Below are 86,133 nucleotides of genomic sequence, written 5' to 3' on the forward strand. Positions count from 1 at the left end.
ATGGTCGCCGCCAGTTCCTCGGGGCGAACCGGGTTACTGGTGGGATACTCGCCGTACTTGTTGGACTTGCCGTACACTCGGCCCCCGGCGATGCCCGCTCCGGCCAGGATGGCGGAGAAACACTGCGGCCAGTGCTGGCGGCCGGGAGGATCCTGCTTCAGAACGAGGGGCGTGCGGCCGAACTCGCCGGTCACGACGACCAGCGTCTGGTCCAGCATGCCGCGCTCTTTGAGGTCGGAAAGCAACGCGGCCAGCGCCTGATCCAGTCGAGGCAAACAGAATCCCATGCCGTAAGAACCGTCGCCGAAGGCGTTGCCCATGCCCATGTTTCCGCCGTGCATGTCCCAACTGCTGCTCGGCGGGCCGGCTTTGTCGTGCTCGGCCTGCCCGGTCCAGCCGTTGACGGTGACGAAGCGAACGCCCGACTCCACCATCCGCCGTGCCAGCAGCAGGTTCTGCCCGAGCGGGTGCATCCCATATCGCTGGCGGACTTTGTCTGGTTCGCGGCTCATTTCAAACGCCTGCCGGCCTTCGGCCCGCGTCATGGCGTCGTAGGTCTTCTCGCGCAGATCGGACCAGTCCTTGACGTGCCGGAGCTGATCGAACCTGTCGGACTCCAGCCCGCCGAGCAACCGTTTGCGCGTGTCGAACCGGTCCTTATCGTAGGGGTCGTAAATCTGCGGTGGTTTGAAGTCGCTCATGGCCGGATGGTTGTCGGCCGAGCCGATAAACACGGGCGCGTAAGCCGAGCCGAGGTAGCCGCCGATGCCCAGGTTGGGCGCGCAAAAGACGGGCGGTCCCACGCATTTGATGAGCCATGCGTTGGAGACGAAATTGCGTTTGCTGGGTTTGTGTTTGGCGACGAACGAGCCCAGGTAGGGCTGATCGTCCGGCAGGCCCTCCTGCACGCGCTTCTCCGATTGGCCGCTGAGCAGATTGTGCATCGCGTCGAAGTGATTGCTGATCGCGCCCGGATGCGACATGGAATTGATGAGCGTGAAGTGGTCCGTCACCTTGGCCAGCTCCGTGTGCATCTCGTTGATGAGCATGCCCGGCACCCTGGTGGAGATGGGTTGGTACGGCCCGCGATAATCCTGCGGCGCGTTCGGCTTCATATCCCAGGTGTCAACGTGACTGGGCCCTCCGCAGAGCAGGACAAAGATGCAAGATTTGTCCGCGGCGACGGCCTTGCCCGAAGCATCGACCTTGTCGCTGCCCATCACGGCTCCCGGCATGCCGAGACTCAGCACGCCTAAACCGCTCGCGATGAGGGCTTGCCGCCGGTTCAATTCAAAATCGTTCATGTCGAATCCGCCATGCAAAATCCCGCCGTGTTTTCCGGAGTGTTCCAGCGATACCGATTCTAGCCGATTCGCCCCTGCGACTCCATCTTCCGTCGCGGACGGGCTTTGGGGCATCCGTCGAGGCGGAGTCAAAACCCACGGCTCGCGGCAGCAGGGCAGTGAAAGCACTGTTCATTTTGAAATGGTTCAACGCCCCGCTTATGGATGCGGACGTTCTTCATCATGGAAGTTTTCCATCGTTGGGGTCGAAAATTGGCAACGGCCGCGGTGTCGGTCGCTCCGATTCTGCCGGTGTCGGCCGATGCGACCGCAAGAAAAATAGCTCATTCGGCCGGCTTGTGAGGGTTGTAATTCACCTGATCTGCATTTTCCGCGTGCGGCCGGAAAAATGAAGGTCGCCGTCCACTTCTCGCCATTGCACGCCGTGCAGCGAAAGAGCGTCGGCCATGCGGGCCACGCCGGAACCGCCGACGGGCGACGGCGCTTCAACTCCGCCAACCAGTCTCGGGGCTACGAAGACATGCACCTCGTCGATCTGACCTAGAGCGAACAAGTGGCCGAGCAACCGTTCGCCCCCTTCCACCAGCACGTTGGTCATGCGGCGGCGGCCAAGCTCCGTCAGCAACTCGTTGAGCCGTTCGGCGTGGCCGCTTCCGGAGAGCGACAGCACTTCGCACCCCGCGTCAGCCAACCGGTGGCGATTCTCCGCGGGGGCTGAAGCGGCCGCGGCAACGATCACCGGAAATTCGCCCGCCGTTTGCACCAATTGACTTTCCAGCGGCAACGTCGCTTGCGAGTCGACGACGACCCGCGTCGCTCGTCGCGGCCCCGGCGGCCTGGCGGTCAACAAGGGATCGTCGCCGAGCGCGGTTCCGCTGCCGACCACGATCGCGTCGACGCGGCCGCGCAGCTCGTGTACCCAGCGGCGCGAGGCGTCGCTCGAGATCCAGCGGCTGTCGCCGGCGCGGGTGGCGATTTTGCCGTCGAGCGTCATCGCCCACTTGACGATCACCCACGGCAGCTCGCTTTGGACAAGCTTCAGATAGGGCGCATTCAGCCACCGGGCATCTTGTTCGAGCACGCCCAACTCCACCTCGATGCCGGAAGCGGCCAGTTCGGCGGCGCCGCGGCCCGACACTTCCGGAAAGGGGTCGGGCATGGCCGCGACCACGCGGCGCACGCCGGCGGCAACCAAGGCCTTTGTGCAGGGCGGCGTCTTGCCGAAGTGACAGCAAGGTTCCAGCGTGACGTAGGCCGTGGCGCCCGCGGCGCGCCGGCCGGCCAGCGAGAGTGCGTCGATCTCCGCGTGCGGGCCGCCGTAGGCGCCGTGCCATCCTTCCGCGATGACTTCGGCCCCGCGGGCAATCACGCAGCCCACCAGAGGATTGGGTTCGGCGCGGCCTGTGCCCTGCGCGGCCAACTCCAATGCCCGACGCATATGCCACTGATCGAGCTCTTTTTGGTTCATAGATCGAAAAGTTCCATGCCCGGCCGCCAGAGCAAACGCGATACCGGCCTACTCGCTCGGCGCGTGCTGCGGCGGCGTCTCGCGCCGTAGCGATTGGGCCAACTTCCGGCCGCCTTGATGATCGGGCTGGCGGGCGAACAGCTTCGCAAGCTGCTCCAGCGCGGCCTCGCGATCACCTTTGCCGGCGTAGGCCAGCGCCAGGCCGTAGGCCACCGCCTGGGCGTCCGCGCCTTCGGCGCTTGCTCGCTCCAGGTCGATCAGCGCTTCCCCGTAGCGCTCTTCGCGGCACTCGAGCATGCCGCGCTCCAGCCACGCTGCCGCCAGGTACGAGTCGAGCGCCAGCGCCCGATCAAAATCGCTGCGCGCAAGCTGGTCTTGTCCCAGCTTCAATCTGGCCAGGCCGCGGTGGTAATAGCACCAACCCGCCTGATCGGCCAGCGCCACACAAACCGTGTAGGCCGTCAGCGCTTCGTCGAAGCGCTGCAAGGCGAAGGCCGCACGGCCGTGATAGAAGTTCGACCATAACGAGTGCGGGTCGGCTGCGATGGCCGCCGTGAAATAGCGGTTGGCCTGCTCCATGTCGCCGGCGGAATAGGCGATGCGTCCCAGAGCGTAATGCTCCCGGGATGATGCGGGCGAGAGCGAGCCGGCGTTTTTGAGCGCCTTCGACAGGCACGGCCCGTCGCCCACGATCTGCGCCAGCTTGGCCTGTTCGCGCGCCAGCACGAGCCGCGCGCCGGCCAAACGCTCGGCTTCGATAAGCACGTTCAAGGCTTCTCGCGCAGCACCGGCCCGGCCCTCGTCGCCGGCGCCGCGCAGATGCACGTCGGACCAGAAAACCGCCAGGTCGACCAGATCTTGCTTCACCGGCGACTCCGACCTGGGGCGCGCAGGCTCGTGTTCGAGCATCAACTGCCGTTGTTCCCACAAGCGGTGTGCTTCGGTTTCCAGCCGCTGCGCTTCGGGTCCGGGGAGACCCTCGGCACCGTAGACCCCCCGCAGCCGCTCGACGACCTGGTGCAGCTCCTCGGCCAGGTAGCCCCGCTGCGCGACCACCGCCGCCGACTGCAAATCGCCCACCAACGTGCCGCGCCAAGGAAGATCGGCGGCCAGAAACAGCCCTCGATCGATGGCCACTTTGGCCCACTGAAAGCGGCCCGCTTCCATTTCCAGTTCGGCCTCTTTCAGTGCCCGCTCGGCTTCGAGCCATCGTTGACGCATGGTGTTGGCGATCACGAGGCAGGAAGTCACCAGCGCCGCCACCAGGAAAATGCCGATCAGCGCGTGCGGCCGCCGTCGGCGCCACTTGGCCCAGCGTTCATGCAGGCTGCGATTGGCGACGTGCTCCAGCGGCTGATGGGCGAGGTGGCGACGAAGATCGGCGGCCAGCGCGGCGGCGTTCGGGTAACGCTGAGCCGGCTCGCGGGCCATGCACTTGGCCAGCAGGTCGGCCAGTGCGGCGCTCACCTGAGGGTTGGCGCGGCGCAGCCAGCGCGCCGGCGCTTCTCCGGCCGGCGGGTGCTTGCCGGCCAGGGCCTCGCACAACAGCAGGCCCAAGGCGAACACGTCGGCCTGGCCGTCGACCTTGCAGGGAACAGGCTGCCCGGCCTCCATGGCCGCCAGCGCCGCCTCTTGCTCGGGCGCCATGTAACCGGGTGTGCCGCCCAGCCAGGGAACCACGATCTGTCCCGGCTCCAACGCCGGCTGGGCTAGGTGAAAGTCGAGCAACAGCGGCTGGCCGTCGGCGGCAATCAACACGTTCGATGGCTTGATATCGTGGTGTACCACGTTGCGTTGATGGGCGTAATCGAGGGCCTCGGCGAGGCAGGCGCCGATGGTGCAGACGGCGTCCACGTAAGATGCCTTTTCGAGGGCGCGGCAGGCCGGGCCTTGCACCGGCGGGGCCAGCCGCTCGCCCTGGGTGGCCGCCACCAGCGCCTGAAACAAATCGCGGCCGCTCCGTCTGGCCGGCGGCACCTCGGCCAACCGGTCGAGCAAACGCGACAAGCTCGCGCCACCGAAAAAAGGCATGCACAACGCCCGCAGGCCAAGCGACGCGTCGTCTTGCGCCCAGTAGAGCGGCATGATGTAGGTGTGCTGCAGGCGGGCCAGCGACAGGTGCTCCTGACCGGCCAGCGAGGCCACCTTGAGCACCACCGGCCGATCGGCCAGCGACGTCTGCTGCGCTAAATAGACGCAGCCGTGAGCGCCGTGCCCAAGCTGGTCGAGCAGCAAAAACTCGCCGAACGTTTCGCCCGGCTTGGGAAACCAGACATCGATGCTATGGCCCTCCGGCGGCTTGTCGCAGGCCAGCAGCGTTTCGATTTGCGGCCGCCAGCGGGGAAAACGCCGCAGCCATTCCGATTCCTGCATCGGGCGGCCCGACTCGCGCTGCTGGCGCATCTCCTCATAGATCAACGCCAGAGCGGTATCGGCCCGGCCGGCCAATTGCGGGTATCGGGCGAAATACTCTTCGGCGTCGGGCCGTTCGCCATCGGCCCAGCGCCGGGCAAGGTCGTCGGCCAGCCGCTGCGCCAGGGCGACCGTCGAGCCCGGCTTGAAAAACGCCGACGATTTGCCGTGCCGTGATAAGAGGCTCATTGCATCCGTTGCCCGCACGGATTCGATCGACCAACAACCGCGATCGCAAAGTATCTTATCAGGTTAACTTGGCACCGAATTTGATGCAACGATTTGGGCCGTTCGGGCGTTCCGACTGCGTAAGATGCGTAGAATATGCTAGGCTATGGTAGCCTGCCTCTTGCCTGGCGAGTTGATGTCCTGCGCGCGTCTTTACCGCCCCCACCCCACGCTGTTGTCGCTAACTTGCGTTTTCCGCAGAAGTCAATGATTGGTCAATCGCTGCCATCGTCTCCCCTATTTCGTGCTCCGCCGGAGGCGCAAACCATCGCCGACGTGCTGCGCTGGCGCGGCGAGCACCAGCCTGATGAGATTGCCTTCACCTTTCTGGCCGACGGCGAGGACGACAAGCAGCCACTCTCTTATGCCGAACTCGACCGGCGGGCGCTGGCCATCGCCGCCGCGCTGATCGACGGCGGCGCGACCGGCAGCCGCGCGTTGCTGGTCTATGACTCGGGGCTGGATTACATCGCGGCCCTCTATGCTTGTCTTTATGCCGGCGTGATCGCCGTGCCGGTCTATCCGCCCGACCCTTTCCGCGTCGATCGCACGTTGCCTCGACTTCGCTCGATCGTCCACGATGCCGGTGCGAAGTGGCTCTTGGCGACGCAAGCCACGCTCGATTGGACGCGGCCCTTGTTTCAGCACGTCGCAGGTCTTGAATCGTCGCTGGCCACCGACCAGGTCGCCCAGGACAGCCCGCATGTTCTTCCCGCCGTCGCGCTGCCGGCCTTGGACCGCGGGCGACCGGCCTTGCTGCAATACACTTCCGGCTCGACGGGCGAACCGCGGGGCGTCACCATCACGCACGCCAACCTGATGGCCAATCTGGCGTCGATCCACGCCGCGGTCGATCGCGGAGACAACGTGGCGGTCCTTTGGCTGCCCGCCTACCACGACATGGGCCTGATCGGCGGCATCTTTCAGCCGGTCTACAGCGGACGGCGGAACGTGCTGATGTCGCCGATTTCGTTCATGCAGCGGCCGGTGCGCTGGCTGCAGGCCATTTCGCGACATCGGGGCACGATCACGGCGGCGCCGAATTTCGCTTACGACATCTGCCTGCGGAAAGTCACTGCCGAAGACCGCGCTCAGCTTGACTTGAGCAGCCTCCGCTTCGCTTTGAACGGGGCCGAAGTGGTGCGGCCGGAGACGCTCGACCGCTTTGCCGAGACGTTTGCCGCGTGCGGCTTTCGCCGGCGGGCCTTCTATCCCTGCTACGGGCTGGCGGAAGCGACGCTGATGGTGTCGGGCGGCTCCGACGTTGAGGATCCGATCGTGCGATCGTTTGCCGCCGCCGCGCTGGACCGCAAACGGGCCGTCGCCGCCGACGAAAACGACCGGCACGTGCGGCGCCTGGTCGGTTGCGGACGGCCCGTCGCCGGACAACGAGTCGTGATCGTCGATCCGGAAACCCGTCAGCCGCTTGACGACGGACACGTCGGCGAAATCTGGGTCGCCGGCGACAGCATCGCCCAAAGCTATTGGAACCGCCCTGACGAGACCGCCGCCAGCTTCGGCGCCTCGCCGGCCGGCGAGCGTGAGGGCCGTTTTCTTCGCACGGGCGACCTCGGTTTCATCGACCAGGGCGAGTTGTTCGTCGCGGGAAGATTGAAAGAGCTGATTATCATTCACGGACGCAATCACTACCCCGACGACATCGAAGAGACCGTCAGTCGGACGCATCCGCTGCTGAAGAGCGACGGCGGCGCTGCGTTCGCCATCGAGGTCGGCGGCCAAGAGCGGCTGGCGATCGCGCAAGAGGTCGTCCGTCCGCGCAAGGCCGACACGCAGGCGCTGATCGATCGCATCCGCGCGCAGGTCGCCGAGGCACACGGCGTGGCACCGGCCGCCGTCGTGCTCATCCCGGCCGGCACGCTGGGCAAGACCTCCAGCGGCAAGAAGCAGCGCCGCGGTTGCCGCGACCAGTTTATTTCGGGCAGTTTGCCGGTGATTGCCGAATGGCGTGACGAGCCGCTTCGTTGCGACGGCGCGAGGCCGACGGCATCGGCGGTTGCGCCGCGAAACGAAACAGAACGAAGCCTGGCCGCTTTGTGGACTGAGGTGCTGGGGACGGAAGTGCTCGACGTACACGCCAACTTTTTCGACCTCGGCGGTCAATCGCTGCTGGCCGGCCAGTTGGCCGCGCGCATCGAAGATGCATTCGCAGTGGACTTGCCGTTGCGAACGCTTTTCTCGCGCCCGACCGTCGCCAGCCTGGCTGCCTGGCTCGATCAGCCGGACGAACAGCGGTCCGGCGATGTGCTGCCGCCTGTGACCTGCGCCGACCGGTCGCAGCCGCTGCCGTTATCGAGATCGCAAGAGCAAATCTGGTTTCTGGAGCAGCTCGAAAGCGAGCCGCGATACAACCTGACGGCGTCAATCCGCCTGCGAGGTGCCCTGGACGTGCCGGCATTACGACGAAGCCTTGCGGCGGTGGTTGCCCGGCACGAGGCGCTGCGGACGCGCTTCCCTGTTTGCGACGGCCAGCCGCGGCAAATCGTTGCCCAGCGGCAGAACTCAGCGTTGGAAATCATCGACGGAACGACCGAACCCGAGGTTGCGGTGGCTGGGGCAGAGCCGCGCGATGGATCTGGATTGCGCCTGACGCTCTGCCGCGGCGATGCCCCGGTAGCGCCACCACCGGGGCATCGCTGGCCGAGGGCGTCTTTGCAATGGCCTAGCCAAACCCGGCCAGCTTCTGCCCCAGCCACCATCGATCGTGAGACGCCGGAATGGCGGCCGGCGAACGCGAAGTTCGATTTATCGGGCGGCCCTTTGTTGCGGACCTCGCTACGACAGATAAGCGACGTGGAACACCGCTTGGTGATCGTGGCCCATCATCTGATCTGCGATGGCTGGTCGCTGGCGATCTTCCTCAAGGAGCTGGCGGAGCTTTATGCCGCGGACCTTGCCGGGCGGCCCGCCGCGCTGGACGAAGTGCTCTGGCACTATCCCGATTTTGCCGCCTGGCAGCAATCGTGCCTGGCGACGCCGCAAGTTGCCAAACAGATCGAGCATTGGAAAGATCGGCTGGACGGAGTGCAGCCGCTCGATCTGGCGACCGACCGTGTTCGTTCGGCGGAAGGCAAGTTCCGCGGAGCGGCGGTGAGTTGGACGGTGAGCGGCCGTCAGTCCGATGCGCTGTACGAATTGGCGCGTGGCGAGGGTGCCACGCCTTACATGGTTTTGCTGGCGGCCTTTCAAGCCTGGCTCGCCCGCTACGCGCGGCAACACGATGTCTGCGTGGGCTCGCCCGTTTCCTACCGGCCCCGTCGCGAGTTTGACAAGACCATCGGCTATTTCGTCCAAATGCTCGCCTTGCGGAGCGATCTTTCGGGTGGACCGACGTTCCGCGAATTCCTGGCCCACGTTCGTGAGACGGTGCTCGACGCGCTGACCAACCAGGACGCTCCGTTGCGGGCAGTCGTCGATGCGGTGTCGCCGCCGCGCGAGGCCGGCCGCTCGCCGTTGTTCAACGTCGTGTTCGTGTTCGAGAACCTTCCCTGGCAGACCGTCGAAACCGCCGGGCTGTCGCTGGGCGAAATCGAAATCGATCACACGCGCATCGGCAGCTTCGACCTGGGACTCGTCGTCGAGGAGCAGTCGAGCGGGCTGAAGGCGTCGCTGATCTACAATACCGAGTTGTTCGATGCCGGGACCGTCGAGCATATCGCGGCCTCGTTCCAGCGGCTGCTGAGCGAGATTGTCAGCGGTCCGGACCGGCCCGTGAGGCGGCTGCCGCTGGTTGATGAGCCACCGCGACGGTCAGAAACGGATGGCGCTGTTACGTGCGAGGCGTCGGCCTTGCGCGTCGACCAGCTTGTAGCCCGGCAGGTCGAGCGCGGCCCGGCGGCCACGGCCATCGTCGACGGCCCAAGGCGGTTGGGCTACGCCGAGCTCGACCGGCGAGCAAATCAGTTGGCCCATTACCTCCAGGCACTGGGCGTGCGAGAAGAAGTGCCGGTCGCCCTCTTCCTCGATCGCTCCGTCGAGCTGGTGATCGCCATGCTTGCCGTGCTTAAGGCGGGCGGCGCCTACGTGCCCTTCGATCCGCACGAATCATCGGGACGTTTGGCGCACATGCTCGCCGACGCCCAGCCGCGTGCGGTCATAACGTCGAGCGGCCTGGCCGAGCGGTTGCCCCCGCATGAAGCCGAAGAAATCGTACTCGACCGTGAGTCGCAGCTCGATCGTTATCCAACCGCTCCGCCTGACAATCGCGCCACGGCCGACAGCCTGGCATACATCATTTACACCTCCGGCTCGACCGGTCAGCCCAAAGGGGTCGAAGTTGCGCACGGCGCGTTGGCCAACCTGGTGCTCGCCATGGCCGATCAATATGAGCTGACGGCCGGCGACCGCGTGCTGCAGCTTATCTCGCCCGGATTTGACGTGGCCGCCGAAGAAATCTTTCCCACGTTGATGCGCGGAGCGGCCCTGGTGCTGGGACCGCCGACGGCGGAACTGACGGGCCGCGGCATCCTGGATATCTGCCGGCTTCAGCGGGTGACGGTGGCCCATATTCCACCGCAACTTTGGCAGCAGTGCCTGCACGAATGGCAAACCGACGACGACGAAATCTTCGAGCATCTTCGCGTGCAGGTGATCGGTGGCGAGGCCCCGCAGGCAGAGACGCTCAACCGTTGGCTCCGGCGGTGCCGCGGCCGCACACGGCTGCTGCACGAATTCGGGCTTACGGAAACCACGGTCACGAACCTTGTTTACGAGTTGCCCGCTGCGCTCGACGCCTGGCCGACCGATCGCAAGCTACCCATCGGCCGGCCGGTCGCCGCGACGGAAGTCTACGTGCTCGATGATTGCCGGCAAGGCGTGCCCGTCGGCGCGCCGGGCGAACTTTATCTCGGCGGGCCGGGGCTGGCGCGGGGCTATCACGGGCGGCCCGATTTGACACAAGAGCGATTCGTCCAGCATCCGTTCAGCGACGCGCCGGGTGCGCGGCTCTATCGCACGGGCGACCTCGTCCGCTGGCGGCCCGACGGGAATCTCGAATTCCTTGGCCGAGGCGACCAGCAGATCAAGCTGCGTGGCCTGCGGATCGAGCCGGGCGAAATCGAGCGCGTGCTGACGCAACATCCGGAGGTCGGCGAGGCCGCCGTGATCGCCCGTGACGACGCCCCTGCCGGCAAACGCCTGGTGGCCTACCTTGTGCCGGCGAACGGATCTTTGCCGGCCCACGACGCGCTGCGGGCCTGGCTGCGGAGCCGCTTGCCCGACTCGATGGTGCCCGCGGCCTTCGTGCCGCTGGCGCGTTTGCCGTTGAATCGCAGCCACAAGCTCGACCGCGACGCCCTGCCGGCGCCCGTGTGGGAAAGCTCGGCACGGTCTTATACGCCGCCTCGCAACGAGACCGAGACGATCCTGGCCGGAATCTGGCAGGAAACGTTGCGGCTCGACCGCGTGGGCGTCCACGACAATTTCTTCGAGCTGGGCGGCGATTCGATTTTGACGATCCAGGTGGTTTCGCAGGCCCGCGAGGCCGGGCTGCGGTTTGCGCCTCGTCAGATTTTCGAGCACCAGACGATCGCCGAGCTGGCCGCGGTCGAGGGCGTCATCGCGGCCGCCGAGCAGGGTCCGGTCGAGGGCGGCGTGCCGCTGACTCCGATTCAACACTGGTTCTTGTCGGACGAGGTGGTCGATCCGCACCACTTCAACCAGGCGGTGTTGCTGGACGTCGCCCCGACATTCGATCACCGCTGGTTGCCGGAAGTCGTCGATCGGCTCGTCGAGCAGCACGATGCCTTGCGACTGCGGTTCGCGCGCGGGCCGGAAGGCTGGCGACAATGGCACGGCGCGCGGGAAGGCGCGTGGCCTGTGTCGCGGTCCGATCTCTCGCAGCGGTCCGCATCCGAGCAAGGGCCGGCGTTGACGGCGGCCGCCGCCGAGTTGCAGGCCAGTCTCGATCTCGAGTGCGGCCCGCTGGCCCGTGCCGCCTGGTTCGATTTGGGGCACGGCAAGGCCCGGCTGTTATTGATCGTGCATCATCTGGTGATCGACGCCGTGTCGTGGAGGTTTCTGCTCGAAGACCTGGCGACGGTCTGGACGCAATTGCAAGCGGGCAGCCCGCCCAGGTTGCCGGCCAAGACCAGCTCGTTCAAGCACTGGGCCGAGCGGTTGGCCGGCTATGCCGAATCGTTCGAGCTGCAACACGAAGTCGCCTATTGGCGCACGTTGGCCGATCGGCGTCCGGCGCGGTTGCCCCGTGATTTCGACGGCGACGGCACGTCCGCCGATGCGGATTCAATCGTCATTCAATTTGATGCGGCGCAGACCGCCGATCTGGTCGAGAGGGCCAACGCGGCCTATCGCACGCGGACCAACGAAGTGCTGTTGGCGGCACTCGGACAGACGCTGGGCGCGTGGGCCCAGGGCGACGTGCTGATTGACGTTGAGGCGCACGGCCGCGAAGGTTTGTTCGACGACGTCGAAGTCTCGCGCACGGTGGGCTGGTTTACGGCCTGGCATCCATTCGCGGCGGTTCCCTGGCATCTGCCGCCCGGCGCTCTGTTGCGGCAGACGAAGGAATCACTACGGCGGGTGGCCGATCACGGAGTCGGCTTTGGCGTGCTGCGCTACTTGTCGCCAAGCGCGGAGACCCGGCGGCTGATGTCGGGCCTGCCGCAAGCGGAGATCAACTTCAACTATCTCGGTCGGCTGGACGATTATCTTCCCTCCGCCGGCCTGGCGAAGGCCGAAGAACCCGTTGGGCCGCCGCGCAGTCCGAATGCTCCGCGCCGCCATCTACTGGAAGTAAACGCCTACCTGCTGTCTGGCTGTTTGCGGGTGGAATGGACATATTCCCGCGCGCTCTACCGCCCTGGGACGGTCGAGCGGTTGGCCGCGGATTTTGTCGTTCGGCTAAATGCGTTGGTGGCCCATTGTCTTTCGCCGGAGGCCGGCGGTTTCACACCTTCCGATTTCCCGTTGGCGAAACTGAACGAGAGCGAGCTGGAAAAGCTGGCCAAGTTGTTGGGCGGGACCGGCGCGGACGATAAAATGACGTGACGGTTGTCCGCTTCTCTTGACGAGGATGTCAGCATGCCCCCGGCCATTTCCGAAGAACTGCTTGTCGATGTGTCCGGCGGCGTGGCCAGGCTCACGCTCAATCGGCCGGCCAACCGCAACGCGCTCAGCGAGGCGCTGTTGGAGCAATTGGCCGCTTCGCTGGCCTTTATCGCCAACGATAGCCAAGTCCGCGTCGTGGTGCTCGCCGGCAACGGCCCGGTGTTCTGTTCCGGGCATGACCTGACGGAGATGATCGGCCGCTCGCAGTCGGAGTATCACGATCTGTTTGCGCTGTGCAGCGGCGTGATGCAGCAGTTGCGGCGGTTGCCGCAGCCGGTCATCGCGCGCGTGCAGGGCCCGGCGACCGCGGCGGGTTGCCAGTTGGTGGCGGCCTGCGACTTGGCCGTCGCCGCCGACATGGCCAGCTTCGCCACGCCGGGCGTGAAGATCGGTCTGTTCTGCACCACGCCCATGGTGCCGCTGGTGCGGGCCGTTCCGCCCAAGCCCGCGCTGGAAATGCTGTTTACCGGCCAGCCGATCCCGGCCGCCCGTGCCTATGAGCTGGGACTGATCAACCGCGTGGTGCCGGCCGGCGAACTGGATGCGGCCGTGGCCGAGTTGGTCGATGCGATCGTGGCCGCCAGCCCGTTGGTGATTCGCTTGGGAAAGGCGGCGTTCTACGATCAACTTTCGCTCGACGAACGGACCGCCTACGACCGCGCCACCGACATTATGGCCGACAACGCCATCCGCCACGACGCCCAGGAAGGCATCACCGCGTTCCTCGCCAAACGCAAAGCCGAGTGGACTGGCGAATAGGATCGTGCCGCTTCCGTCCGATGATCGCGAGCGTTAGGCTGTCAGCATGGAAGTGCCACGGCTGCAACTCGATCTGCAAGCGGTGTTTTGGGTCACCGCTGCGGTCGCTTACGTTCTGGCCGTCTGCTCGCAAATGGCGCGCGGCAACTTGGCGGGCGTCGCCGCGGCCCTGTTTGCGCATTCGATGGTCTGGTTCGCGATCTGGTTTTATCGGCTCCGGCATTCGCCGGAGGCGTGGGAAGCGCTGCCGTGACAATGCTTGTGGCATCTCGATTCATCGCGATGCGACCCTTTGTGCGCCGATTCTAGCTTGTGGCGTCGTGCGATATAATCGGCCGTATGCCGCCGCGCCGCCATTCACTCCGTCTTTTCTTCACTGCGATTGGATTGCCCGCCATCGTGGTCTTTGCCGACCAACTGGCCATTAACGCCGCGTACGCCGACGATTGGAGCACGGAAACCACCGTTCCGGTGTTCGTGGGTTTTGTCTTGCAAACATTCCTGCTTTCGCAAGGCATTGGTCACTGGCTGCCTGATTGGCGCTGGCGGCTGAGCGTGCTGGCCTGGGCATTCGCACTTACCAATCTCCAGTTGTATCGCGCGGCAATTGACGGTTTCATGATCGGGTCGAATCGCTGGGACCGTTCACATCCATCGCAGATCCTGATTTACGCTGTCTTAACAGCCCAACTGTCGGCCGTGGTAGTTTGGCTGATCCTTGCAACGGTGGAGTTGGGCAGAAAGCTGCTTTTAGCGGCCATCGCCTGGACGCCGCCCTTCATCACGCTGCTGGTGATGTTTGGCGGTTATGTCTCGCACCGACGGACCAGCTTCTCGATCGCCATCCTGTTTGTGCAGTTCTTGGCGACGACGGTCGTATCGACATGGCTCTGCCTACGGGGTTGGCGGATCGTGTATCGCGCCACTCCGCTTGGCGAGGAACCTGTCGGCTGGGCGCAATTCTCGATCCGCCACGTGCTGTTAGCAACAACGGTCGTGGCGATCGCGGCGGCCTTCGCCAAGGCCGTGATGACAAACCCCGCTCGCGGCGGCCGTTGGCTCGAATTGGTGCGAGTCGCGATCGACGGAGGGTTGCTCGGTGCGCTGTCGCTCGCCGCGGTTTGGGCATCGCTCGGTTCCGGACGCTTGCATTGGCGAATGCTGCTGCTGCTTGTGTTCGCCGTCGCATCAGCGGCCCTTTTATGGTGGATCGAAGCCGCGGGGCAAGCGGTTCAGCTTCTGGCGGTTCAAAGCGCGCCCCGTTTCACCTGGCGGAACCAGCCATTGTTCGCCGGGCGGTGGTGGATCGCTTGGACGGTCCTCTCCGCGACATTCCTGGCGAGTTGGCTTTCGGTGTTGCGGGTCACCGGCTATCGCCTGGTTCGCCCGCAGACGCGATGATGGCGGCCCGTCGCAGCTCGATCTATGAGACTGCCTCGGGGCGAACGTTGGCAGACTTCCAAGAAGTTGCGGACTTGCCTCGCGCCGATTTTATTTCTTCAGCACGAGCACCGGGCAGTGGGCCAGGCGGACGGTCTTTTCGGCCACGGAACCGATCAACAGCCGCGTCAGGCCGGTGCGGCCGTGCGAGGAGAGCACGATCAGTTCGGCGTGCTCACGCTGGGCGAAGTCGGCGATCTCGTGCCCCGGATCGCCGAAGGCAATCTGCGTTTTGATGCCCGAGTAACGCGCGGCGTCGAGCCGCTCGGCAAGCGCCAGCTCGGCATGATGGCGACGGCTTTCGTCATCGACCGTAGTCCAGATCACGCCCGGCTCGGCCGGATCGAGCACCGGCAAGACGTAGATCAGCGAGACGTGCGACGCGTCGGGCACAAGTTGCAGCGCCGTATCGAGCGCCGTGAACGATTCGTCGGAGAAATCGACAGGCACCACGACACGCTGCTTGGGTAACCAGTTTGTATTCATACGCTAGTCAGACGACAATCGAGGGGCTGGCTAAGTCAACAGAATAACGGATCTTGGGCCTTGGGTCTTGGGCCTTGGGGTCTCGAAACGAAAGCCGAACAACAATCGCCGTAACCCAAGACCTAAGACCCAAGACCTAAGACCTTCCCAATGCGCTCGGCCGCCTGCTCGCCGCTGTGGATGCAATTCGGCACCCCGACGCCATGATAGGCGTTGCCCGCTAAGGCCAGCGTGGGCCAGCGCTGGCAGTCGCGCTCGATTCGCTCGACGAGCTCGACGTGCCCAAGGTGATACTGCGGCATGCTCGCCGGCCAGCGGACGACCCGCGTCAACTCCGGCTCGCCTTGTGCGCCGATAAGCTCGCCCAACTCGGCCCTGGCCAAAGCGATCAGCTTGTCGTCGTCCAGATCGAGTTGTTCCTGTCGCTCGGCGCCGCCCAGAAACACTCGGATCAGCGCGCGGGCGTCCGGCGCGCGGCCGTCGAATTTGACGCTGCTGTAACTTGCCGCCAGAATGTGCCGCCGCTCCAACGACGGCACGACAAAGCCAAAACCATCCAGGCTCCGTTCAAACTGCTCTTGTCGATAGCCCAGGGCCACGATGACGCTGCCCGCATAAGGGATCTTTTTCAGCTCGCCGGCCAGTTCTTGATCGAAGCCTTCCAGAAGCTTCGCGGCGGCGGGCGCGGGCAGGGCCAGCACGATGGCCTCGAATTGCTCGACGCCCTCGGCCACCGACAGCAGCCATTTCCCGTCGTTCATCGCGAGTTTCGTGACGGCGGCACCCGTGCGAACGCAACCCTCCGGCAAACGGCTGGCGATGGCCCGCACGAGACTGCTCATGCCTTCGTGCGGAGCGACGAACAGCCCATAGCGGGCGCCGCTGGAGGCCGACGCATCGGCGCTGCGGCCGCGTTCCTGCCAGGCTGCCCGAATCAGGCTGCCATAGCGGCGTTCCATTTCGACAAACCTCGGCAACGCGGCCGCCATGCTCAGGCGTTCGGCGTCGGCCGTGTAAATGCCGGCGACCAGCGGCTGCACGAGACGTTCAAACGCCTGGCGTCCCAATCGCCGCCGGGCGAACGAGGCCAGGCTCTCATCGCCCTTGCTTTTCCGCCGCGAAACGAGCAATTCGCCAAGCACGCGCAGCTTGCCGGGCCAGCTCAAAAGCGGCGACCGCACCACGGGCCAAAGCTGTCCGGGAGCCAGCAGATGAAACCCGATCGGAACGGGCAACAGTCGCCCGTTGCGGACGACGAACGCCCGTCGCTGCGACTCGCGCGTCGGCAGCAACTCATCGGCCAGTCCCACGCGACGGCAAAGATCGACGCCCCAGGGAACATTGGTGATGAAGTTGTCGGCGCTCAGCTCCAGCAGGTAACCGTCGCGCCGCTGGGTTTCAAGCACGCCGCCCAAGCGATGGCCGGCCTCGAACAAAGTCACTTGCGACTGTGGGGCCAGCTCGGTCAGCCGATGCGCCGCGGCAAGTCCCGTGATGCCGCCGCCGACAAGAGCGATGCGTGGAGCGTCAGAATTCAAGGCGGCAAGCGGTGTGCTGTCAGTCATGCTATGAGGGACCAATGCGGTGGCTGGGGCAGAGCTTGGCCAGGTTGAGGTTGCTCCTTGATTCAGCTCGACGGCCAAGCGATGCCCCGGAACCGACGCACCGGGGCATCGCTTGGCCGTCACGCTGTGCAAAGGTGCTGACCGTTGCCCGGCCAAGCTCTGCCCCAGCCACCGCAACGGCGTTATTCTTCCGCGCATGCACTATGTACACCGCTGGCAATCATCCCCGCTGCGGCCCGAGCTCATGGACGGCATCGACCAAGGCAACCACATTATCCACCGGCGTCTGCGGCAAGATGCCGTGGCCAAGGTTGAAGATGTGGCCAGGCCGTCCGGCCGCCTGCCGCAAAACGTCGTGCGCCCGGCGGCGAATCTCGGCGCGGTCGGCCAAGAGCACCAGCGGGTCGAGATTGCCTTGAATCGCCCGTTCGCCGATCGCTCGCCAGGCGTCGTCGAGACGAATTCGCCAGTCGACGCCGATCACGCCGCCGCCCGCTTCAGCCATCTGCGGCACCAAGGCCGGATTGCCGGTCGCGAAGTTGATCAGCGGCACGCCAGGCACGATTCCCTCGATGACGGTCTTGGTGTGCGGCAACACGTATCGCCGGTAGTCGTCCGGCCCCAAGCATCCCACCCAGCTATCGAAAAGCTGCACGGCCTGCGCCCCGGCGGCAATCTGGGCGTTGAGATATCGTGTCACCGACCTCGCCAGTCGCCCCATGAGCGCATGCCAGGCCGGCTCGTCGCGATACATCAAGGTCTTGGTGTGCAGATAGCTGCGGCTGGCGCCCCCCTCGATCGCATAGCTGGCCAGCGTGAACGGCGCTCCGGCGAAGCCGATCACCGGGATCTTCTCGTCAATGCCCGCCCGCGTCAGGCGGACTGTCTCCATCACGAAGTCGAGCGCTTCGACGCTCTCCAGCTCCAGCAGTCGGTCGACGTCGTCGGCCTCGCGAACGGGGTTGTGGATCAACGGCCCTTCGCCATGGGCGAATTCCAGGTCCATCCCCATTGGTTCGAGAATCGGCAGTAGGTCGGAGAAGATGATCGCCGCATCGACGCCCAAACGACGCACCGCCGCGATCATCACCTCGGCACACAACGCGGGGTTTTTGCACAGATCGAGAAAGGTGGTCTTTGCCCGGACCTCGCGATATTCGGGCATGTAGCGTCCGGCCTGACGCATGAGCCAGATGGGCACAATCGGGCACGGCTCGCGGCGGCAGGCTTTCATGAACGGACTGTCGTACCAGGCCGGACGCGGCTCCGTGGCAGCCGGTTCGTGGCGAATGACCGGCCCGCTGCGAACGCGGACGCGTCGGCGCTTGGCCGCCGCCAGGTCGACGGCCCGCGCGGCGGCCACCTGCACGAGCTGACCCATCTTGGGATGTTCCGGTTCAAGGTCGACCGGCAGCTCGCACTCGCGCAGCATCTCGCTGGTGGTGGGACCGATCGACGCCACCACCACGCTCTGGAACGCCTCGCGCACCTCATCGGCCAGACCGAGCCGTTGTGCCAGGCCCAGCAGGTTGACCACCTGGTGCGCCGAGGTGAACATCGCCACGTCGATTTGGCCATCGACCAGCCAGCGGAGGTTGCGTTCCAGCGGGCCGGTGTCTTCGGGAAAGTCGTAGTTATAAAGCTTCACCCGCCGCACCGACGCGCCGCGGGCTTCCAGTCCCGCGATCAGGCTGGTGTTGGGCAGGCCGTACTCTTGCAAGGCCACCACCTGGTTCGAGACCGGCACGTGTTCGTCGACGGTCTGCAACAGCTCGCGCCAGGTGTTCGGTTCGGGCACGCGAAAGCTCGGCTCGACGCCCAGTTCTTTCAAGGCGGCCAAAGGCTTCGGCCCGCGCACGATGGTGGTCACGTCGGAGAGGCAGTTCAGAAAGCGGCCGCGGTCGAGGTGCCGCTCCAACTGGCTCATGAGCTGCCGCACGCCGACGCCGGTCAGAAAGAGCACGACGTCGATTTGCCCGCTGATCAGCTCATGGCCAAAGTCGATGGCCTCGCGCGAGTCGCCGACGGGCACTTCGCGCATGGAGGGGCTGACGGAGGACCGGCCGCCGAACTTTTCGATGAGGCGGGTCATTTCCAGCGCGCGTCGGCTCTCGAAGGCGGCCACGCACAGGCCCGCAAATCCGGCAGTAGAGGAAGCCGACGACAAAGAACAAAACTCCCGCAGTGTAGATCGACGACGTTTGACCGCTTTGATGCTAACCAAGCCATTCGCCGGTGAACAGGTTAGATCCATCGGAATTTCTTCCCGCTTCTCGCTGGCCCTGCGCGGCGATCAGGAGCTACAATGAGACAATGGTCACAGCGTCGCAAAAACCGAAATCGAAAAGGCGTGATTCGACGCGCTGGTATCGAGGCCCCCACGTCCCCACGTCGGTCATCCGCCGTTTTGCGCGGGACGTGGCGGAGCGCTTTCAGCCGGAGACGATCGTCTTGTTCGGCTCGCACGCCTACGGCCGGCCGCACGAGGACAGCGGCGTGGACATCCTGGTCGTCATGCGCGCCCGAAACCAACTCGACCAAGCGGCGCGAATCAGCCAGGCGATATCCCCGCCCTTTCCGCTGGACATCGTCGTGCGCACTCCAAAAAATCTGCGCTGGCGATTGGCGGAGGGAGATTCGTTTCTCAGCGAGATCATTGCGCGCGGCAAAGTTTTGCATGAAAAAACTGACGGCGGTAGTGCAGGTAGTCTTCGTTGATGAGCTGCGTGCTGTTCTCGGTTTGCCACCAGCTTTAGAGATCGTCCTGCTTGCGGAAAAGATGGGCAAGTTCGTTTGTACGGCCGGAGGCCGTCGTAGCCGCGAAGCGGCGTGATTCATCAGCCCAGGGTGCAACCCCGGGTGGACGTGCCCAATGCAACATCGTAAGCGGGTAAGGCAGAGGCCACTGCCCGATGGCTGTCATCTTTTCGTCGCAGCCGCATTGCTGGCGGTTTGCAGCACCGCGTGCGCTCAGCGCGCCGCGCCGGGTGAGGAGATCGAGCCTTCGCTCGCGCCGCGCCTCCGTCGGCCGGTGGCTCTTGCCTTGCTGGACAACGACCGGTGGCTTTTCGTGGCCAACCAGCGTAGCGGCAGCGTGTCAGTCGTCGATCCGGCCATGAACAAGGTTGCGGCCGAATTCGCCGTTGGCCGGCGGCTGTCGGACCTCGTTGCCTTGCACGACGGCCGGCACCTGGTGGCCGCCGATGAGGCCGCCGGGCAACTGATTCTGTTGCGGTGGCGAGATGGCACGCTCAGCGAAGAGGGCCGGCTTGACGTTCCCGCCGCGCCCGTCAGTCTCGAGCTGTCCGCCGACGGCAAGCTGCTTGTCGTGGCCTCGCGCTGGGCGCACCGCGTGGCGCTCGTCGAGGTATCGTTCGGCGAAGAAGGCACCGATGGCTGGCGGCTTGCCAAGGTTGTCGCGATAAAGTTCGCACCAGGCAAGATGTGCTTCCTCGAGCGGGATTCCAAACTGGCCGTGGCGGATGCCTTCGGCGGCCGGCTGGGACTGGTCGACGTTGAGCGCGGCAGGCTGCTCTCCGTGCGAGAGTTGCCGGGCCACAATCTTCGCGGACTGACGTTGACCGCCGATGGCCGCTGGCTGCTGGTGGCGCAGCAGGCAATCAGTCGGCTGGCGCGGGCCGATCGCGAAGACATTCACTGGGGTACGCTGCTGCGGAACAATCTGCGCTGGCTGTCGCCCGAGTACGTCGCCGGTGAGCATGCCGACTTGCTGGCCGCCAGCCGCCTGGAGTTTCTGGGCGGTACGGGCAACGGCGCCGCCGACCCCGGCGATGTGGTGGTCCTGTCTGGCGGCCGTATTGCCATCGCCGTTTCCGGCATCGACGCCGTCCTCCTGGGGCGAGCGGGCGCCCTCGGCTATCAGCGCGTTGCCGTTGGCCGGCGGCCCACCGCCCTCGCCGCCGGCTCGGACGGCAAGCGGATCTACGTCGCCAACACGCTGGCCGATTCGATTTCGGTGATCGATGTGAGCGAGGGACGAGCCGTCGCCGAAATTCCGCTCGGTCCGCAGCCGGAGTTGTCGTTGGTCGATCGCGGCGAGCTGCTCGATGAGCAGTGCTTGTCCCTCAAGGCCCGCTCGATGCTGCTGGATGGGTAGCTCCGCGCCGCTGCCAAGGGCCGCTTCACATGGGGCGGATGAAGAAGCTTCATGGTGTTGTTCCTGAGAGGACAGGGATAGCCGCCTCGGCGTGCGGCTGGGTAGAATGAATCGACTTTCGCCGATGGATAGTACCACGATGATTTTTAAGCCCGACATCATGTTCCGAGCCACCGTGCCAGCCTTGCTGACGATCTGCCATATCGCCATGCTGCTGCCGGCAAGCCGCGCCGCGGCAGACGATGCGGCCGCGCTCGAACTGTTCGAGACACGGATCCGCCCGGTGCTCGTCAAAGAATGCTATCAGTGCCACTCGGCGCAGGCGGCCCAGCAAAAGAAACTCAAGGGCGGCTTGCTGCTCGACACTCGCGAAGGCGCACGCAAGGGGGGCGAAAGCGGGCCGGCCGTCGTGCCGGGCAAGCCCGACGAAAGCCTGCTGGTCAGCGCCCTGAAGCACGAAGATTTCGAAATGCCGCCCAAGGGCAAGCTGCCCGACGCGGTCATCGCCGATTTTGTGAAGTGGGTCGAGCTGGGCGCCCCCGACCCGCGCGCGGGCACGGTCGCCGCGGCCGGGCGGCAGATCGACATTGCCGCCGGCCGCCAGTTCTGGTCGCTCAAGCGGTTCGAACCGGTCGCGCCCCCCGAGGTCGCAGACCGTGGTTGGGTCCGGACGCCCGTCGATCAATTCATCCGCGCCAAGCAGGAAGCACTCGGCCTGAAGCCGAACGGCCCGGCACCGGCGCGCGTGCTCATCCGTCGGGCCTACTTCGACCTGATCGGCCTGCCGCCCGCGCAGGACGAGATGGAGAAGTGGGTGGCGCGGTTGACGGGCGGCAACGGTGAAGCGGTGAGCGACCTGTCCGCTTACGCCGAGTTGATCGACCAGCTCTTGGCAAGCGAACATTACGGCGAGCGCTGGGCGCGGCACTGGATGGACGTGGCGCGCTTCGCCGAGTCGCATGGTTATGAACAAGACTACGACCGGCCGACCGCCTATCACTATCGCGACTTCTTGATCGAGGCGTTCAACGCCGACATGCCTTACGACCGGTTCGTCCGCTGGCAGTTGGCCGGCGATGAGCTGTCGCCCGGCGATCCGCTGGCCTGGATGGCGACCGGTTTTTTGGGGGCGGGCGCGTTCCCCACGCAGTTGACGGAAGCCGAGTTCGAGTCGGCCCGTTACGACGAGCTGGACGATATGGTGGCCACCACCGGCGTGGCCTTTCTGGGACTGTCGGTCGGCTGCGCGCGGTGCCATGACCACAAGTTCGATCCGGTCCGCAGTGACGACTACTATCGGCTGGCTTCGACCTTCACCACCACCATCCGCAGCGAGATCGAGCTCGACTTGCAGCCGCGGGAAAATGCGCGGCGCAAGGCAGAATACGAGGCGCGGCTGGCCGAGCTGACGGGCGAGGTTGCCAAGTACGAACGCGAGGTGCTGCCCGGCAAGCTGAGTGAATGGTTGGATCACCCCAACACCAAACATGCGATCGGCCGCTTTCGCCTCTCCGTGACGCGCCAGGCCGACGCTCCGCCGACGGTCGGCAATGCAGGCCCCGATGCCAAAGTGGTCGATGCGATTCTGCGGCTCAAGCAGTCGGGCGAGCGCGAGGGCGCCGATTGGCAGACCGCGCTCGGCTGGTACAAAACGACGCTCGACGACTGGCGACAGCTCGATCAGAGCCTGTCGGACTTGAAGAAGGCCGGGCCGGGGTTGCAACTCACCAAGGTGCTGGTTGCCAGCGAGGGATTGCCGCACCTGCCCCATCATGCCGACGACCGCGGCTATCCGCACTTTTACCCGGAAACGTACTTTCTGCGCCGCGGTGACGTGAATCAGAAGGGCGACGTGGCGGCGCCGGGTTTCTTGCCCGTACTGTTGCGCGAAGGCGAAGATGGTACTCGGTGGCAGCCGGCGACTTCGGTCGACGCTTCGACAAAAAGCAGCTCTCGCCGCAGCCGCCTGGCCGCTTGGATGACCGACGCCGAGCACGGTGCCGGGCACCTGGCGGCACGCGTCATGGTCAATCGTCTCTGGCAACACCACTTCGGCCGCGGGCTGGTGGCCACGCCCAACGATTTCGGCTCGTCCGGCGAGCGGCCTACGCACCCGGAGCTGCTCGATTGGCTGGCCCAGGATCTTGTCGCCAATGGTTGGCAGCTCAAGCGGCTGCACAAGCTGGTCATGACCAGCGGCGTCTATGTGCAGTCGGCCGATTTCGACGAAGCACGGGCGAAGATCGACCGCGAGAACGCCTACCATTGGCGGCGCACGCCGCGCCGCCTGGAGGCCGAGGCGGTCCGCGACTCGATGCTGGCCGTGAGCGGGCTGCTCGATCCGGCCATGTACGGCCCCGGCACGCTCGACCAGAATATGCGCCGCCGCAGCGTTTATTTTTTCATCAAGCGCAGCCAGCTTATTCCGATGATGATGCTCTTCGACTGGCCGGAGCACCTGGTGAGCATCGGCCAGCGGGCCAGCACGACGATTGCACCGCAGGCCCTGATGTTCATGAACAGCCCGCAAGGCCGCCAATATGCCGAGGCGTTTGCCGGCCGGCTGAGCGATGTGGCCGAGGAGCAATTCGTGCCGGCGGCCTACGGTTTGGCCTTCGGCCGCAGGCCCGGCACCAAGGAACTGGCGTTGGCCGCGCAGTTTTTGGCGAAGCAATCGGCCGCCCATGCGTCGGCGGGTCGCAAAGACGCGAGTTCGGTGGCCAGGGCCGATTTCTGCCAGGCGTTGATGAGTATGAATGAGTTTATATATATGGAGTAGCAAGGACCAATGGCAACCGTCGAGCAATTGTCGCTGGCCCCGGAAGACCGGGTCGTGTTGTCGGGCATTCCGTGGGAAACTTACGCGCGTCTGCGCGATGGCGAAGAGAACTACCGTGTCCGCATGACTTACGATGAAGGGACCCTGGAACTGATGTCGCCCTCGCCCGACCATGAAGCGATCAAACGGTTGATCGGCCAGATGATCGAAGCCCTCACTGAAGAATTGCGCATCCCGCGGAGAAGCTTGAGCGCGACAACCTGGAAGCGGCCTGAGCTGGCCAAGGGACTTGAGGCCGACGAATGCTACTATGTTCTTAACCACCACCGCGTACGCGCACGCCGCAAGGTCGACCTGGCCGTCGACCCGCCGCCCGACCTGGTTGTCGAAGTCGAAATCAGCCGTAGTGCCGTCGGACGCCAGGCCATCTACGCCGCCCTGGGCGTGCCCGAAGTCTGGCGTTGGCGCGGCGAAGCTTTGACCGCCTGGTCGCTTGGCCCCGACGGGCAATACGTCGAACGCGAATACAGCTTGAACCTGCCCATGCTGCGCGTCAAAGACCTGGAACCGTTTCTCGACTTCGAGCGGAGCGTCGATGAATCCGCTTGGATTGCCGACTTCCGTGGCTGGGTGCGGCAGCGGTTTGCGACACCGTGATGGAGTGCATCGCCGTCGGGCCTCGCCTCGTGGCAAGCGGGCCGACGGGGCGATAGAATAGTGCCATCAGTAATCGGAGAAGCTCTCGCATGGCAACCGTCGAGCAATTGTCGCTGGCCCCGGAAGACCGGGTCGTGTTGTCGCGCATTCCGTGGGAAACCTACGCGCGGCTGCGCGAAGGCGAAGAAAACTACCGCGTCCGGATGACCTACGATGAAGGGACCCTGGAACTGATGTCCCCCTCCCCCGATCACGAAGCGATCAAACGGCTGATCGGCCGAATGATCGAAGCTCTCACCGAGCAACTGCGCATCCCGCTGAGAAGCCTGAGCGCCACAACCTGGAAGCGGCCTGAACTGGCCAAGGGACTTGAGGCCGACGAGTGCTACTACATTCTTAATCACCACCGCGTACGCGCACGCCGCAAGGTCGACCTGGCCGTCGATCCGCCGCCCGACCTGGTTGTCGAAGTCGAAATCAGCCGTAGCGCCGTCGGCCGCCAGGCCATCTACGCCGCGCTGGGCGTGCCCGAAGTCTGGCGATGGCGCGACGAAGCTTTGACTGCCTGGTCGCTAGGCTCCGACGGGCAATACACCGAACGCGAATACAGCTTGAACCTGCCCATGCTGCGCGTCAAAGACCTGGAACCGTTTCTCGACTTCGAGCGGAGCGTCGATGAATCCGCTTGGATTGCCGACTTCCGTGCCTGGGTGCGGCAGCAGTTTGCGACGCCCTAAGCTACCTGCCTACAGATTCTCTTCCCGCCTCAAGGATCCCACCCATGACCCGTAGACCAATACTGGCGGCGTTGCTCCTCTTTGCCGCCTGCGCCGGACCGGCCAGCGCACAGAAATGGACCCGCTTTCGCGGCCCGAACGGAACCGGCGTCAGCGATGCCGACAGCGTTCCGGCCCAGTGGACCGACAAAGACCTGAACTGGCGCGTGGCACTGCCGGGCATCGGACACTCGTCGCCCGTCGTCTGGCACGACCGCGTCTTTCTGACCAGCGCCTTCGAAGACAGCGCCACGCGGCTGGTGCTCTGTCTGCGCACCGACGACGGGCAAATCCTATGGCAGCACAAATATCCGTCGTCGCTGCACGCCAAGCACAAGTTCAACAGCTTCGCCTCCAGCACTCCATGCGTCGATGCCGACCACGTCTATTGCTGCTGGTCGACGCCCGACGAATATACGCTCATGGCACTCACTCACGACGGCGAGCAGGTATGGCGAAAGAACCTGGGGCCGTACACCAGCCAGCATAGCTGCGGTGTGTCGCCGATCGTCTACAAGGATCTCGTCGTGCTGGGCAACGATCAGGGCGACGAAAACCATCAAGGCACCAGCTCGGTGCTGGCCGTCGACCGCCGCACGGGCGAGCTGCGCTGGAAGCTCGACCGCCGCACGGCCACCGTGGCTTACTCCACGCCCTGCGTCTATCAGCCGGCCGGCGGCGAGCCGGAGCTGATCTTCAACAGCGAGTCGCACGGCATCACCAGCGTCGATCCCGCCAATGGCCGTGTGAACTGGGAGATCAACGTGTTCAACAAGCGCAGCGTCAGCTCGCCGGTGATCGCCGCGGGGCTGATCTTCGGCTCGTGCGGTTCGGGCGGAGGAGGCAACTACGTGGTGGCCGTGCGCCCGCCGGACGACAAAGGATCGTCGCCGGAAATCGCCTATAAGGTTGAAGACATCGCGGCCCCCTACGTGCCGACGCCCGTGGCCCTGGGCGAGCTCGTCTTTTTGTGGAGCGACAAGGGCGTTGTCGCCTGCCTGCGGGCGGCCACCGGCGAGAAGCTGTGGCAGAAGCGCGTGGGCGGCAACTATCACGGTTCGCCCGTCTGCGTGGCCGGGCGGCTGTATTGCCTTCGCGAGGACGGCGAGGTGACGGTGGTGGCGGCGGCGGAAGAATATGAGTTGTTGGGCCGCAACCCGCTGGGCGAAGAGAGCCGCAGCACGCCCGCCGTCGCCGACGGGCGAATGTATTTGCGGACGTACTCGCACCTGGTTTCCGTGGGCGGAAAGTAAAGAGGCGTCGGGCGTGAGGCTTCCGGCGCGCGTAAGGTGGGACCAGCGAGCTTGCGAGCGCCGGCCCACCGATAAGGACGTCGCTTTCGGTGGCTGGGGCAGAAGCTGGCCGGGTCGCGGTAGTGCAGTCCCCAAGACGCCGTCGGCCAGCGATGCCCCGGTGGTGCTGCTGCCTGGGCATCGCTGGCCGCAGGGCGTGTTGGCAAATCCAGCCGAGCCCGGCCAGCTTCTGCCCCAGCCACCGATTTCTGCCCGCGTGAAGTAGGGTGCGATTTGCAACCGCTTGCGTTTCAGACGGGATGTCTTTATCATAGGACCGGATAAGCGTAGCGGGATGACTTGTTGGTATCTGAGGGAACTTTGTCCATGGCGCGTGCGCCTCGAGATGTGACCGACGCCGAACTGGCGGTGCTGGAGGTGCTCTGGGACCGCGGCTCGGCCACGGTTCGGGAAATCGCCGAAAAGCTCTATGCCGGTTCGAGCACCTCGCAGCACGCCACCGTGCAAAAGCTGCTGGAGCGGCTGGAAGCCAAGAAGTGCGTCCGCCGCGAGCGCGGCAATTGGCCGCACACGTTTGAACCGGCCCTCGATCGCGAGGAGCTGATCGGCCGCCGGCTGCAGCAAACCGCCGACCGGCTGTGCGAAGGTTCGGTGCAGCCGCTGTTGATGCACCTGGTCAGGGCCGCGCGGCTTTCGGCCGAAGAACGCCGCGGCTTGCGAGATTTGCTCGATCAATTGGAGCTCAAGGGTGGGAAGCCGGTAAAGAAGCGGTAAATATAGGGTTCAGGGTTCAGGGTTCAGGGTTCAGGAGCTAGCGCTTCGTTTGGCACTTACGGTTTGGCGTTAGCTCCGCTTGCGCGTCGCTGAACCCTGAACCCTCGATGGTGTACCATGACGTGGCTTGTTACGACGGGACTGACCAACGCCTTGCTGGCCTCGCGTCGGCACCGCGCGTGGCGGTGGTCGAAAGCGCCGTCTCGCCGATGCTGTGGGGCGCCGGCCGGAATGCTTGCCTGCTGTTCCCCGCGGAACTGACGCGCCGCATCGACGCGGCTGCGTGCGACGCGCTGCTGCTGCACGAGCTGGCCCACTACGCGCGCAGCGATTGGCTGGTCCGCCTGTTGGAACTGGCGGTGCAGGTGCTCTACTGGTGGCATCCGCTCGTGTGGTGGGCGCGGCGCGAGATCGAGGCCGCCGAAGAAGAGTGCTGCGACGCTTGGGTGATTCATCAGGTCCAATCGCGGCGACGATATGCCGAGGCCCTGCTGACGACGCTCGATTTTCTCTGCGAGCCGCTGCAGCCCTTGCCTCCGGCGGCCTGCGGACTGGGTGCGGTGCCGCTCTTGCGGCGGCGCTTGACGCAGATTATATGCGGCGAGGTGGCGATTCAACCCTCGCGATGGGCCCGCGCGCTCGTTCTGACTGGGGCGGCGGTCGTACTTCCGCTTGGCCCGGCATTCGTCGGGCCGCAGCACGAAGCCTTGGCAGGTACATCTGTAGGGAACGCCCTCCGTGGCGTTCCGCGCGGCGGGACCGGCGCAAATCCCAACGAGGCGGAACGCCACAGGGCCCAGAGGGCGCCCCGTTCCCTACAGAGCCCGGTCCGCGCAAAGGACATAGCTCCGACATCGTCCAGCGGACCACGGCCAGCCTCGTGGTTTGTCGCTCGCGACACGTCGCCGCGGGTCGGCGCGGTGGTCTACGCCACGGCGGTTTCGCCCGATGGCCGCTACAAGCTGCAGGCCCGCACCGGCCATCGTGCCGCATTGGTCGACGTGGAGTCGGAAAAGTCGGTCGACCTGAGCACGTATCGCATCGTCTCGGCGTCGTTCTCGCCCGACGGCCGGTTTCTGGCGACGGCGCAGGAAGACGAAAGCGTGGTGCGTCTTTGGGACTGCAAAACGGCCGTCGTCCGGTCGCTGCTCAAGGGGAGCGAGTCGGCGCTGGTATCGGTCGCCTTTGCCCCTGACGGCGCGCGGGTGGCGGCCGGCGCGGCCGATGGCAGCGTGCTGGTTTGGAACATGGCTGATGAGGAAGTCGTAGCTCGATTGCTCCTGCACGAGGCGCCGGTGAGTTGTTTGCGGTGGACGAAACAGAGCGATCGTTTGGCGATCGCCTTGGGCACATGGTTGGACCGCGAGCTCTCGTCGCTCATCGTCTGGCGGCCGGCCGACGGCCGCGTCAGTGAAAACGTGTCGCTCGACAATCCGGCGGGCGCCATCGACTGGCTCACCGACCACAAGCTGATCGTGGCCGATTGGGGCGGCGAGGCCCGCGTGTGCGATCTGCGTTCGGGCCTATCGGTCGAAAGGCTCTGGCTGGGCAAAGATTTGGTTTCGGCTGCCGCCTTCTCGGCCGACTGTCCTTTGCTGCCGCGTTGGCAGGCCGCAAGATTCGGTGAAGGAGGCGATTGATGAACAGCGGGGAGAGGGAGAACGCCGATCGGCGGGCCATCGCGGTAGGGTGGAAAAAGCGAGCTTGCGAGCGCCGGCCCACCATTGGCGACGTCGATCTCGGTGGGCCGGCGCTCGCAAGCCTTCGGCACGCCGTTGCCGCCTGATTCGTCGGATAATGAAAAGCCGGCCAGCGAAAATTACCAATAACGCGGAGAAGCAACGCATGATCCCGACCATACCTATCGGTTGATCCGTGATACGTTCATCGATGAAATACCCGAGCTGAAAAAATGAGCGCTCGAAGACTATTCCATGCTCTGTTGTATGCTGTGGTTTTTTCGGTGCCGGCGGCTACCGCCGCGGCGGAGGAGGCAGGCGAGACGGAGCCGCTGACAGCCGGCCCTTTGCGCCATGCGCTTATCGTCTGCGGCTTGCCCGGCGACGCCGAGCATCGCGAACTGTTCGCGGAGACGATCGAGAAGCTGTACGCCGGCCTGACGACGCGGCTGGGCTTCGCGCCGGACAACGTGCTGGTTCTGTTCAGCGACGAAACGACCGACCAGGACGGGCCGGCGCTGCGGGCCAGCCGCGGCCCGGCCACGCGCGAGAAGCTGACGGAGACGGCCGCTGAGATCCAAGCCGCGCTCAAACCCGACGACGCCTTGTGGGTCTTCGTGTTGGGACACTCGCACTTCGACGGCCGATACAGCTCGCTGAATCTGCCGGGTCCGGATGTGAACCAGGTCGAGTTCGGCAAGCTCTTCGCGCCGGTGGCCTGTCGCGAGCTGGTGTTCTTCATCACCACGCCCGCCAGCGGTTTTTTCGTCAAGCCGCTCTCGGCCGCCGGGCGGGTCGTGATTGCGGCCACCGAAGCCGATGCCGAAGTGAACGAGACCATCTTTCCGCAGAAGCTGGCGACCGCGCTCGCCGGGCCGCCGGCGATGCCGGAGTTCGACGTCGATGGCGACGGCCGGGCGACGCTCTTCGACGCCTATCTTTGGTCGGCGCGTGAGACGGCCCAGGACTATGCCGGCGGCGAGTTGCTGGCCACCGAGCACTCGCTGCTCGACGACAACGGCGACGGCCGCGGCAGCGAAGTCCAGATGGATTATCTCAGCGAGGAGTTGGGCGGCCGGCTCCGCGCGGGCCGCAAGCCCGCCCCGCGCGCCGGCGACGGCGCACGCGCACGGTCGATCGATTTGCCCGTGCCCGAGCCCTCCAATGAAACTCCGGCGGCGACCGAAGAAGAATGACGGCGACTCACGTAGTCGCTGCACTTTCACGCCACAGCTCCTCAGGGCCGTTGTCGCAACGACCGTCGCGTGCGGTATAATTGCCAAGCATCATTACCCGTTGGAAATACACGATGAAGACCAGCGAACCGCATCTTGAGCCGCAAACCCCAACCGACGCCAACGGCCAGGCCGTCGACGATCGCCAGCAGTCGTTCGCCGAAACGGCCCTGAAGCTCGGCGGCAAGAGCGACGAAGAGGCCCGCCGCACCGGGGCCATCGACAAGGCCGACGACCAGGTCGAAGCTCTCTTCGCGCCGCAGTACCAAACGGCCGCCAGCCCGGCCCATCGCGCCGTGTGGGACGGTCACGTGCCCGTCGAGTTGTTCTCGTTCGAGCCGCCGGCCACGCCGCCGCACGTCGCCAAGGTGATGGATGACTCGCTGGCCGTCGTCCGGCGGCACCGCGAGGCCGGCACGCTGCAAGACGAGAACCGCAAAATCGCCAAAACGGTGCTCGATGAGTTGGGCGTCGCCGGATATTGGGGCCTGCTCGTCGACCGCGAATACGGCGGGTCGGGTTCGCCCTTCATGAGCTTTGCGCCCTTCCTGACGCGCATCGCCACGGTCGATCCGACCGTGGCGGGCATGGCCTCCGTACACGGCTGCATCGGCGGCGTCGATCCGGTGCGCACGTTTGGCACGTCCGAACAAAAGCAGCGGTTCCTGCCGCGCTTGGCCAGCGGCGAGAGCCTCTCGGCCTTCGCGCTCACCGAGCCGAACGCCGGCAGCGATCTGACGGCCCTCCGCACTCGTGCGGTGCTCGACGGCGATGACTACGTGGTCAACGGCGAAAAGCTGTTCATCACCAACGTGATTCCGGGCCGCACGGTCGGCCTGGTCTGCCTGATCGAGAACCGGCCCGCCGTGATCATCGTCGATTTGCCGCCGCAAGAGAACGAGCATTTTCAGCTCCGCAAGTACGGCCTCTACGCGCTGAAGCACACCAACAATCAAGGCATCCTTTTCCACAACTTCCGCGTTCCGGCAGCCAATCTGTTGAAGCCGACCCGCGGCGATGGGCTGACGATCGCCTATCACGGCCTGAACCTCGGCCGCATCGCCCTCTGCGCCACGGCCGCCGGCAGCATGCGGTTGATGCTGGCCAGCATGCTCCCTTGGGCGCATTTTCGCAAAACCTACGGCGCGGCGATCGACACGCGCGAGCTGGTCCGCCGCCGCATCGGACGCCTGGCCGGATTGATCGTCGCCGCCGACGCGCTGGTCGAGTGGTGCTCGGGCCTCATCGACCAGGGCTATCGCGGAGAGATGGAGTGCATCGTCGCCAAGATTTTCGGCAGCGAGGCCCAGAAAGAGGCCGCCGTCGAGCTGTTGATGAAAACGCACGGCGGCCGCTCCTTCCTGCACGGGCATCTCTTCGGCGACAACGTACACGAGTTCCTCGCTCCCTGCATCTACGAGGGCGAGGGCGAGATGCTGGGCATGGCGTTTTTCAAGTCGCTGGTCAAGCAGCACGGCACGAAGTTTTTCGAGCCGATCGGCAAGGCGCTGGCCGCGGCCGGCATCAAAAAGCCCAACCTGCTCAACCCGGCTCACCTGGCCGTGCTGAAAGGGCCGTTATGGGAGTACTCGAAGTGGTACGTCGGCCAGCGATTCTCGGCGTCTCGGCCCACGCTGCCGCCGATGCCGCCGGCGCTGCGAGAACACGCCGAATTCGCCGCGGACTGGTTGCTGCGATCGCCGCTGGAGATCAGTGGTACGATGCGCAAGTATCAGCTTGCGTTGGCCGACCGGCAGTGCCGCATGGCCGAGGTTTCGCAACGCGTGCAGGACGCCATCGTCATTCTTTGCACGAGCCTCTACGCCGCGAGGAAAAACGACGAAGTCGTGCGCGCGGCGGCCGACGTCATCTGCCGAGACCTGCGCCGCAAGCTCACCGGCAGCCGACCTTCGGACCGCGACCTGCGGGCCGTCACCCGGCTGGGCGAGCAAGTTGTCGAAGGCCGCTTCAAGTCGATCGAGGGCCTGCCGACGGGCGAGATTCTGATGCCATATCCAAACGATTGAACTGATCCATGCGTTTCGAATACCGCACGTTCTGGCTGGCGAAAGACGCCGACGAGCCGACCCAATATCAAGATGCCTTCGATCTCGACTCCGAGTTGGGACGGGCGGCGATCGCCGACGGCGTCAGCTCGACGATCTTCTCAGGTCCGTGGGCCCGGCTGCTGGCGTTGGCCGCCGTGGCCGAACCACCTCCGCTCGAAGACAGTGCCGCTTTTCAGACCTGGATGGCCGAGAATCGGACCGCCTGGATCAACAACATCGATATCAGCAAGCTCACCTGGTATCAGCGGCCGAAAATGGCCGACGGGGCCATGACCACGCTGTTGTGGCTGGAGCTGCTGCCCGACGAGACGAACGACGAGGAACTGGCCACCCGCTATCAGCTCCAGGCGTATGCCATTGGCGACAGTTGCCTGTTTCACGTGCGCGATGAGGCGACGCTGTATTGGTTTCCGCTGGAAAGCTCGACCGAGTTCGGTCTCAATCCGGCCGTGGTGGCCAGCGTCGATCGGCAGCTCGACCACCTGCTGGAGTTCAAAGCGCGGTCGCAGGAGTGCTTGCCCGGTGATTTATTGGTGTTGACCACCGATGCGGTCGCACTGTGGGCGATCGAGCGGCACGAATCGGGCGAGGCGGTCGATTGGCCGCGGTACTGGGATCTGAGCGACGAAGAATGGCGCGCCGAGATTTTCGCCCTGCGCGACGCCAAGCAGATGCGCTTCGATGACAGCACGCTCGTGCTGCTGCGGGTGATCGAAGAGCGGCCGGCGCCGGTTGCCGGGCCAGTGGAGTTGGAACCGTTGGACGCGGAGAGCGTGTTGTCGGAGGAAACGGTTGTCGGCGAGGCGACGCCAGGCGAAGCAATGGCGCCTGATGAAACAACCGGGCCGGCGCTTGCATCGCTGACCGACGCCGTCGAGAATCATGAGACATTGCGGTTCGACGCGGCCGTGGCAGTAGGAATTGAGTCGCTCACGGAGGGCCCATTGGCAGAGGAAGGGAGTGAGCCGGAAAAACCGGCGGAGATGATTACCGACGAGGCCGCGGGCGACAGAGAGAGCAACGGTGACAATCCAATGGCATCTAAATTGCGGCCAAGCGACGAAACATCATCCCGGAATGAGCATCCATGAGAACTTGGCCAGGCCGGCCGTATCCGCTCGGCGCGACATGGGACGGCAACGGCGTCAATTTCGCCCTCTATTCCGAAAACGCCACCCAGGTCGAACTTTGCCTCTTCGATTCGGCAGACGATGAGAAGGAATCGCACCGCCTGGTGATGGAAGAGCAAACCGACATGGTCTGGCACGCCTTTCTGCCGGACGTCAGGCCCGGACAGCTTTACGGTTTCCGGGTCCACGGTCCCTACGAGCCGAGCCAGGGGCATCGCTTCAATCCCAACAAGGTGCTGCTCGATCCCTACGCCAAAGTCATCGGCCGCGAGGTGCGGTGGAGCGATGCGATGTGGGGCTACAAGCTGGGCGATGCCCAAGCCGATCTGTCGTTCGACAAGCGCGACAACGCGGCCTTCGCTCCGCTGGCGGCCGTCGTCGATCTGGCCTTCACCTGGGGCGACGACCGCCCGCCCAACGTGCCGTGGCACAAAACGCTGATCTACGAGCTGCACGTGAAGGGCTTCACCCGGCTCCATCCCGACGTCGACGACCGGCTGCGTGGAACCTATTCGGGCCTGTCGTCCGAGGCGGCGCTGAACTATCTGCGCAAGCTGGGCATCACGGCGGTGGAACTGCTGCCGGTACACTACTTCCTCGACGATCGGCACCTGGTCGACCGGGGCCTGTCGAACTACTGGGGCTACAACACGCTGGGCTTCTTCGCGCCGGCCGGACGCTACTCCGCGGCCGACACGCCGCTCGACACCGTGCGCGAGTTCAAGACGATGGTCCGCAATCTGCATTCGATCGGCGTGGAGGTGATCCTGGACGTGGTCTATAACCACACGGCCGAAGGGAACCAGATGGGGCCGACCTGCTCGTTTCGCGGCATCGACAACGCGGCGTACTACCGCCTCAGCCCGGACGACCCGCGGTACTACACGGATTTCACCGGCTGCGGCAACACCTTCAACATGCGCAACCCGCGCGTGCTGCAGCTCATCATGGACAGCCTCCGCTATTGGGTCACCGAAATGCACGTCGACGGGTTCCGCTTCGATCTGGCCAGCACGCTGGCCCGCGAGCTGCACGAGGTCGACAAGCTGGGCGCGTTTTTCGACATCATCCATCAAGACCCGATCATCTCTCAGGCGAAACTCATCGCCGAGCCGTGGGACCTGGGCGCCGGCGGCTATCAGGTGGGCAACTTTCCGATCTTGTGGTCGGAATGGAACGGGAAATACCGCGACTGCGTCCGGAAGTTCTGGAAGGGCGACGCGGGCATGGTCTCGGAATTCGCCACGCGCTTTACCGGCTCCAGCGACCTCTATGAATGGAGCAGCCGCCGGCCGCACGCCAGCGTCAATTTTATCACCTGCCACGACGGGTTCACGCTCGACGACCTCGTCTCTTACAACGAAAAGCACAACGAAGCCAACGGCGAAGAGAATCGCGACGGCGCCAACGACAACCAAAGTTGGAACTGCGGCGTCGAGGGGCCGACCGACGACCCCGAAATCCGCGCGCTGCGAAACAAGAAAAAGCGGAGCATGCTGGCCACGCTGCTCTTCTCGCAGGGTGTGCCGATGATTCTGGCCGGCGATGAACTCGGCCACACGCAGAACGGCAACAACAACGCCTACTGCCAGGACAACGAGATCACCTGGATCCATTGGGATCTCAGCGACGAGCAGAAAACACTGCACGAGTTTGTGCAGAAGTGCATCGATCTGAACCGCCACGAGCCGGTCTTCGGCCGGCGGCGGTTCTTTCATGGCCAGGGCATCCAAGGCGGCGAGGCGCCCGACATTGCCTGGTTCGACACGTCGGGCAACGAGATGTCGGAAGAAGACTGGAAGACCAGTTTCGTCCGTTCGTTTGGCGTGGAGCTCTATGGCCAGTCGATCGACGTCGACGAGCACGGCGAGGAGATCCACGGCGACACACTGTTGATCTTGTTCAACGCCGACCACGCCACGCAGATCGACTATGTGCTGCCCGCCCTCGAAGCGGGGCAAAGTTACGAGTTGGTGCTCGACAGCGCGCGGGCCGACGAAGGCGGGCCGCGCCCCGTCATCGAGCCGCACTATCAGCTTGCGCCGTGCTCGCTGGCCTTGTTCCGGCTGGTCGAGCCGCCTGCGGAAGCGAGTATCCTGTCGCGGAGCACGGCGTAGGGTGGGACCAGCGAGCTTGCGAGCGCCGGCCCACCATCGCCGCAATTTTGGATTTTGGATTTTGGATTTTGGATTCCGCCAATCCAAAATCCAAAATCGTGGTGGGCCGGCGCTCGCAAGCTTCGCTGGTCCCACCCTACTGTCGTAAATCTCTGCCCTGATTGCCTAAAGTCCGTCCCTGGCCAGGAGGCCGACGAAATTTGCGCATCTGGGCTGTGGCCGCCACTCAAACACTGCTACAATCGGTGGACCTAAAAATGAAACACCAGGGTGGCGAAACGTCCAACGCTGGGCTGAGAGAGCAACGTCTCGATGGCAACGGGTTCCAAACAATCCTCCAGGGCAAGGCCGAAGGCCATCGTATCACTCCCCGCAGCACCTCGCACGCGCAGCAAGCTCGTCCGTCGCGAGCCCGAGCCGCCGCGCCCCGCCGCGCGGAAGTTGCCGCTTCCCAGTTCGGTCAACCGCGGCCGCATTCTTTGGCCCTACGTCATCAGCATCGGCCTCTATCATTTGTTTGCGCTGTCGGCGCTGGTTCCCTGGTTGTTCAGTTGGACCGGCGTCGTTCTGGCCGTGGCCGGGCTGTACGTCTTCGGAACGCTGGGCATCAATCTCTGCTACCACCGCCTGTTGACGCACCGCGGCTTCAATTGTCCCCCTTGGCTGGAGCATGCCTTGGCGCTGCTCGGCGTCTGCTGTTTGCAAGACACGCCGGCCCGTTGGGTCGCCGTACATCGCCTGCACCACCAGCATTCTGATGAGGAACCCGATCCGCATAGTCCCCTGGTCGCCTTCCTGTGGGGCCATATCGGTTGGCTGATGGTGGAAAACCGCCAGGTGAACAGCGTGCTGACCTACGACCGTTACGCGCGCGACGTGCTCAAGGACCCGTTCTACTTCGCCTTCGAGCGCAACCTGCTGTGGGTCTGGGTGAACCTCGTGCAGTGGCTGGCGTTCTTCCTGCCCGGCTTGGCCATCGGCTGGTCGCAGGGAACCTCGGCGGACGGCGTGCGGTTCGGGCTGAGCTTGCTGGTGTGGGGCGTGTTCGTCCGCACCGTGGCGGTGTGGCACATCACCTGGAGCGTGAACTCGGCCACGCACATGTGGGGCTATCGCAACTACGAGACCGACGAGAACAGCCGCAACAATTGGCTGGTGGCGCTCATCAGCAACGGCGAAGGCTGGCACAACAACCATCACGCCGACCAGCGCAGCGCGGCGCACGGGCACCGCTGGTGGGAGTTCGACGTCACCTACCTCACCATCTGCCTGCTGGAAAAGGTCGGCCTGGCCAGCGACGTCGTGCGGCCAAATCAGAAGCTGACCGAGGCTTGAGGCCCTTTCATTCGTCGATTGATGAATGGCAGGCGGTGGCTGGGGCAGAGCTTGGCCGCTACCTTCAGAACACGCTCTGCCCTAGCCACCGCAGGAATCTTGGCGATCCATCGATCATCAGGACCACGACCTCGCCCACGTTGACTTTTTGCGCCACACTACGGTAAAATCCGATTCATAAAGAATCGTTGATGGATGGCGAGGCTTGCTCATCCGGGGTCTGCGTTTGCGAACCAATAAAGGAGGCCAAGCATGTGGCGAATCGAAGCGGGAACGACGCAAAAATACTGCGATGGAATGAGCCGGCGGAGCTTTGTGCAGCTTGGCGTGGCCGGAATGGCATCCGTCGGTTTTGCCGACGTGATGCGGGCCCAACAGGCGTCCGCCGCTGCCGGCGGCACTGCCAAGGATACCTCGGTCATCCTTCTTTGGCTCGACGGCGGACCAAGCCACATGGACCTCTATGACATGAAACCGGAGGCCCCAGCCGAATATCGCGGCCTCTGGCGGCCGATTCCCACGAACGTGCCGGGCATGGAGGTCACCGAGCTCTTCCCCTTGCAGGCCAAGGGGGCCGACAAGTTCTCGATCGTCCGTTCGCTGCACCACGACACGGGCGACCACTTTGCCGGCGGGCACTGGATGCTCACCAGCCGCGGCGGGGCCAGCGGCGCCGACACGGCCGGCCGTTATCCGTCGATCGCTTCCATCGCCACCAAGTTGACCGGTGCCCGCCGTGCGGCGATGCCGCCCTACGTGGCCGTGCCTTACGCCGCCAGCATCGGCCTGCGGCCCGGCTATTTTGGCGCCAACTACCTGGGCATCGAGCACAATCCGTTCGAGACCGAGGGAGATCCGAATGCCGAAGGCTTTCAGGTACACAACATTCGCCCACCGGCCGCCATGACGATTGATCGCCTGGGCGATCGCCGCACCCTGCTGGGTGATCTCGACCGTTTCCGCCGCGAAGTCGATCGGACCGGCGCGGTCGATGCGATGGACCGCTTCCAGCGAGACGCCTACGACTTGGTGGCCGGTTCAGCGGCCGCGAAGGCCTTCGATCTAAATTCCGAAGATCCGAAGCTTCGGGAGTTTTACGGGCGGCACAACTGGGGTCAAAGCGTACTGTTGGCCCGACGGCTGGTTGAGGCCGGCACGACGTTCGTCACCGTCCACTTCGGCGGCTGGGACCATCATTGGAACCTGCAGCAGGGCATGGAGAGTTACCTGCCGATCGTCGATCGGGCGGTGGCGGCCTTGTTCGAAGATTTAACGCAGCGGGGCCTGTACGAAAAGGTGTTGGTGGTGTTATGCGGCGAGTTCAGCCGCACGCCGCGGATGAACAATGGCGGCAACGGCGGGCCGCCCTTGAGCATGGGCACGCCCGGCCGCGATCATTGGGGCAACTCGATGTTCTGTGTGTTGGGCGGCGGCGGTGTGAAAGGCGGGCGGAGCGTCGGCTCGACAAACCGTTTGGGCGAAGTGCCGCTTGACCGGCCGCTGGAGCCGTGCGACTTGCACGCCACGATCTATCACGTGCTGGGCGTCGATCCGAAGGTCAGCTTCTTGAACCACGCCGGCCGCCCCGTGCCTGCCATCGACCGCGGCGAAGTGATTCACGAATTGTTCTGATGATCGTCGGTCCGGACGCAGTTGATGGGGAAGAACAGCAAGCATGTCGGATATTTTGATCGTCGGCGGCGGCGTGATCGGCTTGTCGCTGGCGTATGAGTTGGCGGGCAACGGCGCTCAGGTACGCGTGGTCGATCGCGGCCCGCTTGGGCGCGAAGCTTCATGGGCCGGGGCCGGCATCCTGCCCCCAGCCGCCTCGCGGCGCCAAGGCGGTCCCTACGCCGAGTTGCAGCGGATCAGCGGCGAGCTGTATCCCCGCTGGTCGGCACAATTGCACGAAGAGACCGGCGTCGACAACGGATACCGCCAGTGCGGCGGAATCTACCTGGCCACCGACGATGCACAAGAGCAGCAGCTTCATTCCTGCGCGGGCCAATGGCGACAACAAGGCATTCACGCCGAACCGCTCGACGCCCGCGGCCTGGCCGAGCGTGAGCCGGCGCTCGCCGGCGGCCAGGCCCGCCGGCGGCTGCGTGCCGCGTGGTGGCTGCGAGACGAGGCCCAGGTGCGTAATCCGCGACACCTGAAAGCGTTGGCCTTGGCCTGTGCGCGACGCGGAGTGGAGCTCTGCGCCGGCGTGGCGGTCGAAGGGTTTCGAGTGGCCGGCCAGCGGGTCACGCACGCCGTCAGCTCGCAAGGCGACCTGCCGGCCAGCCAGATTTGCATCACCAGCGGGCCTTGGTCAAAGGGCCTTCTCAGCCGGCTCTCGGTAGAAGTGCCGATGCGTCCGGTGCGCGGACAGATGGTGCTCTTGTCGTCGGCCCGGCCGATGTTGCGGTCGATCATCAACGTCGGCCCGCGCTATCTCGTGCCCCGCCCCGACGGCCGCATTCTCGTCGGCTCGACGGAAGAAGACGCCGGCTTCGACAAGCGCACGACCGCCCAGGCCATCGCCGGGCTGATCGCCTTTGCCATCGACCTTGCGCCGCCTCTGGGCGAGCTGACCATCGAACAATGCTGGGCCGGTCTGCGGCCCGGCAGCCACGACCACGTTCCTTACCTGGGCCGCGTGCCCGGCTGCGACAACGCCTTTGTCGCCACCGGGCACTACCGGCATGGCCTGCAACTCTCGCCGGCCACGGCCGTCGTGCTCGGCCGATTGATGCTCGGCGGCGATCCGGGCATCGATCTGGCGGCGTTTCGCGTCGATCGCGCGTGAGTAGTATGGTCCAGAAGAAACCGCGCGGCACCCGGCCCCGCCTCGAAACCGGCAAGGCCCAGGTCGTCGCGTGTTCGATGTCGCAGGAACAACGCGCGCCGCAGGAGCAGCTCGTCGCACGATATGAACGACTCCGGTCGCAGAGGATCGACCCGGCGGTGGATAACGCGCTGGCGATCACGACCGACGGTCGGAAGCTGGCGCTGGAAGCACGCCTGCTCGACGGTTCGGCACCGGATTTTCCCGAATCGAAGGTCAACGCGCTCGTGGAAAAACGTGGTGGAACTCTGGTATCGCTCAGCCGGGCGCCGTTCGACTCAACTTGTCTTCTGCGACCTTGGCGTGCATGCCACGAGGTCGGGCTACTGCGTCTACGACGATCTCGTGGAGAAACTCCGCGCCCGCGGAATTCCGGCTGCGGAAATCGCCGCGATCGGCGACGCTGACAACGCCATCCGTCACGGCAATCGCTCCGACGCGAGTAAGAGCGTGTACGTCTGCTGCAAGCTGTCGAAAGAACAGCTCTGGGGGCAGATTCGCGACGAAGGGGCTGGGTTCAACCCCGACGACGTGCCGGATTGCACCGGTCCGGAAAACCTTGAGCTTCCTTCGGGGCGTGGGATCATGTTGATGCGTGCCTTCATGTCGAGAGTCGAATACAACGATCGCGGCAATCGCGTCGTGATGGGGAAGTATCGGGCGGGGGATGCGGCCTGACGCGCCGCCTTCCTCCCTTGCGGAGCGGATCCTTTTGGAGCATGCTGTAAGGGACTGCCGCTTTCCGGCGAACTCGGCTACGCTCTAGAATTCTGGAGGATCCGGCGAGGACTGCATGCCTTTCCCGAACCCGGTACCGCAGATTTTCCCCGAAAACCTGCTCACGGGTGTTTTGCCCGGCGGTGAGGAGCGGCGTTGGTGGGTGGTCCATACCAAGGCACGGCAGGAGAAGGCCATTGCCCGCAACCTGCTGGCGCAGTCGATCCCGTACTTTGCCCCGCAGACCGAAAAGACCACGCTCGTGCGCGGGCGCAAGCGGCGCTCCTTCGTGCCCGTGTTCAGCGGCTATGTCTTTTTGTACGGCAGCGAGTCGGAGCGATACCGGAGCCTGACGACGAACCGCGTGGCCCAAGTGATCAAGGTCGATGACCAGCAGCAGCTTCGACAGGATCTCGCCTGCGTGTGGCGGATGATCGAGTCGAAAGTGCCGTTGACGGTTGAAGGCCGGCTGGCTGCTGGCAAGCTGGTGCGCGTGCGCAGCGGGGTACTGGCAGGCATCGAAGGGGTCGTGATGGAACGCCGTGCGAAATGCCGCTTATTGGTGGCAGTTCACATGTTGCAGCAGGGCGTCTCAGTCGCGATCGACGATTTCATGCTGGAGCCGATTTGAGCGGCGGGCGGCACCTGGCGACGCGGTCGCACCCCCCGGTGCATCACCTGCGAATCGCAGGATCTCTTTTCAAATGCTTGACAGCGTCGGAGTCGTCAACAAGACTGGAACGAACTCACCCGAGGTAGGGCGTTTTTCCTCGGTGTCCGTCGAGAGGCGGGCGGGGACGTCACTCGACGGGGACGGAGTGCGCGCCGACCGCAGCGACGTATGACGGCTTTCGCATAGCCGCCACCAGACACCCAATGCCGCACATGACCGAAGACATCGAAATCCAGCATCCCGAGCTTGACGAGTCCCCATCACTGCCGTCGATCAACTGGCTGGGCGTGCTCGAGATCGGCTGGCGGCACAAATCCTTGCTGGCCCTGGGGATGGTGGCGGCGCTCAGCTTGGGGGGGCTCTACTATTCGCAGCAAACGCCGCTCTTCGAATCGGCGGCGCGCGTGCTCATCGTGCGGAAGCGGCCTGAGACCGTCACGGGGAACCAGGCGCAGATGTCGGAGTTCGAAGACTACGTCGCGACACACCGACTGTTGATTCAAAGCCCGCTGATCATCGAGCGGGCCGTGAAAGAGGACCGTCTGCAATCGCTGCAGACGTTCGGGCAAGAAAAGGGCGACGTCGCCGGGTCGATCATCCGCATGCTGAAAGCCGAGCAAATCTCGAACGACAAGGGCGTCAACGCCAGTAACGTGCTGCAATTGGTCTTTCGTGGACCTGTTGCCGAGGAGTGCGGCGTGGTCATTAACGCCGTTCTCAACAGCTACCAGCAGTTTCTCGACGAAACGTACCGCGATGCCAGCGAAGACACCGTAAAGCTGATCACCCAAGCCAGGGACATGCTGGAGACCGACATCTCCGAGCAGGAAAAAGCCTACCGTAAGTTTCGGCAGAACTCGCCGCTGGTGTCTTACGGCAAGGGCGACGAGAACAACCCTCTTTACTCGCGGTTGGCGCTGATCGAATCGCAACGTTCGACGCTTCTGATGCGGCAAGTGCAATTGGAAAGCGACCTGGCGACGATCACCGAAGCCGAGCACGCGCACCGGGCCGAGGAGGAAATCTTGGCCCTCATTTCCGATCTGTCCGCCGCGCGGCACGAGGCTGACGCCGAGCGTGGAAAGTCGACGCTGACACTGCAGGAGCAACTGTTTCCACTGTTGCAGGAAGAGCAGCGATTGCGCCAAGACTTCGGTTACGGGCCGAATCATCCGTTCGTTCGATCGGTGCGCGGCCGTATCGAAGCCACGCGCCGCTTCTTCGTGCTCCCGCCGGCAGCCCACAGCAAGGCCGACGATGCGGACGGCATCATCAAAGGGGCGAGCCCCGCCGAACTGGTAGAGTCACACGTGGCGCAACTGCGGCGCGAGTTGGAGCGGGTCAAAGCCAACCAGCGGACATTGGACGAGCTTTTCAAGAACGAGCACGAGGCTGCGCAGGAGTTGACCCACTACGAATTGCAAGAAGAGGAATTCCAGCGTGATATGCAGCGGACCCAGACCCTGTACGACGGAATCATCAGCAAGATGCAGGATGTGAACATGGTCAAGGATTACGGGGGAGTGACCGCTCGCGTCATCGCGCCGGCGGGAATAGGCGAAAAGGTGGCCCCGAATCCCAAGTCGATCTTTGCGGCCTGGATCTTCGCCGGACTGCTGGCCGGGGGCGGCATGGTCTACCTGGCGGAAATGCTCGATACGAGCTTCCGCACCGCGGATGAAATCCGCCAGCGGCTGGGCCTGACGGTGGTGGGGCACATCCCGTTCGTTCAACCGAGCGAGAAAACCGTGCAGCGGATCGCCGACCGCGGCGAGGTCGTGAGCCCCACGGTCTGCACATATTACGAGCGGCTGTCGCATGCGGCCGAGGCCTTCCGCGGCGTGCGCACGGCTTTGTATTTCAGCAGCCGCGGGGCCGAGCACAAAGTGTTGCAGGTCACGAGCCCGAGGCCGGGCGACGGCAAGAGCACGATGGCCAGCAACTTGGCAGTCTCGATCGCGCAGTCTGGAAAACGCACTTTGCTGATCGATGCCGACCTGCGAAAGCCGACGCAGCACAAGATTTTCGGACTCTCGAAAGTGGTGGGACTTTCGTCGGTGATCGGCTTACAGGCGGAGCCGGCCGACGCCATCCAGCAAACCGCGGTGGCGAACTTATGGCTGCTGGCGTGCGGGCCGATTCCACCCGACCCGGCCGAGTTGCTCTCGTCACCCCGCCTGGCGGAACTGTTGCAGATGTTCCGTGAACAGTACGACTATGTGATCATCGACACGGCGCCCGTGCTAGCGGTCACCGATCCGTGCGCCGTCGCCCCGCGTGTCGATGGGGTGATGCTGGTCATCCGCATCGCGAAGCACGCTCGAACCGACGCCTTGCGCGCCACGAGGATCCTCAACACGCTCGACGCCAACGTCCTGGGCGTGGTGGTCAACGGCAACGCCGAGGCGCGCTCGAACTACGGTCGCAGGCATGGATATGGCGGTTACGGATACGGGGGTTACAAGTACGCCGGATACCGGTACGGCGGTTACGGCGGCTACGGATACGGCGAATCCGAGGCGTACCGTGACGGGGGCGACGAAAGCGTCGCGGCCAGCAAGGCCGCGGATCTGCTACTGTTGGCTGGCGGAAATCAATGCGAGGACGGCGACGCGAAGGGCACGGCCCTCGCCTCGAACGGCCACGCGCCTCCGAAGCCCGCGGGCGACGGATAACCGCTCATCACTCTCCCTTTGCCTCCCTTGGTCGATATTCACTGTCACTTGCTGGCCGGGCTCGACGATGGTCCGCGCACCGACGACGACGCGTTGGCCATGTGCCGCATGGCCTACGAGGAAGGCACCCGCTTGATCTCGGCCACGGCCCACCAGAGCGAAACTTGGCCCGAAGTCACACCCGAACGCATCCGGCGAGCCACCCGGCGCCTGCAGCTCCAGCTTGCCGAGGCCCAAATTGAATTGAGCGTATTCCCTTGTGGCGAGGTGATGGTTCACCCGGAACTGGAAGAGTCGTGCGCCGTCGGCCGGCTGCTGACGATCGCCGACGCGGGACGCTATCTGCTCGTCGAAATGCCGCACCATTTGTACGTCAACCTGGGCGGCATGGTCGAAAGCTTGTGCGCGACGGGCGTGCGTCCGATTCTGGCGCATCCTGAGCGATGTCCGGATCTGTTGCATGGGAGCGGTGAGATCGAAGGTTTGATCGAGGCGGGATGTCTGGTGCAGGTGTCGACCCACAGCATTACCGAACCGGGCAGCCGGCGCGACGAACGCGCACTGAGAAGCTGGTTTGAACGCGACATCCCGCATGTGCTGGGGTCCGACGGCCATTCCCCGCGCCGCCGCCCGCCGCGCATCCGCGCGGCCTACGAACGAGTTACCCGCTGGGCAGGGTCCGACGTCGCCGATCGCGTGGCCCGCGCCAACGGGGCAGCGATCCTGCGTGGTTTGCCCTTGTGTGTGCCGGAACCCAAGGCCGCCCGCCGGCGCTGGTTTTGGCGCACGAAGACAGAAACTCACGCAAGGCCGCAAAGACCCTGATGTCCACCCTACTTGCCATCCTGATCATTGCCTTCCTGTCGAGCGTCGTGGCCACGCTTGGCGTAAGGAGGGTTGCCCACCGCGTGGGGCTCACCGATCGTCCCGATGCGCACCGCAAGGTCCAACGAGAGCCGATGGCCTTGGGCGGCGGTGTGGCCGTTTTTGTCGGTCTGCTGACCGCCTTGGCGGTGCTGGCCGTGACGCCAAACCGCTTCCGCGACCCGTTTCTCGCGGGCGGCGGTGAGCTGTGCTGGCTGCTGACGGCCTGCCTGGTCATCGTGGTGGTGGGCTTGTTGGACGACCGCTTCAACCTGCGCGGCCGACACAAGCTGCTGGGCCAGGTCGCCGCGGCAATGATCTTAGTGCCGGCTGGCTTTACGATCCACAAGTTGCGCATTTTCGACTCGAACGTCGACTTGGGTTTGCTCTCGGTTCCCTTCACGCTGTTCTGGCTTTTGGGCGCGATGAATTCGCTGAACCTCATCGATGGCGTCGATGGCTTGGCCAGCAGCATTGGAGCGATTCTATGCATTGCAATTGCCGGCTTGTGCCTGCTCACCGGGCACCCGTCCGAAGGCATTGTGGCCTGGGCCTTCGCCGGCAGCCTACTGGGGTTTCTCTGCTTCAATTTCCCGCCGGCGAGCATCTACCTAGGCGACGCGGGCAGCATGCTGATCGGCCTGGTGGTGGGCGCGTTGGCCATTCGTGCCTCGCTGAAAGGGCCCGCCACGGTTGCTCTGGCCGCTCCGCTGGCGGTCTGGGCCATCCCGATCTTCGACATCACCGCGGCGATCCTGCGGCGGAAACTGACGGGCCGCAGCATCTACACCACCGACCGCGGACACCTGCACCATCGGCTGCTGGCTTTGACGGGCAACAACACGCTGGTCGTGGGCATCGTCGCCGTGGCCTGCGCGGTGACGTGCGTCGGCGCGGCCTTGAGCATGCACTTCGATAACGACCTGCTCGCTTTCGCCGCGGTCGCGCCGGTGGCGGGCATTTTCGTGGCGACGCGCGCGTTCGGGCACGTCGAGCTGCTGCTGGTGGCGAATCGCATGAAGACCCTCGGCCAGTCGATGTTGCGACCCATCTCGGAACGCGGCGACTGCATGATTGAGTCGTCCTCAGTGCGTTTGCAGGGCAATCGTCCCTGGGACCAGCTCTGGACGTCTTTGACGGAGTTTGCCGACAAGCTGAGTCTCTACGGTATTCGCCTCGACGTGAGCTTGCCCGCCGCGCAGGAAGATTTCCACGCTTCTTGGCAGCGCCCCTCAGGCTGCAGCCCGCAGGAACTGTGGCGGACCGAGATCCCGCTGTTTGTCGGAACCCAGGTCATCGGCCGTCTGGCGGTGTCCGGCAAGCGCGAGGACGGTTCGTCGTGCGAGTACATCGAGCGACTGATGGATCTTCTGGAGCCCTTCGAAACGCAATTGGTGGAAATGGCCGGGGCAGGGGCCCGTCGTCTGGAACTGGAACCAGTTGGCTTTTAACTTATCCCTTCCTCAGCCCTCATTTAATATGCACAACGATCTTATCCTGGTGGCCGGCGGCGGCGGCTTCATTGGAGGCCACCTTGTGGGCGCCTTGCTGCGGCAAGGCCACGCACGCGTTCGCGCCGTCGACATCAAGCCGCTCGACGAGTGGTACCAAGTGTTCGACCAGGTGGACAATGTCACCGCCGACTTGAAAGACGCCTGGGTTTGCAAAAACGCTTGTCTGGACGCTACCGAGGTCTACAATCTGGCGGCCGACATGGGCGGGATGGGCTTCATCGAAAACAACAAGGCCCTCTGCATGCTCTCGGTGCTGATCAACACTCATTTGCTGATGGCTGCGAAGGAGGCGGGCGTGCGACGGTATTTCTATGCCAGCTCGGCCTGCGTCTACAACGCCGACAAGCAGCGCTCGGCAGACGTAACGGCCTTGAAAGAGGATGACGCGTACCCGGCCCTGGCCGAGGACGGCTACGGCTGGGAGAAGCTGTTTTCAGAGCGAATGTGCCGCCACTTCCGCGAGGATTTCGGCATGGTAACGCGCGTGGCGCGGTTCCACAACGTCTACGGTCCGCACGGCACTTGGAAAGGCGGCCGCGAAAAGGCCCCCGCCGCAGTCTGCCGTAAGGTTATCGACGCGCTGGCGACGGGCAAGCACGAGATTGAAATCTGGGGGGACGGTCACCAGACCCGCAGCTTCATGTACATCGAAGATTGCTTGCTTGGCATCGAGCGGATCATGGCCAGCCCGATCGAGGAGCCGATCAACCTGGGCTCGAGCGAACTAGTGTCGATCAACGGTCTGGTTGATCTGGTCGAAGACATCGCCGGAGTGCGACTGAAGCGCAGGTACAACCTGTCCGCCCCGAAGGGCGTAAAGGGTCGCAACAGCGACAACACAAAGATCCGCGAATACCTCGGCTGGGAACCAAGCACCCGGCTGCGCGACGGCCTGGAGCGGACTTATGCCTGGATTTACGACGAGTATCACGCCAACAACGGCGTCCGCGTCCGAGAGGCGGTCACAAGCGCTCTATAGGGAACGCACTCCGTGGCGTTCCGCGAGGCGCCTCGAAATCACCATGAAAAAGCTGCTTTACATTTGCGATTGGCTTCCGCCCGATTTCGGGGCCGTGGGACAATACAGCCTCGGTTTCGCGCGCCAGCGGGCTGCCGCGGGCGACGATGTCGTGCTGGCCGGGCTGTCGTCCACGTCCGAGTGGGCCGAAGTCGAACACTTGGGCGCCGGAAGGCTGACCGTTCTGCGCTTCAAAGCGGAGACGTACGACCGCGGCGATCTGCGCAGGCGGGCCTGGTGGACGACCAAGGTGAACCTGCGCCTGCTGTGGCGGCTGCGCAGGCATCTCTGGGGAGCGGACGAAGTGCTGTTCACGGGCAGCCCGCCGTTCCTGCTCCATTTTCTGGCTCCCTTAAACGTGCTGTTGCGCAAGCGGCTCGTCTACAGGATCACCGATTTCCACCCCGAGTGTCTGATGGCGGGCAGGGACCGCGTGCGTTTGCCGCTCAAGGCCTTCCACCGCCTGACGGTCGCCTGGCGCAAGACCATCGGGCGCTTCGAGGTGCTGGGCGAGGACCAGCGGCGGCGGCTGCTGGAAATCGGCATCCCTGCCGATCGAATCGAGTTGAAGCGCGATCCCTCTCCGGTCGAGGTGCGTCCCGAAACGATGCCTCTCGAGCGTCCGGGTAGTTTGGCCGGTTACGCGGTGCTGCTCTACTCGGGCAACTTCGGCGTGGCCCACGACCATGAAACGTTCATCGATGGCTATCGGCTGCACCATATTCAAGGCACGGGCCGCGTCGGCTTGTGGCTCAACGCCACCGGGGCCAAGGCGGACTTGGTCGAGCGCCTTTTGCGCGACGCGGGCCTGCCCGTGCATCGCAGCCGGCCGGTGCCGCTGGACGAGCTGTCGCGGCTGCTGGTGACGCCCGACGCTCACCTGATCACCCTGCGCGATGCTTTCGTGGGGTACGTCCTGCCCTCGAAGGTCTACGGCTCAATCGAGTCGGGCTGCGATGTGCTCTACGTGGGCAGCGCCGAGTCCGACGTCCACCTCTTGTGCCACGAAGCGTTGCCGCCGACGGCGTATCATCAGGTACCCACCGGGCGGCCCGATCTGGTTGCGGCCGCCTTGGAATTTCTGGCGGACCGGGCGCTGGGGCCTGTCGGCAGAACGTCTGGTCGACGAGGTCGGCTCGCGGTCGGCGCAGGCAGCTCTGAACAATCGCACTTCGCGGGGTATACCGATCGTTGAGCGTTATGTCCGACCGAGCGCGTGGCCTGGGACAGTCGTGATAAAGATCGAACTTCTTCGCGCGCATGAGCTATCTGATTCGCTAAAGAGCGACTGGGCTCGGATTCAGGAAGCTCACGCGGAATTCGACAGCCCATATTTTCGGGTCGAATTCACCGATGCCGTCGCCGCCGTCCGAGATGATGTCTGGATTGCGGTACTGGAACAGGCCGGGCAGCCGGTTGGCTTTTTTCCCTTTCACCGGGACCGATCCGGCGTTGGTTGGCCGGTAGGGGCCGGGATGTCGGATTTTCACGGCGTGATCGCTCACCCTGACCTTCTCTGGCGGCCGAACCAACTGATTCGGGATTGTGGTTTGAAGGAATGGAAGTTTCACGCGCTGGTCGTGTCGGACGAGCGTTTCGCTTCGTTCGCAGACTCGACCGGCGGCTCGCCTTTCATCGACGTTTCGCAAGGATTTGAAGCATACGCGAACGAGCAGCGCCGCCGCGGCTCGCGGGTAGTCGACCGACTGAAGGCCTTGGCCCGGAAACTCCATCGGGAAGTCGGTCCGTTGCGATACGAAGCCCATTGTGCCGATGCCGCTAGGTTGCACCAGTTGCTGGACTGGAAGTGGCGGCGCTATGGCTCGAAGGAACCAACTCGCGATTCGTGGCCGCAGTGGCGGATTGGGCTGCTCGAGCGCATTCAACGAGCCGCAGCCCCTGCTTTCGCCGGCATGTGTTCACTCTTGTGGGCTGGGGATAAGCTTGTGGCGGCGCATATGGGGATGCGCGCGGGTCGGGTATTCCACTATTGGTTTCCATCGTATGACGAAGCTTACGCCCGTTACTCACCCGGCCTATTGTTGCTCGTTGACATTCTCAAGGACGCCCATCGCCTCGGGGTGGAACGTGCTGATCTTGGCCAGGGAGGCGAGGATTATAAAGGGCGGTTCATGACGGGAAGTATTGGATTGCTGACAGGTTCAATCGTCGTCTCTCCGCGAAGACGCGCACTTCGCCGCTTCAAGCGACAGTCGTTGTCGCTGCTGCGTAAAACGCCGCTGCGCCCCCTTTGGCGAAGCGTGAGAACGTTGTTTTCCTAAATGGAACGAATGTCCGAAATCTTTGATAGCGTGGAGGCCGTCTCGCAAGGTCCGACGACCCTCACCGAGCGAGGGCCCGATCACCGGCTGGCGCGCGACGCCTCGCAAAGCTTCGTGGCCGCCTCGCAAATGGCGACCGAACCGGCCGCCGACGCAGGCTATGAGTTGATTTTGGAGCCGGGGCGGGCCGAACGCAACTACTGGCGCGATTTGGTCCGTTATCGTGAGCTGTTTTATATTCTCGCCTGGCGCGACATCGCCGTGCGATACAAGCAGACCGTGCTCGGTGTGGCCTGGGCCCTCGTTCGGCCTTTTTTGACGATGCTGATTTTCACGGTGATCTTCGGCCGTCTGGCCAAGCTGCCCAGCGAAGGCGAAGCTCCCTACCCGTTGCTCGTGCTTGCCGGCATGCTCCCCTGGACGCTCTTCTCGACGGCCTTGGGCGAAGCCTCCAATAGCCTCGTGGCCAACGCCAACCTGATCGGCAAGGTCTACTTTCCTCGCTTGATCGTGCCCGCGGCCGCCGTCGTGGTGGCCTTCGTCGATTTTCTCATCAGTCTGGTGTTGCTTCTGGCCGCGATGGTTTATTACCGCTTCGCGCCGGGATGGCAGGTGACGGCGCTGCCCGGCTTCCTGCTCCTGGCGCTCTTGGCAAGCCTCGGGCCTGGTCTGTATCTGACGGCGCTCAACGTCAAGTACCGCGATTTCCGCTACATCATTCCCTTTGTGGTGCAGTTCGGGCTTTACGTTTCGCCGGTCGGCTTTTCCAGCAGCGTCATTCCCGAGAAATGGCGGCTTCTCTACAGCCTCAACCCGATCGTCGGGGTCATCGATGGCTTTCGCTGGTGCCTGTTGGGCGGCGAGAGCGGCCTTTACCTGCCCGGTTTTGCGCTGAGCGTCACGGTCGTGGCCCTGTTTCTTTGGCTGGGCGTTCGGAAGTTCCGCTCGATGGAGCGCTCGTTCGCCGACATCATCTGACGTATGTCCGACGTAATCATTCAGGCTGAGAATCTCGGCAAGTCGTACCGCATCGGCGCGGCGGGCCCGCGCGAGCGCTACACGGCGCTGCGCGACGTGCTCAGCCGCCAGGCGCGCGGGCTTTGGAACGCCGCCGGCCGCGCGCTCAGGCGCGAAGCGCTCCGCCCCCGCGCTGAGTCGGAAGAGTTCTGGGCGCTGCGCGACGTCTCCTTCGAGGTGCGGCGGGGCGAGGCGGTAGGCATCATCGGCCGCAATGGGGCGGGGAAAAGCACGTTATTGAAAATCCTCTCGCGGATCACCGAGCCCAGCGCGGGCCGCGTGACGCTCCGCGGCCGCGTGGCCAGCTTGCTGGAGGTGGGCACCGGCTTTCACCCCGAGCTGACCGGTCGCGAAAATATCTACCTGAATGGGGCGGTCCTCGGCATGACGCGCGCGGAAATCAAGCGCAAGTTCGACGAGATCGTCGCCTTTGCCGAGGTCGAGAAATTCCTCCATACGCCGGTCAAGCGCTACTCGTCCGGCATGTACGTGCGCCTGGCCTTCGCCGTGGCGGCGCACCTCGAGCCGGAAATATTGGTCGTCGACGAGGTGCTGGCGGTCGGCGACGCACAGTTCCAGAAGAAGTCCTTGGGAAAGATGGGCGACGTGGCCAAGGGCGGCCGGATCGTACTGTTCGTGAGCCATAACCTGGCCGCCGTAGCCGCGCTTTGTCAAAAGGCGATCCTCCTCAAGGACGGACGACTGCTTGGTGCCGCGTCCGCCCACCAGGTCATCGCGGATTACCAGAGCGGGCTATACATGCCGGATACCGATGCCCGCCACAAACTCTTCTTCGACGACGCGCATGCCGTTGGAATCACCAACTGTGTGGCGGAGCTCACGCCCAACGCTGAAAATGAAGTTGACCTGACGCTCCGGCTCGACGTTATCTCGCACCGACCGCGCTCGAATATCGGCGTCGGTTTTCAAATCGACACGTTGAGCGGTGTTCGAGCATGCATGATCGCCCCCATGATGACGAATTACGTCATCGATCGCGCGAAGGGATCGGTGACTTGCGCCTTTCGATGCGAATCCGTCAGCCGGTTCCTTGCGGGCGGCGATTACAGCGTGACCTTCTGGCTCTCGCAGCCGCGGGTCGAAGCGCTGCTTTGGGCTGAAAACGCCTTGCGGTTCTCAATTCCTCCGTCGGATCCCTACATGAACGGCGTTTACTTTGAGTGTGAACCGCACGGCATTGTGCCCTTGCCGACCACGTTCCAGGTCGAGGAACGCCACCCCGACCGCGGAGGCCTTCCGACGCCGGCGATATCGAGCGCGATCGTGTAGTCCAATGCAACTTGTCCCGTTCCAAAAAGGAATCTCGCGCGCCGCGAGATCGACGGCCAAGAAGCTGCTGCCCGGACCAGCGGCCTGGTGGACCCAGCGCGGTCTGAAACGGCAGTATTTGGAGACGCCTCGCCATGCGACCATGCAATACGACGCGATTTCTGTACTGCAATGTTGCATCGCCTACAATGAGTACGGCGGGTACTGCGTGCCCCTGGCGTCGCGTTACCGCCCGTGCGCGCAACAAATCCTCGCCGGGTGCGTTTGGGAACGCGAAACGCTGGAATTCATGATGGCGCGTGGGGGCGATGTCATCCACGCCGGAACCTATTTTGGCGACTTTTTGCCCGCGCTTTCGAACTCGCGCGCGGCCGGCGCCGGGGTGTGGGCGTTTGAACCTAATCCCGAAAACTACCAGTGCGCCCGCATCACGACGCAAATAAACCGATTGACGAACGTCAACCTCTTTCATGCCGGCTTGGGCGCCGCCCGCGGGGCTTCGATGATGCGCACAACGGATGAACGGGGCCAGCCGCTGGGAGGGTTGAGTCAAATCATCTCGAACCGGACGATCGGCTGCGCTCGCACGGAATCGGTCGAAATGACTCGCATCGACGACGTGTTTCCGGCCCATCGAAATGTCGAGATCATCCAGCTTGACGTTGAAGGGATGGAACAGGAGGCATTGGAGGGGGCGATGCGGACCATTGGTCGCTGTTTGCCGGTCTTGATTCTGGAGACGGTGCCCGGCGACGACTGGGTGCGCGCGAACCTCCTTCCCTTGGGATACCGCGTCGAGCGTACGGTGCTCGACAACACTGTTTTTGCCACCCGGCGAATCCCGACCGCCAACCAAGGACTCTGAGACACATGGCGATTCCTGGCTTTGCCGTGGACTCCTACCTACCCAGGTTATGGCGGATCGTGCAAGCGGAGACCCGCCGACTTCGGGCGACACGTTACGTGTCGCCCGAATGGCTCGCGGCCCATCCCGTCTCCACCGAGGACCCGATTATCATTGGCGGCTGCGGCCGTAGCGGCACGACGATGATGAGCGTCATGTTGAATAGCCACTCGCAGGTTTATTGCGGCGCGGAAGACGCGCTGTTGCTGGACGAGGAGTTCTCCTTGCCTCAAGTGGCGAAGCAATACCGCTACGATTTGGCGGCGTTGGTCGACGAGGCCCGAGGCTTCGATAATCGAGGGGAGTTTACCGAGTTTGTGATGCGCGACCAGAAACAACGCCGCAACGTCTCGCGCTTCGCGACCAAGCAGCCGCGATATGCCTTATGTCTGCCGACTTTGCTCCAGCGCTTCCCCTGCGCCCGTTTTATTTACCTCTGCCGAGACGGCCGCGACGTCGCCGTCTCGTTTCGCAAGAACGAGCGCCGTCTCGTCGGCCTGTGGCCGCTCGCGGCCGAAGACCGGGATGTTGCGCATTTGTCGCCGAAGAAAGATCGTCTCGCGCGGCAGCGCTACGACCGCACGCACGACGCGGCCGGGATGCTTTCGATGACGCACTGCGCGGACGTCTGGCGGTTGTACGTCAACGCCTTTTATCCGTTTGAGCGCGACCCGCGGTGCAGGTACGTCCGCTATGAGGATTTAGTGACGCGCCCCCGAGAAACGTTGACCGACCTTTGCGCGTTTTTAGACTTGCCTTTCGAAGAGTCGATGCTCACATTCCATAGCGGCAAGGGCGTGGAAGGACGCGATGAATTGAGCGACCCGCACCATGCGAAGGTCAAGTCGCAACTCGATCCGACGCGTCTGGGCGTCTGGCGGCAAGAGTTGACGCGCGGACAGGTGCGCGAGTTTGAGACACGCGCGGGCCGGGAATTGCTTCACGGGCGCTACGAGTTGAGTGAAGGATTCGCGGAACAGTGCGTAGCATGCTGAAGCGAATCAAGCGGCTGTTACCGCTGCACCCGCGGGCTTTGTGGCATTCGCTTACGACCTATCGCCGTTTTCTGGGAACCATCAAGCCGGAGTTGCTGCGCGGAACCGAGGACGAGCGATTGGCATGGCACCGTTCCTTGACGCGAAGTTGCGAAGTCGCCCGTCTGCAGGCGCCCATCGGCCGCCGCCTGGTCGTGCTCGCGCCTCACCCGGACGACGAGTCGATCGGCGCCGGCGGCCTGCTTCTGGCGCACGAAGGTCGCTGCGAAATTCATATCGTGAATTTGTTCGCCGGCAAGGGAGGTGGGCAACTTTCCCCAGGCCCCGCCTGCGCCCAGTCGTGCTCCCAGGAAGAGCTCATCGCCGCCAGACGCAAAGAACTGATTGCCGCCGGAGCGATGATCGGCGCCGCATCGATTCACTACTTGGATCTTCCGGCGGGGCAAGCGTCGCTTACGACCGAGAGCGCCGACGCGCTGGGGCGAGTTGTCGAACAACTTCGCCCCGATGTGGTTCTGTTGCCCTGGTACCTCGACAACCATGGCGATCACCGTGCGACAAACGCGCTCTTCGCATGGTCCTGCCGAGACATCGACTGTATCGTGCTGGGCTACGAGATTTGGACCCTCTGTCCGCCGAACTCCGTTCTCGACATTACCGACTGGCTCGACAAAAAGCTGGCGCTCGTGGCGCTCTACCAAACCCAACTCAACACGGTCGACTACCTTAATTTCGTCCGCGGGGCCGCGATGACCCGAGGGTTTCTACACAGCGTGAGGGCCAAGAGAACCGGCGCCGCGGAGGCGTTTCTCGCCATGCCCAACCGCGATTATTGCGACGTCGTGACCAGCTTGTACGGCGATCGCGGCCGGCCGAACCCATTCGCACTGCCGCTTTTCTGACGCCGGGTCCGCCCATGTTCAGCTCGTGGTTGGCAAGATGTCGTCGTCTCCCCGCCAGACTCCGTCGCTCCCTCCGGGACCGTGGACTCCCGGCGACGCTGGGAGTCTGCCGCGGCCGTCTCTTGACTCACGTGAAGAGGTTGTCGCCGACGAACATTCGCAAAGAACGCAGCGAGAACCGCTTCGACAACGCCTTCAACGTGGACACAAGCGGCATCAAGATTCTCGCGGAAGACGACATACCGTACTCGACCTTCGCTGACGCAACCCACTACCAAGCGTCGAACCCGTTGGTGTTTGGCGCGATGCTGAAATCGTTGGGGATCGATTATCGCGACTTCACGTTTGTCGATGTGGGGTCGGGCAAAGGCCGAACGCTTTTGCTGGCTGCACAATACGGATTCAAGAGGATCGTGGGCATTGAGTTCGACCGACAACTACACGAAACCGCAGTCAGGAACGTTAATCAGTATAGGACGACAACTGGCAGCCGCCGTCAAGTGGAGTGTCTTCACGCGGATGGCACAAGATGGGCGCCGGCGACGGACAAGGTGGTGCTGTACCTGTTCAACCCTTTCGGCGCGAGTTGCTTGGCGGCCTTGCTCGCAAACGTCCAAGAGTCTCTGAAGTCGGGGCCCGCGAACGAAATCTATGTCTTGTATTTGCATCCCGTTCATGAGCAGGTGTTTGCCCAATTCGACGTGTTCAGCCAAGTTTGCCGCTCCGAAAAGCATGATTTCGTTGTCTACGCCACAATTCCAGTCCGGGCCGCCTGAGAACATTTTGCGAATCGCCCATTTGCCTTCGAGCTACTTCCCCGACACGCTCGGTGGGACGGAAGTTTACGTGCAATCATTGTGCAAGCTGTTGGAAGAGCTCGGTCACGCGACGGCCGTCGTCTGGCACAGCGAAACCGCGGCGGGGCTGCCGGAAAACGCATTTCCGTTGGGGACGCTCCCGCCACCGCGTCGCAGCCACTTGTACACGAGATTTGCCGGAGCAGAGCCGCGCGGGTTTCGAGATTTCCTGCGTGGTTGGAAGCCCGACGTCGTGCATTTCCACGCCTTTACCTTGGGCGCCGGCGGCGATCATGCCGAGTGCTGTCGGCGCGAGAACGTTCCCTATGTGATCACGTACCACACGGCGGCCATGTCGTGCGCTCGCGGCACATTGCTGCGTTGGGGCGGCGACGTCTGCGACGGACGGCTCGACGCCAGGCAATGCGCGGCTTGCAGCCTGCACGGTCGAGGGTGGCCCAAGCCACTGGCCCAATTGGCGTCGCTCAGTCCGTTGCCGCACCGAGTCATCGCAGACTCGCCCTTGCTGCCGCGCGCCGCGCTGCCGTCGATGTTGAGGGAGTCGAACATGCGCTGGGCGCGGTTCTTCGGCGGCGCGGGCCGCGTGATCGCCTGCGCGGATTTCTGCCGCGACGTCCTGGTGGCCAATGGCCTGGCCCCCGATCGGATCGCCCTTGAGCGCCAAGGGCTTCCGGGCGATGACCGGCAGCGAACGTTGCGCCTGCCCGTGGCGGCGCGAAACGGTGGGCCGCTGCGTCTAGGGTATTTCGGCAGGATCAACGTCGCCAAAGGGGCCGATCTGTTTTCGGCGGCGGTGCGCGACCTTCGCGCCAGCGGCGTTGACGCGGTCGGCGAGTGGCTCGGCCCGATCGAGACCGATCGGCGATGGGCGGAGGCGATGTTCGCGGCGGGGGCGCCTTTCGTGCGATACGCGGGGCAAAGGCGCGGCCAGGATCTGGAAGCGTGGATCCGCCAGCAGGATCTGATTATGATTCCCAGCCGTTGCGCGGAGACCGGGCCCTTGACGTTGTTGGAGGCCTGGGACGAGGGTACGCCCGTCGTCGGCGCCGACCGCGGAGGCATCCGCGACTTCATGACCGCCGCGGGATTGGCGACCTGCCTCTTTGCACCCGGCGATGCGAGCGCGGCGGCGGCGGCCGTCCAGCGGATGTTGGCCTGGCCGGGTCCGGCGCCCGTGGTGCCCGTGCGTGGAATGCGCTCGCTCGCCGAGCGGATGGCGGCCATCTACCGTCGCGCCTGCGAACCGGCCGCCGAAAACTCCGCGAAAAGTTTTGCCAAAGCTTGAAGCCTTGTCGCGCCACGCAATTCGCTGGAAGTGAACGACCAATGCAGTGGGTGAAGGCCAATGCTCAATTTTTACTGGAAAAGGTGGTCAATCGACCTCGATTCAACGATTCGCGCCTTTACCACCTCTATCTTAGAATCCAGCACCGTGATCACAGCAGACAAAAGGAAGCGGAAAAGGAATTCTACCGGCAGGCGCTAGAGGCAGTCGATGCGAAACTCGTGTTCGACATCGGAGCGAATGGGGGCTCGAAAACCGCGATTTTCTCGCGCCTGGTTGAACGGGTATTGGCTGTTGAGCCCGATCCAACAGCCGTAAGGATACTCAAAGAACGCTTTTTGAACAAACCGGCTGTCGCCATCGTCGATAAGGGGGTGGGCGCCGAGGAAGGAACCTTGCCATTCCATATCTTTGAAGATGCGGACTGCTACAACACGTTTTCGCCGAGCTGGGCCGCGGCGCTTGCCACTGGCGGCGCCATCGGCCGGCCTGCGAAAGCGGTCAAGGCGATTGTCGATATACCAGTCATAACGCTCGATCGGTTGATTAGGGAACACGGCGTCCCATCGTACATCAAAATAGACGTTGAAGGATATGAAGTGCATGTAGTCAAAGGTTTGACTCAGCAGGTTCCCTTGCTCAGTTTTGAATGTAACCTGCCCGAGTTCGCTGCAGAGACGACCGAGTGTCTTTCCATCCTGGCGAAGCGTTGCTCGACAGCGGAGTTCAACTATTGTACTACAGAACCTCCAGCAAAATTCGAATTGGATCAATGGATACCGTATGAGACGATGTCCAGAATCGTCGAGGCCGGGCGTAATCGTTTTATGGAGATTTATTGCAGGTCGTTGTGATTCCTACGCGAATTCCGTTGCCATCATGCTTGCACCCCTGAAGACCGCCGCGAAGTTTCTCTGCAAAAACACCCTTTGGGCCGATGGCGCCGTTCGGACGGTTTTGCTCGGTCCCTCCGCCGGACTGCGGTACCGAATCTTTCCAAATTACGGGTTGGCGCCGATCTTCGGCGGCTGGGAGCCGCGGCTGCAAACGATTATGAAGCGGCTGCTCAAGCTTGGCGACGTGGCCTACGATGTGGGGGCCAACTACGGAATTCACACGTTGCTCATGGCGCGATTGGTCGGAGCGGGCGGGCACGTTTACGGATTCGAACCGCATCCTGAAATTCATGCGGCTTGTTTGGAAAATGTGCGACTGAACGCATTCAACAATGTGGACATTCTCAAGCTGGCCCTGAGCGATCATGAAGGGGACATACCGTTTTCCACCGGCCACCACGACGGAGCCGGTCATGTGGCGGCGGCGGAGGAAGAGGCGTCGATGACCGTGCGTTGCGACACCATCGACAGTTTGATCGCGGCGGGGCGTTTGCGGCCGCCGCAGTTCTTAAAGGTCGACATCGAGGGCTACGCGGGCGCCGCCTTGGCGGGCGCCGCGGGCGCCTTCGCCAGGCATCGCCCCGCCCTTTGCGTCGACCTGCACGATCCAGAAGAGGACGAGGCCGTCGGCGGCTTCCTCGCTGATTGGGGATACGCCGCGTTCCGACAGGAGACGTTTGAGCCAATCAAGCGGCTGGATGTGGGCTGGCCGAATCCCGATGGAATCCGTGGGACCGTCTTGGCGCTCCCCGCGGAACGAGCGGACCAGCTTTGCTGGCTGCACGCGGACAAGGGCTGAACGTCATGGGCAAACGAAAACGAATCCTCTACGTACAGTACACGAATCCTGCCGCGTATCCACCGTTGGAACACTCGTCGCGAATCCTCGCCGGGGGCGGTTGGCACGTTCAGTTTTTAGGAACGCGGGCGGACGGCGCCGACGATTTGGTCTTCCCGGCGCACGCGAGAATCGGCGTGCGGCTGCGTCCCTTTCAGCCTGGCGGCTGGAGACAAAAGCTGCATTATTTCAGGTTTGTGGGATGGTGCATCGCGTGGTGCGTCGCTTGGCGCCCCACCGTGATCTACTGCTCCGATCCATTGAGCGCGCCCGTCGGCGTGCTGGCCTGGTACTTGCTTCGAGTTCCGGTGGTGTACCATGAGCACGACACACCGGGCCCGCCGACCAGTGCGGCATTAGGCGTGGTCCACGCCATGCGGAGGCGACTGGCCCGCATCGCGGTCGCCTGCGTGGTGCCTCAAAAGGAGCGGCTCTCCCGGTTCGTGGCGGCGCTCAAGCCGCGTCGCGCCGTCTGCGTCTGGAATTGTCCGGCCCGGGAGGAAGTAGTCCCACCCCAGGACACAATCCGCTCCGCCGAACCTACACTGTGGTACCACGGATCGCTCAATGGCCAGCAGCTTCCACTTACCGTGATCGACGCCTTGGCGTTGCTCCCTTCATGCACGCGGATGCGGTTTGCCGGCTACGAAACCCTCGGTCATGTGGGGTTCGTAAAGCAGTTTCTCGGGCGCGCGAGAGAATTGGGCATCGGCGAGCGTGTAGAATACGTCGGAACGCCCAGCACACGTCGAGGGCTCTACGCGCTGGCGGCGAAAGCCGACGTCGGGCTTGCCTTGTTCCCGCGATCGTTTCGCGAACCGATGGCGGGCGCGTCCAACAAGCCGTTCGATTACTTGGCGTGCGGGTTAAGTCTGCTCTTGACCGAAAGCGCGGAATGGTCGGAATTTTACCACACGGCGGGATGCGGCCGGCTGACGAGCCCGGATTCGTCCGAAGCGATCGCCACGACGTTGCGGGCGATGCTCGACAATCCGGATCAGACCCGGGCGATGGGCGCGGCCGGGCAACGGCGTGTGCTGGACGACTGGAACTACGAAACGCAATTCGAACCGGTGCGGCGACTACTCGATTCTCTGTGAGTCGCTCGTTGCCGGATTGCGTGGAGGTTCCGATGACCTTGTCTTCCGAGCGTGATTTGATCGAGTTCCGGCGGGACGGCGCACCGCCGGATTTTTCCATCTGCGTTCCCCAGTACAACCGCACGTCGTTTCTGCTGAAAGCCGTCGAAAGCTATTCGCGGCAAACTCACCGGAGCTTCGAGATCTGCATCTCCGACGGCGCGTCGCCCGACGGCCGCCAGACCGAACTCGTCGACACGCTTTTGGCAACGGGAATTCCCTTCGCCTTTTACCGTTCGCCGGTTAACCTGCGGTACGATGCGAATTTGCGCTCGGCGATCGCCTTGGCCCGCGGGAATTACTGCGTGCTGATGGGAAACGATGATGCGTTTGCCAACCCGGACACACTCGCGCAGCTTTGGGCCGACATCCGGACGCATCATGGCCCTGGAGTCGTGCTTAGCGACTACTGCGACTACCAGAGCGGGCGGCGCGCTTACGCCATCCGGGCGACGAAAAACTACGGCGGCGGCCCGCGCGTGGCCGCGTTTCACTTTCGCAATTACAGCTTTGTCAGCGGCATCGCGATCGACCGAGACGCTGCCCAGTCGCTTGCCACCGACAAATGGGATGGAAGCGAGATGTACCAAATGTATATCGGCAGTCGAATCGTCGCGGCCGGGCGCGATCTGCTGGAGCGAAACGTGCCGGCCGTGCGGAAGGACATTCCGGCGCCGGGCGAGCAGGTGGACAGTTATGCTCGGCGCCCGCGCGTTTGGCCATGCCCGATCGTCGAGCGGCCCCTCCCGCTCGGCCAGATCGGCCGGCTGGTCGCGGACGCGATCGCCCCCTACGCCGGCCCCGATGAGCGGCGATGGAATGAAGCGGTTCTCGACCAACTGCTTGGGATCACTTATCCGTTCTGGCTGACGGAGTACCGCAAGGTGCAGTCATGGCGATACGCGGCAGGCGTGGCGATTGGGATGAGGCCGGTCCGCACAGCGGCCGGGGTCCCCCTGGGCATGCTGGGTCGCGCTCGTGTTTGGATGATTTACTGGGCGGCCACCGTTGCCGGGTTGATCGTGCCGCAAAGCGTTTTCACACGAATCAAGGGGCGGCTGCATTGGCTCGTGAAGACGCCCCGATGACGACCAGGCCGCGTCTGCTGCTCTGTGGCAATCTAGGCGGCACAAACATCGCAGACAGTTTCTCGCACGTCGGCCCCGAGTTCGGTTGGGAGTTGCGCGTACTCGAAACGAATCGTGCATTCGAAGCCGGGCAGGTCGCCCGCACCTTGAGTTGGCGGCTTCTCGACCATCGGCCGCCGAGGCTCGGACGGTATAATCGAACGCTCCGTTTCGAACTGGACCGGTTTCGTCCTCAGTTGCTGCTGACCCTGGGCGTTTGTCCGGTGACCGCCGACACCTTGATGCTGGCTCGGCGACTGGAAGCTCAAACGGCCAACTACTCGACCGACGATCCCTGGAGCCCGGCCCATCGGGCAAGACGTTTTCATCGGTCAATTCCTTACTACGACCACGTGTTTACTCCGCGGCGCGCGAACGTCGACGACTTCACCCGCGCCGCGGCGCGCGCGGTGCATTACCTGCCGTTCGCCTACGACCCACGATTCTCGTTCCGCGAGGCTACGACCATAAATGGCGAACGCGCGGACATCATCTTCGTTGGGGGCGGCGATCGCGACCGCATCCCGCTGTTGCGCGAGCTGGTCCACGCGGGGTTTCGCCTGCGAATCCACGGTAGTTATTGGGGTCGCGACCCGGTTACCCGCTCGGCCTGCGCCGGTCAGGTAGGACCGCGCGAGTTGCGAACGGCGACCTGTGGCGCGGACGTGAACTTGATTCTCGTGCGGCGCGCCAATCGCGACGGCCACGTCATGCGATCGTTCGAAGCCGCGGCGTGCGGAGGCTGCCTCCTGGTCGAAGACACGGCGGAGCACCGCGAAATCTTCGCCGACACCGTGACCTATTTCAGTACAACCGGCGAAATGATCGAGCAAGCGCGCCGATTGCTCGCCGATCCGGAGCGCCGCCGGCGATCGGCCGAAGCGTCGCACCGGCGAATCGCGGTGGAAGGACGAAACACCTATGCCGATCGGCTGCAAACGATTCTCGAAACGGTCTCGACCCGATGACTTCGCTCCGCATAGCCCTGGTGGTCCATGGCCGGTTTCACATCTTCGATCTTGCCCGTGAGTTGCTTCACCAGGGCCACGACGTGACACTGTTCACGAACTACCCGAAGCGCGTCTGCGAGCGGTTCGGCGTGCCGCGCCGGCGCGTGGTCAACTGCCTCACCCACGGCGTCGCCAGCCGCGCCTTGGCGAAATTGCTCCCCCGAAGCCCAGGGCTGAGAGAACGCTGGACGAACGCGGCGTTTGGTCGCTGGGCGGCCCGGACTGTGCCCGCGCACGGCCGGTGGGACGCCGTCGCCTGCATGAGCGGCGTCGCCGAAGACCTCTTCGACGGCCTCGACGCTCCCGAGACGCTGCGCGTTTTGCTGCGGCTGTCGCTGCACATTCGCGAGCAAAAACGAATTCTCGCCGAGGAAGAGCGCGCCGGCGGACGCCGCGTGGAGCAGCCCTCCGACTGGATCGTGGCCCGCGAGGAGCGCGAATACGAGCGGGCGGATCTGATTCAGGTTTTGGCGCCCTTTTCTCTCGATTCGTTCGTGCGGGCGGGGGTGCCGCGCGAAAAGCTCGATCTAATTTACTCCGCCGTGAACGTCTCGGCCTTCAGGCCGCCCGCCGCGGTTGTCGAGGCGCGCTTGCAGCGGTTGACCGCGGGCGAGCGGCTGCGCGTCATTTGCGCCGGTACCTTCTGCCGGCGAAAAGGCGCCCGATTTTGGGGCGAGATGCTCGAAGGGGCAAGCCAGGCCGCCCAATTCCGCTTCGTCGGCAGCATTGCCTCGGACGCCGCGGGCATCGCGCGCTCGATCGGCGCGCGCGCGGAGTTTCGCGCCAAAGTGCCGGAAGCCTCGCTGCGCGAAGAGTACGCCTGGGCCGATCTTTTCGCGCTGCCAACCTTGGAAGAGGGATCCCCGGCCGTGGTCGCCCAGGCGCTGGCGTCGCGCTTGCCGGTGATCACGACCACCAGTTGCGGGGCCTCGGCCCTGGTCGAAAACGGACTTACGGGTTGGATCATCCCGCCTTCTCGGTCGGACGCGCTGGCGGACTGCGTCCGCCGGCTCGACGCGGACCGCGCGGAGCTAGTGGCGGCCGTGCGCCGCCTGCGCGAACGCGAGTTCTCGCGCGACTGGAGCGAATACGCGCGCGACTTCGTTCGGTCGATTCGCGATCGGCGAGAGGCAACCTGAGTGCTGGCGTTTTGCGTACTCACTTGGGGCCTGCTCTGCGGTGTCGTGTTCTGGCGCTGCCGGCGGCCTCAGATGGACAGCGTGGGGCTGCCGCTGGCTTATGTGGCGTTATTATCGGTGGGGCACTGCGGCGCGGCGCTGGAACTGCTCCCCTGGTTCGATCCGTCCCGCGATCCGTATCTTGCTCAAGTCGGTATTACTCGCGCAGACACGATCGCGGGGTTCGCCGCGAGCACGTTGGGTTTAGGCGCGTTCTGCCTGGGAAGCTGGTTTCTCGACGGGCTGCCCTACGTCCGCCGCGCCCGGCGGCGGGGGGCGGCTGTTCCAGTCCGAAGTGGCGGGCGCAACCTGGTGTTGATCGGCGTGCTGTCGTACTTCGTTTTATCGAGGGCCCGCTGGATTCCGGGGAGCATCACCTCGGCCGGCGGCAACCTGGCCGTGGTGGGCCTCTGCTTGCTGGCCGGGTCGTGGCGACGCCGCGGCATTGCTTCTCGCTCGCGCTTGATCGTGGGGGCCTTGTCGTTTCCCTTGATCACCGCGGCGTCCGCCGGGTTCATCGGCTTTGGGGTGACAGCCCTGGTGCAGGCGGGCAGCTTTTTCGTCCGCGTCGTCCGCTTGCGCTGGTGGTCCCTGGCCGTGGCACCGGTTCTCGTCTGGCTGGGGCTCTCGGTTTACGTCACCTACATGGCCGCCAGAAACGACATTCGCAAGCAGGTGTGGGGCGGCAGCGGCCTGACAAGGCGCGTGGAGACCTTCGCGAGGGTGTTTGCCGGCGCGCAACTGTTCGACCCCTGGAACGCGGAGCACCTGTATGCGATCGCTGGCAGGTTGAACCAGAACGGGCTGGTGGGACGCGCGATCCGTTTCATGGAGCAAGAGAAAACCGAGCCGGCCTACGGGGAGACGCTGGCCATTGCCGCCGTCGCCTGGATTCCACGTGTGCTTTGGCCCGGAAAGCCGGTTTTTGGAGGGAGCGGAAACCTGGTGTCGAAATATACCGGGATGACGTTCGATAAGGACACGGCTGTGGGGGTGGGAAATGTCCTGGAATCGTACATCAACTTCGGAATGGCGGGCATCGGCCTGGGGTTTTTTGTGTTCGGGGCGATTGTCCGCCACCTTGATTTCCGCGCCGGCGCGGCGCTAAGGTGCGGCCGCACCTGGGACTACGTGTTCTATCATCTCGTGGGCATCTCCGCGCTGCAGCCAGGCAACACCTGGGCTGAAGCGGTCGGGTCGTGCGCGGCGGCCGCTGTGCTGGTGGCCGTGCTGAAACGAGCGGGCATTCAGGCTTGAAGTCGATCTGATGAATCCCGCAACTCCACTGCTTGTCGAACCTTCGAGCGTACCGCTCACGCGCGGCACAGCCAGGCGGCCAGCCAGGTTATTGGCGGTTTTTCCCGGGCTCGATCCTGCGGCAGGCGGGATACAAATCGCCTCGCTGACGGCGCTTCCCGTCATCGCCGAGGGCCCGTTCGAGGCCATCGTTTTCGGCGCCGATCCTTCGGGCGCGGCCGCGGGCGCCCGCCAATCGGTGATTGACGGGAGCAAGCATCGTCTGCTGTGCCGCGTCGCTCGGCGCCGTTGGGAGGCCGAGATTTTGCTGGTCTGGCACATCGACATGCTCAAGCTCCTTCCGTTCATCCGCGGCTTTCGGGGGCGCGTGGTCATGTTCTGTCTCGGCATCGAGCTCTGGCGGCCGCACGGCTGGTGTACACGGCGGCTGCTCCGCCGGGTCGATTTGTTTCTCAGCATCAGCGATTACACCTGGCAGCGCTGCCTGGAACACGCTCCCTACCTTCGGGGCCGTCCGTATGTCACCACCGGACTTGGCGTGGGCGGGCCGCTCGCGGGCGTCAGTCCGACGCCCGCCGCGACACCCTCGGCCGCGATCGTGGCGCGGATGTCGAAAGCCGAGGACTACAAAGGCCACCGCGAGCTGATTGGGGCCTGGCCCCGGGTTCTCGAAAGCATCCCCAGCGCCCGGCTCGACATCGTGGGCGATGGCGACCTGCGGCCCGAGTTGGAAGCCATGGTCCGCCAGAGAAACCTGGGCCAACACGTGCGGTTCCTGGGTCGAGTCAGCGAAGAAAGCAAAGGCGAGTTGCTGGCCGCGTCGAGGTGCCTGGCGATGCCGAGTCGTGGGGAGGGCTTTGGGCTGGTCTACCTCGAAGCGATGCGTCTCGGTCGGCCCTGCCTGGTCAGCGACTGCGACGCAGGCCGTGAAGTGGTCAACCCGCCCGAGGCGGGTTTGGCGGTCGATGTGCGCGACCAGTGCGCGTTGGCGGCGGCCCTGGTGCGGCTGTTGGGCGACGGCGACGAGTGGCGCAACTGGTCGATCGCGGCGCGGCGGCGGTATGAGGCAAATTACACCGCGGCAAGCTTTCAGCGACGACTTCGTGCCGCGTTGGATAGCATCGTAAACCAAACAATGGAACGTTAGTTCGATGGTTAGCGGATTCTTATCCAAAATGAAAAACCTCGTCGTGCCGCGTGGCCGGGCGCCGAGAAGAATCAAGGCGGGTCTCCTCAAGAACCTCGTCATGAACTTGGATCTCACCTGCGACACCCAGTTATACTTGGGCCTGAGCGAGCGCGAACTGGTTAAGTGGTTTGAGAAATTCACTTCCGATGCCGTGACCGCCATCGATATTGGCAGTAACGTTGGTGCTTACACAGTTTGGTTCTTGGCAAGAACGAAGGCATCGAGGATCCTTAGTGTTGAACCATCGCCGGAAGCCAGAGAAGGGCTGACAACCAACCTGAAACTGAACGACCTTCACGATGACCCACGCCTGACGATCATCGATAAATTCGTCGGTAAACAAGACTCTCTGGATACCTGCTCGCTCGATTCTTTATCGGCGGTTATAAGCACTCCGTGCGTGATCAAAATCGATGTGGATGGCCCCGAAGCGACGATTTTGGAAGGGGCCAGGAGGGTCCTTGATCGAGCTCATGTTCGCTGGATCGTGGAGACTCACTCACAGGATCTGGAAGAGGCGTGCTCCCAGTTGCTGACCGAGACGGGCTATAAAGTTGAAATTGTTCAGAATGCCTGGTGGCGTACGATTGTACCGGAGCAGAGGCCGATTCCGCATAACCGATGGCTTGTTGCGGCGAGATACTGAAAACGCTTTCCCAAAAGCTCTCCAAGTAAAACCGCCCGCCAGTAGTCTGTGCGAGATCATGATCGCGGCGACTGGACAAATAATCTGACATGTGTGGTATTGCCGGAATGATCGCTGTAGGCGCTGATGTCGTGCGCGCGGGCTGCGCGGCGATGAGCGCCGCGCTCGTACACCGCGGCCCCGACGCCGACGGTCTGGAAGCATACGCGTTTGGCCCGCAATTCCTCGGTCTGGCTCACCGCCGCCTGTCGATCCTCGACCTGTCGCCCTTGGGCGGCCAGCCGATGACCGATCCCGAAACCGGCAGCACGATCGTGTACAACGGCGAGATTTACAACTTCGCGGCGCTGCGCGATGAGCTCGAAAGCCAAGGGAGCTGTTTCCGCAGTCGAAGCGACACCGAGGTGCTTTTGAAGGCGCTGTCGCGATGGGGCACCGCCGACACGCTCCGGCGGCTGGAGGGAATGTACGCCTTCGCCTATCTCGACGTTCGCGCCAAGACGTTGACCTTGGCGCGCGATCCTTTGGGGATCAAGCCGCTGTACGTGGCCGCGACGAAAGGCGGAGGCGTCGCCTTTGCCAGCGAGGTGCGGGCGTTGCTGGCGTCGGGCCTTGTGTCCAAGTCGCTCGACCGGCGAGGACTGGCGGGATTCCTGGCCTACGGCGCCGTGCAGCACCCCTTCACGCTCTTCGAGGGCGTCACATCGCTGCCGCCCGGCACGTTTCAGCAATTCACCGCGACCGCCGGCGGTTGGACGAAGGCGGCGCCGAGGCCTTTTTGGAGCTTCCCGGAACTGCGCTCCGACGCCGCGGAACGCGACGCTGTTCACGCGGTGCGCGGGATCCTCGAGCGAGCGGTGCATGATCACTTGGTGGCCGACGTGCCGGTCGGCGTGTTCCTGTCGGGCGGGCTGGACAGCACCATCGTCGCCGGTTTGGCGGCCAAGCACAGCCACGACATTCAGGCGTTTACGGTCGGATTCAGCGACAACCCGAAGATGAGCGAAATGGAGTTGGCGGCTGACACCGCCCTCCGCTTTGGGCTGCGGCACGTGCCGATCAATTTGCCGGCCGCCGAGGCGGAAGCGGCGGCCCTGGAATGGTTGGCTGCCGCCGATCAGCCGTCGATCGACGGATTGAACACGTTCGTGATCGGCCAGGCGGTGCGCAAAGAAGGAATCAAGGTCGCCTTGTCCGGACTAGGCGCCGACGAGCTCTTCGGAGGCTATCCCAGCTTCCGCGACGTGCCCCGGCTCACCCGATTGCGACGGCGACTCGCCTGGTGCCCTGCCGCCGTCCGCCACGGCGCCGCCGCCGCCGCCACAGTGCGAAAGCCGCGGGCGGTGCGGCGGAAGTTTTCGGAAATGATGGGCGGCGCGGGTAGCCTGAGCGAGCTCTATTTCCATCGCCGCCGCCTGTTGTCGGACCGCGAGATGGGCGATCTCGGGCTGACGCCGGCGGCGCTGGGGCTATCGAACGATTACCAGCACCCCAGCGCCGCAGACGGCTTCGACGAATCCGACTCCGTGCGCGCCGTGTCGGAACTCGAGTCGCGGTTTTACCAGGGGAACATGCTGCTGCGCGATTCGGACGTGATGGGCATGGCGCACGGACTGGAAATTCGCGTGCCCTTCCTCGACCGCCGGTTGCTCGACGCGGTGTACTCACTGCCCGGCGCGGTGCGGTTGCCGCCGCGCGCCTTGGGCAAGCATCTGCTACGCCGCGCGTTCGCCGATTTGTTGCGGCCTGAACTTACGAACCGGCCAAAGACGGGTTTCACGTTGCCGCTGGCGCAATGGTTGCTCGGCCCGCTTCGCAGCCGCTGTGGGCCGGCGCTAACGGCCTGTGCGGAACAGGCTGGGCTTGCCCCGTCCGCCGTCCGCCGCGTCTGGGATGAATTCGTGAGCCAACCCGCTGGCCCACAGTGGACGCGGGCGCTGGCGCTGGTGGCTCTGGGCGATTATCTGCGAGACCGACTTCCATGACGATGCGCATTCTGCACGTCATTCCCGCTGTGGCGCCCCGCTACGGCGGGCCAAGCACGGCCATTTGGCCGATGGTCGGCGCTTTGCGCGAGTTGGACGGACTTGACGTTGACGTTGCCACCACGGATGCGGATGGTCCCGGGGGACGGTTGACTGAGGGCGACTTGCCCCCCACCTCGAAGAACATCGCCTCGGGGACCGTCCATCTCTTTCGTCGGACCCAGGGCGAGAACCTGAAATACTCTCGCGGCTTGGCGGAGTGGCTGAACGGCCATGCAGGGGATTACGACGTGATTCAAACTCATAGCAACTGGAACCACCCGGTTGCCGCCGCCTGTCGCGCCGCTCGCCGGGCTGAAGTGCCCTACGTGATTCGCCCCTGCGGCATGCTCTCCAGCTATACCTGGCGCAAGTCGAAGTGGAAGAAGCGGGCCTATTGGTGGTTGCGGGAACGCGGAAACATTCGCGGAGCCGCCGGCTTTCACGTCACCAGCGAAGGCGAACGGCAGGAAGTGCTTCGACTCGGAGTGAGCGCCGCGGTCGACGTGATCCCGTTGGGCATTGGCGCCGACGCCTGGGAGACGCCCGTCGAACCCGGTTGGCTGCGCGAGCAATGCCCGCAAGCGGGCAATCGCCCGATCGTGCTCTACCTTTCGCGTTTGCACCCCAAAAAGGGGATCGTCGATCTTCTCTTGCCCGCCCTGGCGCAGCTCAAGACCGACACCTTCCTGGTGATCGTCGGCGGCGACGACGATCACGCGCCCGGATACGCGCGCCAGGTGAAAAGCGAAATCGGTCGTCTCCAGCTCGACGGCCAGGTGGCACTCCTTGGTCCGGTGCCACCATCGCGACGCTGGGCGGCGTTCGACGGCGCCGACCTGTTCGTCTTGTCCAGCCACGCGGAGAATTTCGGTATTGTCGTGGCCGAGGCCATGGCGCGGGGCAAGGCGGTGGTCGTCACGACGGGAGTGCAATTCGCCGAGCACGTGACCGCCTCCGAGGCGGGATCGGTGATCGAACCCGCCGCAAGCAAGCTGGCCGCCAGCTTGGATCTGTGGCTTGCCGAGCCTTCGCGTCGTACGCGCGCGGGAGAATGCGGCAGGCGATATGTCCAAAAGCACTTCACTTGGCGGCGAATCGCAGAGCAGTTGGCGGAACTCTACCGGCAGGTGTGCCGGCACAAAGCAGTATGAAACGAGTCTTCAAGAAGTTCGTGAAATCGAGCATGCGTCGCGCGTTTGTTCTCGGCCAGCGTATGGGCGTCGATGTGCTACCGCGGCACTTTTATTCGGAGATCCCGGCCATCGACAGTTTGCGAAAAACAAGCCAATGGCGCAGGCCGTTGCCGATGATCGGCGTCGCCGGCGCGGACTGCCATGAGCAGTTGGACTTTGTGCGCGCCACATGCCCCGAGCCTCTCGTGGGGCGGATGCGAAACGCGGCCGTGCATCAGCAAGCATGTGGCCGCAGCGGCGACGAAGGTTTCGGCGTGATCGAAGCCGACTTCTTGTTCTGCTTCGTGGCCTTCCATCGCCCGGCACGAATCGTGCAAATCGGTTGTGGGGTCTCGACCGCCGTATGTTTGCTCGCAGCCCAGGATGCAGGCTACCGGCCAGAAATCATCTGCATCGAGCCGTACCCAAACCGCTTCCTGCGGGAGGCGGCGCGAAACGGCGAGATTCGGCTGGTTGAGAGCAAAGTCCAGGAGGCGCACGTTGAAATCCCCGGCGAGCTTTCGGCGGGCGATTTGTTCTTCGTCGATTCCACACACACGCTGGGCCCTGCCGGCGAAGTGACTCGCATCATCCTCGAGCTGCTGCCTCTACTCCCGACAGGAACTTGGGTCCACTTTCACGACGTCGTGTTTCCGTATGATTACCCTCGGCGGTTGTTGTCGAGCGAATTGTTTTTTGGACACGAAAGTGCTCTTTTGCTGGCCTTTCTGACCTACAACCGCCGATTTGCCATTGCGGCGTCGCTGTCCATGTTGCACTACGCGTGCGCCGAGGAGCTGCAACGGATACTTCCGAACTATCGTCCCGCCGGAAACGAACAAGGGCTCGAGACCGCACCCGGACATTTCCCCTCATCAACCTATTTGAAGGTGCTTGAGTAGCGGATGCCCGACCGGCCAACGGACCGGAGACCTCTATCAGCACGCCCGCCGGAAATAGACGTATGCCTCGGAAACCCACGTGGATCTGCATTGGCGCTCAGAAGGCGGCGACGACGTGGCTCGCTAACGTACTCGCCGAGCACCACCTGATCTGGGTGCCGAGGGGCGCCGAAATGGGCTTTTTCGACCGAGAGATTCTTAAGCGCCCCAGTTCGTGGTACGAGGATTTGTTCGACGATCCGAGCGGCCAAACAACCATCTCGGGCGAGAAGACTCCGACTTACTCCTGTTTGAAGCCGCAGTCGATCGCCTACATCAAACGCTACTTGTCGGACGTGAAACTAATTCTTGTCCTGAGGAGGCCCGACGAGCGCGCGTGGTCGCAGGCGCGCATGGAAACGAGCAAGGGGAGCCACCACTTCAGCGAGCGCCGACTCACACCGAACGATCACACTTGCAGCGTTTTTAACCTTGGAACATCGCGCAACACGCGATTGACGCGCTACGATCGAATTCTCGCAAATTGGCGCCGGCACTTCCCGGCCGAACAGATGCTGGTGCTGTTCCACGAAGACGTCGAAGAACAACCGCGGGCTGTTCTCAGGCGAGTTTGCGCTTTCCTCGATATTCCCGAGTCGCCCGCATGGACCGATGAGCTGGTCCAAGCGAGAGTTTTCGTGACTCCCCCCTTGGATATGCCGCCCGCCGCGCGATGGTATCTCCAGCGGCGATACCGATCGATGGTCGAAACACTAAGCCGGGAATTCCCAGCGTCGCGCAAATGGCTCGATCCGACCCGGGCGTCCCTGAGAGTCAGCTTTTGGCAAAAGGTCAAGGTGAGGCTTATCGCGGACGTCGCGACCATCCCCTTCAATGTCGCCTACCGCTGTTATGACGCGGTCCGCGACCTGAGAATGCTTTTCCGGCTGCGCGAACTCGACCGCGCGGCGGCTGCATCCGCAGGGCCGGACCAGCCGACGGTGGGCGAGCCGTTGGCGGCGCTCCACCAGGGGCCGCATAGCCGGTGATCTTGAAAACCGCTGGCAAAACCGGCCGTACTTCAGGCTGATCGCGAATGCTGTCGCAGATCACACCGTTCGTTCTCACGTTCAACGAAGCGCCCAATCTCCGCCGCGCACTCGACCAACTCAGATGGGCCCGGGAAGTGCTCGTGCTCGATAGTTTCAGCACCGACGAGACGGAGCGCATCGCGCGAGGGTTTGACAATGTCGTCTTCGCGCAGCGCCGGTTCGACAGCTTCTCCGAGCAATGCAACTTCGGCCTGGAACGAATCAAGACCGATTGGGTCATGGCGCTCGACGCCGATTACGTCGTGACCGACGAGTTGCGCGCCGAAATCTCGCAACTTCAACCCGGACCGAGCGTTTCGGCCTATTTCGCGCGCTTCCGCTATTGCGTCGAAGGGCGGCCGCTGCGCGGCAGCCTCTACCCGCCCCGCGCGGTTCTCTTGCGAAAGTCCAGGGGTCATTACGTCCAGGATGGCCACACCCAACGACTGCTGTTCGACGGCGCCGCGAAGTTCTTGCGCGGGTATCTGCTGCACGACGACCGCAAGTCGCTGGCGCGCTGGCTCGACTCGCAACGGAATTACGCCAAGCTGGAAGCCGAGAAACTGATGGAGATCAACGGTCGCGCCGGTTCGCTGGCCGACCGCCTGCGGCGGTTGATCTGGCCCGCGGCGCCGGCCGCTTTCGTATATACGCTGCTGGTGAAAGGTTGTCTGTTCGACGGCTGGCCGGGCTGGCTTTACACGCTCCAGCGCACCTACGCCGAACTGCTCTTGTCGCTCGAACTTCTCGATCGGCGATTGGTTGGGAGCAGCGATGCCGACGAGGGCAGGAGGTGAGTAGTGATGGGCGTAAACCGTCGTTTCCTCATTCCTGCCAACAGACTCCTCACGAGTCGTTCAGCAACAGAAGTTCCGCGACCAGGGGGCGATGCTCGCCATTGAAGTCGGGGCCGACGCAGCACGAACGGACGCACGAATGGCGTCTGTCGGCGAGCAGGTGGTCGATTCGAAGTCCGATCGGGCCGGCGGCGAACGTATAGCCTAATCCGAATCCGGCAACCGAAAAGGCATCTTGCCAATCACCCCAATCGCGCCCGAAAACGGCGCTCTCACTGGTCAGGTTGAAGTCGCCGACGACGAAGCTGGGCTCCGATCCCGCGGCGAAGTCCGTAGCGAGCCGCGATTCCTCGTTCCGGATGCCGCTTACCCGTTTGAGCTCCGCCGCGCCGCGCCACCATTCGTCGCGCACCCGATTGAGGCCGCTACGGATCGTGTACAGGTGCAGGCAATAGATATGCACGATGCCCGAGGGCGTCTCGATGTCGCAGCGAAACGCGGGTGCCGCCTTTTGGCCCGTCGCCGCCGGCCCGATCGACGTGCTCACGATTGGGTAACGGCTGGCCACGAACAGCTCGTCGTAGCGAGCGGTAAACCAACCGTGCGGGAATGCCGCCCGCAACGGGGCCGGATAGGGACATTCCTGCAGCGCGATCACGTCGGGGGCGGCGTCTTTCAGGAACCCGATCAGCCCCGAGAAGTCCTTGACGTCGCCCACGTTGAACGTGACGACGCGCAGCGGCAGAGCGCCCTGGGTGGCCGCAGCCGTCAGCCGTCGCCAGGGGAGACAAAACCCCATCAGAGGGCCGAGCACGCAGCAGGCGGCCAACAGCAAGGGCACGATAGCCCGGCGGCAATGGGTGATCGCTCCGGCGGCCAGCGGCGCCAGGGGCACCAGCGCCAGCCAGCGCGGCCCGAAGGCAATCAACGTCGCGGGCCACGACAAATCGCCGGCCAAGTCGAGCAGCAGGGCGACTGCCAGCACCAGCGCAAGATAGGCCCACGCCGCGCGCGCCAGAAACGCGCTTCGGCAACGAAGCTTCGGCAAATGGCTTGGGGCCGTGGCGCGGTCCATGATTGCGATTATTACCGGGCGTGTTCGCATTGCCAAGCAGGGCGGGGCGCAGGAACGGGCTTGCACTTCTGTAGGGAACGCCCTCTGTGGCGTTCCGGGGCTTGCGGGATAATGTCCGATTGCCAACGCTCGGAACGCCACGGAGGGCGTTCCCTACAGACGTTCGACCCAAACTCGTTCATGCAAAGTTCAACTGCCACCAAGTCTCATTTTGAGAGCGCCGCAACACCATACAGCGATGGCACTTACGGAAAACATGCCAAGCGGTGCGCACGCAAAAGCGCCGCGCGCCCGGCGCTTTTATACCGTAAAGCTTCGCCGAACCCGGTACGCAGGCGCGAACACCAACCCGAAGCGCCAGCGAGGAACGTGAAAAGGCGGCAAAACCTCGCTTGCGCTTCGGGTTAGTGTGAAAATGGGAACGGGTTCGGCGAAGCTTTACTTTTATACTGGCAAGCGGCGCAAAGGCGCCGCGCGCGGCGCGGTTCAAGCAAAACCCATAACGCCAACCTTGCGTAGACGCGACACGCGTGTCGCCTCTCCTTGTCTGTTGTCTTGTGTCTCCTTTCTCTCACCCCTCGATCCATAATGCCCTCCAAGTCCACCAACATTCTCGGGATTAACGCGTATCATGGCGACGCTTCCGCGGCGCTCGTGGTGGATGGCCGACTGATTGCCGCGGTCGAAGAAGAGCGTTTTAACCGCATCAAGCACTGGGCCGGGTTTCCGGCCGAGTCGATCCGGTTTTGCCTCGAACAGGCGGGCCTCGTGGCCGACGATCTCGATCACGTGGCCATCTCGTTTAATCCGCGCGCCAACTTCCTGCGGCGGCTGGGGTTTGTCGTCACTCGGTTTCCCTCGCCACGCGCCGTCGTCGACCGGCTCAAGCGACAGGGGAAAACGCTCGGACTGGAAGGCCAGTTCGCCGCGGCGGTCGGCTGCCGCCCGGACCGGCTCAAGGCCCGCTTTCACCGCATCGAACACCATCAGACGCATGCGGCTGCGGGTTTTTTGATTTCCCCCTTTGAAGAGGCGGCCATCCTCTCGATCGACGGCATGGGCGACTTCACCAGCACGCTCACGGCGCACGGGGCCGGCATTTCGTGGAAGGAAGTCGATCGCGTGTATTTTCCGCACTCGCTGGGATTTCTTTACTGCGCCATGACCATGTACCTGGGCTTTCCGCACTACGGCGACGAGTACAAGGTGATGGGACTGGCGCCCTACGGCGAGCCGGAATTCGTCGACGTGCTGAGGCGAATGGTGCGGCCGCGGGGCGATGTCTTCGAGCTTGACCTCGGCTACTTCACGCACCATCAGCAAGGCATCCGCATGAACTGGAACGGCGGCGCGCCGATCGTCGCTCCATTTCACAGCCCTCGGCTGGAGCGCGAACTGGGGCCCATGCGCAAGCCGGGCGAAGAAGTGATCCGGCGCCACGAGAATATCGCCCGATCACTGCAAGCGGTGACGGAGGAGATCCTCTTGCACCTGGCGGAGCGGCTGCACGAAAAGACGAAGTCGGACAATCTTTGCCTGTCCGGCGGCGTGGCGATGAATTCGGTGGCCAACGGCAAGATCACGGGCCGCACGCCGTTCAATAGGGTTTACGTTCCGGCCGGCGCGGCCGATAACGGCACCTCGTTCGGCGCGGCTTTCTACGTCTGGCACCGCATATTGGGCCGGCCCCGCTCGTTTGTGCAGGACCATGCTTACTGGGGTTCGTCGTTTGATCGCCAGGCGTGTGCCGCCGCGATTATGGCCGCCGGACTCCCTTTCGACACGTGCGACGACGCTGCACTGATCGACCGCACGACCGATTTATTGCTCGAAGGTCGTGTGGTGGGCTGGTTCCAGGGGCGCATGGAATTCGGCGCGCGGGCGTTGGGCAACCGCACGCTGTTGGCCGACCCGCGGCGGACCGATATGCGCGACATCATCAACTTGCGGATCAAGTTCCGCGAAAAGTTCCGGCCTTTCGCACCCAGCATTCTCGAAGAGCACGTACGTGACTGGTTCGAGATCGACGAACCCGCGCCGTACATGGAGAAGGTGTTCCCGATACGTCCCGAAAAACGGCCGATCATTCCGGCGGTGACGCATGTCGATGGCAGCGGCCGCTTGCAGACCGTGTCGAGGCGGACGAATCCACTGTATCACGCCCTGATTTCGCGCTTTCACGAGAAGACGGCTGTGCCGATCGTGCTCAACACGTCACTGAACGAAAACGAGCCGATCGTGCGCACGCCGGCCGAGGCCATCGACTGTTTCCTGCGGACCGACATGGACGCCTTGGTGTTGGGCAACTACGTGGTCGACCGACACGACCCACGTTTTCCCGAGAACCTGCGAGCGAGGTTGGCTGACCCCGCTTCCCCTGTCGAGTGCAGTCAGGCGAGCGAACTTGCGCAGCGCTGCCACCTGTAAACGACCACAGCCGCGCAGCCGCCGGCCAGCAGCAGGCCGACGCCCCAGACCCAGGTATCGCCGTACCACACGAGGTAGCCCGCCAGTTTGGCGAATTCCCCGAGGTACGTCCCGGCGCCTTGCCGCGACTGCCACCAGTTCCGCTCGTCGTAATCGTCGACCGGCGCCGCCACCAGATAGATGTCGTCGGCCCGGTCGGCGAGCACTTTGCGAAACACCCACCGCGCGCGACGGGTATGATAGTCGTGCGTCACGATCGCCACCGTCGAACCGGGCCGCCCAAGCAGGAGCTCGCGCAGCGCCAAGGCGTCGCTGTAAGTGCTTGCGCTGTTGGTGCCGAGCAAGACGACATCGTTGCGAGGAACGCCTCGCAACACCAGCACGTCGCGGATGATTTCATGGGCGGGCCGCTCGATGCCATCGTCGGTGTCGGGTGAGCCGATGACCCTGGGCACGAGTCCCTTCCGCGCCAGGCCGGCCTTGACCAGGGCCGCCGCCACAAAGGGCCGCGTTTCTTCTCCGCCCGGCAGCACCAGCACATAGTCGCACGGCCGCGGCGCCTCTCCGACGTTCAGCCACCGGGCCGCGCGCGGCAGTATCCATGCGCGTCCCAGCCAGGCGGCGGTCAACAACGCCAACACGGCGAGCGGCCAACGGGCACGCCGTATCGCGCGGCAACAAGTTGTAAGCCTCAGCCTCATTTTCCGCTAATCGCAGCTCTCAGATCCCGCTCGTACTTATCGGGGTCGAACTCGTTGACGGTTGGGGCGTCCTCGCCGTGCAGTGCGTCGTAGGCCAGGTCGAAGGCGGCGCCGGCCAGCGCGCGCACGCCCGCGCGGTTGCGCCACCAGTTGGTTTCGTCGTAGCGGTGATCCGGCAATCCGCGAAACGCCACACGCCGCGCCAGGGTGGGGTGCATGACCTTTGATACGACAAACCGCAGGTCGCGGCCCGCGAACCGCTCGCAAAGCACCAGTATGCGCGCGGTCGGATGTTCGACGAGCCAGGCTTCGAGCGCGTGAGCGATCTGCCAAGGCGTTTTGTCGTTTCCCGGCAGCGCCGTTACTTCGCCGGGCGAAACGCCGCGTCGGCCGAGCTCACGCAGGCACTGCTCCTTTCTGGAGGGCACGACGCCGGACCGCACCAGGCGTGTGGCGGGCGGGTCAACGAAAAGCACTCCTGGCGCGGCGCCCGCCTGGTGGAGATCAACGGCCCGATCAAAACGGTAGTCGCCGTCGAGCACGAGCACCCAAGCATCCGATGGCGCCGGACCGTCGACGATCATGGCGCGCGCCAGCGTGCGCAAGAGCGGCGCATGGGTCGTCAGGCCAAGGATCAGCAGCAGGGCAAGCCCGCCCACCCTGCGCCACCGTCGGGGCGCACGAGACGAATTGCCGGGGGATTGTAGTGCAGGTGTCGTCAGGAGCACGGGCATCGCTTGATTATACCCGAAGCCCCGAGTGATTCCTCCACCCGGCTCCTACAATCCCGACCCAACGGCCGAAACGGCCGCGCCGGCCGTATTGGTCGGCCCGCTCTGGGCCTGCGCCGCGTTGACGCCGGTTGTCAGCAGATAGGAAGAAGTCGGAAGGGCAAACGTCTGCTGCACGGCGCGCGCGATGGCCTGCCCGCGGGTCTCTTGCAAGACCAAGACGTCGCCCGCTTGCACTAGGATCCGTTCGCGCGGATCGCGCAGGGCCCGGCGCAGGTCGACGAAAATCGGCACCTGCCCACCATTGGGCGTGCGCCGCAATACCGTCAGCAAGCTGGGCGATGGGCCGCCGAACACGGGCGAGATCGGGAGACCGGCGAGGCCGCCATTATTGAGAGAGCCGCTGACTTTCATGACCGCCTCGACCACGTCCAGGTCGTAATCACGCGGCAGCACCTGTTCGCCCGACGGCAGCAGCCCGCCCGTATAGTAAAGTTCCATCGCGCGGCTTTCCAGAAACACGACGTCGCCGTCGTCCAAGATGACGTCCTCCGGCTTGAACGACAGCGGCCAGCCGGGCACGACGCGCGTGGAAATTTGAATCACGCGCGGCCAACGGTTTTCGCCCGCCAGCGGATCTTGCCCAAGCGGAAGGTTCTCGAGCGATTCCTCCAACGCGGCGTTGCCCTTGGCCTGCTTGAAAATGATGATCCGATCGTAGACGTCCAGGCCCGGAAGACCACCGGTAGACGTCAGGACCGTCAGCACGTCGTTTTCGTAGGCCCGCAGCGTCACGTTTTGCCCGACGCCACGCTTGAACTGTGAGATCGCCATAAAGCCGCTGGGCGTGACGTTGAAGCCGCCCACCTCCTGACGGACGACCCGGACGCGCGTTTGACGCGGCTGCATCAGGCCGACGATGATGCGCTCGCGGCCGGGCAGAAGGATCCCCTTTTTGATGTAGGCCTCACGTATCGCATCCGTGGCCTCCATCACGCTTTTCCCATTGAGCACGAGCGGATCGATCATGGGCAGCGCGACCGTCCCGTCTTCCCGGATCGCCATGGGAAAGCCGAGCACCGGCGGCAGACCCGCTCCGGTTCCGCCGCGCGGATCGAGATCCGACGGGAAATAGACGGGCGGATCCTTGGCCGGTTCGTCGGGGTTCGTGACCGGCAAAACGCCCTCGACGTAGACCCCAAGGACATCCTTGGGGGCCAGCCTATACACGTCGGGGGACTTTTGGCCGAGCAGCGACAAGGGAAGCGTATGCAGCGATTCCCGCGGCGGCCCGGCGTTCAGCAGTTCCGGCGGCACCAAGCGGACCGGAATGCCATTCGCCAACGGGTTGGTCAGCGCCGCACAACCGCTTGCGACGACGCAGAGCAACGCCGCGGCAAGCAAGGTAGGCTTTCCAGTCCGACAGCGCTGCCCGCATTCTCCAACTCGACGCCGTCTTTTGTCACTTCCAAGCATGGCGGTACCCATTATGTCGCTAAGGTCTATCGCCCGATGGCCGACGCCTCGACGAGGCATACGGCGGCGATGTGCCCGTTGAAGGTTCGGGCAGCAAACCATCCGTTGGCGAAGAATCTGGCGCCTGCGGAGGATTAGGCATCCTAGCGCCGGGCGGCACGGGCTCAGGCGGCATAGCTGCGGGCAGCGCGGGTTCGTACAACATATCGCCAGGGAGCACGGGTTCGACTCCAGGTGGTGAAGTGCCGGGGGGCAAAGTGCTGGGCGGCAAGTTACGAGTGGGCAACGCTCCCGGCAGCAAACCAAACGGCCGCGTCGAATCAGGCAACTGCGAAGTATCGAAGCCGCCGTCTCGCGTCCGCGGAGGCACCAATGCCGGGTCCGGCATGGGCGGCGTGAGGATGGTTACGGGCGTCGGACCGGTCTGGCGGTTGACGTACATGCCGTTAATGCCGGCGACGGGCGTCGACAAGGGCACCATCGCGTATTCACGAGCGCCGCTCGCTCGGGCCATTGCCGCGCCGTGACGGAAACCGGCAAACCAATCCTGCACCGCCTGCCGACCTTGGGGGCTGGCGTAACGGTCGTTCCAGTAGCGGCGCGGAGGCAAGGGTGGCGGTTGGCCCGGCCCTCCGGCGTCCAAAAAGTCCGTGAAACCATCGCGGAACCCTCGCGCATAGTCGGCCGAGAATCGCTTCATTGATTTCTTTTGCTGGATTCTGCTCCAAGTTTCTTTAGCCAGCCGGCAGTGGCGAGAATGGGCCCGGTGCGCGTTAAAGTAGTCGCAATACTGCAAAGGCTCGACCAACAACGTGCGCGTGAAGTTATCGCTGACCGTACAGCCGGAAAAAACCGCGCACAGTCCGATCATCAAGAGCAGTCGCTTCATTGCGGCGGGAACCTAAATACACTTTCGACACTCGATCATATCGTCCCATAAAATCGTCGTTCACAGAGAATTCTCGCTGCGCGACAAGGGCGTGCTATTCGCCCCGGTCTTCTGCAATGGCCACAGATTACCGGCCCAGCCAAACACCGATAGCCTGATGGCGAGCGGGCCATCAGCCTCCCCATGAGGCCGGCGCGTCAGCCGGAACGCGGCCCTTAAGAAGGCCCGTCTCACAAAATCGACAAGGCGCGATTCCGAGGCTAAAATGCGACGATACGACCGATGTTGGTAGGCTAGACAAAACAAACGCCATGTCGACGCGAAATGCCCCTAGACATCCCAAATCACGCCTAGCATGGCACCTAGCCGCTTGGGGACTAGGGGGAGTGTGCTTGGCCGCTTCGCTATGGTTGGTTCTGCGATCGGAGCAAAAATGGGTTGCGGCGCGGCAAGCGCGCGAACCCATTCCGGCAGCGGTCGAGGCGGAAACCGCATCGCCTTCGTCCACCGGCGATGTGCTCGCTGCTGAACCCATGAGGAACACCGCGCCGCTGCGACAAACTACCGATGCAGGTCAATCTCCCGGTGATCGGCCAGAGCGCGAGGAGCGCGCGACCGCCCGGCCGACGCAAGAGCGGCACCGTTTGGGGCCAGAACAGGCGGCGGTGCAAATGGTGTTGTTCTTCGACTACGAGTGCCCGCAATGCCAACGAGTTGAGCAGGACGTGCGGGCGTTGATGAAGCGCTTCCCCGGCGGCTTTTCGCTATCGCTGCGGCATTTTCCGCAATCGACCGATTGCAATCATACGCTGCAGTTGAACACGCACCCCATCGCCTGCCAAGCCGCCCGAGCGGCCGAGGCGGCGGGGATCATGAAAGGCGAGGCCGGCTTCTGGGAAATGCACGCCTGGCTGTTCGAGCGCATGGGCCGCTTTTCTGGCGATGAGCTGCGCGACGCGTTGCCGACTATGGGTTATGACGACGTCGATGGTTTTCTGGCGACCATGAACGGGGAGAAACCGCTCGAAAACATTCTGCGAGACGTGTTGGATGCCGCTACATTGCCGAACGTCGGGCTGGGAACAATGGTGATGAATGGCATTCAGTTGGAAAGCGGTGAAATCGAAGACGCCCTGGCGCAGGCCGTGCGGTTTCTGGAGGGGCAACCACCGACCGACGCACTGGCGGCATCGCCTGACGGGTCGTCGCCACAGGGACCGTTTTCCGTCGAGCTTCTGGCCACGGCGATGGCGGCGACCGTGCAGATCGTCAATGTGTCAAACGGCGATCAAGGAAGCGGTGTGATGATCGCCAAGAGCGGGTCGACGGTTTACGTGTTGACGGCCGACCACCTGCTGCCAAAGGACCGACTATCGGCAGATCGAGGCGAGCGATTGGAAATCCGCAGGTTCTCGACCATCGCCGCCAACGGACCGGCCGTGTACCGATCGGTTCAGGTCGTGGCCCGAGCGCCAGACGACGACGTGGCCGTGCTGCGCTTTTCCACTCGCCGAGACGTGCCGGCGCCCCTCTCGATCTGCCCTCCGCCACAGATCCCTGATGACGAGCCATTCCCAGTGCTGTCGATTGGTTGGGGCGGGGGTGTGCCGACGAGCGTGGCCGGGAGAGTCAGCGCGACGAAGAGGGTGCGGAAGCGGTCGAAGGGCGCCGCGACGCTGGTGTGGGAGCTGAATAAACCTTCAAAGCCGGGCCAATCCGGGGGACCGTTGATTGACACGCACGGATACGTGGTCGGCGTGGCCAGCGGGAACAGCGGCGGCCATGGTTACTTCTGTCACACCGAAGTGATTCACCGTTTACTCGATCAAAACGGCCTCAAGTGGCTATACGCCGAGAAGTAGGTTCCTGGAATCTCGCGGTGCTGGCTACGGGCGATCACCTTCCGCCGTCTGCTGACGGCCTGGTGCCGACTTCCTCCTGCCGACTCCGGCGGCCTCCTCACGCGCGAGGACGTCGGCTAACTGGCGACCACCGCCATGCCGCGGTTGCTGGTCCAGGAGCGCGCGGACTTCTTGCCGCGATTCTCGCGGCAAACCCTGCTCGTGCAGCAGGGCGGCGAATTCGTATCGCCACTCCACGTTCAGCGGATCATTGGCGAGAGCCGCACGGTAAGCGGCGATCGCCTCGTCGGGCCGCCCAAGCGCTCCACAGACGAGGGCTTTCGTTCGCCAGTCGTCGGCAGTCAACGGTTCGGATTGTCTGTCGAATATGGTGATCGCCTTTTTCAAGAACGGTTCGCGTTCTGCCGCATCAGCCTGGTCGGGATAGAGATACTCGGCCGCCACCAGTAGCAGCCGGGGCCGGTCCGGGAGCACCAAGCTGAGCAATGCCGCAGCGTCGAGACGGGCGGTGCTTTCGTCCAGGATGGGTGTAAGGAACGCGTCCGACAGTTCCAGCGACCGGCGCCAACTTTCGCAGGCCTTCCGCGTCCGGCCATCGGCCAACTCCTGAAGCCCGCACAGGTACCAAAGTTCTGGGTTCATGGGGGCCAAAAACGTTGCCCGTTCCATGTACGCGCTCGGCGCGTCGCCTTTGCGCAAATTGCCTGCGTAAACCGCCAACCGTGCATTCGGTCGCGGCAACAGCGGGCACAAGTCGCGAGCCCGCACCACGTACCGCAGTGCGGCCACCAGATGGTCGTTTGCGCGTTGGTGCCCTTGTGGCTCGGGCGTCGCACTTGTGCGGCGGTCACTCGCATTCGTCGATGGGTCCATCGCCCCTGGCCCCGGCGCTTCTGGCTGGGCCTCTTTCACGGACAACTCGCGCTTATAGATCTCGAAATCCGCTTCGGCGAGCGCGAATTGTAGTTCCGCATCCTCTGGATCCAGAGCGGCCGCCGCCTGTAGATACTGGATCTCACCCGCCCGGTTCGCCGCGGGCCCTGCCGCGAGCCGCACGGCGTCGGCCAGATGGCGCTCGATGGCGACAGCTCGAGAACCCTGCGCGCAGAGGAACCCGCCGAGCAGCATGGCGGTTGCCGCGCAAACAAGCGGGACCATTCCCCCCCGGGAAAAAACGCCGGATCGCGATTCGTCACTCGTCGCTCGCACGGCTTGGCGCGGGAGAGTGCGATGACGGTGCTCATGCCGTCGCGGTGGGGCAACTTCGTCGCCCGCCCGCGGTTCGCTTTCCCCCCTCGCTTCCGCTTCGCGACGGTGTCGTCGATGCCCCCGCGCGTGCGTTGCGGTCAGCGACGGCGCCTGCTGCTCGCCCAGGGCGCAGAGATGCGCGCAGACGACGGTCGCCAACACCGCGATCGCCGGCAGGTAGAGGCCAAATTCCACAAGACTATGAAGCACGATCGTCGTGAACGCGAACAACGCGCCCAAGGCCAGCGCCCCGAGCGCTTGCGGCGAATGGCCGCGAAAGGCACGGTAGCCGAATCGAAAAATCAAGCCGATGGCGACCAGCCGCAACACCAGCCGGAACACGCCCCCCTCGATCAAGTCCTCCAGGTAATCGTTGTGGGCATGTATGTATGCCTTGCCCACATGGGCGGCGGTGTGGAGGTACAACGGCTCCACATATTGAAAGGTGCCGTAACCGGTCCCCCAGAGTGGGAACTGCACGAACAGGGGCCAGGCGTGGGTCACTACGTACCCGCGGCCATCGTGTAATGCCTCCCCGGTCCAGAGCGTCGAGAGGCGCGACTCAACTCGGTCCAGACCGAACCAAATCAACAGCGCCAGCGCCGCCGCGACACTCAATAAAACGGCGCTCGCCCTCCAGGCGCCGTGCTGGCGCGACAGCCTCAGCAGCAACGAGAGCGTCGCCGCCCCCAACAGTGCGACGAAGCCGCCGCGCGAAAGAGAAAACACAACCCCGCTGAACATCAGCGCCAAACCGCCGCCGATCCACAACGACGCGGGGTCGCGGAACAGGTCTCGTGCTGCCGCCAGAGCGCCGCCAGCGTCACCGCCGTCTCGCCGGCCATGCTCCTTGCCCGAGCGGCGGCCGCGCTCGAGCAGCAGCCCCAAAGCGAGGCCAATGCTGATATTGATGTAAAACGCGAAATGGTTGCGATTGACGAAGGGGCCGAAGACCTGGCCCTCCGAGGGAATTGTCCAGTACACTGTTCCCGGCTTGCGCGAGCTGAAAAACTGCACCAGCCCAAACAACGACAACAGCGCGCCGTTCACCAGCACGGCGACGCCCAATCGGCGCAGGGCCGCGGGCGACGCGATTTCATTGCGAACGACCACAAACAGCAAAAAGACCGCCAAGATCCTGACCAGCGCCTTGCGCGTGGCATCCGGATAGAGACTGATCGTGGCTCCGGTCGACTTCAACGGCGGATCGTTCGAAGGATCCGACGCGAAATCGGGCGATTCAGGGGCCGGCAGCACTTCTGCCTGGACGGGTAGCAGACGATCATACATCCGTGCCGTGGCGGGCGAGACCCACGCGAGCACCGTCTTGGAGAGGGGCGCCAATTGCACGATGCCGACGATGAACACCATCGCCAACGTGAGCGCCACAGGACATTTCCGCCAAGAGAAACGCCGACGTGCGACGGTTCGGGCGGCCCATAAAACCAGCAACGCGGCGAGCCCCACATAAAGCGAAAACTCGTATTCCGCTCCCTCCCCACCCAATGCCCAGGGGGACAGGCAGACCATGAAGAGCAGCAGGATCTCCATGCCGGGAGCGAGAATGGCACCCTCAATAAATCGCGCCGGGCCGGCGATCTCTTTCGATTGCGATCTTGCGGAATCCGCCTGAGGCATTTCGCTAGGGACGCGCGACGTGGGATTTCCCTTAACTAAGAGGCAACCACGGTTGCGCCTAGCAATGCCGTGCTGTTGGCTGATAATCGCCAGCGCACAAGCGAGACCCGCAAATCACAGCCGCGGTTTTGCAACACCGCCCGCTCGCTAGTTGCTCGATGCAGCGGCACCGCGTCCCAACTTCATCCTCGTCGCCCGGTCTTGCCATTTGGATTTAACCGGTTGGAAACTGGGTTTGGCGACCGGTTGCAACGCGGTCGGCATGATGTTTTGCAGCATTGCCAGCGTCGGCATCACCGCGGTTGTGCTAAGCGTAGCTTGCGTGTTGGGCGTGGCGGTGCCCTGTACATTGCCTGGGTTTGTGGAACCAGCCGATCCCTGTGGGGCATTCGCAACTGCCGATGGCGTGGCAAAGGCTTGAACCGCGGAGACTGCGACACCCGTGGGATCCACGCTTGCCAAGTTCGCATTTCCCGAGCTTGCTGGTTGTGTCAGCCAAGGCACCCGCGGGTTCGGACCGCCAGGAGTGGGATGCGCCCCCGGTTGATTTGACAGCAACCTACGGCTGAAGCTCGTTTTTCCAATGGGAGACATCGGGTTGGCGGTGTAGTTCCAATCGGAAAGATCGGTGATCGGTTCGCGGGAGGCGTCGTCGCCGTCGGTACCCACATCGTCAGTAGAAGCGGCAAGCAGCGGCGACAACTCCCGTGCCTGCGAGGTCGTCCAAACCGGCGACAGCGCCCAGAAGGCCAGCATGGGAACCGAGAAAAAAACCATCGCGGAAATCCGCTCGCCAATCATCGCTCGCATGTTTTCACCGGCTCTTTCGTTGATCAGGGACTCGCCAGTTATTGCCCCGAATAACCTGAGAATAAACCAGCGAGGTGTCTTCGTCAAGCCCCCGCCGGGAAAATTTGTTACACGCGGATAGAAATGTCCCCTGTTTCTGACGGATAGAAATGTCCCCTTGGGTGTTCCTACTCCCGCTGTGGGGTTGGACTGCGTAGCGCAGGGAGCGCAGCGACCGGAGCGGAGCAGTCCAACCCCACGGCGGCGGCCATGCGAGGAGGGGCGAAACGGCGCCGCCAAGGATGATTCGCCGCTGGCTTCTGGCCCTGGCTCGAACCGGTCGGACCGGTTGGCGAGGCAGGTCCTGGACTTGCCAACGGGTCGCGCACCGTCGACCAGGCGAGCTCCTGATCACCGACGAATATCCGCAGCCGACCGTCAAGTTGCGAACTGATCACCACCCGCTGGCCGGGCTGCACATGCTCGGCGGCCGCACGCGGCAATTGGAGAAAGCCGTTCTGCCAGCGCACCGTCCAGTCAGGCTGCACCACTCGATCTTCCTGAAGCGAAAGCATGAGCAGCAGACGTTCATCCGTCACCACCCGGTGCATATCCGCTTGCTTGGCCGCCGATCGACCAAACTGCTGGTTGAATCGCAGGTGGTACGTTTCCTCAAGGTAGCGATTGGCCGACTCCAAATCTGAGATGCCGGCCCGAGTGAGATCCTTCACCAGACGGTCTTGCAACGTGCGATTGACCCGCTCTACACGCCCCTTCGCCTGCGGACTATGGGCCCGGATCAACTCCACGTCCAGATCGCGCATCGCTCGCCCGAACTGCGTTGTCGGCTCGATTCCCGCCAGAATCTCGTCCGGCGTTGGCTCCCAATCCGCCCGATAAATGCTGTGACGGTCCACGTACAAGGCTCGCGGCAGCCCGTGCCGGGCCGTGTAACCCCGCAATATCGTCGCCGCTGAATCCCACGATTCGTTCTCGAAGAACCACGCGAAGATTCGCCCCGTCGCATCGTCGATCATCACCATCAGCACAGCCGTGCCGCGACGCCCCTCGAACCAGTCGTGATGCGAGCCGTCCATCTGCAGCAGTTCGCCATAATGCTCGCGCCGCGGCCGACGGCGACGGTGAAGCTTGCGACGCCGCTGCCGCTGCCATAATCCCGCCGCCGACAGCCACTCCCGTAGCGTACTCGCCGGCACGGACAAGCCATCGTCCCGCTCCAGGCATTCTGCCGCCAACGTAGGGCCATAACCCGCGTACTTCTCGCGATAAAGCTCCAACGCCTGCTCCTTGCGGATGGGCTGCACATGCCGGTTCGAGGCCCGCCCACGCAGCCGATGCACCAACCCCGTGTCGCCCTCCTCCTGGTAACGAGCCCAGACACGCTTCGCCTGCCGGTAGCTCATCCCCAGCAACTCCGCACCTTTCACCAGAGAAAGCTCTTGTGACTTCACCCGACTTAGAACCTCCAAACGACGCCGCTCCTTGCCGCTCATCCGAATTGTCTCCATGAACACCTCCTTTGAAGAGGTGATTGTGGGGACATTTCTACCTGCGCCTTAAGGGGACATTTCTATC

At 63.9% G+C, this 86,133-nt stretch carries 64 protein-coding genes; 50 read left to right on the forward strand and 14 right to left on the reverse strand.

Features of this window, described 5'->3' with window-relative positions; translation table 11 throughout:
* From VNH11_22790 to VNH11_22800, 3 genes are all read right to left on the reverse strand, one after another.
* Positions 1-1,304 (reverse strand): DUF1501 domain-containing protein (locus VNH11_22790; protein ID HVA49209.1); only part of this gene is annotated, 1,304 nt, incomplete at its 3' end.
* A 352-nt stretch (positions 1,305-1,656) separates the two neighbouring features.
* The gene (gene ribD / locus VNH11_22795) at positions 1,657-2,772 is read right to left on the reverse strand and encodes a bifunctional diaminohydroxyphosphoribosylaminopyrimidine deaminase/5-amino-6-(5-phosphoribosylamino)uracil reductase RibD (protein HVA49210.1); all 1,116 of its coding nucleotides are present in this window, start codon (positions 2,770-2,772) and stop codon (positions 1,657-1,659) included.
* Between the two features lie 48 nt (positions 2,773-2,820).
* Positions 2,821-5,373, reverse strand: coding sequence for a serine/threonine-protein kinase (locus VNH11_22800; GenBank protein HVA49211.1), 2,553 nt, complete (start codon positions 5,371-5,373; stop codon positions 2,821-2,823).
* Between the two features lie 246 nt (positions 5,374-5,619).
* Here VNH11_22800 and VNH11_22805 point away from each other — a divergent pair, with 246 nt between their 5' ends.
* The 4 genes from VNH11_22805 to VNH11_22820 all read left to right on the forward strand — a co-directional run bounded on the left by VNH11_22805 (position 5,620) and on the right by VNH11_22820 (position 14,658).
* Complete coding sequence (locus tag VNH11_22805; protein ID HVA49212.1) at positions 5,620-12,438, forward strand: amino acid adenylation domain-containing protein; 6,819 nt, start codon at positions 5,620-5,622, stop codon at positions 12,436-12,438.
* Positions 12,439-12,471: 33 nt separating this feature from the next.
* Complete coding sequence (locus VNH11_22810) at positions 12,472-13,257, forward strand: enoyl-CoA hydratase (protein HVA49213.1); 786 nt, start codon at positions 12,472-12,474, stop codon at positions 13,255-13,257.
* 46 nt (positions 13,258-13,303) lie between these two features.
* Positions 13,304-13,510: a hypothetical protein gene (locus tag VNH11_22815; protein ID HVA49214.1), complete on the forward strand. Its 207-nt coding sequence runs from the start codon at positions 13,304-13,306 to the stop codon at positions 13,508-13,510.
* A gap of 134 nt (positions 13,511-13,644) precedes the next feature.
* Positions 13,645-14,658: a hypothetical protein gene (locus VNH11_22820; GenBank protein HVA49215.1), complete on the forward strand. Its 1,014-nt coding sequence runs from the start codon at positions 13,645-13,647 to the stop codon at positions 14,656-14,658.
* Between the two features lie 90 nt (positions 14,659-14,748).
* Here the strand turns inward: VNH11_22820 and VNH11_22825 are convergent, their stop codons facing one another.
* The 3 genes from VNH11_22825 to hemE form a co-directional block, all read right to left on the reverse strand.
* On the reverse strand, positions 14,749-15,183 hold the full coding sequence (locus VNH11_22825) for a universal stress protein (protein HVA49216.1): 435 nt from the start codon (positions 15,181-15,183) through the stop codon (positions 14,749-14,751).
* Positions 15,184-15,305: 122 nt separating this feature from the next.
* Positions 15,306-16,748 carry a protoporphyrinogen oxidase gene (gene hemG, locus VNH11_22830; protein ID HVA49217.1) on the reverse strand — a complete coding sequence of 481 codons (1,443 nt, stop codon included), beginning with the start codon at positions 16,746-16,748 and terminating at the stop codon, positions 15,306-15,308.
* Positions 16,749-16,968: 220 nt separating this feature from the next.
* A complete protein-coding gene (hemE, locus tag VNH11_22835; protein HVA49218.1) occupies positions 16,969-18,840 on the reverse strand; it encodes a uroporphyrinogen decarboxylase in 1,872 nt (623 codons plus the stop codon).
* Positions 18,841-19,061: 221 nt separating this feature from the next.
* Between hemE and VNH11_22840 the strand changes: the two genes are divergently transcribed.
* From VNH11_22840 to VNH11_23055, 44 genes are all read left to right on the forward strand, one after another.
* Positions 19,062-19,466 (forward strand): nucleotidyltransferase domain-containing protein, encoded by a 405-nt coding sequence (locus VNH11_22840; protein ID HVA49219.1) that lies wholly within the window; start codon positions 19,062-19,064, stop codon positions 19,464-19,466.
* A 352-nt stretch (positions 19,467-19,818) separates the two neighbouring features.
* On the forward strand, positions 19,819-20,865 hold the full coding sequence (locus tag VNH11_22845) for a hypothetical protein (GenBank protein ID HVA49220.1): 1,047 nt from the start codon (positions 19,819-19,821) through the stop codon (positions 20,863-20,865).
* A gap of 160 nt (positions 20,866-21,025) precedes the next feature.
* Positions 21,026-23,644: a PSD1 and planctomycete cytochrome C domain-containing protein gene (locus VNH11_22850; GenBank protein HVA49221.1), complete on the forward strand. Its 2,619-nt coding sequence runs from the start codon at positions 21,026-21,028 to the stop codon at positions 23,642-23,644.
* A 9-nt stretch (positions 23,645-23,653) separates the two neighbouring features.
* Positions 23,654-24,301, forward strand: coding sequence for a Uma2 family endonuclease (locus VNH11_22855; GenBank protein HVA49222.1), 648 nt, complete (start codon positions 23,654-23,656; stop codon positions 24,299-24,301).
* A gap of 89 nt (positions 24,302-24,390) precedes the next feature.
* Entirely contained in the window at positions 24,391-25,038 is a 648-nt protein-coding gene (locus VNH11_22860) for a Uma2 family endonuclease (protein ID HVA49223.1), read from the forward strand.
* Between the two features lie 44 nt (positions 25,039-25,082).
* Positions 25,083-26,330, forward strand: a complete 1,248-nt coding sequence (locus VNH11_22865; GenBank protein HVA49224.1) for a PQQ-binding-like beta-propeller repeat protein — start codon at positions 25,083-25,085, stop codon at positions 26,328-26,330.
* A 366-nt stretch (positions 26,331-26,696) separates the two neighbouring features.
* Positions 26,697-27,104, forward strand: a complete 408-nt coding sequence (locus tag VNH11_22870; protein ID HVA49225.1) for a BlaI/MecI/CopY family transcriptional regulator — start codon at positions 26,697-26,699, stop codon at positions 27,102-27,104.
* Between the two features lie 107 nt (positions 27,105-27,211).
* Positions 27,212-28,744: a M56 family metallopeptidase gene (locus VNH11_22875; GenBank protein ID HVA49226.1), complete on the forward strand. Its 1,533-nt coding sequence runs from the start codon at positions 27,212-27,214 to the stop codon at positions 28,742-28,744.
* A 272-nt stretch (positions 28,745-29,016) separates the two neighbouring features.
* On the forward strand, positions 29,017-29,979 hold the full coding sequence (locus VNH11_22880) for a hypothetical protein (protein ID HVA49227.1): 963 nt from the start codon (positions 29,017-29,019) through the stop codon (positions 29,977-29,979).
* A 113-nt stretch (positions 29,980-30,092) separates the two neighbouring features.
* Positions 30,093-32,045: an acyl-CoA dehydrogenase family protein gene (locus VNH11_22885; protein ID HVA49228.1), complete on the forward strand. Its 1,953-nt coding sequence runs from the start codon at positions 30,093-30,095 to the stop codon at positions 32,043-32,045.
* A gap of 8 nt (positions 32,046-32,053) precedes the next feature.
* The gene (locus VNH11_22890) at positions 32,054-33,178 is read left to right on the forward strand and encodes a hypothetical protein (GenBank protein HVA49229.1); all 1,125 of its coding nucleotides are present in this window, start codon (positions 32,054-32,056) and stop codon (positions 33,176-33,178) included.
* Positions 33,175-35,334, forward strand: a complete 2,160-nt coding sequence (glgX, locus tag VNH11_22895) for a glycogen debranching protein GlgX (GenBank protein ID HVA49230.1) — start codon at positions 33,175-33,177, stop codon at positions 35,332-35,334. Before VNH11_22890 ends, glgX begins: the two co-directional genes overlap by 4 nt.
* A gap of 441 nt (positions 35,335-35,775) precedes the next feature.
* A complete protein-coding gene (locus VNH11_22900; GenBank protein ID HVA49231.1) occupies positions 35,776-36,669 on the forward strand; it encodes a fatty acid desaturase in 894 nt (297 codons plus the stop codon).
* Between the two features lie 252 nt (positions 36,670-36,921).
* Positions 36,922-38,301: a DUF1501 domain-containing protein gene (locus VNH11_22905; protein HVA49232.1), complete on the forward strand. Its 1,380-nt coding sequence runs from the start codon at positions 36,922-36,924 to the stop codon at positions 38,299-38,301.
* A 43-nt stretch (positions 38,302-38,344) separates the two neighbouring features.
* Positions 38,345-39,460 carry a glycine oxidase ThiO gene (gene thiO / locus VNH11_22910; GenBank protein ID HVA49233.1) on the forward strand — a complete coding sequence of 372 codons (1,116 nt, stop codon included), beginning with the start codon at positions 38,345-38,347 and terminating at the stop codon, positions 39,458-39,460.
* Between the two features lie 342 nt (positions 39,461-39,802).
* Positions 39,803-40,177 carry an ATP-binding protein gene (locus tag VNH11_22915; GenBank protein ID HVA49234.1) on the forward strand — a complete coding sequence of 125 codons (375 nt, stop codon included), beginning with the start codon at positions 39,803-39,805 and terminating at the stop codon, positions 40,175-40,177.
* 115 nt (positions 40,178-40,292) lie between these two features.
* Positions 40,293-40,847: a transcription termination/antitermination NusG family protein gene (locus VNH11_22920; GenBank protein HVA49235.1), complete on the forward strand. Its 555-nt coding sequence runs from the start codon at positions 40,293-40,295 to the stop codon at positions 40,845-40,847.
* A 254-nt stretch (positions 40,848-41,101) separates the two neighbouring features.
* Entirely contained in the window at positions 41,102-43,564 is a 2,463-nt protein-coding gene (locus tag VNH11_22925; GenBank protein ID HVA49236.1) for a polysaccharide biosynthesis tyrosine autokinase, read from the forward strand.
* An 18-nt stretch (positions 43,565-43,582) separates the two neighbouring features.
* Positions 43,583-44,389: a CpsB/CapC family capsule biosynthesis tyrosine phosphatase gene (locus tag VNH11_22930; protein HVA49237.1), complete on the forward strand. Its 807-nt coding sequence runs from the start codon at positions 43,583-43,585 to the stop codon at positions 44,387-44,389.
* Positions 44,389-45,879 (forward strand): MraY family glycosyltransferase, encoded by a 1,491-nt coding sequence (locus tag VNH11_22935; protein HVA49238.1) that lies wholly within the window; start codon positions 44,389-44,391, stop codon positions 45,877-45,879. The genes VNH11_22930 and VNH11_22935 overlap by 1 nt, the downstream gene beginning before the upstream one ends.
* A 28-nt stretch (positions 45,880-45,907) precedes the next feature.
* Entirely contained in the window at positions 45,908-46,921 is a 1,014-nt protein-coding gene (locus VNH11_22940) for an NAD-dependent epimerase/dehydratase family protein (GenBank protein HVA49239.1), read from the forward strand.
* Between the two features lie 43 nt (positions 46,922-46,964).
* Positions 46,965-48,155: a hypothetical protein gene (locus VNH11_22945; protein ID HVA49240.1), complete on the forward strand. Its 1,191-nt coding sequence runs from the start codon at positions 46,965-46,967 to the stop codon at positions 48,153-48,155.
* Between the two features lie 37 nt (positions 48,156-48,192).
* Positions 48,193-49,242 (forward strand): GNAT family N-acetyltransferase, encoded by a 1,050-nt coding sequence (locus VNH11_22950; GenBank protein HVA49241.1) that lies wholly within the window; start codon positions 48,193-48,195, stop codon positions 49,240-49,242.
* Positions 49,243-49,251: 9 nt separating this feature from the next.
* On the forward strand, positions 49,252-50,220 hold the full coding sequence (locus VNH11_22955) for an ABC transporter permease (protein HVA49242.1): 969 nt from the start codon (positions 49,252-49,254) through the stop codon (positions 50,218-50,220).
* A 96-nt stretch (positions 50,221-50,316) separates the two neighbouring features.
* Positions 50,317-51,549 carry an ABC transporter ATP-binding protein gene (locus VNH11_22960; protein HVA49243.1) on the forward strand — a complete coding sequence of 411 codons (1,233 nt, stop codon included), beginning with the start codon at positions 50,317-50,319 and terminating at the stop codon, positions 51,547-51,549.
* A 4-nt stretch (positions 51,550-51,553) separates the two neighbouring features.
* Positions 51,554-52,414: an FkbM family methyltransferase gene (locus VNH11_22965; protein ID HVA49244.1), complete on the forward strand. Its 861-nt coding sequence runs from the start codon at positions 51,554-51,556 to the stop codon at positions 52,412-52,414.
* A gap of 5 nt (positions 52,415-52,419) precedes the next feature.
* On the forward strand, positions 52,420-53,448 hold the full coding sequence (locus VNH11_22970; protein ID HVA49245.1) for a sulfotransferase: 1,029 nt from the start codon (positions 52,420-52,422) through the stop codon (positions 53,446-53,448).
* Positions 53,442-54,350 (forward strand): PIG-L deacetylase family protein, encoded by a 909-nt coding sequence (locus VNH11_22975; protein ID HVA49246.1) that lies wholly within the window; start codon positions 53,442-53,444, stop codon positions 54,348-54,350. The genes VNH11_22970 and VNH11_22975 overlap by 7 nt, the downstream gene beginning before the upstream one ends.
* Positions 54,351-54,550: 200 nt before the next feature.
* Positions 54,551-55,126: a class I SAM-dependent methyltransferase gene (locus VNH11_22980; protein HVA49247.1), complete on the forward strand. Its 576-nt coding sequence runs from the start codon at positions 54,551-54,553 to the stop codon at positions 55,124-55,126.
* Positions 55,092-56,453: a glycosyltransferase gene (locus VNH11_22985; protein HVA49248.1), complete on the forward strand. Its 1,362-nt coding sequence runs from the start codon at positions 55,092-55,094 to the stop codon at positions 56,451-56,453. The genes VNH11_22980 and VNH11_22985 overlap by 35 nt, the downstream gene beginning before the upstream one ends.
* Positions 56,454-56,494: 41 nt before the next feature.
* Positions 56,495-57,307 (forward strand): FkbM family methyltransferase, encoded by an 813-nt coding sequence (locus VNH11_22990; protein HVA49249.1) that lies wholly within the window; start codon positions 56,495-56,497, stop codon positions 57,305-57,307.
* 25 nt (positions 57,308-57,332) lie between these two features.
* Positions 57,333-58,148, forward strand: a complete 816-nt coding sequence (locus VNH11_22995; protein HVA49250.1) for an FkbM family methyltransferase — start codon at positions 57,333-57,335, stop codon at positions 58,146-58,148.
* Positions 58,121-59,287: a glycosyltransferase gene (locus VNH11_23000; GenBank protein HVA49251.1), complete on the forward strand. Its 1,167-nt coding sequence runs from the start codon at positions 58,121-58,123 to the stop codon at positions 59,285-59,287. The genes VNH11_22995 and VNH11_23000 overlap by 28 nt, the downstream gene beginning before the upstream one ends.
* Positions 59,288-59,319: 32 nt before the next feature.
* Positions 59,320-60,414 carry a glycosyltransferase family 2 protein gene (locus VNH11_23005; protein HVA49252.1) on the forward strand — a complete coding sequence of 365 codons (1,095 nt, stop codon included), beginning with the start codon at positions 59,320-59,322 and terminating at the stop codon, positions 60,412-60,414.
* The gene (locus VNH11_23010) at positions 60,411-61,421 is read left to right on the forward strand and encodes a glycosyltransferase (protein ID HVA49253.1); all 1,011 of its coding nucleotides are present in this window, start codon (positions 60,411-60,413) and stop codon (positions 61,419-61,421) included. Before VNH11_23005 ends, VNH11_23010 begins: the two co-directional genes overlap by 4 nt.
* Positions 61,418-62,602, forward strand: coding sequence for a glycosyltransferase family 4 protein (locus VNH11_23015; GenBank protein ID HVA49254.1), 1,185 nt, complete (start codon positions 61,418-61,420; stop codon positions 62,600-62,602). Before VNH11_23010 ends, VNH11_23015 begins: the two co-directional genes overlap by 4 nt.
* Positions 62,603-63,898, forward strand: a complete 1,296-nt coding sequence (locus tag VNH11_23020; GenBank protein ID HVA49255.1) for a hypothetical protein — start codon at positions 62,603-62,605, stop codon at positions 63,896-63,898.
* Positions 63,899-63,908: 10 nt separating this feature from the next.
* Positions 63,909-65,045, forward strand: coding sequence for a glycosyltransferase family 4 protein (locus tag VNH11_23025; GenBank protein ID HVA49256.1), 1,137 nt, complete (start codon positions 63,909-63,911; stop codon positions 65,043-65,045).
* 28 nt (positions 65,046-65,073) lie between these two features.
* On the forward strand, positions 65,074-65,733 hold the full coding sequence (locus tag VNH11_23030; GenBank protein HVA49257.1) for an FkbM family methyltransferase: 660 nt from the start codon (positions 65,074-65,076) through the stop codon (positions 65,731-65,733).
* 89 nt (positions 65,734-65,822) lie between these two features.
* Entirely contained in the window at positions 65,823-67,718 is a 1,896-nt protein-coding gene (gene asnB, locus VNH11_23035; GenBank protein ID HVA49258.1) for an asparagine synthase (glutamine-hydrolyzing), read from the forward strand.
* Positions 67,715-68,911, forward strand: coding sequence for a glycosyltransferase (locus VNH11_23040; protein HVA49259.1), 1,197 nt, complete (start codon positions 67,715-67,717; stop codon positions 68,909-68,911). The genes asnB and VNH11_23040 overlap by 4 nt, the downstream gene beginning before the upstream one ends.
* A 296-nt stretch (positions 68,912-69,207) precedes the next feature.
* Complete coding sequence (locus VNH11_23045) at positions 69,208-69,834, forward strand: class I SAM-dependent methyltransferase (GenBank protein ID HVA49260.1); 627 nt, start codon at positions 69,208-69,210, stop codon at positions 69,832-69,834.
* Positions 69,835-69,896: 62 nt separating this feature from the next.
* On the forward strand, positions 69,897-70,862 hold the full coding sequence (locus tag VNH11_23050) for a sulfotransferase (protein ID HVA49261.1): 966 nt from the start codon (positions 69,897-69,899) through the stop codon (positions 70,860-70,862).
* A 47-nt stretch (positions 70,863-70,909) separates the two neighbouring features.
* Entirely contained in the window at positions 70,910-71,701 is a 792-nt protein-coding gene (locus tag VNH11_23055) for a glycosyltransferase family 2 protein (GenBank protein HVA49262.1), read from the forward strand.
* 49 nt (positions 71,702-71,750) lie between these two features.
* On the opposite strand, the gene VNH11_23060 is transcribed toward VNH11_23055, so the two are convergent.
* The gene (locus tag VNH11_23060) at positions 71,751-72,776 is read right to left on the reverse strand and encodes an endonuclease/exonuclease/phosphatase family protein (GenBank protein HVA49263.1); all 1,026 of its coding nucleotides are present in this window, start codon (positions 72,774-72,776) and stop codon (positions 71,751-71,753) included.
* Between the two features lie 588 nt (positions 72,777-73,364).
* Between VNH11_23060 and VNH11_23065 the strand changes: the two genes are divergently transcribed.
* The gene (locus VNH11_23065; protein ID HVA49264.1) at positions 73,365-75,203 is read left to right on the forward strand and encodes a carbamoyltransferase C-terminal domain-containing protein; all 1,839 of its coding nucleotides are present in this window, start codon (positions 73,365-73,367) and stop codon (positions 75,201-75,203) included.
* Here VNH11_23065 and VNH11_23070 read toward each other — a convergent pair.
* From VNH11_23070 to VNH11_23085, 4 genes are all read right to left on the reverse strand, one after another.
* The gene (locus tag VNH11_23070) at positions 75,167-75,844 is read right to left on the reverse strand and encodes a YdcF family protein (protein HVA49265.1); all 678 of its coding nucleotides are present in this window, start codon (positions 75,842-75,844) and stop codon (positions 75,167-75,169) included. The two genes, VNH11_23065 and VNH11_23070, sit on opposite strands and share 37 nt — an antisense overlap.
* A gap of 56 nt (positions 75,845-75,900) precedes the next feature.
* Positions 75,901-76,638: a hypothetical protein gene (locus VNH11_23075; GenBank protein HVA49266.1), complete on the reverse strand. Its 738-nt coding sequence runs from the start codon at positions 76,636-76,638 to the stop codon at positions 75,901-75,903.
* Between the two features lie 45 nt (positions 76,639-76,683).
* The gene (locus tag VNH11_23080; protein ID HVA49267.1) at positions 76,684-78,039 is read right to left on the reverse strand and encodes a polysaccharide biosynthesis/export family protein; all 1,356 of its coding nucleotides are present in this window, start codon (positions 78,037-78,039) and stop codon (positions 76,684-76,686) included.
* 91 nt (positions 78,040-78,130) lie between these two features.
* The gene (locus VNH11_23085; GenBank protein ID HVA49268.1) at positions 78,131-79,000 is read right to left on the reverse strand and encodes a hypothetical protein; all 870 of its coding nucleotides are present in this window, start codon (positions 78,998-79,000) and stop codon (positions 78,131-78,133) included.
* 533 nt (positions 79,001-79,533) lie between these two features.
* Between VNH11_23085 and VNH11_23090 the strand changes: the two genes are divergently transcribed.
* Complete coding sequence (locus VNH11_23090) at positions 79,534-80,862, forward strand: trypsin-like peptidase domain-containing protein (protein HVA49269.1); 1,329 nt, start codon at positions 79,534-79,536, stop codon at positions 80,860-80,862.
* A gap of 24 nt (positions 80,863-80,886) precedes the next feature.
* On the opposite strand, the gene VNH11_23095 is transcribed toward VNH11_23090, so the two are convergent.
* The 3 genes from VNH11_23095 to VNH11_23105 form a co-directional block, all read right to left on the reverse strand.
* The gene (locus VNH11_23095; GenBank protein ID HVA49270.1) at positions 80,887-83,748 is read right to left on the reverse strand and encodes an O-antigen ligase family protein; all 2,862 of its coding nucleotides are present in this window, start codon (positions 83,746-83,748) and stop codon (positions 80,887-80,889) included.
* 147 nt (positions 83,749-83,895) lie between these two features.
* A complete protein-coding gene (locus VNH11_23100) occupies positions 83,896-84,558 on the reverse strand; it encodes a hypothetical protein (protein ID HVA49271.1) in 663 nt (220 codons plus the stop codon).
* 167 nt (positions 84,559-84,725) lie between these two features.
* The gene (locus VNH11_23105) at positions 84,726-86,066 is read right to left on the reverse strand and encodes an ISNCY family transposase (GenBank protein HVA49272.1); all 1,341 of its coding nucleotides are present in this window, start codon (positions 86,064-86,066) and stop codon (positions 84,726-84,728) included.
* Between the last annotated feature and the right edge of the window lie 67 nt (positions 86,067-86,133).

This window comes from Pirellulales bacterium, from assembly GCA_035533075.1.
Taxonomy (GTDB): domain Bacteria; phylum Planctomycetota; class Planctomycetia; order Pirellulales; family JAICIG01; genus DASSFG01.

Bases quoted from the DNA above. Each gene is read 5' to 3' on its own strand.
- VNH11_23085 (HVA49268.1), bottom strand. From the start codon at position 79,000: ATGAAGCGACTGCTCTTGATGATCGGACTGTGCGCGGTTTTTTCCGGC.
- VNH11_22855 (HVA49222.1), top strand. From the start codon at position 23,654: ATGGCAACCGTCGAGCAATTGTCGCTGGCCCCGGAAGACCGGGTCGTG.
- VNH11_23060 (HVA49263.1), bottom strand. From the start codon at position 72,776: ATGGACCGCGCCACGGCCCCAAGCCATTTGCCGAAGCTTCGTTGCCGA.
- VNH11_22800 (HVA49211.1), bottom strand. From the start codon at position 5,373: ATGAGCCTCTTATCACGGCACGGCAAATCGTCGGCGTTTTTCAAGCCG.
- VNH11_23065 (HVA49264.1), top strand. From the start codon at position 73,365: ATGCCCTCCAAGTCCACCAACATTCTCGGGATTAACGCGTATCATGGC.
- VNH11_23050 (HVA49261.1), top strand. From the start codon at position 69,897: ATGCCTCGGAAACCCACGTGGATCTGCATTGGCGCTCAGAAGGCGGCG.
- asnB (HVA49258.1), top strand. From the start codon at position 65,823: ATGTGTGGTATTGCCGGAATGATCGCTGTAGGCGCTGATGTCGTGCGC.
- VNH11_22925 (HVA49236.1), top strand. From the start codon at position 41,102: ATGACCGAAGACATCGAAATCCAGCATCCCGAGCTTGACGAGTCCCCA.
- VNH11_22810 (HVA49213.1), top strand. From the start codon at position 12,472: ATGCCCCCGGCCATTTCCGAAGAACTGCTTGTCGATGTGTCCGGCGGC.
- VNH11_22945 (HVA49240.1), top strand. From the start codon at position 46,965: ATGAAAAAGCTGCTTTACATTTGCGATTGGCTTCCGCCCGATTTCGGG.
- VNH11_22890 (HVA49229.1), top strand. From the start codon at position 32,054: ATGCGTTTCGAATACCGCACGTTCTGGCTGGCGAAAGACGCCGACGAG.
- VNH11_23025 (HVA49256.1), top strand. From the start codon at position 63,909: ATGAATCCCGCAACTCCACTGCTTGTCGAACCTTCGAGCGTACCGCTC.
- VNH11_22880 (HVA49227.1), top strand. From the start codon at position 29,017: ATGAGCGCTCGAAGACTATTCCATGCTCTGTTGTATGCTGTGGTTTTT.
- VNH11_22965 (HVA49244.1), top strand. From the start codon at position 51,554: ATGCAACTTGTCCCGTTCCAAAAAGGAATCTCGCGCGCCGCGAGATCG.
- VNH11_22850 (HVA49221.1), top strand. From the start codon at position 21,026: ATGTTCCGAGCCACCGTGCCAGCCTTGCTGACGATCTGCCATATCGCC.
- VNH11_23015 (HVA49254.1), top strand. From the start codon at position 61,418: ATGACTTCGCTCCGCATAGCCCTGGTGGTCCATGGCCGGTTTCACATC.
- VNH11_22995 (HVA49250.1), top strand. From the start codon at position 57,333: ATGCTTGCACCCCTGAAGACCGCCGCGAAGTTTCTCTGCAAAAACACC.
- hemG (HVA49217.1), bottom strand. From the start codon at position 16,748: ATGACTGACAGCACACCGCTTGCCGCCTTGAATTCTGACGCTCCACGC.
- VNH11_22990 (HVA49249.1), top strand. From the start codon at position 56,495: ATGCAGTGGGTGAAGGCCAATGCTCAATTTTTACTGGAAAAGGTGGTC.
- VNH11_22860 (HVA49223.1), top strand. From the start codon at position 24,391: ATGGCAACCGTCGAGCAATTGTCGCTGGCCCCGGAAGACCGGGTCGTG.
- VNH11_22885 (HVA49228.1), top strand. From the start codon at position 30,093: ATGAAGACCAGCGAACCGCATCTTGAGCCGCAAACCCCAACCGACGCC.
- VNH11_23030 (HVA49257.1), top strand. From the start codon at position 65,074: ATGAAAAACCTCGTCGTGCCGCGTGGCCGGGCGCCGAGAAGAATCAAG.
- VNH11_22955 (HVA49242.1), top strand. From the start codon at position 49,252: ATGTCCGAAATCTTTGATAGCGTGGAGGCCGTCTCGCAAGGTCCGACG.
- VNH11_22970 (HVA49245.1), top strand. From the start codon at position 52,420: ATGGCGATTCCTGGCTTTGCCGTGGACTCCTACCTACCCAGGTTATGG.
- VNH11_23095 (HVA49270.1), bottom strand. From the start codon at position 83,748: ATGCCTCAGGCGGATTCCGCAAGATCGCAATCGAAAGAGATCGCCGGC.
- VNH11_22825 (HVA49216.1), bottom strand. From the start codon at position 15,183: ATGAATACAAACTGGTTACCCAAGCAGCGTGTCGTGGTGCCTGTCGAT.
- VNH11_23090 (HVA49269.1), top strand. From the start codon at position 79,534: ATGAGGAACACCGCGCCGCTGCGACAAACTACCGATGCAGGTCAATCT.
- VNH11_22935 (HVA49238.1), top strand. From the start codon at position 44,389: ATGTCCACCCTACTTGCCATCCTGATCATTGCCTTCCTGTCGAGCGTC.
- VNH11_22815 (HVA49214.1), top strand. From the start codon at position 13,304: ATGGAAGTGCCACGGCTGCAACTCGATCTGCAAGCGGTGTTTTGGGTC.
- thiO (HVA49233.1), top strand. From the start codon at position 38,345: ATGTCGGATATTTTGATCGTCGGCGGCGGCGTGATCGGCTTGTCGCTG.
- VNH11_23005 (HVA49252.1), top strand. From the start codon at position 59,320: ATGACCTTGTCTTCCGAGCGTGATTTGATCGAGTTCCGGCGGGACGGC.
- VNH11_23055 (HVA49262.1), top strand. From the start codon at position 70,910: ATGCTGTCGCAGATCACACCGTTCGTTCTCACGTTCAACGAAGCGCCC.
- VNH11_22865 (HVA49224.1), top strand. From the start codon at position 25,083: ATGACCCGTAGACCAATACTGGCGGCGTTGCTCCTCTTTGCCGCCTGC.
- VNH11_22975 (HVA49246.1), top strand. From the start codon at position 53,442: ATGCTGAAGCGAATCAAGCGGCTGTTACCGCTGCACCCGCGGGCTTTG.
- VNH11_22870 (HVA49225.1), top strand. From the start codon at position 26,697: ATGGCGCGTGCGCCTCGAGATGTGACCGACGCCGAACTGGCGGTGCTG.
- hemE (HVA49218.1), bottom strand. From the start codon at position 18,840: ATGACCCGCCTCATCGAAAAGTTCGGCGGCCGGTCCTCCGTCAGCCCC.
- ribD (HVA49210.1), bottom strand. From the start codon at position 2,772: ATGAACCAAAAAGAGCTCGATCAGTGGCATATGCGTCGGGCATTGGAG.
- VNH11_23040 (HVA49259.1), top strand. From the start codon at position 67,715: ATGACGATGCGCATTCTGCACGTCATTCCCGCTGTGGCGCCCCGCTAC.
- VNH11_23075 (HVA49266.1), bottom strand. From the start codon at position 76,638: ATGCCCGTGCTCCTGACGACACCTGCACTACAATCCCCCGGCAATTCG.
- VNH11_22840 (HVA49219.1), top strand. From the start codon at position 19,062: ATGGTCACAGCGTCGCAAAAACCGAAATCGAAAAGGCGTGATTCGACG.
- VNH11_22905 (HVA49232.1), top strand. From the start codon at position 36,922: ATGTGGCGAATCGAAGCGGGAACGACGCAAAAATACTGCGATGGAATG.
- glgX (HVA49230.1), top strand. From the start codon at position 33,175: ATGAGAACTTGGCCAGGCCGGCCGTATCCGCTCGGCGCGACATGGGAC.
- VNH11_22875 (HVA49226.1), top strand. From the start codon at position 27,212: ATGGTGTACCATGACGTGGCTTGTTACGACGGGACTGACCAACGCCTT.
- VNH11_23010 (HVA49253.1), top strand. From the start codon at position 60,411: ATGACGACCAGGCCGCGTCTGCTGCTCTGTGGCAATCTAGGCGGCACA.
- VNH11_23105 (HVA49272.1), bottom strand. From the start codon at position 86,066: ATGGAGACAATTCGGATGAGCGGCAAGGAGCGGCGTCGTTTGGAGGTT.
- VNH11_22805 (HVA49212.1), top strand. From the start codon at position 5,620: ATGATTGGTCAATCGCTGCCATCGTCTCCCCTATTTCGTGCTCCGCCG.
- VNH11_22940 (HVA49239.1), top strand. From the start codon at position 45,908: ATGCACAACGATCTTATCCTGGTGGCCGGCGGCGGCGGCTTCATTGGA.
- VNH11_23100 (HVA49271.1), bottom strand. From the start codon at position 84,558: ATGCGAGCGATGATTGGCGAGCGGATTTCCGCGATGGTTTTTTTCTCG.
- VNH11_22920 (HVA49235.1), top strand. From the start codon at position 40,293: ATGCCTTTCCCGAACCCGGTACCGCAGATTTTCCCCGAAAACCTGCTC.